Here is a 114,402-nt window from a genome sequence, read left to right on the forward strand (position 1 = left end):
CCTCCCCCCCACCCCCCTCACCCCTCCGGTACCGAAGGCAAGGACGGTGGCCGTACCCGGATGTGGAATGTGCCGTCCGGTGCCGTGCCGAGCACCGTGAGGGCGGTGCCGCTGTCGCGGTCGGTGAAGGTGGCGCCGGGGCGGTAGGTGGCGTCGGAGAGTTCCGCGTCGACGTAACGGTCGCCGGTGTGGCAGCCGCCGCTGCCCGGTGTCGCGTCCATGACCTTGAGGGGGCCGCTGCCGGAGCGGACGTCGGCCGAGACCCGGTAGACGAGGATGCCGGGGCGGCACAGCGCGGGGTCGAGCGGTCCCCGGGTGCGCGCCTCGGCGACGAGCGCGGTGTGCGGGGAGGTCGGAATGACGGCGATCTTCGTGCCGCCCGGGGTGGCCAGCGGTGTCAGCGTGTGGTCGGCCACCGGGCTGCCCGGTGGCACACAGTCGACCTGGTCGGCGGCGAGCCAGCCGAGCTTCCACTTGTGCCAGCCGAGGAAGTCGTTGCTCGGGCCCCAGTCCTCGTCCATCGGGTCCCAGTGCCCGACCGCGGGCGGCGCCTCGCGTCCGTCGGTGAAGTAGAGGTCGGGCAGTCCGAAGGAGTGGGCGTTCTCGTGGTTGACCACCCGGAAGGCGCTCGGTCCGGGCTGTCGGCTCCAGAGGAACGACACATTGCGGAACGGCACCCCGTCGTCGGTCCGTAGCCCCATGTCGCCGCCGCTGAACGTCACCGAGAGGACCGTACGGGTCGCGGGCGGGCCCGCGTTGGGGGCGGCGATGACGTTGACGAGGTCGTAGTCGCGGAAGTCGACGGAGGCGTCGACGGCGTGGACGATCTCGCGGGCGAGGGCGTGGTAGCCGCTGTCCGAGCCCGCGTCGAAGGTGGCGCCGCGCTGGATGCCGTACGCGGCGAGCGGCTTCGTCATGTGCAGCCAGCGCAGCAGCGGCGCGGGGCGGTAGCGGAGGCGGCCGTACGAACTGCGGTGGAAGTAGTCGGACGCGGCGGGGAAGAACTCCGCGTACCGGGCACGGGGGGTGAGCGTGGCGCGGGCGTCCGGGAAGTCGATGAAGAGGGTGAGGGCCTTCACGGTGCCGCGGGTGCGGGCGTAGCCCTGGGGGGTGGCGGTGGTCTCGCCGACGTCGTCGCTGACGCCGCGCAGGGCGCACGGCCCGTGTCGGCCACCGGGCGGCGCGGGGCCGGTGGGTATGTCCGGGGGCTGGGGGCCGGCCGCCCCCGGGGGTATGGAGAGCGGGGCGGGGGGCCCGCACAGCGCGATGGCCGCGGCCACGGCCGACGCGCCTGCGGCGAGAGCCGCGGAGATGCACCGCTTCATAGGGTCACCCTCCGGTGCCCGGCGGGTGGCCGCGCGCGCAGTTACGTCATCCGGCGGGCGTGCCGGATTCCGGGGGCGCGGTGCGGCAGTGGAGTGACGGGGCCCGGCCCGGCGGCGCGGAGGGCGTTGCTTCTACGGGTGCTTCCGCGGGCGTTCCCGGGGGCGCCGGTGGCCGTCGACGCCCCGGTGTCCGCCGCCGGTGCGGTGGTCCCGGGGCGTCCGGTCGTCCCGGAGGCGCCGTGGGTGAGCGGTCGGCAGGCGAAGCCGATCAGGGCGGCGGCGAAGTGGCCGACATCGGTGAAGCCGCGGCCGGTGAGCAGCGGCGCACCGTAGAAGGCGAGGATGCCGAGGGCGTAGGCGTACCGCCAGGGGCCGGTGAGGCGGTAGGTGAGGACGGCCGCGACACCGGCGAGTGCGTAACTGACGCCGACGTCGAGGGTGTTGACCGCGGTGTGCGGGGCGGCGCCGGTGTGGATGGCGACGGCGAGGACGCCTTCGCTCAGATAGGTCGCGCCGATGTGCGCGGTGCCGAGGACGGTGAGCCAGCGGCGGGTGCCGAGCCAGCGTTCGGCGGGGACGTGGACGGCGTTGTAGAGCACGAAGTAGAGCGGCCAGCCGCCGCCGTCCAGCCAGAGTGCGCTGGTCAGGAGTACTCGGGCGGGGGAGTGCAGCAGGTTGTGGATGTTGGTGGAGCGTTGCTGGAGGAAGCCGGTGAGGACGTCCGGGCTGAACCGGTGCATGATCACCGAGGTCACCAGCAGGATCGTCAGCCAGAGGAAGGTGCCCGGCGCCCGGCGGAGGTAGGCCCACAGGCGCCGGGCGGGGCCGCCCCCGGGCGCGGTGGTGCCGGTGGGCGGTCGCCGTGTGCGGTGCCGCGGGCGCGCCGGGCGGGATATCCGGCGGGCGGCGCGCTTGAACCTGGCGCACATGGCGGACAAATTACCAAGAGGCGGGCGTGGGGGCGCGCCGGAGAAGCGCCTCGCGGGGGCCCGGGCGGGGTGTGGCGCCGTGGTTCAGCGGAGCCAGGGCAGGTCGGCGCCCTTGGGTTGCAGGCCGTCCGCCATGACCCGGCAGATCTCGGCGAGTTGGCCGATCTGCTCGGGGGAGAGGCGGTCGAAGAGCGCACCGCGCACCGCGGCGACGTGCCCGGGGGCCGCCTTCTCCAGGACGTGCATGCCCTCGTCGGTGAGGTGGGCGAGCTGGCCGCGCTTGTCCGACGGGCAGTTCTCGCGCCGTACCCAGCCGTTCTTCTCCAGGCGGGCGACGGCGTGCGAGAGGCGGGAGCGGGTGATCTTGGCGTTCTGGGCCAGTTCGGTCATCCGCATCCGGCGCCGCGGGGCGCGCGAGAGCTGGACGAGCAGGCCGTAGTAGACGTGCGGCATCCCGGCGTCACGCTGTAGCTGGCGATCGAGGTGATCCTCCAGCAGCGTGGTGGCGTGGAGGTAGGACTGCCAGGCGTATTGCTCCTCGTCGCTGAGCCAGCGCGGCTCGGCTGCGGGTTCGGTGCTCATGCCATCCATTCTCGCACCGTCCCACCCGTTATTGAAGGTTGAACAATTCATGCGGGGCGAGGTAGTCTCGGAGTATTCACTTGAAAGTTCAAGTAGATATTCCGAAGGCTCCGGAACGGAACCCCTACGGGGCCGCCCGGCGCCGCACCCAGGACGCTCACCGGGGAGTCGCGATGTCCGGAACGCCGATGCCGGCCCTCTACCTCAGCCACGGCGCGCCGCCGCTCGCCGACGACGCCCTCTGGCCGGACCAACTCGCGGCCTGGTCCGCCGAACTGCCCCGCCCCACCGCCGTACTGATCGTCTCGGCCCACTGGGAGGAGGCCCCGCTCGCCCTCGGCGCCACGGTCACCACCCCCCTGGTGTACGACTTCTGGGGCTTCCCCGAGCACTACTACCGCGTCCGGTACGCGGCGCCCGGCGCCCCGGAGCTGGCCGACCGGATCCGCCGCACGCTGCGGACGGCCGGTACGCCGGTGCAGGACATCCCGGACCGCGGACTCGACCACGGCGCCTACGTCCCGCTCGTCGAGATGTTCCCGCGGGCCGATGTGCCGGTCCTGCAGATCTCCATGCCGACCCTCGACCCCCGGGCGCTCTTCGCCCTCGGCCGGAAGCTGGCACCGCTGCGTGACGAGGGCGTGCTGATCGTCGGCAGCGGCTTCTTCACCCACAACCTCGCCGCACTGCGCCACCAGGGGCCGGGCGTACCGTCCTGGTCGGCGGAGTTCGACGACTGGGGGCGGCGCGCCCTGGCGGACGGCGACCTCGACGCGCTCTTCGACTTCGCCCACAAGGCCCCCGCCGGACAACTGGCCCATCCGCGCACCGAACACTTCGCCCCGCTCTTCGTCACCCTCGGCGCCGCGGACGCGCACGGGCAGCTCGGCGACGGGCGGAGCGTGATCGACGGGTTCTGGATGGGGCTGGCGAAGCGGTCGCTGCAGTTCGGCTGAGCCGGACCGCGCGGGCGCCCGGCCCGCCGAACGCGGTACGCCGGACGCCTCCGAGCGCATCGCGGCAGGTCAGACGCCTGGTTCGATCAGCTCCAGGGCGCGGAGCGCGGCGGTCAGCGCGCGGTCGTCGCCGTCCGGCGTCCAGGACGCCACGTCCAGCGCGGTGTCGGTCAGCTTGATGGCGTGCGCATCGCCGTGCTCGGCCGCCCGCCGGAAGACCTCCTCGGGGGTGACCGGCCCGGTCCGCAGCGCAGGCAGCGCGTCCGCCGTCCCGTAGACGGAGGTCAGCGCGGCGCTCGCGGCCCAGGCCACGGTGAACGACGGCGCCCACAGGGCGCGCGGCAGCGCGGGCAGGGTGCGCAGCACCGCATTGGGCGCGGTCGCCGCGTGGACCAGCATGATCTCCTCGCCGTGTCCGTGGGCGGCGTAGCGGTGGGTCGCCGCCTGGACGAGCGCGGTGAGCTGCGCCCGGGCGTCGTCCGGATCGCGCGGTGCCCGGACGGCCTCCGCCGCCGTCCGCCAGCCCGGGGTGCCCGGGAGCTGGGCGAGACCGCCGAGCGCGCTGGTCCGCTGATCGGCGATGCGCGGGAGGGCGTCGAGCGCCTCGTCCGGTGCGGTCGTCCCGCCCGGCGTCGGCACCACCGGCAGCGGGGTGTGCCGGGCCGCCCAGTAGCCGAGGGCGTGGGCAAGTTCCGCGCGGCGGGGCTCCGTCTCCTCCCCGGTCAGGAGGGTGCGGACGATGTGGCCGACCCGGATGGCGGGGTGGGTGGCCGCGCCCGCGAGGCCGGGCAGCAGCCGGGGCCACCACTCGGCGAGCACCGCACGCCAGGGCCGCTCGGCGACGGCGCGTGCGAAGTGGTCGGTCCAGTCGGTGACCCGCAGCGGATCGCCCAGGGCCTGCCGCCAGTTGGCGTCGGTGAGGGGTTCGCGGGCGCCCGGTACGTCCTCCAGTTGTGCGGAGTACGCATCGAGCCAGCGGTGGACGCCGCGCCCCTGCCCGTGGTGGATCAGGGCCTCGACCGCCATGGGCCCGTGGTTGCTGAGATAGCCGTGGAATTCCGGTCCGGTGGAGTGCAGCCGCTCCAGGGCCTCGTCGAAGGTGCCGTGGTGTGCCGTCATGTCCGTGAGGTTAGGAGCGCGGACGCCGCCGGGTAACGGGCTGCGGACCTAGACCCCGCGCCGTGCGGCGGAGGCACCGTCGGTCGCGGGGACGGGGGCGTGGGATGGAGGCGCGGGGGCCGTCGGGCGGAGGTCCGGTGCGGCCGTCGGCCGAGCGAGGCCGAGGCGTTGTCAGTGGTGGCTGCCACCATGAAGTCATGGAGAAAAGCAGCGTGGTTGACGAGGTGGAGCAGCCGGTCGACGCGGTGGAGGGGGCCGGTGGGCCGGGCGGTGACGGCGCGGCGCCGGAGGCCGGGGCGACGGATCTGGCGGCCGCCTTCGCCTCGTTCGAGGAGACATGGTCGCCGCGGATAGCCGGTGGGGTCAACGACTACGACGTCAAGATCGCGAAGGTGGAGGGCGCCTACGTCTGGCACGCGCACCCCGACACCGACGAGTTCTTCCTGGTCCTCGCCGGTGAGCTGACCCTGGAGCTGGCCGGGCGCGCGCCGGTGGTGCTGGGCCCGCAGCAGCTGTTCACGGTCGAGCGCGGGCTGCGGCACCGCCCCGTGGCCGCATCCGGCACCCGCATCCTCATGTTCGAGCGCCGCGGCACGGTCAACTCCGGCGACGCCGAGCTGACCGGCGAGGCGGCGTGGGCCCGCGCCTCCCAGGGGGTGCCGCTGGGGGAGTAGCCCGGGCCCGGGGCGGTCCGGGGCGGCGCATGGTCGGAGACCTGGAGGAATCCAGACAGCAGATGTCCGGTTGGGAGGCGACCGTGGAGGCATGACAGGAAGCGCAGAGGGAGACAGCGGGGCGGACGCGGGTGCGCGGGGCCCGGAGGTGTGGCCGTCGGGCCCCGGGGCGCCGGTGACCACGGCGTCGTACCCGGGGACGTCGGGCGCGCGGGCGGGCAGCGGCCCGGGGGTGGCCGTGCCGCGCGGTGTCGGCTGGGCGGTGGCCGAGGCGCGGGAGCCGGGATTCGTCCGTGAGGTGCGGGAGCGGTTCGGGCGGTACCCGCACCATGTGCTGGGCACCCTCCGCGCGGACGGCTCCCCGCGGCTGACCGGCCTGGAGGCGGACTTCCGCTTCGGCGAGCTGTGGCTCGGCATGCTGACGGGCTCCCGCAAGGGCACGGACCTGCACACCGACCCCCGGTTCGCGCTGCACGCCAACCCCGGCCCCGGCACGGACCTGTCGGAAGGCGACGTCCGCGTCTCCGGCCGGGCGGTCCCGATGACCGACGAGGAGGTGATCAGACGCTACGCGGCCGAGGTCCGGCCACCGGAGCCGTTCCTCCTCTTCCGCGCCGAGGTGACGGAGATCGTCCGGGTGGCGGTACGGGACGCCACGATGATCGTCCAGAGCTGGCGACCGGACGCGGGGCTGCGGACGGTACGCCGGTAGGGCACCGGGCGGGCGCCCCACCCACCGGTGCACGGCGACCCACCCGCGCCCGGGCTCCCGACGCGGGGTGCCCAGGCACGGGCCGATCCAGGGCCCGCGGCCCATGGCCGTACGCACGCCGCACGCCGCACGGCGCCCGCTCAGTGCGCGCCGTGCGGGGTGCCGTGACCGTGACCGTGGGTGTGCTGCTTACGGTTCCGGTGCAGACCGTGGGGTTCGCGGACCCGGTGGCCGCGGAAGATGTAGAGCGAGACGACGAACATCACCGCGCCCATCACCAGGCCCCAGCCCGACGACTTCAGGACGGACGGACCGCTGAGGTTGTAGAGCCAGCCCATGCTGGCGCCGAACAGCGCACCGTAGGCGAGCGCCCGGGTGTCGGTGATCATCGTGTGCTGGAAGTGCACGAGCACCAGCCCGAGCGCACCGGTGACCACCGCGGCGATCAGCCCGAGCAGGGCCGCGTGGCCGCCGCTCGACCCGCCGGTGTGGTCGATCCAGATCGTGTAGCAGCCGAAGCCGAGCGCGGCGATGACGGGCCACACCACCTTGGCGGACAGCAGCCGACGGCCGCCCCCGGGGTGCGCCGCCGCGGACTGGGTACCCGCGGCCGGGGCGTCGGCGGTCGCGCCGTGCTCCCGTTCGACCGTCCCGTGCGTACCGGCCTCCCCGTGCGTACCGGCGGCCCGCGCGCCACGGCGCGGAGCAGGGTTCTCCATGACGGGCTCCTCTCGCTTGCCCCTCCTGTCCAGGCGACACCCGCCCACCGGCCCCGTCAACTGGATCAGCGGGCCCCCGGGGCGGGCCCGGGAATGCCGACGAGGCATGGGCGGTTTCGAGGGAATCCGGCGGCCATGGGCGGATTCCAGGCAACCCCGGGGTGACCCGGGTCGTCTTGGGGGTGGGGAGCCGAGGCAGCGGCGGCCACCGGGGCGCGGGAGGCCGCGCCCGTCGGTCGCCGGAGGGGTCCGCGGCGCGGGGGCGAGAAGCCGCCACCGCAGTGACGGACGTCTCAGGCGAAGGGCTGTGCCGCCGCGACGGAGGGGCCGCGGGGAAGGTCGAGAACCCTTTCTGACCTGGGATTCTCCCGCTCCGGGAGCGACCGGCCGCCGTCGGTGACCGTGCAGGGTACTGCATGATCAGAAAAATAGACGGGTGGCATGGGAATTCTGTCCGGTTTCCAGCCGTTGTTTCCTTCGGACGGGGCAGTTCGGTCACCCGGCTTCCGCGTCCACCGTCCCGCGAACGACTCATCACCGACTCATCGCAAAGGGAGCTCACGCATGGCAACCCGTGCCGTCGCCCGTCGTCAGACCACCAGCAGCGGTGCTGACGGGGGCAGCAGTGTTCGCGCCGTAGGCGGGGAGATCGCCGACCGCGACCTGGTCGGCATGTACCTCGACGAAATCGCGCGCACGCCCCTGCTCGACGCCGCCAAGGAGGTCGAGCTGTCCCAGACCATCGAGGCGGGTGTCTACGCGCAGAAGATCCTCGACGAGGTCGTGACCGACGGCAACGCCGCCGACGCGAGCCGCGAGGAGCTGGCAGCGCTGGTCGCGGAGGGTGAGCGGGCCAAGGACGTCTTCATCCGCTCCAACCTCCGGCTGGTCGTCGCCGTCGCCCGGCGCTACCCGCGGGCCGGGCTGCCGCTGCTGGACCTGATCCAGGAGGGCAACGCCGGTCTGGTGCGCGCGGTGGAGAAGTTCGACTACGCCAAGGGCTTCAAGTTCTCCACATACGCGACGTGGTGGATCCGCCAGGCCATCACCCGCTCCATCGCCGACCAGTCGCGCACGATCCGGCTGCCCGTGCACCTCGTCGAGGAGCTGGGCCGCATCCGCCGCGTCCAGCGCGAGTTCAACCGCGAGAACGGCCGCGACCCGGAGCCCGCCGAGGTCGCCGCGGAGCTGGGCTCCACCCCGGCGCGCGTCACCGACGTGCTCGACTGGGCCCGCGACCCGGTCAGCCTCAACATGTCCGTGGACGACGACGGCGACACCCAGTTCGGTGACCTGCTGGAGGACACCTCCGCCGCCTCCCCCGAGCAGTCGGTGCTCTCCCTGCTGCGCAGCGAGGAGCTGGAGGACCTGATCGACCGCCTCGACCACCGCACCGCCTCGATCATCAAGGCGCGCTACGGCATAGAGGACGGCCGTGAGCGCACGCTGACCGAGGTCGGCAAGCAGCACGGTCTGACCCGTGAGCGGATCCGCCAGATCGAGAAGCACGCGCTGGTCGAACTGAAGCGGATGGCCCACGACACCGGGTTCGACGCGGCGGCCTGACCTCCTCTGACATCCGGGCGCGACCGTCACCACGGGCGCGCCCGTAGAGGTGGCGACCCCGCGGACCGTGGAAGAGGAACGCCCCCGCACACACCGACGGCCGACCCCCGCGAGGGGATCGGCCGTCGTTTCCGTTGTGTCCGGAGGTCGGGCGCGGGAAGCCGCGCCCGGGTCCCGGATCAGACCGCGCTGCCGGCCTTCCACTGGGACCAGGAGAGGTTCCAGCCGTTGAGACCGTTGTCGGGCTGGACGGTCTTGTCGTGGGAGTTCTTGACGATCACCACGTCGCCGATGAGCGACTCGTCGAAGAACCACTTGCCGGGGGTGTCCCCGCCGCCGCCCTTCGCATCGCGCAGACCGACGCAGCCGTGGCTGGTGCCGGAGTTGCCGAAGATCGAGGGCGAGCCCCAGTAGTTGCCGTGGATGAAGGTGCCGGAGGAGGAGAGCCGCATGGCGTGCGGGACGTCCTTGATGTCGTACTCGCCGCCGAAGCCGACCGTCGAGCCGTCCATCCGGGTCTGCGTGAACTTCTCCGAGATGACCATCTGGCCGTTGTAGGTCGGGTGGTCGGAGCTGCCGCCCGAGATCGGCACGGACTTCAGGACCGAGCCGTCCCGCTTGACCGTCATGGTCTGGGTGTTCATGTCGACGGTCGAGACCTGCGAGCGGCCGATGGTGAAGGTGACGGTCTTGGACTGGACGCCGGTGATGCCGTTGCCGCCCTGCACACCGTCCAGGTCGATCTTCATCGTGACCTTGGAGTTGGCCTTCCAGTACTCCTCGGGCCGGAAGTCGAGACGCTGCGCGCCGAACCAGTGGCCGACGACCTCCTGGCCGCTGTCGGACGTCACCGTGATGTGGGACTGGACGTCCTTCTTGTTGGTGATGACCTTGTCGAAGTTGAACGACACCGGCATACCGACGCCGACGGTCTTGCCGTCGTCGGGCGTGTAGTTGCCGATGAAGCTGTGGTCCGACGAGACGGTGCTGAAGGTGGCGTTCTCGGTGGCGGAACGGCCCTTGGCGTCCTTGGCGTTGGCGACCAGCTTGTACTTGGTGCCCCGCTCCAGCTGCGTGCCGGGCTTCCAGGAGGCGCCGTCGCCGGATATGGCGCCCTCGACCGGCGCGCCGCTGTCGGCGACGGTCAGCTTGACGTCGGTCAGCTTGCCGCCGGTGACCTTCACGCCGGTGTCGTTGATGCTGGCGTCCGTCGCGCCGTCCTTCGACGAGACGGTGATCTTGGCGTCCGAGGCGTCCTTCGCGGCGGCGGCGTCCGCACCCGCCTGGCCGTTCTTGCCGTCGCCCGAACCGGCCTCGGCGCTGCCGCCGCAGGCCGAGAGGGTCAGCGCACCGGCCGCGAGCAGCGCCGACAGCGCGAGCGCCCGGCGGGTCCGGCGACCCCGGCGCGGCGCCGCGACGGCGTCCTGCTCGGGCGGCTGGAGCAGCTGGTGCGAGGTGCGGGACCGTGCGGTGGTGGAGTTGTCCGGCGATGTCACGAGCTGCTCCATACAAGGGTGTTGTGTGATCCGTGCTGGTAAACAGCACGTACGGCGGGAATTGGTTGCGGATGGCCTGAACTTGTGGGCAAGGTCACACGCATGGCGGAAGGGGGTGGTCGGGAGGGCCTGACAGCCAGGTTCGCAGCGGTGTGCCGTGTTCGTCCAGACGCGGTGGCGGCGTCGGTGCTGTGACGGGCGTCTCGGAGAGTCGCAGGGCGCTGCTGATCTGCGGAATTCTCCCCTCTCCCACAGGAGTCACAGGCGCCAGCCCCAACCCCTCGGCGAACTCCAGCGCCTCGGAGAGGGTGTTGACGGGTCCACAGGGCACGGAGGCCGCGGTGAGCCGTTCCGTCCACCTCTGCGGCGTATCCGAGGAAAGTTCCTTCTCCAGTAGTTCGACCAGCTCTGTTCGGTTCCGTACGCGATCCTGGTTGCGGCGGAAGCGATCGTCGTCGGCCAATTCCGGGACGCCCAGGGCCGCTGCCAGCGCCCGGAACTGCCGGTCGTTGCCCGCCGCGACGGCCAGCAGCCCGCCCCGGCAGGCCAGCGTCTCGTACGGGGCGATGCTCGGGTGCCGGTTGCCCATCGGCCCCGGATCGCGCCCCGTCGCCAGCTGCCCGGACGCCTGGTTGACCAGCGAGCCCAGCAACGACGAGAGCAGATTGACCTCCACCAGCTGCCCCCGCCCGGTGCGCTCGCGGTGGTGCAGCGCGGCGAGGATCGCGGTGGTGGCGTCCTTCGCGGTGAGCACGTCGACGAGGGCCACCCCGGCCTTCAGCGGCGTACCGCCGGGCTCCCCGGTGATGCTCATCAGCCCGCCGACCGCCTGCACCACGAAGTCGTACCCGGCCAGATGCGCGCCGCCCCCGGAGCCGAAACCGGTGATCGAGCAGTGCACCAGCCGCGGGTTGGCGGCCCGGGTGGAGGCGGCGTCGAGGCCGTACTTGGCGAGGGCGCCGGGGCGGAAGTTCTCGATCAGGACGTCGGCGCGGCGGGCCAGTTCGCGGGCGGCCGCCGCGTCGTCGGGCTCGCCGAGGTCCAGCGCCAGGCCGCGCTTGGAGCGGTTGGCGGCGTCGAAGTACGCGGCGGTGCCGTCGGGGCCGAACGGCGGGCCCCAGGTCCGGGTGTCGTCACCGGCGCCGGGCCGCTCCACCTTGACGACATCGGCGCCCAGATCGGCGAGGGTCGCCGCGGCCAGCGGACCGGCCAGCACCCGGCTGAAGTCGGCGACGAGCAGCCCGTCGAGGGCGCGGGCGGGCCTCTCCGGGGGCTGCTGCGGAGGCGGTGACTGCGGGGACGGCTGCGGCACGTGCGTACTCCTCACCTCGCGGACGGGTGCGGCCATCGTCGGGGAGGGGCCGGGGCGCGGGAAGGCGCCGCGGTGTCCAAGGCGGACGGGCGCATTCTGCCGCCCCGGAGAGGAGGCGCCACGGGCGGCGGGAGGTGCGGACGGCCGGAGGCGGCAGACAGTTCCCGCATAATGGTGTGAACTACTGCAATACCGGTAATTCTCCTGAGGGGTACAGGACTTCACGCGGTGCCCGTAGAGTGCCGCGGGAGCCCGCCCGCATTCTCCCCGATCACGGCATCCGCCCCATCCACCGTAGCCACCGCGCCCGCGGGGCCACACCGTCCACCGCCCGCGTTGCCCTGGAGGACCGCATGCTCCTCACCCTTGAGACCCTTCAGCTGATCGGATTCGCCGTGCTCGGCGTCGCGAGCGTCGTCTGGGTCGTCGGGCTGCTCCGGCTGCTGCGCCGGGAGGAGCAGCGGACGGCGACCGGGCGCGACGGCCGGGCGCTGCTGGACCGGGTGCCGCGGCAGACGGGCCCGGCCGGTCCGCCCGCCGAGTGCGTGGAGCTGACCGCCGCCGAGCGCGAGGCGTTCGCCGTGCTCGTACGGCAGTTGACGCGCCGCCGCTGAGCCCGGTGGGTCACTGCGCGGGGCCGAGCTTCAGCAGCGCCAGCGCCGCCAGCATCTGCACCGAGATCGCGGCCGCCGCCTTGTGCGTCGGCAGATGGTGCTGACCGCGTATCAGCAACACCGCCAGGACATAGCCGAAGCCCCAGGTCGTCCACGTCAGCGCCTGGACGAAGGTGGCCTGCGGGGGCAGCCAGGTCGCGAGGAGCAGCCGCGGCAGGTCGGTCACCCAGAACAGCACGATGAACAGGCTCGTGGTCGGCGCGAAGCGGCCGTTGCCGCCGAGCGTGCGCGCGATGGCGTGGGTCGCCGAGCCCAGCGCGAAGCTGGCGACGAGCACACACCCGACGGCCAGCCCCATCAGCTTCAGCGCCGCGCCCGGGTCGGACGCCCACTGTCCCTGGAAGGCGTCCGCCGACAGCACCCCGACGACGCCACTGACCAGGCAGAGCACCACCGCGGCGCTCCACGCGGAGCGGTCCCGCGCCTCGTCCAGCACCTCCACCGGGCGGTACCAGAGGCCGAGGAACAGCCGGTGCCACCACAGCCGCCGCCGCTCGGGTACGGGAGGGGACGACTGGACGAGCGTGGGTGTGGGGGGTGGTGGAGCGGGCATACAGCCGTTCTACCATCGGCCGTTCTGCCGCGACGCGGTGGCGTCGGCGCCGGGAGCGGGGCCGTGGATGAGAGTCTGCGGACATGAGCGAGCAGACTCCCGATCACGGTGAGGCGCACGGCGGCGGGTTGGGCGGACGGCTCAACTGGCTGCGCGCCGCGGTGCTCGGCGCCAACGACGGTGTGGTCTCCACCGCGGGCCTGGTCGTCGGCGTCGCCGGAGCCACCGGTTCCCCCACCACCCTGCTGACCGCCGGACTCGCCGGGCTGCTCGCCGGATCCATGTCGATGGCGGCGGGCGAGTACGTCTCCGTCTCCACACAGCGCGACGCCGAGAAGGCCGCGCTGGTCCAGGAGCGGCGGGAGCTGGCCACCGAACCGAAGGCCGAACTCATCGAGCTGACCGGTCTGCTGAAGGCGAAGGGCCTGAGCACGAAGCTCGCCCGCGAGGTGGCGGTGCAGCTCACCGCGCACGACGCGCTGCGCGCCCACGCCGAGGTGGAGCTGGGCATCGACCCGGACGAGCTGACCAACCCCTGGCACGCGGCGGGTGCCAGCTTCCTCGCCTTCACCGTCGGCGCGCTGCTCCCGCTGCTGGCGATCGTGCTGCCCCCGGACGGCCTGCGGCTGCCGATCACCGTCGTCTCCGTGCTCGCCGCCCTCGCGCTGTGCGGCTGGACGAGCGCCCGCCTCGGCTCCGCCCCGGCGCTGCCCGCGATCCTCCGCAACACCGGGGGCGGGGCGCTGGCGATGATCGTCACGTATGTGGCGGGCTCGGCGCTGGGCGCCAGCGGGGTCTGACGGCGCCGGGCCCGGGGCGCTACGGCCGCTCCGGGCCCGCCCCGTGCACGGCCGCCTCGCCGTACAGCTCCGTGTACGAGGGGAAGTGGCCGCCGGGACCGTCGACGGAGACGGCGGTGAGGAGCGCGTCGGTGACGGCGCGGGTCAGGACGTCGGCGCCCGCGGCGAGGAGATCGTTGAGCACCCCGGCCTCGGTGTGCACGGTGAACGCCGGGTCGCCGCCCGCCGCCTCCGGCGCGAGCGGGCGGTCGCCGGTGGACAGCGCGAAGACGGTGTCGCCGTCGGAGAGCAGATGGACCGGGCGCACCGCGCGGGCCAGCCCGTCGTGCGCGGTACCGGCCAGCTTCTGCGCCTGGGCGCGGGTGAGCACGGCGTCCGTCGCGACGACCGCCAGCGTGGTGTTGAGCGGCGGCCGGGCCGCGGCCGCCGACCGCTCCCGGGACGTCTCACGCGCCGCGGCCAGCGCCCGGACCGCCGCCGCGTGCCGCTCCGGGGCGGGCGGCGCGGCGGGCGGCCCGTCCGGCCCGAGGAGGTGCCCGTAGAGCAGACCGGTGCGCGGGTCGACGGGCGATCCGGCGGCGTTGACGGCGGCGAGCGCGGCGACGGTCGCCCCGGACGGCAGCAGCACGCTCGCCGTACCGATCCCGCCCTTGAGCCCACCGGCCACCGCGCCCGTACCGGCGCCGACGTTGCCGCGCTCGACGGGGCCGCCCGCCGTGGCGTGGCCCGCCGCGTGGATCGCGGCCCGGCCCAGCGCGGCGTCCGGCCGGGCCCGCCAGTCGCCGCCGCGCCCGAGGTCGAAGAGGGCGGCGGCCGGGACGACCGGCACCACCTGCGAGGGGTCCGGGCCGACGCGGAAGCCGCGGCCGCGCTCCTCCAGCCAGGCGGCGACCCCGGACGCGGCGTCGAGCCCGAAGGCGCTGCCGCCGGTCAGCACGACGGCGTCGACGCGCTGGACGAGGTTGCGGGGGTCGAGGGCGTCGGTCTCGCGGGTGCCGGGCCCGCCGCCGCGCACATCGACCGCGGCGACCGCACCGCCCTCGGGCGCCAGCACCACGGTGGTCCCCGACAGATGGCCGGAGCCGATGCGCTGGGCGTGGCCCACCCGTAGACCGGGCACGTCGGTCAGGGCGTCGTGGCGGTGCGCTGCGTCAGCCATGCCCCATGCGTACCACGGCGGGCGCGGCACGGGGCAGGGGTGCGGCGGGGCGCGGGGCGGCCCCGGACGCGGCGGGCCGGCCGGGCGCGGGGCCCGGCCGGCGGGCCGTCAGCTGTCGCCCGGGCCCATCACGATGACCGGGTGCTGCGCGGGGTCCAGGGTCCGCAGCAGCTCCCGCATCACCTCGGGCTTGAGGCTCACACAGCCCTGGGTGGGGCCGTCGTGGTCGACGTGCAGCCACACGCCGCCGCCCTTCTCGTCACCGTCCGGACGCTCCGGATCCAGCGGCGAGGTGCCGGGTACGCGGTTGTAGTTGATGGCGATGACGTAGTCGAACGCGCCCGCCAGGGGCTCGCCCTCCACGCCGGTGCCGTTGGCGACGAAGCTGTCGTTGTGGTCGTAGGGGAGCTTGGTGCCCTTGGGGGCGGGCAGCAGGCCACCGGCGTCGGTCAGGTCGAAGACGCCTTCCGGGGACCGCAGGTCGCCGTAGTGGTGGTCGTCGGTCCAGCCGTGCGCGGCGTTGTGGGCGGACCACTGCTCACCGGCGTGCCAGTCGTCCGAGTCCTTGGCGCGGGTGTAGAGGACCACCTTGGAGTCGAAGGAGTCCTTGCCCGCGCCCCGTACGACGAGGACCTGACGGGAGTTGGCCGGTATCTGCTTCCGCTCCGCGTCGCTCAGGCCCGGGATGGGGCGCGTGGCGTTCGCGACGGTCTTGGCACCGGACGGTTTCTCCGGACCGGATACCGACGCGGGGGTGCCGTTCTTGGCCTCCTGCTGAGCGTCGTGGTCATCGCCGGATGCGGGCCAGGCCCACAGGGCGGTACCCATCAACGTGGTCAGCGCGAGACCGCTCACGGCCTTCCCGCGGCGGGACATGCTCTTGCGCGCGCGGGGCGTAGCGTGGCGGGCGGCCATGGCTGGCGTCTCCTCAGATACGGATCAGATGCGGACGGTCGGGTACGGCGGTCGGACACGAGCGGGCGGTACGGCCCCTCAGATGCCCGCGGGCGAACGGCCCGTAGGCATAAAAAGGGCAATCTGCACCCTACCGCGAGGTGGTCGTGTCGCCGCCCGGGCCTCCGCCCGCGCATCCGGATCCCGAGACCCGAACGCCCGGAATGTACGCCCGAAAGAGGTCGGAGTGTCGCGGTTTACGGTTCCTCGCGGGGTGCCGGTGACGGGCCGTCGGCAGGGTCGGAACATGGCTGAAAATTCCTCGCAAAAACCCCTACCCGTCCACGAGTTGACTCCCAATGCCGAGGAGGCGCAGGTCACGGGCGTACGCCGGAGGGACGGGACCGGCGCGTGACGCCTCGTTGACCGGGGTGCGGACGGTCCGGCGGCCCCGTGCGGAGCGGCGGACCGCCCTCACGCGACCGGGGGAACCGCTCCGGCCACCGAAATCGGCGGCCGTAATTCCCCCGGTCGGGCCGGGGGACTGCTCCGTTCACCGGGGTGGCGGAGGCGCCGGGCCGCGCACCCACGGGTCCCGGGGCACGGGCGGCGCCCCCCCGCCGGGCTCAGGCGCTCAGCGCCGCGCCCTGCCGGGAGGTCAGGGTGACGCCCGCGGCGACCGCCGCCGCACAGACCAGACCGGAGGCGAAGACCGCGTACGTCCCCGCGAAGGTGCAGCCCAGCACGGCGACCGCGGCGAGCGGCAGCACCAGCTGCTGCGCCCAGCCCCGCTTCTGATGGCGCGAGTGCAGCAGCCACACGCTGAACAGGAAGAGCGCGGCCGGCACCGTCACACACGCGGACGCCGCCAGCAGCGACAGCCGGGAGGCGCCGACCGACTGCTCCACCGCGACCTCGATGCCCGCTCCGATCGCCGCCGCCGACCCGAACACGACGTAGTGGCCGTACCCCCAGACGAACGCCTGACGGCTGGAGCGCAGATGCAGATGGATGGGGACCGCGAAGTAGATCCAGTACGCGGCGAAGACCAGCAGCAGACCACCGGCGGCGATCGGCAGCAGCGCCCCCAGCTCGTCGTGCTCGTCCAGCGCGGACTGCACCGCGACGGTGGCCGCCGAGATCGTCTCGCCCAGCACGATGATGGTGAACAGCCCGTACCGCTCCGCGATGTGCCCCGGATGCCAGGCCGTCGCCCGGTGCCGCTCCGCGAACAGCGGCACGCACAGCTCCGCCACCGCCATCACCAGGAACACCCACGGACGGCCCTGCGCGGGTGCGAACAGCAGCCCCAGCCAGCCGACCTGGCACAGGCTCACCCCGCCCGCGTACCGCAGCGCGGTGCGGCGCTCCTCGCCGTCGCTGCCGCGCGCGGCCCGCAGCCACTGGCTGACCATCGCCAGCCGCATCACCAGATAGCCGAACCAGACGACCGCGAACTGTCCCTGCTCGAACGCCCGCGGCACCCCCGCCGCCAGGATCAGCACGCCCGCGATCTGCAGCAGCGTCGTGATCCGGTAGAGCGTGTCGTCGGTGTCGTACGCGGAGGCGAACCAGCTGAAGTTCATCCACGCCAGCCAGATGGCGAAAAAGAGCATCAGATAGCCGCTGATGCCGTGGCCGGGGTGCCCCTCGGCGAGCGCGTGCACGAGCTGACGTCCGGCCTGGGCGATGCCCACGACGAAACACAGGTCGAAGAAGAGCTCCAGCGGGGTGGAGGCGCGGTGCGCCTCGTCGGTGCGGCGGGCTCGCATACGGACCGGCACGGTGCGGTGTCCTCCAGGGTCAGCCGGTGATCCGCTCCCTGCGTGATCACGTCGCCCCGACGGTACGCGCCCCGCCCGGCGGACCGGCGCAGCCACCACCGGCCCCTGCCGACCCGGCCCCGGCGCGGCGCGGCCCGGTCGGGCCCGTGGTGCGGCGCCCGCCGTGGCCGGTGCGCCGCGTCCGGGCCCGCAGGACGTACGGGCCGACGCCGGATCAGCTCACTCGGCCACCGCCTCCACCACCGACGGTGTCGCGGCGGTCGGCAGGACGCGGGTGAGCCGGAAGCCGCAGGACGACAGGAGCGCCGCGAACTCCTCCGACCCCCGCTCCCGCCCGTCGACGACCGCCATCATCGCGACGTCCATCGTCTTGCCGAAGTGCGGGGCGTTGCCCGGCGGCAGCACCGACTCGACGATCACTATCCGGCTGCCGGGCGCCATCGCGGCGCGGCAGGTCCGCAGGATGTCCCGGCACCGCTCGTCGGTCCAGTCGTGCAGCACATGCTTGAGGACGTAGACGTCGCCGCCCGCCGGGACCGAGGTGAAGAAGTCGGCCTCCTCGGTGCGCCAGCGGCCCTTCAGCTCGTCGTCGTCCAGCAGATGCCGGGCGAGCGGCGGCGCCTGGTCGACGAGGACGCCGGTCAGCTCGGGGCGGCGGCGCAGCACCGCGCGGAGCAGCCCGCCGCGCCCGCCGCCGACATCGACGACCGTGCCGGTCTCCGGGAAGGGGTAGGCCGCCGCGACCGCCTCGTCCGAGGCGGCCGACAGGGAGGTCATCCCGTCATCGAGGAGGGTGCGGGCCCGTTCGTCGCCCTGGAGGTACTGGAAGAGGGGCTGCCCGAAGAGGCGCTCGAAGGGCGCCGCGCCGTCCCGGACGGTCTCCTCCAGCCTCTCCGACGTCTGCAGGAACAGCGGGTCGGTCAGCATCAGCACCGCGGAGTGCAGCGAGTCGGGCGCGTCCGTACGCAGCAGTCGGGCGGCGGGCGTCAGTTGGTAGGTGCCGGAGGAGTCCTCGTGGAAGATGCCGCGGCTGGCGAGCAGCCGCAGCATCCGGCGCAGATGCGGGGCATGGGTGCCGGTGGCCTCCGCCAGCTGCTCGGGTGTGCGGGGGCCGCGGGCGAGGTGGTCGGCGATGCGGAGGTGGGCCGCGGTGCGCAGCGCGGCCGAAAAGAGGTGCCCCAGCGCCTGGTCCGTCAGGTGCGCGACGAGGTCGGTGGGCTCGCCGGTCGGTCGGGGGGATGAAGTGGCCAACGTCCGCCTCCGGTCATTGACGTGAAGGTGCTGGTCCACGGTGGCAGCGTCCGGCCCGCGTGTCACCAGAGCGCCGGGCCGGACCCGCGAAGTCCGGCCAGCCGGACGCCCGGATCGCGCCGTACGGAGGTGGCCGGTAGGGATGCCCGGACAGGCGGACCGTGGTCGAATGCGTGTATGGGCCACCGTGACGAGGACCGCGAGACCAGGACCGATGCCGCCGACGGGCGCGACGGCGGACACCCGGGCGGGGGTGGGCCCGGCGGCGGGGACACGGCCGCCGCCGCGGAGCGGGACGCCGTGCTGGCACCGCTCGACGGCCGCCTCGACGCTCTGGTGGCGCTCTACGAGGATCTGCACCGCCACCCCGAGCTGTCCTTCCAGGAGACGCGCACGGCGGCCGAGGTCGCCCGGCGGCTGACCTCCTGGGGCTACGACGTCACCACCGGGATAGCCGGGACCGGTGTCACCGGGGTGCTGCGCAACGGGTCCGGTCCGGTGGTGCTGCTGCGCGCCGACATGGACGCGCTGCCGGTCACCGAGGGCACCGGTCTGCCCTACGCGTCGACGGTGCCCGGCGTGATGCACGCCTGCGGGCACGATGTGCACGTCAGCTGTCTGCTGGGCGCCGCGGATCTGCTGGCGGCCGGGCGGGCGCACTGGTCGGGAACGCTGGTGGTGCTCTTCCAGCCCGCCGAGGAGAACGGCGGCGGGGCCCGCGCGATGCTGGCGGCGGGGCTCTACACCGAGCACATCGTGCCGACGCCGGACGTGGTGCTGGCCCAGCATGTGGCGCCGTTCGGCGCGGGGCTGATCGCGTACTGCCCCGGGGCGTGCATGGCGGCGGCCGACAGCCTGAAGATCACCTTCCACGGCAGCGGCGGCCACGGCTCCCGGCCGGAGACCACCGTCGACCCGATCGTCATGGCGGCGTCGTTCGTCCAGCGGGTGCAGTCCGTGGTGGCGCGCGAGGTGGCGCCCGGCGAGCGGGCGGTGGTCACCGTCGGGTCCTTCCAGGCGGGTGACACCGCCAACGTCATCCCCGACCGGGCGGTGGTCAAGCTCAGCGTCCGCACCTTCGACGAGGCCGTACGGACCCGGGTGCTGGGCGCCATCGACCGGATAGCCCGCGCCGAGGCGGAGGCGTCGGGCGCGAAGCAGGCGCCGGAGACCACGGTCCTGGACGACTTCCCGGTGACCTTCAACGACGCGCGGACGCTGCGTCAGGTCAACTCCGCCTTCACCGGGCTCTTCGGCGAGCAGCGGCTGTTCGCGTACGACCCGGCGTCCGGCAGCGAGGACGCGGGGCTGCTGGCGACGGCCGCCGGGGCGCCGCTCTACTACTGGTGGCTGGGCGGCTGGGAGCCGGAGGCGTTCCACACCGCGTTCGCCGCCGGGCGGCTGGCGCAGGACATCCCCTCCAACCACTCGCCGCGCTTCGCGCCCGTCGTCCGCCCGACCCTCACCATGGGCGTCCAGGCCCTCGCCACGGCGGCCCTGAGCAGGCTCGAAGCGCCGTAGCTGCGGGGCGGGCGCGGCGGGGCGGCCCGCCGCCGACGCCCGCTCCGTACCGCCCGGCGGCAGGTCCCAGAATCCCGCTGAGGGACGCGGTTGACCTTGCCCTTGGGGGAAGCCACAGCATCGGTGGAGCCGGGCGACGGGCCCGGTACGAGGAGGACGGCCGGGCGCCCGGGCCGGGCTGCGGCCCGCCCCACGGCGGCCGGACGGCCCGGGGAGGGGCGGACGGTGACGGGGTACGGGGACCGCGGTGACGCGGCGGGGCTGCTGACCATCGGGGCGTTCGCCCGTGCCTGTCGGCTCTCGCCCAAGGCGCTGCGGCTCTACGACGACCTCGGGCTGCTGCCCCCGGCACACGTCGACCCGCTGAACGGCTACCGGCGTTACGCGCCCGCGCAGTTGGAACGGGCGCGGCTCGTCGCCTGGCTGCGACGGCTGGGGATGCCGCTGGCCCGCATCCGGGAGGTGTGCGCCCTGCCGCCGGACGCCGCGGCCACCGCGGTCGCCACGTACTGGGCGCGGGTCGAGGCCGACACCGCGGCCCGCCGGGACCTGGCCGTCTTCCTCGTCGACCAACTGTCCCGGAGGGACTCCACCATGACTACCACTCCCACCCCTGTGACCCTGCGCGCCGCGGCCCTGACCGACGGCGGGCTCGTCCGCACCGCCAACCAGGACGCGGCGTACGCCGGACGGCGGCTGCTCGCCGTCGCCGACGGATACGGCCCGGTCGGCAGCCGGGCGGCGGCCACCGCGCTCGCCGAACTGACCGCCCTGGAGACGCGCGAGCCCGCACCCGCGGAGCTGTGCGACGCGCTGGAGGAGGCAGCGCACCGGGCCAACCGCGCGGTCCGGCAGCTCGGCGCCGAGGGCGCGGCGGAGGCGGGCTGCACCCTGACGGCGCTGCTGCACGCCGGGGCGCGGTCGGCGCTGCTGCACATCGGCGACTCGCGCTGCTACGTCCTGCGGGACGGCGGGCCGGTGCGGCTGACCCATGACCACAGCCCGGTGCAGTCCCTCATCGACGAGGGACGGCTCACGCCCGAGGAGGCGCCCGGCCATCCGCGGTACGGGCTGCTCTCCCGCGCCCTCGACGGGGGCGAGGGGTTCGCCCCGGACCTGCAACTGCTGGACGTCCGCCCGGGCGAGCGGTACCTGCTGTGCACCGACGGGCTCCACACCGTCCTGCCGTCCGCCACCCTCCAGGAGGTGCTGACCGCCGCGCCCGGCCCCGAGCAGGCCGTGAGTGAACTGGTCACGCGGGCGCGGGAGGCGGGCGCGCCGGACAACATCGGGTGCGTGGTCGCCGACACGGTGGCCGCGGACGCCTGACCACGGGAGCCACGGCGGACGGCGCAGCCACCGTCGTGCCCGGCGCGGCTCCCCGCGTCGGGCACGGCATCCGCACCGGGCGGCGCCGTGGCCGCCCGGACCGTACCGCTCGGCAGCGCCGCCGCCCGCCCCACGCCCGCCGGAGCCGGGTCCGTCCGCCCGGCACCGACCCGCGCCACGTCCGCCCGGACCGTGCCGCTCCACCCAACGACCGATCGCCGACTGCACCATTCCGCACCCCCGTTGTCCCGTGTTTTCGTCCGCTGTCCTGCGTCTCGTCACTCTCCGTGCGTGTTTCGCGGGCTCACCGTACGACCGGTGGCGCAAGTCGCGCCGGGCCTGTGGATAACTCCGCGGAGGCTGCGCGGGCGGGGCGCTCCCGGCAGGAGGGACGGGCCCGGGCGGCGGTCATTCCGGCGTCCCCCGCCCGTCCCTCCGCAGCAGTCGCCGGAGCGTCCGGAGGGTGGCCGGGGCGGTCAGGCCGAGCGCCGTCGCCAGGCAGACCGCCCCGAGGAGGGCGGGGCGCGGGCCGTCGTCCGGGAGCGGCAGGGCGAGGCCCAGCCCGGCGGTGACGGTCAGGACCGCCTTGGTCACCCCGGCCGCCGCGCCCGCGCCGTCGGCCGCCGCCAGCGCCTGCGTCCCGGTGAGGGCCAGCGCGCCCGCCGTCCCCAGGGCGGTCGCCGCGACCGTCGCCGCCACCAGGAGCGGCAGCGGATCCGCACCGCCCAGGGGCAGCGCCACCGACGCGACCGCCGCCACGGTCAGACAGCCCGCCATCACCGCCGTTCCGGCCGCGGGCCGCACCCGTCCGGCGGCCGGGCCACCGGCGGCCAACGCCCCGGCCGGCACCAGGAACACCAGCCCGGCGACGGCCGGTGACAGCCCGGCGGACCGTTCCAGGAGCTGCGGCACGGTGAACAGCAGGGCCACCGTCGCCGCGTTGGCGACCGCCCCGGAGGCCGTCAGCCGGAGGTAGCGCCCGTCGCGGAGCAGCGCCGGATCGAGCAGCGGTGCCGTCCGGCGCGCCCGCCGTACGCAGCCGGTGCCGAGCGCCACCGCGGCGGCCGACCAGGCCCACCACCAGGGGCCGCCGCCCAGGCCGAGCGCCAGAGCGGCGCAGGTGGCCGTGGCGGCGATGGCGCCCGCCGCGTCCGGACGCGCCGCGGTCCGCCCGGCCGCCCCCGGTGTGCGCCGGGCGGCTGCCGCGGCCCCCAGCGCCGGGAGCGCCGTCAGCCAGAAGACGGCCCGCCAGGAGCCGTACTCGGTGACCGCGCCGCCCACGAACGGGCCGCAGGCGGTGGCGAGTCCGGCCAGCCCCAGGGCGCGCCCGGTCATCCGCCGCCCCCGCGCACCGGGGAAGACCTGGGTGAGCAGCGCCAGCCCGTTCGGCATGATCAGCGCGGCGCCCGCCCCCTGGAGCACCCGGGCCGCCACCAGGAGCGACAGCGACGGCGCGAGGGCGCAGGCGGCGGCCGCGGCGGCGAACAGCAGCAGCCCGGCACGGAGCATCCGGCGCCTGCCGTACGCGTCGCCGAGCCGCCCGGCGAGCGGCATCAGCGCCCCGGCGGCCAGGAGATAGCCGCCGCTCACCGCGCGCCCCAGGGCCGCCGGGCCCGGTAGTTCGCCCCGGATGACGGGCAGCGCGAGATGGAGCGCGAACGAGTCCAGCTGGACGCAGAACGCGCCCAGCGCCACCGCGGTCAGTGCCCACCGGCCGTCCGGCCCGGCACCGTGCGGCGACGGGGACGGCTGGGGCGGCGGGGCGTAGGGATCCCTGGGCATACGGGACGGCCTTTCGTACGGGCGCACGCGTGGGGCGCGCGGCGCGAGCGGGCGCGCCGGGGCGCGGAGGCGCGCGGCAGGGCGGTGTGGAGAAGGGGCGACATCCGTCGCGGGGGAGGGGATTGGGTGCCCGGAGCGAGGGGCAGGAAGGGGGGCGGGCCGGAGCCGTGCAGGGCGTCGGAGGGCCGCGGGACCTGAGATGTCGTCGGCGACCGGACGCGGCACTTCTGAAGGGCCCGGCGCGGTGTCGCCGGAGGGAACGGCGCCGACGCGGGAGGCGCTACCGGACGGGCCGGTGCGTACCGGGTGAGGCGCGGTGCGGCGGGAGGCGGCCGACGGTGACCGGTCGGACGGTCGCCGGGCGCGATGCCCTTCGGTAGCGTAGCGGCTCGCGCCGCACCGGGGGCGCTCCCGGGTGAACGGCCCCCGGGAACACGGGCCGTGACCGTCCGGGCGGTACCGGCGTCGGGTGCGTACAGCGGACGTTCAGCGAACGTTGATCGGCGATCTTCAGGCTGGTCCGCATGTTGCGCCGTGTGACCTCAGAGCATGCAGATGGCCCCAGCGAGCCGCGGGCCTCCCGTCGGCCGGGCGGTTCGCGGCCCGCACTGACCTGGTCCGGCGAGCCGGGACGGCTGGAGGAGTTGACGCACGGCATGCTCCTCGACCGGGCGGAGCGCGCCGCGACCGTACTGAGCCGTCTCGGCGTCGGCGCGGGCGACCGGGTCGCGGTCCATCTGCCGCTGGTCCCGGAATCGGTGATAGTCACCCTCGCCTGCGGACAGCTGGACGCCATCCGCACCACGCTCCCGGTGCAGCTGACCGCCCCGCAACTCGCCGAGCGCATACAGGACTCGGACGCCCGGGTGCTGGTCACCGCGGACGCGGCGTTCTGGGAGGGCTCCGTCCGCCCCGTGAAGCCGGTCCTGGACCGGGCCCTGCACCACGCCACCTGCCGCGAGGTGACCGCGCCCGTCCTCGTCGTCAGCCGCTGCGCCCGCCCGGTGGGCTGGAAGCCGGGCCGCGACCACTGGTGGCACGACGAGTTGGAGCAGGTCTGAGCGACCGGCCCACCGGGCGCCCCGGGCCGGGCGATCCGCGCCCCGGCGCCACCTGACGCCCGTCGCCCCGCTCCTCAGCCGACCACCCCCGGGCGCTCCTCCCGGGCCCGCGGCCGTACCCCCAACCCGGGGCCGTCGCCCGCCCGTACCGTCCCGTCCGCGCCGCCGATGCCGCGCCACGGGTCGTGGGCGAGGAGCAGATGGCCGTCGAGGTCGACCCAGCGGGCGCGGTGCACCAGATGGACGGCGGGCGCGATCCCGAGCGTGCTGGCCGTCAGACAGCCGAGCATCAGCTCCGTACCGCTGTCCGCCAGCAGATCGGCGATGCGCAGCGCCGCGAACACCCCACCGCACTTGGCGAGTTTGACGTTGACGCCCTGCACCCGGCCCGCCAGCCGCCGCGCGTCCTCGTACGACACCGCGTCCTCGTCGGCGATCACCGGTAGCGGCGACCGGGCCGCCAGCGCGGCCAGCGCCTCGGGATCGCCGGGCGCGAGCGGCTGCTCCACCGCCGCCATCCCCAGCTCCGCGCAGCGCGGCAGCAGCTCCCGGGCCTGCGCGGCGCTCCAGGCGCCGTTCGGGTCGAGCAGCAGCCGGGCGTCCGGGGCCGCCGCGCGCACCGCACGGACCCGGGCGAGATCGTCCTCCGGGTCGGCCGAGCCCGCCTTGACCTTCAGCAGGGTGAAGCCGCGACCGGCCAGGCGCGCGGCGAGCGCCCCGGCCCGCTCGGGGCTCGTGATGCCGAGGGTGCGGGCGGTCGGCGCGGACGGCGCGGCGGGGGCGCCCAGCAGGTGGTGGGCGCCGTGGCCGGAGCGTTTGCCGACGAGGTCCAGCAGCGCCGATTCGACGGCCGCGGTGACGGCGGGCGGCGCACCCGGGGGCAGCTCACCGGCGCGCAGCGCCGCCAGCGCGGACTCCGGGTCGGCATGGCGCGCGACCTCCACCGACGCGTCACGGAGCAGCCGTACGAGCGTGGCCGCGTCCAGCCCGTAGTAGGCGCTCGCCACCGCCTCGCCGTGGCCGCGCAGCCCGTCGTGCGCCACCGTGAGCCACACCGCGTCCCGGGCGGCCATGGTGGCGCGGGATATCCGCAGCGGCTCGGCGAGTTCGAGGCGGGTGGTGCGCAGGGACGCCTTCACGCGGGGGCCTCCTGTGGGGGACGGGGCGGTACGGGCGCTGCACGGGGCGGGAGGACCGTGGTGCAGCGCGTCCAGCCGGTCGCCTCGGCGGTGTGCGGGTGGGGGATCTCGACGGGGTGGGTGCGGGCGGCGGCGCAGTCCACGCCGTGCGCGGTGGTGAAGTCGTCGTCGTAGACGGACGACAGATAGCGGTGCGGGCCGTCGGGGAAGACCGTGGCGACGACCGCGCCCGGATGGGACCGCGCCGCCCACGCCGCCACCAGCGCCGCGGCGCCCGTGCTCCAGCCCCCGCTGACGAAGCTGCTCCGCGCCAACCGGCGGCAGGCGTCGGCGGACTCGGCCGGACCCACCCAGTGCACCTCGTCGAACGCGGCGTGGTCGACGTTGCGCGGATGGATGCTGCTGCCCAGCCCGCGCATCAGCCGGGGCCGGGCCCGCTGCCCGAAGATCGTCGAGCCGGTGGCGTCCACCCCGATCAGCCGCAGCCCGGGCCGGGCGCGCCGCAGCGGCCCGATGAGCCCCGCGCTGTGGCCGCCGGTGCCGACGCTGCACACCAGGATGTCCAGCCGCGGCAGCGCACCGGCGATCTCGGCGGCGAGCGAGGCGTAACCGGCGCGGTTGTCCGGGTTGTTGTACTGGTCGGGCCAGTACGCGCCGGGCAGCTCCGCCAGCACCGCGCGCAGCAGCGCCAACCGCGCCGCCTGCCAGCCGCCGCGCGCCGCCGGGCGATCGGCCAGCTCCAGCCGCGCCCCGTACGCCCGCAGCAGCCGCCGCATCGACGGCTCCAGCTCCGCGTCGCCGACCAGGACGACGGGGTGGCCCAGCGCCTGACCGGCGAAGGCCAGCCCGATGCCGAGGGTGCCGGACGTCGACTCCACCACCGGCGCTCCGGGCCGCAGCTCACCGCGCTCCCGCGCCCCCAGCAGCATCGACACCGCGGCCCGCGCCTTCATCCCGCCGACGCCGTGCCCCTCCAGCTTCGCCCAGAACCCGGGCTGCGGACCCGGCAGATCGGCGGTGATCCGCGCCAGCGGCGTCCGCCCGACCAGCGACAACAGATGCGGATCGGCGACGTCCGGCCGCACCCGCCGCTGCGGTGCGCGCGGCGGCACCGGGGGCGCGGCGGCGGTCGTCGGCACGCTCACCGGCCGCTCCCCTCGCACCGGGCGTCGGCGGGCGACCCGCCGTAGCGGTACAGCGTGCCGGGCCCGCCGTCGAGCCAGAAGAACGGATACGGCTCCGCGCACACCGCGTGCACGCCCGCGCCGACGAAGCGGGGCAGCACCGCGCTGCCGGTCTGCGCGAAGAGCACCAGCGGCAGCCCGTGCGCGGCGGCCCGCGCGCGCAGCGGCCCGAACGTGCCGTTGCCGAGCGTCATCCCCGAGGCGAGCACCGCGTCACAGCCCCCGACGGCGCCCGCCGCCTCCCGCACCACCGCCTCGCCCCACTCCGTCACCCCGCCCTTCAGATCGCACGGCACATACGCCAGACCCGCCGAACGGAGCGCCTCCAGCAGCGAGTTGACGACGCCGACGACCAGCACCCGGCCCCCGGCGGGCACCACCGGCGCCAGCAGCTCCACGACGGCCCGCGCCCGCGCCCGGGACTTCTCCAGGGAGGTGCCCGCGGGCAGCGCCAGCGGCCGGGCCCCGTGCGCCGGGGTGTGCGGCAGCCGGTGCATCAGATACGCGTCGAGCGCGGCGGTCCGCACCACCGGCAGCGGATGCGTCAACAGCGTCGCCACATCCGCGCCCACCGCGTCCGTCACCGCCTCGGGCGGCAGCGCACCGGGCTCCGCCGCGCACGAGCCGACGGCCGCGCCCAGCCGCAGGCTCAGCACCTCGTTGCGGTAGCCGCCGGACCGCCCGTCGTGGCGCACCGCCTGGCTGGTGGCGAACGCCGTGGAGATCCGCACGTCCCGTGGATCCGGGCCGAACGCGCCGTCCAGTACGGCCTGTTGCAGCGTCTCCGGGTCCGGCCAGCCGGTGAGCGGGGCGGCGGCCGGGCGGACGGCGGGCGGGGCGCTCATCGCTCCACCGCCACACGCGGGCGGAGGGTGGCGAGCAGCTCGGCGACGCGGCTGCGGGCGTCACCGGGCGGCGCGCCGCTCCCCGCCGCCATGACGTGACCCAGATAGCCGTTGTTGTCGGCGGTGGCCCGCACCCGGGTGCCCGGCTCGGCCAGCACCACCTCCAGGACCCCGGGCGCCTCCGTCGGCTCCGGTTCCACCTCGCGCCCGGCCGGTCCGTAGCCGGTCAGTACGCCGTCGGACTCCGGCAGCAGGAACCCGATCGCCGCGTCCGGCACACCCGTCGGCCGGACCTCCAGGTCGGGCGTCTCGCCGAGCGCCAGGGCCACACAGGCGGCCGCGAGGTCGACGCCGGTGACATGGCGGACGAGTTCGGTGATGCGGTTGCCCGCCGGGCGCGGGTTGACCTCGATCACCCGGGGTCCGTCCGCCGTCAGCTTGATCTCGGTGTGCGCGACGAGTTGATCCAGCCCGAGCGCGTCGAGCGCGGCGCACGCGGTCCGTGCCGCCGCGGCGGTCTCCCCGGGGGCGAGCGCGGCGGGGAAGAGGTGCCCCGTCTCGATGAACGCCGGGGCGCCGCCCAGGCTCTTGTCGGTGACGCCGATGACATGGGTGACGCCACCGGTGGTCACGGTCTCGACGCTGACCTCGGGCCCCTCCAGCAGCTCCTCCAACAGGAGTGCGGGGGACCGCTGTTGGCCGCGCGCGTTGACCGGGAAGGCGGCCAAGGCGCGGTGTGCGGCGGCCAGCTCCCGCTCGTCGTCCACCCGCCGGACGAACATGCCCGCGCACAGGTCCACCGGCTTGGCCACCAGCGGATAGCCGATCTCCGCGGCGGCGCGGGCGGCGGCGGGCAGCCCGTGGCAGAGGGCGAACCGCGGCCCCGGCACCCCCGCCGCGGCGAGCGTCCGCCGGGTGCGGTCCTTGCGGCACGCGGCGGTGACGGCGTCCGCCTCCGGACCGGGCAGCCCCAGCTCCCCGGCGAGCGCGGCGACCGTCGGCAGGTAGTAGTCGCAGGAGCTGAGCACCCCGTCGAAGCTCAGCGTCCCGTGGAGCCGCCGTATGTACGGCAGCAGTGCGGCCGGGTCGTTGGTGTCGGCGGTGAGGACGTTGCGGGCGCCGAGCAGCGGGTGGGCGGTGCCCTCGGGGGCGGACCGCAGGTAGTGCCGGAGGTCCCGGGTGAGGAAGGTGAAGGTGTGCCCGGCGTCGGTGAGCGCCCGTGGCAGCAGTCGGCTCATCGAGCCCACCCAGCTCTCGACCATCAACAGATGTCCCATGACTCCCCATCGCCGCGAGATGCGCGGGCTCCCGGCGTCCGGGAACCCCGGAACGCGGTCCCGCAGTGACCCGGAGATCACGATAACGGTAATGATTTTCAGTGTCATGTTGGGGTGTGGTGACGGGCGTTCGCGGCCCTCGCCCCCGTACGCCCGCCGAAGGTCGCTCCCCGTAAGCCCCGAGCGGAAGCGAACCGTCCGTGCCCCGGCGGTGGTTGGCGAGCCGGTCGGTGCGCGAGCAGACGGCCGCGGATCTACGGGGAACGCGGCGCCCTCCGCCCGCGCGACGCGGCCCGGCCCGGCACGGTCACCGTGCCCGCCCGGACCGCCCGGTCCGCGGGGCGTCCCCGTCGCGGCCGCCGGGAGGCCGGGCCCGGGCCGGTCGTACCCTGAAGGGGTGAGCACCACCCCCGCATCCGACGACCCGGCCCGCCCCGGCGAGCCGCAGCCCGCGCCCGACGCCGCACCGGACCGGGACCGCCCGGCCCCGGACGGGCAGGCCGCGGACCAGGCACCCCAGGGCTCCGACCGGGCCCCCGACGAGGAGCAGGCGGCCCGGGACGCCGAGGAGGAGCGGGCCGCCGCCCGGCGCCGCGCCGCCCGGGCCGCGTTGATCTTCGACGATCCGCTCTCCCGCCGCTCCGACGACGACTCGGACCGCGGCTGGGGCGAGCGCCCCACCGGCGAGGCGGCCGACGCCGCCGCCGACCTCCGGCGCTTCCTCGACGAAAAACCGCCCCACCACCTCTGAGCGAGGCGGTGGAGCGGTCCGAGGCGTCCGCAGGGTCCGGCTACGGCTGGGACTTCTGCGTGATGACCGTTCCGACGGCGTCCGAGGCGGACGACGCCGAGGAGGAGCCGTTGCGCTGCGCGACCAGGGCGTCGCGGATCTCCGCCAGCAGCTCGATCTCGGTCTGCTCCGCCGGGGTCTCGTCCACCGGCTTGCGGGCGTCCACCCGCTCCTTCCACTTGTTCATCGGAAGGATCATGAGGAAGTAGACCACCCCGGCGGTGATCAGGAAGGTGAGCACCGCACTGAGGACCGAGCCCCACAGGATGTAGATCCCGTCGGTGAACTCGCCCGTCTTCTTGTCGACGACACAGGTGGTGAGGCAGGTCTTGTAGTTGTCGAGGTTCTGCGAGCCGAAGGCGCCCACGATCGGGTTGATGACGCCCTTCACCACCGCGTTCACGATGTTGGTGAAGGCCGCACCGACGACCACCGCCACCGCGAGTTCGATGACGTTGCCCCGCATCAGGAAGTCCTTGAATCCCTGCAGGACGCTCTTGCTCTCGCTCACCAGTGGGCCTCTCTCCATGCTCATTACGGACGGTGCGCCAACAAACAGCACCGCAACTTACGTCAGGGCGGGGCAGCGGTGTCCAGCCGTCCCACACGAACCAGTGAGCGGCCAGCGCGTCAGTACGGATCACATCCGGGGCGCCGCGGAAATATCGGGCGCGCTCCGGGCGGCGTGCGGCAGCGGCCCCGCCGCCCGGAAAAGTTTCGCCCGGCCGGGAAACCGACGCCACTCGATCTTGCGCCATGGACTACCGCCCCACCGGCGCCGCCGAAGCGGCACAACCGGCGCCCGACGGAGCCCGACCGGCGTCCGACAATTCCGCGAATGCCCATGTCGCGGCGGTGATCGCGAGCCCGGCGGCGGCCAGCCGCCAGCGCGGGGCCCGGCGCCACGGACCCCGGGCGCCGCCGAGCCGGAGCGGCGGGAAGTGGGGCACCTCACACGGCGCGGGCGCGGGCAGCGGCGCCGGAGGCGGGGCCGATCGGGCGGCCGGAGCGGCGGACGGGAGAAGCGGGGAGTGGGGCACGGGAGACACCGCCTGCGGTGAGGGAACGGGACCGACGCCACCCACCGTGCCCGCTCTCCCCGCCGCGCGTACGGGCCTGTGGACGGCCCCGGCGGATGTGGACAACTCCGCCACCCGCCGGAGGGACCGGCCCCGAAGAGGCGCGCCGCCCGGCGCTAACCGGCCCGCGGACCCCGCCCGGAGCCCCTACGGCAGCTCGATCCCCAGCTTCCAGCCGTCGTGCACCTCGGCGCACCCGCAGGTCCGGGCGTCCGTGGCCGGGAGGGCGCCGACCGCGTCGAAGAGGACCTCGCGCAACCGGCCGACGTTCTTCCCGAAGACCTCCAGAACATCGTGGTGGGAGACGCCCTCACCCGTCTCCGCGCCCGCGTCCAGGTCCGTGACCAGCGTCAACGAGGCGTAGCACAGGCCCAGTTCACGGGCGAGCGCCGCCTCGGGATGGCCCGTCATGCCGACCACCGACCAGCCCTGCGCGGCGTGCCACCGGGACTCGGCGCGGCTGGAGAAGCGCGGCCCCTCGATCACCACGAGCGTGCCGCCGTCCACCGCGTCCCACTCCCGGCCACGCGCCGCCGCCAGCGCCGCGGTCCGGGCGGCGGGGCAGTACGGGTCGGCGAACGGCAGGTGGAAGACGCGCGGGATGCTGCCGTCGGCGAGCGGGACGCCGTCGAAGTACGTCTGGGCGCGGGTCTTGGTGCGGTCCACGACCTGGTCCGGGACGAGCAGCGTGCCCGGTCCGTACTCGGGCCGCAGGCCACCCACCGCGCACGGGCCGAGGACCTGCCGGACGCCGACGGAGCGCAGCGCCCAGAGGTTGGCGCGGTAGTTGATGCGGTGCGGCGGAAGGTGGTGACCGCGACCGTGCCGGGGGAGGAAGGCGACCTGCCGCCCGGCGACCTCGCCGAGGAACAGGGAGTCGCTGGGGCTCCCGTAGGGGGTGTCCACCGTGATCTCGGTCACGTCGTCGAGGAAGGAGTAGAAACCCGATCCGCCGATGACGCCAATCTCCGCGTCAGCCATGCCGGTCAGCCTACGGGGTGCCACCACGCACCGGACCCCCGCCGTCGGTGCGACGGCGGGGGTCCGGGGAAGCGGGAATCAGGCGGCGGAGCTGCTGCTCGCCGAGCCCGAGGCGCTGCTCGTCGACGAGGACGAGGAGCTGGACGACGTACCGGACGACTTCGTGTCCGAGCCGGAGCCGGACGACGAGGAGTCGGAGGTGCCCGTCGAGGAGGAGGACTTCGCCGGGCTGCTGCTGGACGACGCGCCACGGCTGTCGTTGCGGTAGAAGCCGGAGCCCTTGAAGACGATGCCGACCGCGGAGAACACCTTCTTGAGGCGTCCCTGGCAGCTGGGGCACTCGGTGAGCGCGTCGTCGGTGAACTTCTGCACCGCCTCGTGGCCCTGGCCGCACTCGGTGCACTGGTACTGGTAGGTCGGCACTTGACTTCCTCCTGGCACTCTCACTCGATGAGTGCTAACGACGATCCATAGTGCAGTATTCCGGCCCGTCAGTCCACTGTGGCCGCCGTACGGTGACCGACTCCACGCTCCGCCGCCTCCTCCGCGGGCGCTGCGGACGGCGTCACCACCCGGCTCGCGCCCCGGGGCAGCAGCCGCGAGCGCAGCGCCAGCAGCACCGCCGCGGCCAGCGCGGTACCGGCCAGCGGCACCAGGAAACCGCTGCTCGGCGCGTAGGCGTCGGCCAGCCGCCCCGCCGACGTCGCCGCCGCTGCCTGGCCCAGCGCCACCGCGCCGGTCAGCCAGGTGAACGCCTCCGTACGGGCGCCCGCCGGGACCAGCGACTCCACCAGCGTGTAGCCGGTGATCAGCGCCGGGGCGATGCACAAGCCGATGACCAGGCCGTTCGCCGCCAGCAGCGGCACCGCGGTGATCGCCCACAGCGGGACGGTGGCCAGCGCCAGCAGCCCGTAGGCGACGAGCAGACGGCGGCGCGGGCCGGTCTTCCAGGCGATGGCGCCGCACGCGATCCCGGCGAGCATGTTGCCCGCCGCGAAGATGCCGTAGAGGACGCCGTTGATGCCGGGGCGGCCGATGTCCTGGGTGAACGCGGTCAGCGTGACCTGCATGCCGCCGAAGACCGCGCCGATACCGAGGAACGCCACGATCAGCACCCGTACGCCGGGCACCGACAGCGCCGAGACGCGCGGCGCGTCCTCCCGGTGGCCGCGGACCGGCGGCTGGCTGCGCCGCTGCGAGGCGAAGAGCAACCCGCCGGCCAGCGTCAACGCCGCCTCGGCGATCAGACCGGCGGCCGGGTGGACGCCGGTGCACAACGCCGTGGCCAGCACCGGACCGACCACGAAGGTGAACTCGTCGGTGACCGACTCGAACGCCGCCGCCGTCGGCAGCAGCGGACTGCCGCTCAGCCGGGCCGCCCAGCGGGCCCGCACCATCGGGCCGACCTGCGGCGTCGAGGCGCCCGTGGGCACCGCGACGGCGAGCAGCGCCCACAGCGGGGCGTGCGACAGGGCCAGCGTGATCAGCGCGGCGATGCCCGCGACGTGCACCAGTACGCCGGGCAGCAGCACCGCGCGCTGCCCGAACCGGTCGGCGAGCTTGCCGCTCTGCGGGGCGAACAGCGCCATCGCGACGCCGGTCGTCGCCGAGACCGTACCGGCGGTGCCGTACGAGCCGGTGGTGTGCTCGACCAGCAGCACGATGGAGATCGTCAGCATGGCGAAGGGCTGCCGGGCCAGGAAGCCGGGCAGCAGGAAGGTCCACGCACCGGGGGTGCGCAGCAGTTGTCCGTATCCGGGACGGGAGTCCTTGACCGCGGATGCCACGGCCGGGCCTTTCCGCTGCCTGGTAGCGCACGGCCGCGAGTGCTCACGGGTGGTGCGCCGAGAGCTGTCCTCTCGCGCAGGACCGAGTGATACCGCGTGGCCCGCACCGGGCCGCGGCCGCCGAGCGGTCGCGCCAGCTCTGCATCAGGCAGAGTGGTTCGTCGATGTGCTGAAGGGATTGTACAGGCCGGTACGGGCGGAGCCCTGGGATCGGCCAGGGCTCCACGGGGTTCGCCTTCGGATCGGTGGTGCGCCGCCGCACACCGGGGCGGCGCACCACCGATCCGTCAGTCGCGGGGGGCCTTCCGGCCGCCGGTGGTGGCGGGTGCCTTCCGCCGTCCGTGGCGGCGTACCGCCTCCACCGGCGCCTCCGCCACGGTGCCCAGCCAACCGGCGAGCTTGCCGCCCAGGGAGACGGCCTGGAGCCGCCGCTCCGCCGCGTCGCGGACCTGGTCGGTGGCGACGACCAGCAGCTCGTCGCCGCGGCGCAGCACCGTCGTCGGCGTCGGCACGAAGCTCTTGCCGTCCCGGACGACGAGGGTGACGGCGGCGCCGGACGGCATCCGCAGCTCCCCGACCTCCACGCCGTGCATCCGGGAGGTGGCGCCGATCGAGGTGGACAGCAGATGGCCGCGGAGCCGCTCCAGCGGCGCCGACTCGATGCCGAGATCGGCCGCCTCCTCGCCCTCGCCCAGCCGCAGCCGCCGCGCCAGCCACGGCAGCGTCGGTCCCTGGACGAGGGTGTAGACCACGACCAGGACGAAGACGATGTTGAAGACGCGTTCGCTGCCCGGGACGTGGCCGACCATCGGGATGGTGGCGAGGACGATGGGCACCGCGCCGCGCAGCCCGGCCCAGGACAGCAGCGCCTCCTCCCGCCAGGGCACCCGGAACGGCAGCAGCCCGAGGAAGACCGACAGCGGCCGGGCCACGACGGTCAGGATCAGGCCGATCAGCAGCGCGGGGACGATGTCGTCGAGGAGGTTGTGCGGCGTCACCAGCAGGCCCAGCAGGACGAACATGCCGATCTGGCCTATCCAGCCCAGCCCCTCGGCGAAGCCCCGGGTCGCCGCGGAGTGCGGCAGCTTGGCGTTGCCGAGGATCATCGCGGCCAGGTAGACGGCGAGGAAGCCGGAGCCGTGCGCCAGCGCGCCCGCGGCGTACGCCGAGACCGCGATGGCCATCACGGCGATCGGGTACAGACCCGAGGCGGGCAGCGCCACGTGCCGCATGCCGTACGCGCCGATCCAGCCGACGGCCAGGCCGACCGCGGCGCCGATCGCCAGCTCCAGGGCGATCTCGCCGATCAGGACGTACCAGTGCTCGACCGGTCCGGCGGTCGAGAAGGCGACGACGAGGATGACCACCGGGGCGTCGTTGAAGCCGGACTCGGCCTCCAGCACACCCGTCAGGCGGGACGGCAGCGGCACCGAGCGCAGCACGGAGAAGACCGCGGCGGCGTCCGTCGACGAGACCACCGCGCCGATCAGCAGCGCCTGCCGCCAGTCCAGCCCGGCGAGGTAGTGCGCCCCCGCCGCGGTGACCCCCACGCTCACCGCGACGCCGAGCGTGGAGAGCAACGCGGCACGGGGCAGTGCGGGCCGGATCTCCTTCCACTTCGTCCCGAGGCCGCCCTCGGCGAGGATCACGACGAGGGCGGCGTAGCCGAGCAGTTGGGTCAGCTCGGCGTTGCTGAAGTCCACGCCGCCCAGGCCGTCCTGCCCGAGGGCGATGCCTATCCCGAGGTAGATGAGCAGGCTGGGCAGCCCGCTGCGCGAGGAGAGCCGTACCGCGGCCACCGCGACGAGCAGTACGAGCGAGCAGAGCAGCAGGAGTTGGTTGAGATGGTCGACAGTCAGGAGCTGGTCCTTCCGCGCGCGGTCCGGTGCCGGGTCCGGGGCCTTTCCCTGGCGTAATCCTTACCGTATCTAGTTACTGAGGCTAACAATTTACCATTACTTGAACCTTGGATGCGCTGGTCATGACGCCGCGTAGGGGCCGCCCGACCCGTGGGCCTATCGTTGCTCCAGCACTCCCACCCTGCCCCTCGAAGGACAGAGATGCCCGCCAACAAGACCGGCCCAGCCCCCAAAAAGAAGAAGGGGCGGCGCGGCCGCCTCGTCGCCGTCGCGGTCGTGCTGCTGCTCGTGGCGGGCATCGCGTTCGGCGCCTTCTGGGGGGTGAACACCGTGCGGGCGTCGTTCCCGCAGACCACCGGGTCGCTCAAGCTCGAGGGCCTGACCGATCCCGTCGACGTCCGGCGCGACGCGCACGGCATACCCCAGATCTACGCCGACACCGATGAGGACCTCTTCCGCGCCCAGGGCTACGTCCAGGCGCAGGACCGCTTCTGGGAGATGGACGTCCGCCGCCACATGACGGCCGGTCGCCTCTCCGAGATGTTCGGCAAGGACCAGGTCGACACCGACGCCTTCCTGCGCACGCTGGGCTGGCACCGCGTCGCACAGCAGGAGTACGACACCAAGCTGTCGCCCGCCACCAAGAAGTACCTCCAGGCCTACTCCGCGGGCGTCAACGCCTACCTCAAGGACCACGAGGGCGCGGCCCTCTCCCTGGAGTACGCGGCGCTGGACTTCCAGAACGACTACAAGCCCGAGAAGTGGACGCCCGTCGACTCGATCGCCTGGCTCAAGGCCATGGCCTGGGACCTGCGCGGCAACATGCAGGACGAGATCGACCGCTCGCTGATGACGAGCCGCCTCACCCCGAAGCAGATCGCCGAGCTGTATCCGGCCTACCCGTACAAGCGGAACAAGCCGATCGTCGAGGGCGGCGCGGTCAACCCCGTCACCAAGGAGTTCGACCCCAAGGGCACCGGTACCGGCACCGGCACCACGAACGGCACCCCCGGCGGCGCCACCCAGGGCCTTCAGGCCCGGCTCTCCTCGCTCTCCTCCTCGCTCGACAAGATCCCGGCGCTGCTCGGCCCGAACGGCAACGGCATCGGCTCCAACTCCTGGGTCGTCGCCGGATCCCACACCACCACCGGCAAGCCGCTGCTCGCCAACGACCCGCACCTCGCCCCGCAGATGCCCTCGCTCTGGTACCAGATGGGCCTGCACTGCCGCACCACCGGCCCGAAGTGCAACTACGACGTGGCGGGCTACACCTTCTCCGGGATGCCCGGCGTGATCATCGGCCACAACCAGGACATCTCCTGGGGCATGACCAACCTCGGCGCCGACGTCACCGACCTGTACCTGGAGAAGATCACCACCGACGGCTACCTCTTCGACGGCCGCCGCCACCCCTTCACCACCCGCAAGGAGACCATCAAGGTCGCCGGTGGACCGAGCCGCGAGATCACCGTCCGCACCACCGACAACGGGCCCATAGTCTCCGACCGGAACGACGAGCTGGCCACCGTCGGCAAGCGCGCCCCCGTCGGCAACGCCGCCCCCGACCGCGGCGACGGCTACGCGATCTCGCTGCGCTGGACCGCGCTCGACCCCGGTAAGTCCATGGACGCCGTCTTCGAGCTGAACCGCGCCAAGGACTGGACGAGCTTCCGCAAGGCCGCCGCCGACTTCGAGGTCCCCTCGCAGAACCTCATCTACGCCGACACCAAGGGCAACATCGGCTACCAGGCCCCCGGCCGTATCCCGATCCGCGGCAAGGGCGACGGCTCCCTCCCGGCCCCCGGCTGGGACCCGGCGTACCACTGGACCGGCTACATCCCGCAGTCCGCGCTCCCCTGGGAGCACAACCCCGAGCGCGGCTACATCGTCACCGCCAACCAGGCGGTCGTCGACGAGAAGAAGTACCCCTACCTGCTGACCAAGGACTGGGGCTACGGCGCCCGCAGCCAGCGGATCAACGACCTCATCGAGTCGAAGATCAAGGACGGCGGCAAGGTCTCCACGGACGACATGCAGAGCTTCCAGCAGGACAACAGCAGCCAGATCGCCCGGATCCTGACGCCGTACCTCACCAAGGTCAACATCTCCGACCCGTACGTCCGCGAGGCGCAGCAGCTCCTCGACGGCTGGGACTTCACCCAGGAGCCGGACTCCGCGGCCGCCGCCTACTTCAACGGCGTCTGGCGCAACCTCCTCAAGCTGGCCTTCGGCGACAAGATGCCCAAGGAGCTGCGGGTCAAGGGCCAGTGCCTGACCGTCCGCCCGGCCGAGGGCAGCGGGCCCGTCGACGACCTCGACAAGTTCGTCCGCGAATGCGGTGAGCGCGCCCCCGACATGGCCCAGCCCGACGGCGGCGACCGCTGGTACGAGGTGGTCCGCGCCATCCTCGACGACCCGAACAACGCCTGGTGGAAGACCGAGGACCTGCCCGGCCACCCCGGCGACAAGAACCGCGACCAGCTCCTCGCGCACGCCATGAAGGACGCCCGCTACGAGCTGACCTCCAAGCTCGGCAAGAACATCGACAACTGGACCTGGGGCCGCCTGCACCAGCTGTTCCTGAAGAACCAGACGCTGGGCACCTCGGGCCCCGGCTTCCTCCAGGGCCTCTTCAACCGCGGCCCGTGGAACGTCGGCGGCGGCGAGGCGGCGGTCAACGCCACCGGCTGGAACGCCTCCGGCGGCTACGGCGTCACCTGGGTCCCGTCCATGCGGATGGTCGTCAACCTCGCCGACCTCGACAAGTCCCGCTGGATCAACCTCACCGGCGCCTCCGGCCACGCCTACGACGCCCACTACTACGACCAGACCGACAAGTGGGCCAAGGGCGAACTGCTCCCCTGGGCCTTCGGCGACGCCGCGGTCAAGAAGGGTACGAAGGACACGCTGACGCTCACCCCCTGAGCGCCCGAGCGAACGGCCCCGGCCCCCGCCCGCACCACGCGGACGGGGGCCGGGGCCGTTTCCGTCCCTGATGGCGGCAGCGGTTTCCGGTCAATGATCGACGGCCGGAAACCGACGCTCCCCGCTCACTCCCGCGCCGCGAACCGCCACACGCCCGACGGCGTCACCGCCGCGTCCACCGGCCGGTCGTGCACCTCCGCCGGGACCTCGTCCAGCACCTCGCCGTCGTGGAGCAGCACCACCGTCGCCGGACGCGCACCGGCCCGCTCCAGCCGCGCCAGCACCCGGTCGTACGAGCCGCCGCCGCGGCCCAGCCGCAGCCCGTGCCGGTCCACCGCGAGGCCCGGCAGCAGCACCGTGTCCGCCGCCGTCACCGCCTCGGGCCCCAGCCGCGGCCCGTCCGGCTCCAGCAGGCCCCGGCCCGCCTTCACCAGGTGCTCGGCGCCCTCGTAGCGGGCCCAGTCCAGATCGTTGTCGGGCAGCAGCACCGGCAGCAGCACCCGCGTCCCGGCCCCGCGCAGCCGCTCCAGCAGTGCGCGGGTGGACGGCTCGCGCCCCACCGACACGTACGCCGCGACCGTCCCGGCGTCCGCCAGCTCGGCCAGCTCCAGCGCCCGCCGCGCCAGTTCCGCCCCGGAAACCGCCGCGACATCGGACGGCAACGCTCTCCTCACCTCCAGGAGACGGCGCCGCAACCTCTGTTTCCTACCGTGATCCATGCTCACCGTGTGGCCTTGCTCCCGCTCTCAGGCAGTATTCACCGGACACTCATCATCCTTCCGTTTGGGCCGGTTATCGTTCTGCGCATGACCCCATCGCACCCCCGGATCAGCAAGGCCGTCATCCCGGCGGCCGGCCTCGGCACCCGCTTTCTCCCCGCCACCAAGGCCACCCCCAAGGAGATGCTGCCGGTCGTCGACAAGCCCGCCATCCAGTACGTGGTGGAGGAGGCGGCCGCCGCCGGCCTCTCCGACGTCCTCATGGTGACCGGCCGCAACAAGCGGCCCCTGGAGGACCACTTCGACCGCAACTACGAGCTGGAGGAGGCGCTGCACCGCAAGGGCGACGAATCCCGCCTCGGCAAGGTCCAGGAGTCCAGCGACCTGGCGACCATGCACTACGTCCGCCAGGGCGACCCCAAGGGCCTCGGCCACGCCATCCTCTGCGCCGCCCCGCACGTCGGCGACCAGCCCTTCGCCGTCCTCCTCGGCGACGACCTCATCGACCCGCGCGACCCGCTGCTCCAGCGCATGATCGACATACAGGAGCGGCACGGCGGCTCCGTCATCGCCCTCATGGAGGTCGACCCCGCCCAGATCCACCTCTACGGCTGCGCCGCCGCGACCCCCACGGGCGACGACGACGTCGTGGTCGTCTCCGATCTGGTCGAGAAGCCCGACGCGGCGCAGGCCCCCTCCAACCTCGCGATCATCGGCCGCTACGTCCTCGACCCGGCCGTCTTCGACGTACTGCGCGAGACCGCGCCCGGCCGCGGCGGTGAGATCCAGATCACCGACGCCCTCCAGACCCTCGCCGCCGACCCGTCCCTGGGCGGCCCGGTGCACGGCGTCGTCTTCAAGGGCCGCCGCTATGACACCGGCGACCGCGGCGATTACCTCCGTGCCATTGTCAGACTGGCATGCGAACGTGAGGACCTGGGCCCGGAGTTCCGGACCTGGCTGCGCAGTTACGTCACCGAGGAGTTGTAGGGCCTTGAGCGGTACCACCGACCCGACCCGCCGTCCGCACCGTGTCTGGTCGGTGGCCGACCATCTCGACGACGTCCTCGCCAAGGTCCGCCCCCTGGACCCGATCGAGCTCCAGCTGCTCGACGCCCAGGGGTGCGTCCTGGTCGAGGACGTCACCGTTCCGGCCGCCCTGCCGCCCTTCGACAACAGCTCCATGGACGGCTACGCGGTCCGGGTCGCCGACGTCGAGGGCGCCACGGAGGAGTTCCCCGCCACCCTCACCGTCATCGGGGACATCGCGGCGGGCAGCGGCGAGCCGCCCGCCGTCGGCCCCGGTCAGGCCGCCCGCATCATGACCGGCGCGCCCGTCCCGCCCGGCGCCGAGGCCGTCGTCCCCGTGGAGTGGACCGACGGCGGCAGCGGCGGCGGCCCCGCCGACTCCATGGCCGCCCGCGGCGCGTCCCCCGCGGGCGCCTCCGGCGAGGTCCGGGTGCACCGCCCGGCCGCCGCCCGCGCCCACATCCGCGCCGCGGGCAGCGATGTCGGCGCCGGTGAGCGGGCGCTGCGCGCCGGTACGGTCCTCGGCCCGTCGCAGATCGGCCTGCTCGCCGCCATCGGCCGCGGCACCGTCCGGGTCCGGCCGCGCCCCCGCGTCGTCGTGCTGTCCACCGGCAGCGAACTGGTCCAGCCCGGCGAGACGTTGGGCCCCGGCCGGATCCACGACTCCAACAGCTTCCAGCTCACCGCCGCCGCCCGGGACGCCGGAGCCATCGCCTACCGCGTCGGCGCCGTCGCCGACGACCCCGACACCCTCCGCGCCACCCTGGAGGACCAGTTCATCCGCGCCGACCTGCTGGTCACCAGCGGCGGCGTCAGCGTCGGCGCGTACGACGTGGTCAAGGAGACGCTCACCGACCTCTCCGCGGAGGAGGGCAGCGTCGAGTTCCGGCGGCTCGCGATGCAGCCCGGCAAGCCCCAGGGCTTCGGCCTCATCGGCCCCGACCGCATCCCGCTGCTCGCCCTCCCCGGCAACCCGGTCAGCGCCTACGTCTCCTTCGAACTCTTCGCCCGCCCCGCCATCCGTACGCTGATGGGCCTGCCCGACGTGCACCGCGCCACCGTCCCCGCCGAGTGCACCGAGGCGGTCACCGGCTCACCCGAGGGCCGCCGCCAGTTCCTGCGCGGCTCCTACGACCGGGACGCCGGTACGGTCACCCCCGTCGGCGGCACCGGCTCCCACCTCATCGGCGCGCTCGCCCACGCCAACGCCCTGATCGTCGTCCCCGAGGACACCACCGAGGTGGCCGCGGGCGACAGCGTCGACGTCGTCCTGCTCGGGTAGCCCTCGCGCCCCAGGGGTACGGTGTCGTCGCACAGGCGGCAGTGTGGAGCAGGAGAACGATGAGCAGCGGCCAGCAACACCTCACCCATCTCGACGCGGCGGGCGCCGCCCGGATGGTCGACGTCACGGCGAAGGACGTCACCGCCCGCACCGCCCGAGCCACCGGCCGCGTCCTGGTGTCGCCGCAGGTCGTCGCGTTGCTCCGGGGCGAGGGCCTGCCCAAGGGCGATGCGCTGGCCACAGCGCGGATCGCCGGGATCATGGGCGCCAAGCGGACCCCGGAGCTGATCCCGCTCTGCCACCCGCTCGCCGTCTCGGGCGTCACCGTCGATCTCACCGTCGCCGACGACGCCGTCGAGATCGCCGCCACGGTCCGCACCACCGACCGCACCGGCGTCGAGATGGAGGCGCTCACCGCGGTCTCCGTCGCCGCGCTGACCGTCGTCGACATGGTCAAGGCCGTCGACAAGGCGGCCGTGATCACCGACGTCCGGGTCGAGACGAAGACCGGCGGCAAGTCCGGCGACTGGAGCCGCGGATGAGCGCCCCGCGCGCCCTCGTCGTCACCGCCTCCAACCGCGCGGCCGCCGGGGTCTACCCCGACAAGGGCGGCCCGCTCCTCGTCGAGGGGCTGACGGCCATGGGCTTCGCGGTCGACGGCCCGCGCGTCGTCGCCGACGGCGACCCGGTCGAACAGGCCCTCCGCGAGGCCGTCGCCGCCGGGTACGACGCGGTCCTCACCACCGGCGGCACCGGCATCTCGCCCACCGACCGCACCCCCGAGGCCACCCGCGCCGTCCTCGACCGCGAGATCCCCGGCATCCCGGAGGCGCTGCGCGCCGCGGGCCGCGAGGCGGTGCCCACCGCGGTCCTCTCCCGTGGTCTGGCCGGGGTCGCCGGAACCACCCTCGTCGTCAACCTCCCCGGCTCGACCGGCGGCGTACGCGACGGCCTCGCCGTCCTCGCCGACCTCCTGCCGCACGCCGTCGACCAGATCCGCGGCGGCGATCACCCCAGACCCCCGCGGAGCACCCACTGAACGCGCCCTGGCCGGTCGTCCTCACGGACAACGACGTCACCCTCCGGCCGATAAAGCTGCGTGACCAGCGCGCCTGGCGCGAGGTCAACCGCCGCAACCGCGACTGGCTGCGCCCCTGGGAGGCGACGGTCCCGCCGCCCCCGCCCGGCATCCCCGTACCGCACCGCCCGACCTACCGTCAGATGGTCCGCCATCTGCGGGCGGAGGCGTACGCGGGCCGGATGCTGCCGTTCGTCGTCGAGTACCAGGGCCGTCTGGTCGGTCAGCTCACCGTCGCCGGGATCACCTGGGGCTCGATGTGCTCGGGCCATATCGGCTACTGGGTCGACCGCGAGGTCGCCGGTCGTGGCGTCATTCCGACCGCCGTCGCGCTCGCCGTCGACCACTGCTTCCGCGGTGTCGGGCTGCACCGCATCGAGGTGTGCATTCGCCCGGAGAACGCCCCCAGCCGCCGTGTGGTGGAGAAACTCGGATTCCGCGAGGAGGGGCTGCGCCCGCGCTATCTGCACATCGACGGCGCCTGGCGTGACCACGCGGTATTCGCGCTGACCGCGGAAGAGGTACCGGAAGGTCTGCTGAACCGCTGGCGGCGGCAGAAGCCCAGCACATCCCACAAATGAAATACCTGTTCGAATTAATCCACCGAATACCCACATTCGGAGAGTGCTGATCTCAACAATCACAAAAAAAGTTCGAGATATCAGCCAGATCGTGCGACACACCGGCTCAATTGGCGGATGGCCCCCCGCAAACCCCTCTACCGTGTGAGTCGTGAGAAGCAGCGGCCTCATCTACGCAGTCATCGTCGGGGCCTGGGCTGCCTACTTGGTGCCGATGTGGCTCCGTAGGCAGGACGAGCTGAACGAAGCGCGTCCCACGGAGCGCTTCAGTACGGCCATCCGGCTCCTCTCCGGCCGAGCGGCCATGCAGCGCCGCTACGACAAGGAGCAGGACGGCCTCGCCGACGATGCCGCCGACGAGCAGGAACCGGACCACCGGCCCGACGAGGCCGACATCCGGCCCTCCGGCGATCCCGCGACCGACCCCCGTACCCGGGTCGCCGCCCACCCGCCGCGCACCTCGCTCGCCGAGCGCGCCAAGCGGGCCAAGGTCCTCGCCCGCCGCCGACGCACCATCACGGTCCTCTTTCTCACCTTCACCGTCGGCGCGATCGTCGCCGCGGTCGGCGGCACCGCCTTCCTCTGGGCCCCCGCCGCCCCCGCCCTCCTGCTGAGCGCGTACATCGTCTACCTCCGCACCCAGGAGCGCCGCCGCTTCACCTTCACCATGGACCAGCGCAAGGCGGAGGCGGCGGCGCAACGGCTGCGGGAGGGCCGCCCCCGCCCTCCGCGGGCGGCGGACCAGCCGCCCGCCGCCGACCACCCGGCCGACCCCGTCGCTGACGCCCCGGCCGAACCCCACCCGGAGCCGCGCCCCGAGCCCGCCCAGACGGCCGGCCGCCGCGCCCTCGTGGAGGAGACCGACCACGCCGAGTGGGTCGACCAGCAGCGCGAACGGGAACGCCCGCACCCGGCCCCCGGCAGCTGGGAGCCGGTCCCCGTACCGCTCCCCACCTACGTCACCGCCCCGGTCGCCCCCCGCGCCACCAGCCACGTCGACCTCGACGCCGACGACGCCTGGAGCTCCGCCCGCTCCAGCGCCGCCGCCGAGCACCCCGAACCCCAGCGCCAGGACCAGCCCACCGGGTCCCGCCGTCCCCGGGGCCGCACCCCGCTGTTCGACCAGTACGCCTCCCCGGCGCCCACCGACCCCGCCGCCGACCCGGACGACTACGACCGCCCGCGCGCCGCGAACGAGTAGCCCCACGCTGACCAGCACGGGAAGCGATTTCCGAGCACCGCCGTCAAGGTGCTAGAGTTTCACACGTCGCAAGGGCCTGTGGCGCAGCTGGTAGCGCACCTCGTTCGCAACGAGGGGGTCAGGGGTTCGAATCCCCTCAGGTCCACCGACGTGAGAGCCCCTGCCGGAGAGATCCGGCAGGGGCTCTTTCGCGTCGTACAGCAGCGAAGTACAGCAACTACCCCTCGGGGGCGACCTGGCCGCCGAGGTGCTTCCCAAGCTTCCGCAGCGCCTTCCGCGTCGACTCGGACGGAACGTGCGTATAGATCTCCATCGTCACCGCGATCTTGCTGTGCCGCAGGATCTGCATGGCGATCCGGGGGTGCACGTCGAGCGCACCGCAGGTGTGCCGGGTGTCATGCAGCGGATCTTCCGCACACCGGCCTTGGCCGACCGGGCGTCGAACGCCCGGTTGAAGTTCCGCGGCTCGATCGGGGTGCCGTTGCGTGTGGTGAAGACGAAGCCGGAGTCCGTCCAGAGTTCGCCGCTGCCTGCTTGGCCGACTCCTGGGCCTTGCGCCGGAGCTGGAGCGCCGTCATGCAGATCTCGGGGAGCGGCAGGACGGCCGCCGAGGCTTCGGTCTTGGTCTCGTCGTGCACCAGGCGCCGGGCGATGCGCTGCAACTGCTGCTCCACCGTGGTCTCCCCGGCATCCAGGTTCACGCTGTTCCAGGTGAGGCCCAGCACCTCGCCTTCGGCGGAAGCCCATCACCAGGATGAGCACATAGGCCGGGTACAGCGGATCAGCGGCAGAGCGGGCGGCTACGGGCGGCGCGGACTTTCACCAGGCCGGCCACGTTCTTCGCGATCAGCTCTTCGCGCATGGCATTGCTGAGGGCGGAGCGCAGCACTGGCACTCATCCAGAAGCTTGTTCAGCCACGCCCGCACGTCGCGCACCGAAAGTTTGTCGAGCCGCTTCGTACCGAGCCCGGGAGCGATGTACAGGCGGACGTGCATCTTGTACGTCTCGGCTGCCTTCGGCTTCAGCGCGGGGTCCACCACTTCCTTCAACCAGTAAGCGAGGTACTGCCGGAGCATCGGCGACTTGGTGTCCACCGGCCTCTTCTTCGCTTCACCTTGGAGCTTGATCCACTTGTCGTGGACCTCGTCCCGGGTCTTGCCGTAGACGTACTTGCGCTTCTTCCGACCGTCCGGTGTGGTGACCCAGACGTACGCGGCGAAGCCGTTCTTGTACGGGTAGATCGAGCCTTCGCCGTTGCCACGCTTGCCGCTCACGCGGACCACTCCATTTCTGCCTCACGGGCGAGGCGTTCGACGTACTCGTCGACCCAGCGGGGGAGGATGCGGCGGTTGCGGCCGTCCTTGACGGAGCGGATTTCGCCGGTGAGCACGAGCATCTTGGTCTTGGAGAGGCCGTAGCCGAGCATCTGCGCGACTTCGGCGGTGGTGTACCACTTGGGCTGGATCACGGTCACAGCCATGTCGTGGCTCCTTCCTCGCCGAGCCTCGCCAGGGGCTTCGCCGACTCTGTTGCGGTTCTGCTGGAGGTCGCGGACGGCGCGGTGCATGTCGATCTCGTCGACGGCTTCGGGGAGTCTGAGCATTTCGGCCTTGGGCAAGGGCGGTGATCCTCTCGATGGGGGAGGCGGAGGGCGGGCGTTAAGGGCGGTAGCGGCGGTAAGCCGTGTGACCTGGGGTTTCGAGCGGGCGGTATGTGGGGCGGTGGGCGGTGCGGTAAGCGAGGGGCGGCTGGCTTTCCGTGCCCTGGTCGCACCGCTTTCCGCGCCGGTGTTTCCGCAGGTCAGGACGCTTGCCGCCGATCTCGCCCTTAGCGTCCTCAGCCCGCGTACTTCACGATCGTTGTGGGGCGGCCACCGGTGGGTTTCTGGTGGCGGGTGTAGGTGGGGAGGTCGAGGAGTTGGGCTACGAGGCGGTCGCGTTCGGGGCGGGTGGCGTTTTTGAAGAGGCGGCGGATGCGGTCGGCGGTGAGGCCGTCGGGGTCGGCCGCGCGGACGGCTTCGGCGAGTTTGTTGACCTTGGGGTCGCCGGTGGTGCCGCCGAGGAGGTGGATGGCGGATGCGCGGGCGTAGTTGAGGAGTTGCCACGCGGCCCGCAGGTGGGTTTCGGAGATGGTGGCTGTGTGGTCGCACAGGGCGTAGACCATGGCGACGCGCTGGACGTACGGGGCGGCTCGGGCGGTGAACTGTGTGATGACGCCGCCGGCGGCGTCGCCGCTCAGGGCCGGGTAGACCCCCTCGCAGTACAACTCCCATGCCAAGGCGCTGAATTCGACCTCATCAACGCGGGCCGCGTCGGCGAGGACGGTGCGCCAGCTGGCCGCGAGGTTGGTGATCAGCTCGGCACTGGCGCCCCGCGACCCGGGCAGGATCAGGTTGCGGTGGCAGAAGACCGGCAGGAAGCGGTTGTACGTGCCGCCCGCCATCTCGGAGTCCTGCATCTTGGCCCGGAACTCCTCCAGGGTGATGTGTCCCAGGATCGCGATGTGCGGGTCGGTCGCTTTGAGGGAGTCGCGGACCATCGAGCTGAGGGAGTCGCCGTCCCATGCCTGGCGCAGGACGCCGGGGAGGCTGGAGCCTTCGCGTCGTCCGCGGCTCATGGTGACGGCGTACTCCGATTCCACGACCCATAGCCGCTTGTCGATGCTGGCGGGGGCGGCGGTCTCGCCGGTGTCGTCCTTGACGTACCCGATGAGTCCTTCGCCGCTGTTCAGGCCGCGTGGGGTGTGGTCGGGGCCGAAGAAGTCCGGCAGGGCCTCGGCCAGGACGCGCCGGGCGGTGGAGGTCGCGGAGCCCTTGCGGCCGGAGGAGGTGGGGCCGATGGTCAGGGCCCAGATGAGGGAGAGGGCGGTAGTTGCCCACCATGAGTCCAGCTCGCGGAGGCGTTTTTGGCTTCTATGGATTCAGCCCCTCGCGCTGACGCCCTGAAGGCTTGGGAAAATAAATCGGGAGAATGACTCCAAGAGACCTTGGCGAAATTTCCCAAAATGACTATCCCGAGGCTCTGGTTCTGGCATTGAATGGCAGGGCTTACGAACTCACCGGTAAGTAATATTTTGATGGAATTTGCGTGCTGACTAGAGCCTGGAGTGGCTGATAAGAAGATGTAGAGGCGGTAGGCGTGTAGTTTTGCACTGCCCGGGAGGCTCGCTCCAACTGTTCCGGGTTGGTACAGGAAAATGGTGGTTGCCGTGGGCAGCTGGCGTTGATTCTGGATTTCGTGGCGATAATTTCACTTCCCTGCGATTAGGATTAGGGGGCGGTAGCGCTATGACCGCCATGCCTGCGGCTGTAGTGCTGCAGTAGATTAGCGCAAATCCTGCTATTCTGGAAGCGGCTGCGTCGGGGAGGTGCAACTCTGAGGCTTCCGATCGCCTGTAATTGAAGAGCGCTGCGATACCATAACTAACATGCTGAGAATTGATGTTTCGTGCCGGAATCGCAGTGCGCCCCGCATGGCTTCGGATGCAGTGCCAATCCCGAGCGCTTCGATGTCCTCGCCCATTTTTCTCAGCGCCTTGTCGGCCTTTGCGTGCTGCCGTCTGGCCATCCACCGTGGTAACTACAGTAACTGATCCCGAACATGGTCGATCATGTAGAACAGTGGGACGTTCGGTGCTGGCACCTCGTGCCTCTAACCGCGAACTGGGCCGTGTGAGAGCGGTGTGCGAACCTTTAGCCTGCAAGAATGCCGGGTGTGCAGGGCCCTCCGGGCTCTTGCCGTGAGCAGCGAAGCGCAGCAACCGCGGTCACCGTCAGCGGCCGTCACTCCCTTTGGTAGGCAAGTTGACCAGGCCAAATGACTTTGATGACCGTAGTTCGCAACGAGGGGGCAGGGGTCCGAATCCCCTCAGGTCCACCGACGAGGAGTCCGGGGAGTCGTTCTCGAGTCGCCCACGAGATCCCGACCAGACAGTCATGGTTGGCCGGATCTCGGCGTTTGACGCAAGCAGAATGGAAGTTGTTCCGGAAAGCGCGACTTCGACTCCTGGAATTGACTGGGGAGGGAACGCTGGCATGCCCTGAGAAATGGGCAGGCGTGGCGTCAGATTTCAATGATCTCGCGACATGGCCCTCTTCGGATGTACTCCAGGGTGTTTTGCGGATCCTCCTGCAAGGGTAGATGTGCGCGCACGTTCTTGCTCCTGCAGTCGCCGGTAGAGAGCGAGAAGTTTACGAGTGGAAGCACCCCACTGTTGAGATGGTGCCTGATGGTAGTTCTCAGAATCGTCCTGTGGTTTTCAGAGCCGGTAGTAAAATCAAGGGGAATGGGCTGGGGGAGTCCACGAGGCATAGCTCGCTGTTGACACGGCCGCTTATAGAGAAGCTGCGTACGTGGGTCCGCTCTGGCTGGCTCACGCTGGCCTTCCGGGTATGGCGCCCAATTCCCTATCCGGGGTGTGCAGGACTGCGCCAATGGTTAGCGGACGGGCGTCTGGCTTGAACGGGTCCGACAAGGGCAGTGGCGGTTAGTGCAGTGATCTAACCACCCCCTGTCGCCGCCCTTACGTGCCAATTGGCGCTCGCTTCGACCAAGGAGTGCGTGCACGGGAGGGGAGGCATGATCGACTCGGCACCGCGGCTGCGGTACCGATGGGCATGTCACTGCGTCAGTGGTGCATCAGCCGCTTGGCAGAAGATGGCTACCGGAGCGATGGCGAGTCGATTTGTGGGTCCCTTGATTCGGCTCACAGGTAAACTTGCTCTACACCCCTCTTGCTACGCGGAGCCGACTGCAGAATTTAAACGGAACCGCGTTGAGCAATCTCTCAAACGACCTCAGGGAAGTTGGGATCGGCTGTAGAGAACACTGGCTGCTTCTTTATCAGGATGTCGCCGATCGGTATCGCCAGGTCGTGGCCCAGGGCCTCATCATTCTGAAAGGTTCAGGTGGATGTGGTTAAGCCGATACCGGATCGACAGCGCGGTGCGTCCCAGGACTTCTCATTACCAGTCTTGGAGCAGACAAGTAGTGGGTTTCTGCGTGGGCTTCGACACCCAGGCCCGGTATGGGGCGAGGCCTGCTGTCGAGCTCATCCCCGCAGCAGCGGCGATCACGTCATCCGGAACGTGCTGACGTAGCAACTCCACGATCCAAGTGCTGCGAAGCCGTGACAGCTTCAGTTTGGGCACGCAGGGTGAGCCTTCCTGGGTGCGTTCGACCCAGTTGGCGATGCAGTTCTTCGGTGTGGTGGCTTCGCGCTGTGGCAGGAAAAGGTAGCTGTGGCCGACGGAGAGGGCACGCTCGGCGAGGACTTTCTCCCACATGGCCCTGCACACCACGAGCCGATCACTGTCGGGTACGGCAACAACTACCGTGTCGGACGGTAGTGTGGTGACGTGATTGCCACGCGCCGCGAGTACCTCGCGGCGCGAAAAACCGCAGCCAGCGCCCAATGCGAGTAAGGTCAATGCGCTGCCACCACGCGCGGCACTTCCAGGCAGATTGCGGGCCCACATCATGAAGCGGGCCAACTCTGGCGGTGTGTATGGGGCCGACCGGCGAGCGATTTGCATCTTCGGCGCCGCTTGCTGTCCGCTTTGTAGCCACAGCAGGGCCTCGCGCACTCGCAGAAAGATGCTGCGATACATCTGGAGGGTACCGCCCCGGAGAGAGGGGTGTGCCAGTAGGTATCGGGTGATCGTCTCTGACGCCAGCCATACCAATGGGTCGCGCTTGAGTCCCGCTCGCTCGGCGAACGCTGCGAGCCCGGACAGTACCAACATCACCTGTGGCACCGGATACGGGACCGAATTACAGGTGGCTGCAGCCACCTGTCGGACGCCTTCGGCGACCAGCGGCCATTCTGCCGGTTCGTCCGGGGGCTGATAGCCCAGGATCGCGCCATGCATGGCTGTCTCCAGTGGAGCGCACCACGAGTATTTGCTACTCGCATGGCCAGATCTGTCAAGATTGCGCACTTCGGCCGTCAGGAGCGTACTCGTGTGGCTGGAGGGAGGGAACGTAGCCCCCCACGGGGGGAACTGGCTCGTGATCTGGGGAACTGCCCCACGGCAGCGATGAGCCCCGGTCACCTCCAGGCTCGAGTGGTAAAGGGCATCGTCCGTTGGCTGACCGGTCCTGTGCCCCGTGAGGGACCTAGGCTGAGGCGAATCGCGGTGAGCTGAGCCAGCCGTCGGACAGGCGCGAAGTTGCTCACCGGCACTAGTTGGACCGATGCGTCCGCCTTGAGTCGCCTGGAGGACGTCCTCGGTGTCGGACTCTACCCAGGTGCCCCTGGGCTGGGGGTGAGTCATTGCTGAGCCTTCGTTCTCGTGCCAGTTGTACGCAGGCAGGGTGAAATCGGCCGAGCACCCCCCCGAGCGACCCATCCGTGGGTTACGCTCCGAGGGCATGCTGAAGCCCCATTGCAGGTATCACGTGCACCGGTGCCGCTGAGCTTCCACCTCGGCGGCACCACTCACGTTCTGGGCCAGATACTCGCTCTGATCCCTGTGCTCACCGAAGCCTTTCTAGGCGGCGCCTTTCCGCGACTCGTGGCGCCCTGAAAACAGTCCGGGGCCGACCTTGACGAGGTGCCCGTTGGCAGTCAACTTCCCCAGCGCCGCGCGAACGCTCTCGACATTCGTGCGCTTCTCGCTATCCCGGCCGAGCGCCTGGGTAACATCTTTTGCGGTCATAGGACGGTCGGCACTCAATACGAGCACGCGGATCTTTGCGCTCACGGGGCCCAGCGGGCGTGGGCCCGATTTGGGCAGATCGGTCTCCTCAGGCTGCTGCTCGGATGAGACGGAGTGCAGTCGGGATGCGTCCTCGTGGTCCCGGGTGCCGGTGGTGTCTGGAGGCCCCTCTTTGGTCTGCTGAGCAGAATGCTGTTGCCCTGCTCCAGGGTGCTTTATAGCGGACGCATCGTCGATTAGCAGCTTTTTGACTGTCCGTCGCGTAATCGCCAAGTTAGCCAATAGTTCTTCGAGTTGGGCGAGTTCAGTCCGCAATTGGTCAAGTCGCGACCGGGCCCCGCTCTCCTTCGCGTCGAGACGACTGAGCAGCGTGTTGTCTGTCATGTGACCTCCCCATGGTTGCGCGACGTCATGGATGCGTCGGCTCGCCCCTGTCTCCATGACCTAGCGCCTAACTCTAGGCCTGCCGCACAGCGTTGCTGCGATTTGGCTCGCAAAATTCACCCGACCGGGATAGGAAGCGCTGAGGCGTCATCCTGAGTGCAGTCTGCTAGGCGGTTTCGGGGGCGGTCGGTCATTGGTGCGCGCGCCGTCAGCCTGACGTGCGGCGGTAGCGGATCGAATGCTCCGTGGCTGAAGGCTGGAGTAGGAGACCGCTGGCGGGGTGCCCGTGAGGTGATCGATGTGGTTGCCTTCAAGCCTCAGACTGGCGCTCAGTGGGTACAACCACCGTCGAGGCATGGCAACAGGAACGGATCTGCAACCGGCCGCGGATGTGGGCCGTGGACGCCCCTCGGGAGCGGGTGCGGACCGCATTGGTGGCCCAGGACGACGCAAACAAGGTGCTGAGCTGGACTACTTCGGCAGACTCCGTGGTTGTGAGCTCGCCAGAGCGCAGCTGGGACCTGCTAAAGGTACGCCGGTCGCTCATGGCCGCGCGTAGCTGGCGGGCTGGTGCGGTCCAGCCTCGGAGGCAATCTGCTTGACTGCCCGGCGAGGCGGCCATTTGCTCGTGCGCGGCAGACCGGTTCGGCGGTGGACTCGCGGCTGCGCGGGCCGGAGTGGTGCGGTTCCGTACGACTGCAGGGCTGGAGCGGAATCGGGGGCTATCAGTAGGTCTGTGCTGGAGGTCTGTTGCGTTGCGGGGAGGTAGCCGCCCGCTGACGTAAGGTTCATACCTGGCAGGTCTTGTCGGGCGTCAGGCTGTGCCGCATTTTGAGTTGTCGCCACCGCGGGGCCTTGTCACGGAGCTCGGGGGAGGCGGGCATGGTGTGGAAGCCCACGCCGTTGGGCTTGTTCGTGCCGCGGCGGGCAGGCCACTTTTTGTCGGAGTTTCTCCAGCCACAGACAGAAGCCCACGAGCGCGTGGCTGGCCTGGTGCGCCATTCTCCGACCACGTGGAGGCTGTCCCTGTCGGGGCGGGCAGAAGCGCGGACCTTCCCCCTAAGGCTTGGAACTCGTCGGCCAGTCAGTGCAGTTGTACACCACTGGACCGGGGCTGGCGGGGTGGGTGTGGCGGTCGGTGCGAGCACGGCGCGTGTGGGGCGGTTCGGGGGCGAGTTCCGCCACAGGGGCGCGCGGGGCCGTGGTGGTGCCGGTCGCGGTGGTCGGGCCGGTGGGCGGTGTTCCGTGTCGTTCCCGCGGGGGCATGCCGGTGAAGGCGCCGAGTACCAGGGGTGCCGCGGTGGTCAGTGAACAGATTCGCGCCGGATGGTACGGGGCGGTCGGTCGGGGTGTCGAGGGGGCTGGGCCGTGACTGTTCGGTCATTGTGGGGCGCCGTTCGAGAGCTGGCGGTGGACGCAGTCGGTTCCATCGTCCGGGGAGTTGAGGCGTGTGGCCACCGTCTCGGCGTCCACGACGCCCTTCTTGTGTCCAGGAGCCCGTATAGGGGACGCTATTTGATGGCTGCAAGTTGATTGTTGGGAATGTCAGTTGGAGTTCGTAGGAGACTTGCGCATGGCGAGGTCAGTCGGTGATGAGGCCCTCCGGGGAGGTGCGGGCGAGGTCGGCGAGGGTGGTGAGGGCCTGGGTGAGGGTGTCCGGTTGTGGGGAGGCGAGGCCGAGGCGGAGGGCGTTGGGGGCGTGGGCGTGGCCGGTGGTGAAGGCGGCGGCGGGGACCACGCCGATGCCGTGGCGGGCCGCGGCGGCGACGAAGGTCTCGGCGCGCCAGGGGCGGGGCAGTTGCCACCAGCAGTGGTACGAGCGGGGGTCGCTCCGTAGGTCGAAGCCGTCGAGGTGTCGGGCGGCGAGCTTCTGGCGTTCCGTCGCTTCCTGTTGTTTGGCGGTCGCCAGCGCGGCCAGGACGCCGTCCTGCTGCCAGCGGTGGGCGGCCTCCAGGGCGAACCGCATGGGGGACCAGCCGCCCGAGCGGAGCGCGGAGGAGAGGGTGCCGCTGAGTGCGGCGGGTGTGACCACGAAGCCGAGGGTCAGGCCGGGGGCGGCGCGTTTGGAAAGGCTGTCGATCAGGACGGTGTGCTCGGGCGCGTGGGCGGCCAGCGGCGGGAGTTCGTCGCGGAGGAAGGCCCAGACGGCGTCCTCGATCGCGGGGAGATCGAGCCGGATCAGGGTCGCGGCCAGCTGCGCCACCCGGGCCTCGGGCATGGTCAGGGAGAGCGGGTTGTGCAGCCGCGGCTGGACGTAGACGGCGTGCAGCGAGGCGGCGGCATGGGCCTCCGCGACCGCCTCGGGTACCAGCCCGGCGTCGTCCATGGTCAGCGGTACCAGGGTGATGCCGTGGCGGGCGGCGACGGCCTTCACGACCGGGTAGGTCAGCTCCTCGACGCCGAGCCGTCCGCCGGGCGGTACCAGGGCGGTGACGGCGGCGGCGACGGCCTGGCGGCCGTTCCCGGCGAAGAGGATCCGTGCCGGGTCGGGGCGCCAGCCGCCGCGGGTGAGGGTGTCGGCGGCTGATTCCTGGACGGCGGGGAGCCCGGCAGTGCCGACCGGCCGCAGGGCGGAGGCGAGGCCGTCGGGGCGCAGCAGTCCGCCGAGTCCGGCGGCGAGGAGGGCGCTCTGGTCGGGGGCGACGGGGTAGTTCAGCTCCAGGTCGATGCGGCTTCCGGTGGGTTCGGTGAGCGCGGGGGAGGGGGCCGGGGCGGTGGACTCGGCGCGGACGAAGGTGCCGCGGCCCACCTCGCCGACGGTGAGGCCGCGCCGGGCCAGTTCCTGGTAGACGCGGGTCGCGGTGGAGGCGGCGATGCGGTGCTTCCGCGCGAAGGCGCGCTGCGGGGGGAGGCGGTCGCCGGGCCGGAGCGCGCCGGTCCGGATCTCCTCGGCCACCACGTCGGCGACGCTCCGGTAGTCCTGCATGGTGCTCTTCCTGCTCTTCCTGTCGTTTCGGTGGGTGGGGTGGGCGAGGTGGATGAGATGGGTGATGGGTGGGGTGGCCGGGCTGTTGCTGTGCTGTTCCGTCGACGGTTGGTCGGCTGGGTGGGTGTGGCCTCGGCTGGCGGAGGGCGGCCCGGAGGGGTTCAGGGTATTGCACTCGGTGCAATGTTTTTATTGCGCCGAGGCGGGGGTGATTTTAGGGTCCTGAGTGGTGGCCGTCTTGCCGTCATGTGTAGCTGTTCTAGTGGTGGTTGCGCATCGGTGCAATGTGCTCTGTGTGGGCGGGATTGGTCTGAGGTGGGTGGGGTTTTCGGACGTTGCCTGGTGGCGCTCCTACGGGGGGGGCGCGGTTTGTGGGGGCGGTTATGCAACCGATCGGCGCGGGGCGGGGTTTTCTGAACGAGGAGGATTCATGGTGGAGTTGAGCGGAGTTCTCGGGGTGTCGGCGGTGGCGCTGGGCATGGTGCTCACGCCCGGGCCGAACATGATCTATCTCGTCTCCCGGAGCGTCACGCAGGGGCGGCGGGCCGGGGTGGTCTCGCTGGGCGGGGTGGCGCTGGGCTTTCTGGTGTATCTGCTCGCCGCCAATCTGGGGCTGTCGGTCGTCTTTCTCGCCGTGCCCGAGCTGTATGTCGCGGTGAAGCTGGCGGGCGCCGCCTACCTCGCCTACCTGGCGTGGAACGCCCTGAGGCCGGGCGGTACGGCGGTCTTCTCGCCGCAGGAGGTGCCGCCCGACCCGCCCCGCAAGCTGTTCGCCATGGGGCTGATGACGAATCTGCTCAACCCGAAGATCGCCGTCATGTACCTCTCGCTGATACCGCAGTTCATCGATCTGGACGAGGGGCATGTGCTGCTCCAGGGGCTGGCCCTCGGTGCGATCCAGATCGTGGTGAGCGTCGCGGTGAACCTCGTCATCGTGCTGGCGGCCGGAGCGATAGCCGCCTTCCTCACTCGCCGCCCTTCCTGGCTGAAGGTGCAGCGGTACGTGATGGGTGCGGTGTTGGGCGGGCTCGCCGTCACGCTGGCCGTCGACACCTCGGGGCCGTCCAGGGTGAATTGAGCGGAGGAGCGGGGGCGACCCTCTCTCGGGAAAGTATTTTCCAGAGTGGAAAGTGTGTGGCAGGGTGGGGTGTACGACGACGTTGGGCGCCCGGTCGGGTGCCGGGGAGAGGGGTGGTGAGCGTGATGGTGGCGCAGGAGGGGGCACCGGGCGGCGGGTCGGAGGCCATCGCGCTGGAGGCGACGAGTGGACTGCGGGACGTGGAGGCGGCCCGGGCGCGGGCCGCGGTGCAGGCGCGGATCTTCCCCGCGTGGTTCGGGCCGGTGGCCGCGCTGATCGTGGTGGGGGTCGGCGCCGTGCAGAGTTGGAGCGTGGACCGGAAGGGGTTCCCGGTCCTGCTGGCGCTGGTGGTCACGCTCGTCGGTCTGGTGGCGGTCCGCGTGGTGCGGTGGATCGCCACGCGCCGCACGGGAGTGGTGAGGCGTGTGCCGCTGTCCGCCCGCCTGTGGCGCAGCCGGTACGGGCTGTTGATCACCGCGGTGGCGTGCGCGGTGACATGGGGTGCGGCGGTGCTGCTCGGGGCCGGAGGGAGCGCCTCGCGCCTCGCGGTGTACGTGGTCGCGGGGCTCTGCGTGTGGGGCACCTTCGTCTGGCGCAACGCCGCCGCCAGGCAGGAGTTGGCGCGGCTGCGGGACGAGCCGGGGGCGGTATGAGCGGCGACGCCGGGCCCGGTGCGTCCGGGGCTCCGCAGTTGGACGCGGTGATCCACCACCCGACGCGGCTGGCGGTGGTGGCCTTCCTCTCGGCCTGTGACGAGGCGGAGTTCGCCGCCGTACGCGACTGCTGCCAGGTGTCCGACTCGGTGCTCAGCAAGGCCGCCTCGGCGCTGGAGGCCGCCGGTTATGTCGCGATCCGCAAGGGGTACGCGGGCAAGCGGCCCCGTACCTGGCTCGGCCTCACCGATGCCGGTGAGCTGGCGCTCAACCAGCATCTGGCGGCGCTCCAGGGCATCGCGGAGACGGCCCGGAGCGCGGGGGCACGGACGCGAGTTGGTGCGGAGGAAGGGGGAAGGGCGAAGGGGGAGTAGCCGGGGAGTCGTCGGGAGTGGGCCCGGTGCGGGTCGGCTCGGTGCCTGGTGTCAGTTGGCCAGGCGGGCCACGGCGGAGACGACGGCGGCGATGCCGTCCTCCGCGGCCATCCGGCGGGCGGCGTCGGCGGCGCGGGCGCGGAGCGCCGACTCGGTGGTGGCGTGGAGGAGCGCCGCGGCCAGTCGGTCGGCGGCTTCGTCGTCGGAGAGCGCGGCGAACGGGATCGGGGGAGTCGCCGCGCCCACCGTGGCCAGGCGGCCCGCCCAGAACGGCTGGTCGGCGGTGACCGGCACAGGCACGCTCGGGACGCCCGCACGGAGCGCGGCGGCCGAGGTCCCGGCGCCCGCGTGGTGCACCACCGCGGCGGTGCGCGGGAAAAGCAGGGCGTGCGGGACCTCTCCGATGGTGAGGACGTCGGATGCGGTGTGCGGGGCGGCGGGGGAGGTGGTGTGGTCGGGGGCTGTGGTGCTTGTGCCCGTTGCTGAGACCTTGCCTGTGGCCGTTCTTGAGGCTTTGCCCGTGCTTGTCTCTGTGCCCGTGGCCGTTCCTGCGACATCGCCCGTGCCGGTTGCTGCGCCTTTTTCTGTGCCTGGGCCTGTGACCGTGCCTGCGCCTGCATCGGTGGCGGTGGGGTGAGGGTAGGTGTTGGGGGTGGTCAGTTCTGCGGTGCCTGATTGGAGGATGCCGCGGAGGTGGGCGCGGTGTAGGGCGCGTACGGCGAGGGCGCCGAGGCGTTCGCCTTGGTCGGCGGCCATGCTGCCGAAGCCGATGAAGACCGGGGGCGGGCCGCTGGTCAGGAAGTCTTCGATGGCGGGTGGGAGTGGGGCGTCGTGGGCGTGCCAGGGCCACCAGTTGCCGACGACGTCGAGGCCGGGGCGCCAGTCGGCGGGGCGTGGCAGCAGGGCCTCGCTGAAGCCGTGCAGTACCCGGGGTCGGGTCGCCTCGAAGCGGCGGCGGACGGTGCGCGGGGTGGCGGGTGGTAGGCCGAGGCGGGTGCGGAGGGCGCGGGTCGCGTCGGCGTACAGCCGGTCGACGATGTGGGGGGCGACGTAGCCCGCGAGGCGGTTGCCCCAGGGGCCCAGGTTCCGGCCGCCGGACAGCACGGGGGCGAATTCCCTGGTGGGGGCGGTCGGGTGGAGGGGGAGGCCGAGCGCGGGGATGCCGTGGGCCTCGCAGAGGTGGCGGCCGAGCGGGGCGGTGGTCGCAGAGAGCAGCAGCAGTTCCGTGTCCGGGGTGACGGCGTCGGCCAGGCCCGTACCCAGGTCGTTGACGAATGCGGCGGCGGTGCGCAGTAGCGCCCGTTGGCTGCCGCGTCCGGGACCGGTGCCGCCGGGGTGCCGGGAGTGTGGGTCGGCGGGCAGGCGCCGGAACTCCGGACCGGCGGCGCGGACGAGCGGGGCGAAGGTGTCGTGCGTGGCGATCGCCACGTCGTGACCTGCGGCGATGAGGGCGGCGCCGATACCGGTGTACGGGGCGATGTCGCCGTAGGAACCGGCGGCGGTGATGAGGATCTTCATGGCGTTATGGCGTTGCCTTTCGTGAGGGAGGGGAGGGAGCGGGCTCCGGAGTCCCGGAGCCCCCGAGCTCGGAGTCTGGAGCCCCCGAGCCCCGGAGCCCGGCGTCCCGGAGCCCCCGAGCCCCGGAGCCCGGCGTCCCGGAGCCCCCGAGCCCCGGAGCCCGGCGTCCCGGAGCCCGGCGTCCCGAAGTCCGAAGTCCGGAGCCCCGAAGCCCGGAGTCCATAGCCCGGAAGGGAAGGGGCCGTGGTGGAGGTCAGTTGGGCTGTCGTTTGGTGGAGCGGCTGGCCCGTGGGGGTGGGGCGGTGGCTGCCCGTAGGGGTGACCGTCCGGCTTGTAAGGCGGCGTTGGGCAGAAGGGATTCAGGGGAGGCCCGTAGGGGCTGTGCGCTCCGTAGCTCCGTAGTCCCCGTGCGGGAGATTTCCGGTAGCCCGTCAGGGAGAACGTGGCTGCTGTGAGCTGCCTTTGGCTGCTGTGAGTTGAGGGCCGTCGGGAATAGGAGCGAAGAGCGGGCGGGGGTTGGCGGGGAATTGCCGACCGCCGGAACGTGAGGTCACTTGCAGGGGCACGGGCCCATCCGTAGGGAACGCAGGGCCGCATTACGCGGCGGTGTGACTGGCAGAAAAGGCGCGCTTCTCGGGCGCGTTCACCGCGCTCAAACCGCAGGCATCGTGCCCGGTGGTGAGGGGCGTCCCGTTTCGGTTGGCTTGGGTGTTGTCCTGGGGGACGCCGTTGCTGGCGAGGGCGATGAGGGGGCCGGTTCTGTGGTTGCGGGTGCTCCCGGGTTCCGGACCGCGTTGGCGTGGATGGCGGTGTGGAGGTAGGTGGCCAGGCCGGGGCGTTGTTCGGGTGGGGGGATGAGGAGGGCGAAGGCGCGGGGGTCGGTGAGGAAGTCGTCGGCGATGCGGGTGTGCATGTCGGTGGGGCAGGGGGTGAACCAGCGGCTGAGGTGGGCGCGGTGTTCCTCGGCCAGGTCCATCGCCGTCGGGCCGTCCGGGGGTTCCTCGGCGTCGTGGGCGGCGAGGAGGCGGGTGCGCCAGGCGGTGGCCTCGGCCATGAGGCGGGCCCAGTCCTCCTTGGTGTGGGTGTCGGCGCGGGCCATCGCACGGCGGTGACCTGGGCTGTTGTGCCATTTGTGGGCGGCGTCGGTGGCGTAGCTGAGGTCGAAGGCGACCTCGCCGAAGACCTCGAACCGTTCGTCGGGCGTCAGCCGTACGCCGGTCTGCTGGACCTCCATGGCGCGTTCGGCGACCTCGACCAGGCGGCCGAGGCGGGCCATCTCCTCGGTGAGCCGCCGGTGGCGGGCACGGAGGCGGTCGAGGAGGTCGGCGTCCGGGGCCCGGAGGAGGGTGGTGATCTCGTCGAGGGGGAAGCCCAGTTCGCGGTAGAAGAGGATGCGCTGGAGCCGGGCGAGGTCGGCTTCGGTGTAGAGGCGGTACCCGGCCGGGCTGCGGGCGCCCGGGCTGAGGAGTCCGGCCTTGTCGTAGTGGTGCAGGGTGCGCACCGTGATCCCCGCGAAGCGGGAGACCTGGCCGACCGTGTAGCTCATCGCGGCGCCTTCCGTCCTGGCTCCTCGCGGCGGCGCCCCGGACCACCCGTAGGGGGCCGGGGCGGGCCGCCCCCGTCACCCGTACAGGGTGTGCCCTGACGTGACGTGAGGGTCAAGTGGGGACGGTCGATCGGGGAAAGCGGGAGAACGGGCGATGGGCCGGGCGCGGCCGGTCGGCGGGCCGGGCGCGGCCGTCCGACCGGGACCGTCCGACCGGGACCGTCCGACCGGGACCGTCCGACCGGGACCGTCCGACCGGGACCGTCCGACCGGGACCGTCCGACCGCCGGAGAGGACTGGAGAGGACCGGGAAGTAGGAACGGTCGACGGGACGGGCGCAGCTGGTTGACAGGCTGGGCGGGGTCGCCCGACCGGGAGGCGGGAATGTCCGAGGGACAGACCGGAGAGGTCCGGAGAAGATCGGAGCGAACCGGAGAGAAGAGAGGGGGGCGGGTGCCTACGAAGCGGGCCCTGGTAGGAAGCGGAACGCCCCGGAGGCCGGGCTGTCCCGGCGGGAATCGGGACCCGGAGAGAAAGCGGAACGCCCCGCAGAAGCCAGGCCGCCACCCCGGCGGAAGCACCACAGCCCTGGCCCCCCACAGCCCCGGCCCCCCCCACAGGCCCGGCCCCCCCACAGGCCCCAGGCCCCGCCCCGTAAGACCCACAACGCCCCCGGAAGCAACGAAGCCTCTCGGGGGCAGTGCAGTACAGGGCACGAGCCCGGCGATGATCCAACTCCGGCGGGCGGGCGGCGACCCGGAGCCCAGCGGCAGGCGACAGACGGGCCCCCGAGCCCCCGGCCCCCTCCAGGCCCCCGGGCCATCAGCCTCCCGGGCCACCGTGCCGCTGGGCCATCAGCCTCCCGGGCCGCTGGGCCATCGACCTCCCGGCCCCCCGGGCCGCTGCCATCGACCTCCCGGCCCCCCGGCCCACCGCCCCCGCCTCCCTCACCCGCCCTCCGGGTACATCTCCTGCCACACCGATGTGAATTCCGCCTGGGTGTCCTCGCGGGTGAGGCCGGCGGTGCGGGCGCGGGTCATCCAGGCGCGTAGTTCCTCGCGGAGTTGGGTGTCGGCGGCGGATTCCGGGCGGGCCAGGGTGCGGCTGACGAAGGTGCCGAGGCCGGGGCGCGGCTCGACCAGGCCCTCGCGTTCCAGCTCGCGGTAGGCCTTCAGCGTGGTGTTCGGATTGACCTTGGTGGTGGCCGCGACCTGCGCCGCCGTCGGCAGACGGTCCCCTTCGACCAGGATGCCCAGCCGCAGCGCCTGCTGGACCTGCTGGACGATCTGGAGGTAGGTGGCCACGCCACTGCGCCGGTCGATCCGGAACTCGACCACGCTCACCACCTCTCCGACTCTTCCGCCCGCCGCGGCCCGGCGGCCCGGTGCGGGCCCGGCCGCCCCCACTGCCACCGTAGGCCGCGGGGGCCGGACTCCGTACGGTCCGACCGATTGATGATGGTGCGACCACTACCGGCTGTCAAAGCGCGGCACGGCTGGTGACCGGGGGCGACGGGCCGGTCGGCGCTCAGAGCGGCCGCCGGTGGGCGCGCCAGGCGACGAACCCGAGGATCAGCGCGGTCAGCGCGAACAGGATGGCCGATCCCCGCCATTGCATGCCCACCATCTGGTCGAAGCCGAAGTAATCGGTGACGCTCTGGGTGATGCCCATCTTCGCCCGGCACGCGTCGGTGGCCCCTTCGGTGGATTCCAGGCAGGTGCCGATGCCGTAGAACGTGCCGTCGGCGGTGGCCACCCAGCTGTCCATGTTGATGGCGTCCGACGCGATCAACACCTCGTGTTCGAGCGGGGCGAACGCGTGCCGCAGCGCCGCCAGATGCGCGGGGACGCGGTCCCAGACGATGCTGAACGCGGCCATGAAGACGACGGTGGCGACCATCGAGGTGAGCAGGCGCTTGAGGAGCATGCCGAGGGCGATGCCGCAGACCGCGAAGAAGAGCGATTTGGCCGGGAGCATCGGGCCGGTGATGTCGAACGGTCCGCCGTTCAGCCAGTCGCCGGTGAACGCCAGGGAGCGGGCCGGAACCCACATCCACCAGTAGGACAGCGACAGTGCGGTGGTGCAGAGGGTGACGACGCCCAGCGGCAGCGCGAGGGTGGTGACGATCCACCGGGCGCGGCTGACGGACTGCGTGGTGACCAGCCGGATCGTGCCGTGCTCCTGCTCACCGGCGATCAGCGGGGCGCCGAGGAAGAGGCCGATGATCGCGGGCAGGAAGGTCAGTAGTCCGGCGCCGACGCGGAAGATCCTGCCGAAGTCGTTGCCGAACTTCGTCGAGGCACGCTCGCCGGGCTGCGAGCCGTACTGCTGGACGAGGTCGACGACGGCGAAGTGCTCGTACACGAAGAACGCGGAGGCCAGTACGGTGACGATGATGCCGCCGGTCAGGGCCGCGCGGTGGCGGCGCCAGACCAGCCAGGGCAGTCCGTGCAGCAGTCCGCCGGAGGTGCGTCCGGTGGCGGTGTCGCTCATGTCGGGGGTGTGTCCCTCGGACCGGGGGCGGCTCTCCGCCCGGATGTCGGTGGTCATGCCGCCCGCCCGGCGACCGGGGTGTCGAAGCGGGCCTCGTCGGTGATCAGGGTGGGTGCCTGCGGCGACCGCAGATAGGCCAGCAGGACCTCCTCCAGGCCCGGCACCTGCACGTCCCAGCTGTCGGAGAGCGGGCCGCCGGGGCGGACCAGCGCGGTGAACTGCCGCCCGGTGACCCGGGATTCGACGACGGTGTGGTGGCGGGACAGCTCGTCCGGGAGGCCGTTCCCGGCGGCGACGCCGGTCACCAGGGAGTGCGCGGGGACGAGTTCGTCGGTCGCGCCGCCCATCCGGAGGCGGCCCTCGGAGAGGACGAGGAGGAAGTCACACATGTCCTCCATCTCGGAGAGCATGTGGGACGACATCAGGACGGTCGTGCCGTGCTCGGCGGCCTCGGCCATCAGTAGTCCGGCCATCTCGTGGCGGGCCAGCGGGTCCAGGTCGGCCATCGGCTCGTCGAGCATCAGCAGGTCGGGGCGCTTGCCGAAGGCCAGGGCGAAGGCGACGCGGGTGCGCTGGCCGCCGGAGAGGGTGCCGACCTTGGCGGTGAAGGGGATGTTGCCCGACTTCACGATCCGCTCGGCCAGGGCCTGGTCCCAGCCGGGGTTCAGCTCGCGGCCCATCCGCAGCGTCTCGGCCACGGTGAAGCGCGGGTAGAGCGGCTTGTCCTGGGCGAGGAAGGCGATCCGCTGGAGGACCGCGGGGTCGGAGACCGGCACCCCGAACAGCCGCAGCGATCCGGCGGACGGCTGCACCAGCCGCGTCGCGGTGCTCAGGAAGGTGCTCTTACCGGCGCCGTTGGGCCCGACCAGCGCGCAGATCCGTCCGGCCGGGAGCCGGAACGAGCAGTCCTGCAGCGCCCAGCCGCGACGGTACTTCTTCCCCAGGCCGTCGGCCTCGATCGCCCATGGGCTCTGGTCGCTCACCCGGCTCACCCCTTTAGCTAGTTGATTAGTGGAATGAGTATGGAGAGGTCGGCGGAGACCTGTCAAACAGGGAAGGGAAGGGGCCGAACCTGGGTGCGGGCCCACGGAAGCGGCGCCTTTGGGGTACGGGCACACGGCAGCGCGCCCCGGGCGGGTGCCCGGGGCGCGCTGCCGAGGAGAATGCCGCGGGGAAGGGGCCCCGGCCCTACACCAGTGCCTTCCGCATGCACCGGCTGTCGTCGTACGTCCGGAACTCCCCGAACTTCTCCGGTTCGGGGACCATCAGATAGCCGCAGGACGCGTAGAGGGTCAGCGCCTCCGGCTGTTCGGTGCCGGTCTCCAGGACCATCCGGGTGCGGCCCGCCGCCCGGGCGTCGGCCTCCAGGGCGGCCAGGATGCGCCGGGCCAGCCCGCGCCCCCGGGCCTCCTCGATCACGAACATCCGCTTGATCTCGGCGTCCCCGGCGGCGTACCCCTTGGCGGTGTCCTCCTCGGTGCGCCAGCCGCCGGTGGCCACCGGGCGGTCGCCGTCGTAGGCGAGCAGATACGCGCCGCGCGGCGGGACGAACATCGTGGCGTCGAGCGGTGTGAAGTCCGTCTCGCCGTAGCGGCGGACGTACTCCTGCTGCACCAGCGCGTCGAGGACCACCGCGTCGGGGTGGTCGTAGCGGACGGGGCGTATCTCCACACCGGTCTCCATTCCGGAAAGCGTACGGCGCGCCCGCCGGGCCGGGCGAGCGGCTTTGCGGGCGGGACCGGTGGGCCGGTTATCGTGCCGGGGTGCTCACCGTGACGGGGAACGCGTGGGACCGCCGCCGCTTGCGAATCTGAGGAGCCCGCCTTGCTCACCGTGACCACCGTGAACGTCAACGGCATCCGTGCCGCCGCCAAAAAGGGCTTTGTGCCGTGGCTGGCGGAGACCGCCGCGGAGGTGCTCTGCCTCCAGGAGGTCCGCGCGGAGCCCGCCCAGATCCCGGCGGAGGTCCGCGAGCCCGAGGGCTGGCACACCGTGCACGCCCCCGCCGAGGCGAAGGGGCGCGCGGGGGTGTCGCTCTACACGCGGCGGGAGCCGGACGCGGTACGGATCGGGTTCGGGTCGGCGGAGTTCGACGCCAGTGGCCGCTACGTCGAGGCCGATCTGCCCGGTGTGACGGTCGCCTCGCTCTACCTGCCGTCCGGTGAGGTCGGCACCGAGCGGCAGGACGAGAAGGAGCGCTTCCTGAAGGAGTTCCTGCCGTACCTCACCGAGCTGCGTGCCCGGGCGGCGGCGGACGGCCGGGAGGTGCTGGTCTGCGGCGACTGGAACATCGCCCACCAGGAGGCCGACCTGAAGAACTGGAAGGCCAACCGGAAGAAGTCCGGCTTCCTCCCCGAGGAGCGCGCCTGGCTGACCGACGTCCTCTCCGAGACCTCCGGCGGCTACGTCGACGTCGTCCGCGCCCTGCACCCGGACACCGCCGGTCCGTACTCCTGGTGGTCCTACCGCGGCCGCGCGTTCGATACGGATGCAGGGTGGCGCATCGACTATCACGTCTCCACCCCGGGCCTCGCCCGCCGCGCGACCAAGGCGTTCGTGGAGCGCGCCGAGAGCTATGACACCCGGTGGAGCGATCATGCGCCGGTGACCGTGGTGTACGGGGACTGAGCCCGGGCGGGCAGGGGCCCGTACGAGGGTCGAGGGGTGGAGGCGGTGCCGGTCAGGCGCCGCCTCCGCCTTGTGTGCAGCCCCCGCCGTCCGCCCGCTCCGCGTCCCCGTCCGGCCGCTCCCCCCGCATCCAGCACTCCAGCTCCGCGCGGACGCGGCGGTCCATCGCCATGGTGATCTCGGCGTCGATGACGGTCTGGAAGACGGGGTGCAGCTCTTCGAGGGTGCCGGAGAGGTGGTCGATCTCCCGGGCGGCGGGCGGCGCGCCCGTGGGCGGGTCGATGAGGTGGGTGCGGAACAGGGTCGCGGCGATGGCGGCGACGGCGTCGGCGTGGGTGCGTACGGCGCGGCCCGCCTCCAGGACGGCGGCGAGCGGGATGCCGCGGGCGACGAGGGTGGTGGAGGCGTCCAGGAGGCGGCGGCTGGTGTGGACGAACTCGTCGCCGTCGACGGCGAGATAGCCGATGTCGAGCGAGGCGGCGAGGTTCTCGGCGGTGACGTCGCCGCTGTAGTGGTCGGCCAGTTCCTCGGGGGTGAGGCGGACCGGGGTCTCGTCCGACCAGGGGGTCGTGAACGCCGTGTCCAGGCCCAGGAGTTCGCCGACATCGCGGCCGCTCTCGAAGGCGGCGAGGAGTTCGGTGATGCCGCCGAGCGTGTGGCCGCGCTCCAGGAGGGCGGCGATCGAGCGGAGCCGGGCGAGATGGTGCTCGTTGTACCAGGCGATACGGCCCTCGCGGCGGGGCGGCGGGATCAGTTTGCGCTCGCGGTAGAAGCGCAGCGTCCGGACGGTGATCCCGGCTTCGGCGGCCAGCTCCGTCATCCGGAACTCGCGCTGCTCGGGCTGGTCGTTCGGGTTCTCGTTCGCGGCCACCCGGTCACCCTATGCGCGGCTCGCCCCGGCGGTCCGGGGTGCAACCGCCGGTAACTTCCTTGCGTGCGACCCCTACCGCTCGGTACGGAGCTGCCTTACGCTCCAATCGTGCCAGTGATTGCTGGCGCGATTGGCGGCATCGGTGATCCGGGGAGGCGGTGGCATGTCCGAGCGGGAACACGTGCGGGTGGCGGTGATCGGATCGGGGTTCGGTGGTCTGGGGGCGGCCGTGCGGCTGCGCCGGGAGGGGATCACCGACTTCGTGGTGCTGGAGCGCGCCGGATCGGTGGGCGGCACCTGGCGGGACAACAGCTATCCCGGGTGCGCATGCGATGTGCCCTCGCACCTCTACTCGTTCTCCTTCGCCCCCAACCCCCGGTGGCCGCGGAACTTCTCCGGGCAGCCGCACATCCGCGCCTATCTGGAGCATGTCGCGGACACCTTCGGCATCCGCCCCCACCTGCGCTTCCACGCCGAGGTGGAGAGCGCGCGGTGGGACGGCGACGCGCTGCGCTGGGAGGTCGACACGGCCCGCGGACCGCTCACCGCCGACGTCCTCGTCTCGGCGACCGGACCGCTCTCCGACCCGAAGATCCCCGACATCCCGGGCCTCGGCACCTTCCCCGGCAAGGTGTTCCACTCCGCCCGCTGGGACCACGGCTACGACCTGCGCGGCAAGCGCGTCGCCATGATCGGCACCGGCGCCTCCGCCATCCAGATCGTCCCGGCCATCCAGCCCGAGGTCGGCCGCCTCAGCCTCTTCCAGCGCACCCCCGCCTGGGTGCTGCCGCGCGCCGACCGCCCGATCACCGGGCCGGAGCGCTGGCTGCACGCCAAGGTGCCCGCCACCCGCGCGGCCCGCCGCGGACTCCTCTGGGGCATCCGGGAACTCCAGGTCAGCGCCTTCACCAAGCGGCCGAACGAACTCGGGCTGGTCGAGACGGTCGGCCGCGCCCATATGCGGCGGGCGGTCAAGGACCCCGCGCTGCGCGCCAAACTCACGCCCGACTACCGCATCGGCTGCAAGCGGATCCTGCTCTCCAACAGCTACTACCCGGCGCTCGCCCGCCCGAATGTCGACGTGATCGCCGCCGGGCTGCGGGAGGTCGACGGCTCCGTCCTCGTCGGCTCCGACGGCAGCCGCACCGAGGCGGACGCGATCGTCTTCGGCACCGGCTTCCACGTCACCGACATGCCGATCGCCGAGCGCATCACCGGCGCCGACGGCGTCACCCTCGCCGAGCGCTGGAAGGACGGCATGGAGTCGCTGCGCGGCGGCAGCGCCGACGGATTCCCCAACTTCCTCACCCTCATCGGCCCCAACACCGGTCTGGGCAACAGCTCGATGATCCTCATGATCGAGTCCCAGCTGAACTACCTCGCCGACTACCTGCACCAACTCGACGTCCTCGGCGGCGGCATCGCACTGGACGCCCGCCCCGAGGCGGTGGCCGCCTGGAGCGACGAGATGCAGCGGCGGATGGCGCGCACCGTGTGGACCACCGGCGGCTGCGACAGCTGGTACCTCGACGCCAACGGCCGCAACACCACCGCCTGGCCCGGCACCACCGCCGAGTTCCGGCGCGAGACCCGCCGTGTCGACCTCGCCGAGTACGCCCTGCTGCGCCCACCGGCCGGTCACCGCACCCCCGCCACCCTCGCCGAGGAGGCCGCCGTATGAAGCGCCCCGGACATGTCACCAGCGGGCCGTACGCCCCGCCACCGCCCCGCCGGACGCTGTACGTCCGCTCCGGCGGCGCCCGGCTCCACACCGAGATCCACGGGCCCGAGGACGCCCCGGCGGTCGTCCTCTCCCACGGCTGGACCTGCTCCACCGCCTTCTGGGCACCCGTCGTCCGCGACCTCGCCGCCGACCACCGCGTCCTCGTCTACGACCAGCGCGGCCACGGCCGCAGCCCGGCACCCGGACCCGGCGGCTACAGCACCACCGCCCTCGCCGACGATCTGATTGCCGTCCTGGAGGCGACGCTGGCACCGGGCGAGCGCGCCGTCATCGGCGGCCACTCCATGGGCGGCATGACGATCATGGCCGCCGCCGACCGCCCCGCCCTGCGCGAGCGGACCGCCGCCGCCCTGCTGTGCAGCACCGGCGCCGCCGACCTCGCCGCCGAATCGCGGGTCATCCCGCTGCGCACCCCCGAGGGCCGCCGCCGGGCACACCGGCTGATGCTCGGCTCCCGGGCGCCGCTCGGCCCCGTCGGCCCGCTGACGAGGGCGGCCCTGAAGTACGCCACGATGGGCGCCGGATCCTCGCCCGAGCAGGTCGAGGCGTGCGCCCGGATCGTCCACGCCTGCCCGACCGGCGTCCGCTCCCACTGGGGACGGGTCCTCCACGGGCTGGAACTCACCGGCGGCGTCGCGCGGTTGACCGTCCCGGCGGAGGTCGTCGTCGGCACCGCGGACCGGCTCACCCCGGTGGTCCACGCCCGTCGGCTGGCGTCCGTACTGCCCGACTGCCGCCGTCTGACGGAACTGCCGGGTCTGGGCCACATGACCCCGCTGGAGGACCCGGGCGCGGTGGCGACCCGGCTGCGCGCCCTGGTCGCGGAGCACCTGGTGGCGGAGGCGGCGCCGGACGGGGAAACCCCCGGCACGGCATCCGGGAGGAAGGCCGACGCCGGGTCCGGCGCGCGGCGCAAGGGCGGCAGGACGAAGGGGGAAGCGGCATGAGCGGGCGCAACGGGCTCCAGGGACAGGTCGTGGTGGTCACCGGGGCGGCGCGCGGCGTCGGTGAGCTGCTGGCCCGCAAGCTGTCGGCGCGCGGCGCCACCCTCGCGCTGGTCGGTCTGGAGCCGGACGCGCTCCGCGAGGTCGCCGTCTCGCTGCGCGGACCGGCCCACCACTGGTACGCCGATGTCACCGACCACACCGCGATGGCGCAGGTCGCCGCCGAGGTGAAGGCGCGGTTCGGGAAGGTCGACGCGGTCGTCGCCAACGCCGGGGTGGCGACCGGCGGCCCGTTCGCCGACTCCGACCCGGACGCCTGGCGCCGGGTCATCGAGGTCAATCTCATCGGTGGCGCGGTCACCGCCCGCGCCTTCCTGCCCGTCCTCACCGAGTCGCGCGGCTACCTCCTCCAGATCGCCTCGCTCGCCGCGCTCACCCCGGCGCCGATGATGACGGCGTACTGCGCTTCCAAGTCCGGCGTCGAGGCGTTCGCGCACAGCCTGCGCGGCGAGGTCGGACACAAGGGCGTACGGGTCGGCGTCGCCTATTTGAGCTGGACCGACACCGACATGGTGCGCGGCGCCGACCAGGACGACATCATGCGCGAACTGCGGTCGCGGCTGCCCTGGCCGTCGAACAAGACATATCCGCTGGGGCCCGCCGTCGACCGGATCGCGGACGGTGTCGAGCGGCGCTCGGCGCATGTCTACGGTCAGTGGTGGCTGCGCGGGATGCAGTCGGTCCGCGGGTATCTGCCCGCCCTGATCGGCACGGTCGGGCAGCGGGAGATGCGGCGTTTCGGGGACCGGCTCGACGGGATGGACGTCGGGCTGGTCGGCGCCGGGGGCGAGGCGGACGAGAAGGCGCGCGCCCGGCGGTGACGTGCGGCGTGGCGGTCAACGCACCGGCCGCGCCGCCCCGTTGATCACCGTCCGCCCGGGCCGCCGCCCGCCGGTTGATCGAAATGCGGGCGCCGGGGGTGCGTGCAAGGCTGGTCGCGTCCGGCACCCGACATCCGACGGGAGTGAACAGCATGGGGCTCAGGGAGCAGTTCCAGGCCAAGGCCGAACAACTGGCACAACGGGCGCGCGCGGAAGCCGACGCGGAAGCGGCCCGGCGCGGCACCGCAACCACCGACGGGCCGGAGCCCGAACCCGGCACCGAGCCGGCGGAGCCCACCGGGTACTGACCCGGCGGCCCGCCCCGTACACGGAAGGCGCACCCGGACCACACGCCGGGTGCGCCTTCCGTGTACGGGCCCGCTCACCGCGGCGGCAGCTCCGGACGCCGCAGGTCCGGCACCTCCGAGAGGTCGGGCGGGGTGGCCGCCGGATGGCGGTCGAGGAGGTCGAGGGCGGTGCGGACGGCGACGCCGAGCTGGGGGTGGCGGTTCTCGGCCCAGTCCAGCGGGGAGCGCAGCGCCTCGATGTCGACCTCGACACCATGGTTCTCCACGCCCCAGCCGTACACCTTGAACCACGCCGCGTTCATCGGCACCGTGATCGTCGTCCCGTCGCCCAGCCGGTGGCGGCCGGTCATCCCGACCACCCCGCCCCAGGTCCGCATCCCGACCACCGGGCCGATGCCCTGGAGCTTGAACGCCGCGGTGATCATGTCGCCGTCGGACGAGGTCATCTCGTCGGCGACCGCGACGACCGGCCCGCGCGGCGCGTTCTGCGTGTACGAGACGGGCTGCGCGTCGCGGGTCAGGTCCCAGCCCATGATGGTGCGGGTCAGCTTCTCGATGACCAGCTCGGAGATGTTGCCCCCGGCGTTGCCGCGCACATCGACGATGAGCGCCGGACGCGACACCTCCATCCGCAGATCGCGGTTGAACTGCGCCCACCCCGAGCCGCCCATGTCCGGGATGTGGAGATAGCCGCACCGGCCGTCGCTCAGCTCCCGGACCACCGCCCGCCGCCGCTGCACCCAGTCCTGGTAGCGCAGCGGCCGCTCGTCGACGAGCGGCACCACCGCCACCCGGCGCGGCGGACCGGCCCCCTCCGCCGGGGCGAACGTCAGCTCCACCGTCGTGCCGCCCGCCGCCGACAGCAGCGGCGAGGGCCCGGCGACCGGATCGATCCGGCGCCCGTCGACATGGGTGAGCGCGGCGCCCTCCCGGATGCCGGTACCGGCCAGCGGCGAACGGGCCTTGGAGTCCGACGACTCGCCCGGCAGGATCCGCTTGAGCACCCACCGCCCCTCGCGCGGCACGAAGTTGGCGCCCAGCAGCCCCATCGCCCGCTGGTAGTGCGGCGGCCCCTCGTTGCGCCGCGCCCCGGCGACGTACGCGTGCGAGGTGCCCAGCTCGCCCAGGACCTCCCGCAGCAGATCGGCGAACTCGTCCGGCGTGGCGACCCGGTCCAGCAGCGGACGGTACTGCGCCAGCACCCCGTCCCAGTCGATGCCGGACATCCCCGGGTCCCAGAAGTACGCCCGGACGATCCGGCCCGCCTCCTCGTACGCCTGCCGCCACTCCGCCTCCGGGTGCACCTCGTGGAGGATGCGCCGCAGGTCGAGATGGACCGTCGAGTCGCCGTCCGCCTGCTCGGTGGCGGGCACGGCGCGCAGATCGCCCTCGTCGTTGACGACCAGCCGGGTGCCGTCGCCGCTGAGCGCGAACCGGTCCAGCGCGGAGGTCAGTTCGGTGCGCCGCGCCTTGACCAGGTCGAAGTGTTCGAGGGTGGGCTGGCCCGAGGTGTTGTCCGGGTTGGCGAACGTCTCACCGAGCGCCCCGGAGATCGGCCAGCGCAGCCACACCAGCCCGCCCCCGGCGACCGGCCGCAGCGAGGAGTACTTCGACGCGGCGACGGGGAACGGCGTGACCCGCTCGGGCAGCCCCTCCACCTCGACCAGCACCGGCCCCTCGGCGACCGGCGGGTTCTCGGCCGGGTCGAGCCCGCCCGCGGCCGGGCGGCCCTCCGGCGACAGCGCGAACGGCGACGGCGTCGCGGACGACAGCGGCACCAGGTGCGGGCGGCAGCCCAGCGGGAACGACAGATCGCCGGTGTGCACGTCGTAGACCGGGTCGAAGCCGCGCCAGGACAGGAACGCCAGATAGCGACCGTCGCGGGTGAAGACCGGCTGCTCGTCCTCGAACCGGCCGTTGGTGACGTCCACGATCATCCGGTCGGCGAGCCGGGCCATCTTGATCTGCCGCAGCGACCGGCCGATCCCCGGATGCGACCAGGTCAGCCACCGCGAGTCCGGCGAGAACGCCAGATCCCGCACCGGACCGTTCGCCGACCGGATCAACTCGGCCACCTCGTCCGGGAGTTGGCTCTCTTCAGGTGCGTCGTCGCCCTCCACCGCGGGCGGCTCCGCCGCCTCGCGCTCCTCGGGCCGCCGCACATCGACCAGCAGCAGCCTGCCGTCGTGGGCGGCGACCGCCAGACAGGTGCCGTCCGGCGACGCCACCGTCTCCTGGACCATGCCCAGCCGCCCCGCCGCCAGCCGCCGCGGCTCACCCACCCCGCTGGCCCGCGGCAGCCCGGCGATCTCGACCGCGTCCGCGCCCTCCGCGTCCGTGACGTACGCGATCCGCCCGGTGTCGCCCAGCATCTCCGGCAGCCGCACCCGGACGCCGGGGACGTCGTGCAGGGCGCGCGCCGGACCGTCGCGGTGGGTGAGCCAGTACAGGCTGCCGCGCACCCCGACCGCGCTGGCCCGGCCGGTGGTGTCCACCGCCAGGGAGGTGACATGGGAGGCGGCCGGTACCTGGTACGTCCGGCGCCCGGTGCGCGGCCCGCCCACCCGGACCGCCAGCTTCCGCGGCCGGGCGGTGGGGGAGAGGTCGTCGACCAGCCAGAGGTCCCCGGCGCACTGGTAGACGATGCGGGAGCCGTCGGTCGAGGCGTGCCGGGCGTAGAAGTCGTCGTGGTCGGTGTGTCGGCGCAGGTCGGAGCCGTCCGGCAGACAGGAGTAGACATTGCCGACGCCCTCGTGGTCGGAGAGGAACGCGATCCGCCCGCCGGTGAACATCACCGCGTCCAGATGGCCCCGCAGCTTCGGCAGCAGCCGGGTGCCGTGCAGCCACATCCGGCCCATCGCCCCGCCCCGGTACCGCTTCCACGACGCCGGTTCGTGCGGCGGCTTCCCGCTGAGCAGCAGGGTGCGCCGCTCCCCGGCCACCTCGGCGACGGCGATGTCGGACACCGGCCCCCAGGGCAGCCGCGCCCCGGGCCCGCCGTCGACGGGCAGCCGGTACGCCCACGAGTAGTACGAGAACGGCTGACCGTGCGAGGCAACCGCGAGGATGTGGGAGATGCCGTCCTCGTCCGGCGGCGTCCAGCCGCAGACCCGGGCGTCCGTGCTGCCCCAGTACGTCAGCCGCCGCGCGGGCCCGCCCTCGACCGGTACGAGGTGGACCTCCGGGTCGAGGGAGCGCCAGGTGGTGAAGGCGAGGTGGCGGCCGTCGGGGGAGAAGCGGGGATGGCCCACCCGGGTGCGGTCGGCGGTCAGCCGCCGGGCGGGCGCCGGATCGGCGCCCTCCGGGACCAGGGGCGCGACCCACAGGTCGTCCTCGGCGGTGAAGCAGAGCAGCTCGCCGTTGAGATGCGGATAGCGCAGGTAGGACGCGGCCGGCGGGCCCGGCGGCACCGGCATCCGGCGCAGCCTCCCGGGCGGCGCGGCGTCATCCGGCTCCGGGTGCGGCCCGACGGCCTCGTGTGCGTCGCTCACCCGTCTCATCGTTCCGCCGCCCCCGCCGGGCGGCAACTCGGCGGACGGGGACGGCGGGCCGCACGGGCCATCGGGGCGACCCCGCCCAAGCCGGGCGGGCCGTCGGCCGGTTCACGGACGCCGCCGAAGGGGCGCGCCGCGGCGCCGAGCTGAGGCGTACCCACCGTCCGGTACGGCCGCGCCGGTTCGGCATCCCCGGGGCCCGGCGGCGGGTTTCCGTACCGCTGTGACGAAGGCCACGCCGCACCGGCCCCGGTCATGAGCACCGCTTCGCGCGAGGCACCATTGAAGGGTCACCAAAGCGACGGAACAGTGGGAAGCGGGAAACACGTGGTGGACGTCCAGGGCAGGGTCGAGGACGGCTTCGAGCCGGTCCGGGACGCTTTCACGGCCAACTTCACCCGCCGCGGCGAGCGCGGCGCCGCCGTGGCCGTCTACCGCGACGGCCGCAAGGTCGTCGACCTCTGGGCCGGGACGAAGCACGGCGACGGCGGCGACGACCTCGGCCCCGCCGCCGACGGCCGCCCCGACGCCCCCTGGGAGGAAGGCACCGCCCAGGTCGTCCGCTCCGCCACCAAGGGCGTCGCCGCCGTCGTCCCGCTCCTCCTCCACCAGCGCGGACTCCTCGATCTGGACGCACCGGTCGGCACGTACTGGCCGGAGTTCAAGGCCGCGGGCAAGGACCGCGTCCTCGTCCGCCATCTGCTCTCGCACCGCGCCGGACTGCCCGTCCTCGACACCCCGCTCACCCCCGAGCAGGCCGTCGACGGCGTCAGCGGCCCCGCCGCCCTCGCCGCCCAGACCCCCGCCTGGACACCCGGCACCGACCACGGCTACCACGCCCAGACCTACAGCTGGCTCCTGGCCGAACTGGTCCTGCGGGTCACCGGCCGCACCATCGGCGCCTGGATCGCCGACGAGATCGCCGCCCCCCTCGGCCTCGACCTCTGGCTCGGTCTGCCGCCCGGTCAGCAGGCCCGCGCCGGACGCCTCGCCGAGGTCCGGCCGCCCGAGCCGGACCCCGCGGGCGGCCTGCGGGTGCGCCCCAAGCGGTCGGTGGCCGAGGCGTACCGCGACCCGTCCTCCCTCACCAGCCGCGCCTTCGCCGCCATCACCCCGGCGCCCGACGAGAACGCCCCGGCCTACCGCGCCGCCCAGCTGCCCGCCTCCGCCGGTATCGCCACCGCCCGCTCCCTGGCCCGCTGTTACGCCGCGCTCATCGGCCCGGTCGACGCCGACGGCACCGCCGCCCCCGACGGCCACCCGCGCCTCTTCGCGCCCGCCACGCTGACCCTGGCCCGTACCGAGGAGTCCGCGGGACCGGACCGCACCCTCGTCGTGGGCACCCGCTTCGGCCTCGGCTTCATGCTGCACAGCGCCGCCTCCCCGCTGCTGGCGCCCGGCTCGTTCGGCCACCCCGGACGCGGCGGCGCCCTCGCCTTCGCCGACCCCGAGTCCGGCCTCGCCCTCGGCTACGTCACCAACGGCATGCAGCGCGGCGTCACCGCCGACCCCCGCGCCCAGGCCCTCGTCCGCGCCCTCGCCGCCGCCGTCTCCGGCGGCTGAACGGCGACAGGGGCCCCGGCGGCGCCGGAGCCCCTGCGGTCGCGGTGGGTCAGGAGTGCAGCATCAGCCCGATGCCGACCACCATCAGCCCGGCGGCCGCGATCCGCGGTGCGCCGAAGCGCTCCTTGAAGAACAGCGCGCCGATGGCCGCGCCGACGATGATCGACGACTCCCGCAGCGCCGCGATCGGCGCCAGCGCCGCCTGCGTCTGCGCCCACAGCACCAGCCCGTACGCGAACACCGACAGCACCCCACCGGCCGCACCGCGCAGCGCGTACGGCTTGAGCTGCACCAGGAGTTGGCGCCGCCGGACCGTCAGCGCCCACACCGGGATGGCGACGCCCTCCAGCAGCATCAGCCAGGCGATGTAGCCGAGCGAGGAGCCCGACGCGCGCACACCGAGCCCGTCGACGGTGGTGTACGAGGCGATGGACAGGCCGGTGGCGAGCGCCGCGAGGAGCGCGGGCCACTGCGGGCGGGCCCCCGAACCGCGCAGCCCCCACAGGGCGACACCGAGCAGTCCGGCCGAGGCCAGCGCGACCCCGGCGAGCGCCCAGGGCCCGGGCACCTCACCGACGAAGAGCGCCGCGAGGACGGTGACGACCAGCGGCGCGGTACCGCGGGCGATCGGATACATCTGCCCGAACTCGCCCAGCCGGAACGACTGCATCAGCAGCATCTGGTAGACGACGTGCAACACGGCGGAGCCGACGAGGTACGGCCAGGCACCGGCCGCGGGGAGCGGGGTGAAGGGGAGGAGGACGAGGCCGCAGACGGCACCGGCGCCGCCGACCAGGGTGAAGGCGAGAAGTTGGTCGCGGATGCCGTGGGCGATGGCGTTCCAACTGGCGTGGGTGACCGCGGCGATGAGCACGGCCACGACGACGAGGGGCGTCATGCGGTGGGCTCGGAGGCGTTCGCCGCGGGTGCGGTGGCGCGGCGCCGGCGGATGAGGGCGGCCCGGCGGGCGCGTGCCCGATCGGCCGCCGGAACGGGGAGGTTGGGCGGGAAGACGCTCATGCCCCGCACGCTAGCGAAGGGTGTACGAGCCACGCGATGGAAAGGTGAGCAGTCTCTCACCAGCAGTTCACGAGGTTTGCGGCGGACCTTCGCCCCCGGGCCACCCGCCGTCCATCTTCCCGGGTGCAACGGGTGCGACGGAGCCGCCCCGCACCGCCGGGGAGGCGGGACGGGGCGGCTCGGGGGCGCGGCTCGGGCGCGGTGCGGTCAGCCCGCGGAGAGCAGGGCGCGGACCACCGGGCCCGCGTTGTCGCCGCCGTGACCGCTGGCCGGGACGAGCGCCGCGGCGGCCATGTCGTTGCGGTACGCGGTGAACCAGGCGTTCGGCTTCTTCTGGTTGTCGACCTCGGCCGAACCGGTCTTCGCACCGATGTCGCCGCTCAGCCCGGCCATCGGCTTGACCGCCGTACCGGCCACCGCGGTGGTCCGCATCAGCGACTTCAGCCCGGCGGCGGTCTTCGGCTTCATCTTGCGCGCCGCGGTGGCCAGCTTCCGGTGATCGACGTCGGGGGAGACGAGGTAGGGCTGGCGGAAGACGCCGGACTGCGCGGTCGCGGCGAGCGAGGCGACGTTCAGCGGGTTCATCCGCACCCCGCCCTGACCGATCAGCGAGGCGCCCATCTGCGCACCGTCCTGCACCGGCACGATGCCGTCGAAGGTCGGGATGCCGGTCTGCCAGTTGAGGCCGATGCCGAAGACGTCCCGCGCCTCCACCGTCAGATCGTCGTTGTTGAGGTTCTTCGCCTCACCGATGAAGGCGTTGTTGCAGGACGCGGCGAAGCTCTGCGCGAAGGTGCCGTGCGGGATCTCGCTCATCTGGTCGTTGTGGAACTTCCACCCGGCGACCTTCATGTACTTCGGGCACGGGTGCTGCTTCTCCGGCGAGGTCAGGCCCTTGTCCATGAGCAGCGCGGCGGTGACGATCTTCATCGTGGAGCCGGGGGCGAGGGAGCCGCCGGTGGCGACGTTGAAGCCCTTCGCGGGGGAGTGCGCGAGCGCGAGGATCTCGCCGGTGCTGGGCTTGAGGGCGACGGCGGAGGCGTTCTTCCGGGCGTCGACCTGCTTCTGCGCGATCTCCTGGAGCGTGAGGTCCAGGGTGGTCTTCAGCGTGCCGGGGGTGCCCTTGGAGAGGACCTTCAGCGTGGTGTCGGGCTTGGCCTTCTTGCCGTCCGCGGCGTGGTGGACGGCGAGCTCTATGCCGGGCGTCCCGCCCGCCTTGCCGCCGAACTTCTCCCGCAGGCTCCCCAGCACGCCCGCCAGCTCCGGGTGGTCCTCGGCGGTCAGCGGCTTGCCGTTGCGGTCCACCGCGTTGATCGGCGCCGTACCGGCGGGCCCGGTGCGCAGCGTGTCGCCCTTGGTGAGGGAGGGGTGGAGCACGGCGAGGTTCCAGTTGACCCGGGGCTCACCGGTGGCGCCGTCCCGCCGGACGTGCAGCGCGGAGGTGTAGGAGTACGGCGCCTGGTGGCCCTGGTAGGAGATCTGCGCGGTGACGGTGTAGGGCACCTTGTCGCCGTTGGGGGCGCCGGGCTTGACGGTGAGGTTGCGGAAGTGGGTCTCCTTGGCGAAGGAGGCGAGCGCCGCCTTCGCGGACGCCGGGTCGTCGGTCAGCCCCGCCGCCTTCGTGGCGTCGGCGGACTGCCAGGCGGTCAGGAAGTCCCGGGACGTGGTGGTGATCTCCTGCGCGGTGGCCGGTCCGGCCTTCGCCCCGGCGCCGCCGTTCTTGGCGTCGGCGGCCGTCACCCCCGACGCGGACGTGTCGTCCCCGCCGCCGCCGAACAGCGCGAACCCGCCGACCACCCCGGCGACCAGCGCCGCGGATCCGCCGATCAGCCCGTACTTCACCTCACGGCGCATGCGACCGTTCCCCTCCCAGTGCCACACCCCGCTCAACCGGGGCCTGGTGCGCACTCTATGGGACGGCGGAAACCCGGAGAGTGCCGGTCCGTCTCGATCAGGGCACGGTCGGATGAACGGTCCGGTGCGCTCCGCTTTCCCTGTTGTAAAGGAGCAGGCCGAGCCGGACCGCGCCGGGCACAACCCCCGCCGTGGGACGCCGGATCGCCGCCCTCCGGGCCCGGCCCGCCCGCCGCGAAAACCGGATGCACTCCCTCCGCCGCCCGCCGAGGATGGACGCCATGACGGCACCGCCCGCGCGCCCCGCGCCCGTAGGAGACCCCGCCCGCACCGGTACGGCCCGGCTGCCCGACGGGCGGCTGCTCGGCTGGGCGGAGTGGGGGCCGCCGGACGGACGGCCGGTGGTGCTGTGTCCGGGGGCGGCCACCAGCCGGTGGCTGGGGTGCGGCGCGGACGTCGTCGACGGGCTCGGCGTCCGTCTCGTCTCCGTCGACCGCCCCGGTCTCGGCGCCTCCACCCCGGCGCCCGGCCGCACCCTCGCCGACTTCGCCACCGACCTGCGCGCCCTGTGCGCCGCCCGCGATCTGGGCCGCCCGGCCGTCGTCGGCAACTCCCAGGGCGCGCCGTTCGCCCTCGCCTGCGCCGCCGCGGGCGTCGCCGGATCGCTGGCCCTGGTCTCCGCCGCCGACGAGGTCGCGACCGCCGACCGCCTCGACCCCGGCGTACGGGACCTGGTCGCGCTGACCGCCCGCGACCCGGCCGCCGCCGAGGAGTTCTTCACCGGCTTCACCGCCGCCGCGATGCGGGAGCTGGTCCTGACCGGAAGCCCCGCCTGCGACCGTGCGGTCTACGGGTCCCCGGCGTTCGCCGCCGCCTACCGCCGCGCCCTCGACGAGGGCTTCGCCCAGGGCGCGTCCGGCTACGCCCGCGACACCGTTCTCGCCATGTCCCGCTGGCCCCTCGACCTCGCCGCGCTCACCCTCCCCTGCGACATCTGGTACGGCACCGAGGACACCACCCACTCCCCGGACCGGGGCGCCCGCCTCACCACCCGCATCCCCGGCGCCCACCGCCACCTCGTCCCGGACACGGGCGGGGCGCTGCTGTGGACGCACACCGAGGAGATCCTGACGACACTGTTGGCGCCCGCGGCCCGGGACGACTAGCACCAACAGGGCCGGAAATAGCCCGGGTTGGCCTTCGTTCCCCGGCCCGCGGGCCGCCGCGGACGGAAATGCCCGCCCTTGCGCCTTCGATCGCAAAGCGGACGCTCAGCCTTGATCGGCATATGTCCGCTGAGGGAAGCACCTGGTCAGAAAGGTGTGACATGGGTCTCCCCGAAGGGGATTGAGGTTCGTCTGAGACTTCCTGGCGACACGGGATGTCAGAGGCCTTCGAATGCAAGGCCGCCAGGTCAGAGCGGTGCGGTAAGAGAGGTGCGGGGCGACGCGGTGTCAATCTCCCGGCACCCGGTGCCAGTTGGCGGGTTCACGGCGTTCGGCGCTCCGCACTGGCACGTCTGTGCGGCGCGCTACTCTACTGAGCTACCAACCCGCCTCTTCGATCCGAAGGTGTTCGTGGCCTCCTATAGGGCCCACGACCGTTGGGTCCGGAGAGGAAGGTCGCCCTCGTGTCTGCGAAGAAGGGACGGAAGGGCTGCCGCGGCAGGTGGCGCCGGATCAAATCCGGGGCCGGGTGGCTGGGTCCGCTGTATGCGGCGTTCCGCATCGCCCGTGAGATCTGGTCCCACCTGTAGAAGAGGTGATCCCGGCCTCGCGGGAGGCCGAGATCACCGTGCGCGGTAGGTGGAGGGCCTCACTCCGAACAGCTTGGCCGGCTCACGGGGGTGGGGCCCTCGTGCGTGCGCGCGTATCTGGGTCGGGCGGCCAGCGCCGACCGGGAGGTCGCTGCGTGACTTCGGCCACTCGCTGCGCCTGACGCCGCCCCATCTTGCCGTCTCGGACGACTGTTTGGCGAGTGGGAAACGGTCGGCGGTGCCGGGGAATTGCTCACATGACCGGGGCATGAGCCCAGGTGGGAGGGTTTTCCTCGCGGTGGTGTGACGGGAATCACGACACATCGGCGGGCGGGACCCTCCCGCCGGACGGGGAACGGCTGTCAGTGCCGGTCACTAAGATGCGCGCCCCGCCGGGCGGCCGGGGGCGCCGCCGCCCCCGGCCCGCCTCACACCCAGGAGTCGAACCACATCCGCTTGTGCCACTCCGACTTCGGGATCGGCAGGCCCGTGTAGAGCGGATAGAAGTAGATGAAGTTCCAGACGATGAGCAGGACGAGGACGCCCGCGCCGACCGCGCCGACGGTGCGGCGGCGCTCCGTGGAGCCGGGCGGGCCGAGGATCGCGCCGATCATCATCGCCAGTGCCAGACAGAGGAACGGCACGAACACCACGGCGTAGAAGAGGAAGATCGTCCGCTCCTGGTAGAGGAACCACGGCAGATAACCGGCGGCCACCCCGCAGACGACGGCGCCCGCGCGCCAGTCGCGTTTGAACGCCCAGCGGTAGAGGACGTACAGCAGCGCGAAGCACGCCGCCCACCACAGCAGCGGGGTGCCGATCGCCAGGACCTCGCGGGCGCAGCCCTCCGCCGCGGTGCAGCCGTCGTGTCCGGCCTTCGGGTCCTCGTAGAAGTACGAGACCGGGCGGCCGAGGACCAGCCAGCTCCACGGGTTCGACTGGTAGGTGTGCGGGGTGGTCAGGCCGGTGTGGAAGGCGTAGACCTCGGTCTGGTAGTGCCAGAGGCTGCGCAGCCAGTCCGGCAGCCAGGTCCAGGCGCCGGTGTGGCCCTCGGGGGTCGACGCCCACTCGCGGTAGTAGCCGCCCTTGGTGGCGAACCACCCCGACCAGGACGCCAGATACGTCGCCACCGCCACCACGACCGTCGCCCCGAACGCGGGCACCACATCGCGCCGCAGCACCGACCGCAGCGGGCGCCGCGCCCCGGCGGTGCGGCGCGCCCCGATGTCCCAGAGGACCGACATCAGCGCGAACGCGGCGAGGAAGTACAGGCCGTTCCACTTCGTCGCCGACGCCAGGCCCAGGCAGATCCCGGCGGTGATCCGCCAGGGGCGCCAGCCCAGCCGCAGCCGGTCGCCGACCGTGCCGTCCGGATGGGCCAGCCCCTCCGCGTCGACGGGCAGCGCCGCCGCCAGCCGGGCCCGCGTACGGTCCCGGTCCAGCAGCAGCGCGCCGAACGCGGCGACCACCCAGAACATCACCAGAAGGTCCAGCAGCGCGGTCCGGCTCATCACGAAGTGCAGCCCGTCGACGGCGAGCAGCGCACCGGCCAGGCAGCCCAGCGCCGTCGAGCGCAGCAGCCGCCGTCCGATCCGGCAGACCAGCAGCACCGAGAGGGTGCCGAGCAGCGCCACCATGAACCGCCAGCCGAACGGATTCATCCCGAACGCCCACTCACCGACGGCGATCAGCCACTTCCCCATCGGGGGATGGACCACGTACGACGGGTCGGAGTGGAGCAGGATCCGGGCCGGATGGCCGATCAGCGCGTCGTTGGCGTTCTTGTCCCAGGTGCCCTCGTAGCCGTACTGCAGCAGCGACCAGGCGTCCTTCGGGTAGTACGTCTCGTCGAATATCACCTTGTCCGGGCTGCCGAGGTTCCAGAACCGCAGCACCCCGGCGAGCAGCGTCACCAGCAGCGGACCGAGCCACCCCGAGGCGCGGGCCAGCCGCGCCGCCAGCAGCGGGTTGGCGCCGCACAGCTGCCACAGCCGGGTGCCGGGCTGCGGGAAGGGGGGCACCAGCCGCGTGCGGACATCGGGCCGGGGGCCGTCCGCGTAGCCGAAGCGGCGCAGCCTGCGCTGCCACGCGGGCGGCCGCCGGTCGGGCTGGTCGGCGCTGCGGGCTACGGCGTCGGTCGCGGTGTCACTGGTCACCCGGCCCATCGTAGGGAAGCGATCTGTGGACGGACGGGTACGCCGCAGGGCGGGTGACGGAGGCGGCGCCCGGCGGCTGGGAGGATGGGGGAGTGACTGGAACGCTGGTACTTGCAGGGACGCCCATCGGCGACATCGAGGACGCCCCGCCGCGCCTCGCCGCCGAGCTGGCCGCCGCCGATGTGATCGCCGCCGAGGACACCCGGCGGCTGCGCCGCCTCACCCAGGGCCTCGGGGTGACGCCCGGTGGCCGGATCGTGTCGTACTTCGAGGGCAACGAAGCGGCCCGGACGCCGGAGCTGGCCGACGCGCTGGCCGGTGGCGCCCGGGTGCTGCTGGTCACCGACGCCGGGATGCCGTCGGTCTCCGACCCCGGCTACCGCCTGGTCGCCGCCGCCGTCGAGCGGGACGTGAAGGTCACCGCCGTCCCCGGGCCGAGCGCCGTGCTGACCGCGCTGGCGGTCTCCGGGCTGCCGGTCGACCGGTTCTGCTTCGAGGGCTTCCTCCCGCGCAAGCAGGGCGAGCGCCTCACCAAGCTGCGGGAGGTCGCGGACGAGCGCCGCACCCTCGTCTACTTCGAGGCGCCGCACCGGCTCGACGACACCCTCGCCGCGATGGCCGAGGTCTTCGGCACCGACCGCCGCGCCGCGGTCTGCCGGGAGCTGACCAAGACGTACGAGGAGGTCAGGCGCGGCGGGCTCGGTGAGCTGGCGGCGTGGGCGGCCGAGGGCGTGCGCGGCGAGATCACCGTCGTGGTCGAGGGCGCCCCCGAGACCAGCCCGCAGGAGCTGGGGCCGGAGGAGCTGGTGCGCCGGGTGCGGGTCCGGGAGGAGGCCGGGGAGCGCCGCAAGGAGGCCATCGCCGCGGTCGCCGCCGAGCTGGGGCTGCCGAAGCGGGAGGTGTTCGACGCGGTGGTGGCTGCGAAGAACGCGGAGAAGGCCGGAGGGTCCGCCGGGCAGGCCGCCGGGGCCTGACCAGGGGTCCGGCCGCGTCCGGTGTCCGAAAGCCGCTGCCGGAAGGTAAACGGCCGGTCTCGAACGGTAAAGGGACCATCCGGACGGCCCGGACTTTGCCCTGGAGCGGGCCAAATCTGGGCCAACAGGTAAGAACATCCGCCGCACCTCGCCCGGGACAGGAGTCCACTGGAGACCGGGACGCACGGTTCCCCGGAGACCTTGTCCTGCGGACAAGAGGAGCGGCACATGAGTGAGATCGCGGACATCCGCACCACCTACCCCGACACCCACCCCACCACCGAAGCCCCGGTTCACGAGGCGTACGCCTTCGCCTGCATGCATTGCGGCCACGGCTGGGAGCAGGCGTACGAGATACGGCACCAGGTGGACGTCAAGGGCGTCACGCACGCCGTCTACTACGCGGACGGCGAGCGGGTGCCGTCCCCGCTGACCAGTCCGGGCTGCCTCAGCTGCGGCTCCACCGTGGTGCGGATCATGCGCGCGGGCGAGGTCTCGAAGGTGTCCCACGCGATCGAGAGCCTCCACCAGCGCGGCACCGCCCCGGCGAAGCGGCCCGTCGTCGGCCCGGAGAGCGGCGGCAGCTCCGTCGACCCCGGCCGGCACCACTGGCACCTCTCCGATCTGCTCCACCCCTTCCAGCACCACCGCCGCTGACCCGGGCGCCGGGTGAGGCCGTGGCCGCGGCCTCGTAGGATCGCGGCCATGGCCCCGCACGACACCGGCTCCGAGACCGCCCCGCCCACCGCCGCCGGGAGCGGCAGCCCGTCCAAGGCGGCGAAGAACGCCCCGCCGCCGCTGCCCGAGCCGCTGCGGGTGCCGGTCGCCGACTCGCACACCCACCTCGACATGCAGCAGGGCACCGTGGACGAGGCGCTCGCCAAGGCGGCGTCGGTCGGCGTCACCACCGTCGTGCAGGTCGGCTGCGACGTCGCCGGATCGCGGTGGGCGGCGGAGACCGCCGAGGCGTACGACGCGGTGCACGCGGCGGTCGCACTCCACCCCAACGAAGCCCCGCGCATCGTCCTCGGCGACCCCGACGGCTGGTCCCGGCAGGGCGCCCGCGAGCCCGGCGGCGATGCGGCTCTCGACGAGGCGCTGGCCGCCATCGACGCGCTGGCCGCCCTCCCGCACGTCCGCGGCGTCGGCGAGACCGGTCTCGATTACTTCCGTACCGGCGCCGAGGGCATGGCCGCCCAGGAGCGGTCGTTCCGGGCGCACATCGAGATCGCCAAGCGGCACGGGAAGGCGCTGGTCATCCACGACCGGGAGGCCCACGCCGATGTGCTGCGGATCCTGCGCGAGGAGGGCGCCCCCGAGCGCACCGTCTTCCACTGCTACTCCGGCGACGCCGCGATGGCGAAGGAGTGCGCGGCGGCCGGGTACTTCCTCTCCTTCGCCGGGAACGTCACGTTCAAGAACGCGCAGCCGCTCCGCGACGCGCTCGCGGTGGCCCCCGCCGAACTGCTGCTGGTCGAGACCGACGCGCCGTTCCTCACCCCCGCGCCGTTCCGCGGCCGCCCCAACGCGCCGTACCTCATCCCCGTCACGCTGCGGGCGATGGCCGAGGTCAAGGGCGTCACCGAGGACGCCCTCGCCACCGCCGTCGCGGCCAACACGGCACGCGCCTTCGGCTACTGACCTGCGACGACGGGGGCGCCCCGCTCCGGCCCGTAAGCTGCACCGGTGAACCAGCGCAGCGAGCGAACAACGGAAAGGCGCGCCCCGTGGACGATCACGGCGGCGCGTGGCGAGGCTTCGGCATGAGTGAGAGCACCACCGGCGACGAGTCCGGCCCCCTGCTGGGCCCCGCCGACATCCGCGAGCTGGCCGCCGCGCTGGGCGTACGCCCCACCAAGCAGCGCGGCCAGAACTTCGTCATCGACGCCAACACCGTCCGCCGCATCGTGCGGACCGCGGACGTCCGGCCCGACGACACCGTCGTCGAGGTCGGCCCGGGCCTCGGCTCGCTGACCCTGGCGCTCCTGGAGGCGGCCGACGCGGTCACCGCCGTGGAGATCGACGAGGTGCTGGCCGCCGCGCTCCCGGCGACCGTCGCGGCGCGGCTGCCGCGCCGCGCCGACCGGTTCGCGCTGGTCCACAGCGATGCGATGCACGTCACCGAGCTGCCCGGCAATGCGCCCACCGCGCTCGTCGCCAATCTGCCGTACAACGTCGCGGTGCCGGTGCTGCTGCACATGCTGGCGACGTTCCCGACGCTGGAGCGCACCCTGGTGATGGTGCAGGCGGAGGTCGCCGACCGGCTCGCGGCCCGCCCCGGCAACAAGGTCTACGGTGTGCCGTCGGTCAAGGCCAACTGGTACGCCGAGGTCAAGCGCGCCGGTTCGATCGGCCGGAACGTCTTCTGGCCCGCGCCCAACGTCGACTCCGGTCTGGTGTCGCTGATCCGGCGGGAGCCGCCGGAGACCACCGCCACCCGCGACGAGGTCTTCGCGGTGGTCGACGCCGCGTTCGCGCAGCGCCGTAAGACGCTGCGGGCGGCGCTGGCGGGCTGGGCCGGTTCGGCCGCCGCCGCCGAAGAAGCGCTGGTCGCCGCCGGGATCTCCCCGAAGGCGCGCGGCGAGGCGCTGACCGTCGAGGAGTTCGCCCGCATCGCGGAGCACGGGCCGCGCCGGTCGGGCGCGATGAGCCGACAGGAACAGCAGGAGCAGCGGGAGCAGGGAGGCGCGCAGTGAGCGCGGCGGTCACGGTACGGGTCCCGGCGAAGGTCAACGTCCAGCTGGCGGTCGGCGCCGCCCGCCCGGACGGCTTCCACGACCTCGCCAACGTCTTCCTCGCCGTCGGTCTGTACGACGAGGTCACCGCCGCCCCCGCCGACGGGCTGCGGATCACCGCCGAGGGCGAGGGCGTGGCGAGCATCCCGCTCGACGCCACCAACCTCGCCGCCCGCGCCGCGACCCTCCTCGCCGCGCGCCACGGCCGCACCGCCGATGTCCATCTGCACCTGAAGAAGGACATCCCCGTCGCGGGCGGCATGGCGGGCGGCAGCGCGGACGCCGCCGGTGCGCTGCTGGCCTGCGACACCCTGTGGGGCACGCACGCCTCCCGCGAAGAACTCCTGGAGATCTGCGCGGAGCTGGGCAGCGACGTCCCGTTCAGCCTGGTCGGCGGCGCGGCGCTGGGCACCGGTCGCGGCGAGGTGCTGACCCCGCTGCCGGTCGGCGGCGCCTTCCACTGGGTCTTCGCGGTCGCCGACGGCGGTCTCTCCACGCCCGCGGTCTACGGCGAGTTCGACCGCCTCACCGCCGGGACCGACGTCCCGGAACCGGCCGCCTCGCCCGCCCTCCTCGCGGCCCTCGCGGCGGGCGACGCGGAAGCGCTGGCCGGAGAGCTGGCCAACGACCTCCAGCCCGCCGCGCTCTCCCTGCGCCCCTCACTGGCCGCCACCCTCGACGCGGGCGCCGCCGCGGGCGCGCTCGCCCCGCTGGTCTCCGGCTCGGGGCCGACGACGGCGTTCCTCGTGGCGGACCCGGAAGCGGCGGAGAAGGTCGCCGCGGCACTGACGGCGTCCGGCACCTGCCGCACGGTACGCATCGCCACCGCCCCGGCGCCGGGGGCGACGGTGCTCCAGGTGGCGCCTTCCACCGCGCCCGGTCCGTGAGCGCCGCCCGGTAGGAGGCGGCCGCGGCGGGCGGGAGGCAGGTGAGGCGTGCCGCGCGCTCACCGGGAATTCCGACGCGAACTGCCGCCCCACGCGCAAACATCGCCTGCACATTCCTCTGACCGCTTCCTGACATGGCGCGGCTACATTCCCGCGCATGCGCACACCTTCTCGCCGCTCGTGCGGCCACCAGGACAGCAGCCGCAGGGCCCTCCGGCACGCGATCGGCGCCACCGTCGCGGTGTCGGCGGCTGCTGTCGCACTGGCCGCGCCGACCGCGGTCGCCGACGCCGCACCGCACCACCCGTCGTCCACCGGCGGCGGCGCGGCGAGCGCGGACACCACCACCTCCCACGCCGGCGCCACGACCGCCAAGGAGCGCGACCGGATCAACGCCTACTGGACCCCCCGGCGCATGAAGCTGGCAAGCGCTCTGATCCCCGAGAACACCCCCGTCCCCAAGGACGACAACACGCCGGACGACCCACGGCCGCTCCCTTCGAACACGCCGGACTCCGGGGCCGTGTGGACACACGGCGGGGCGGTGGACAAGAGCGTGGGCCGCCTGTTCTTCACCTTCTCCGACGGCTACGACGGCAGCTGCACCGCGACGGTCGTCACCAGCGCCAACCGCAGTACGGTCATCACCGCGGCACACTGCCTGCGAGGCGTCGGCTCGCCCTCCGCCGACGACACCTGGAACCACAACCTCTACTTCGTTCCCGGCTACCGCAACGGAACGAAACCGCTCGGCGGCTTCAGCGCCACCACCATGGCCACCTCTTCCCGCTGGGACGGGGATCCGGAGACCACGCCGTCGTCGGACGTCGCTGCCGCCGGTTACGACACGGGGCTCCTCGTGGTGAACCCCACTGCCGAGGGGCGTCCGATCGCGGACGTCACCGGAAGCCAGCACAGCGCGTTCGGCCAACCCGTCAAGGACGGTTTCGTCCACGCCTTCGGGTACCCGAGCGACGGACTCAACGACCCCAAGGACAAGTACGTCGGATCCCGCATGATCCACTGCGCGGGCACGAGCCACCCCGGCCCCAAGGTGCCCCTGCTGTGGGGCGAGACCTGCGACATGTCCGCCGGGTCGAGCGGCGGCCCGCACCTGGCCGACTTCGACACCCGCACCGGCACCGGCACCGTCGTGGGCGTCACCACCACCGACGAGGAACTCGCGGGCGGGCAGACCCCCACGCTCTACGCCACACGCCTCGGCGACAGCGCCCACCGTTTGTACGACTGGGCCCAGTCGCGCTAGGGGGTGTGGCTGATCTTGGCCTGGTCGGTCGAGATCATCCCCGCCGCCTCTCGGGCGGTCTTGCCTGCGCGGACACGCAACTTCCGTAGCTCGCCGCCGAGCCGAACCTGGCGGGCCGTGCTGCTGGGGCGGTTACTCCCGGATGCCGCCCGGCCTGTTCCTCCCGGGAGGCGAGGGCGACAGCCTCGTCCGGCCGTACGTACTCGCCGCGCAGGAGCGGCAGCGCCTGGCGAAGCAGCGTGCCCGGCGCCGGGAGCTGGAGGAGGCCGTACGGGCACTCAACGCCTGGTCGTCCGGTGGCGGCGGGCGCACCTGAGCGCGCTCGCTTGCGGGCCCCGGGCCAGCGCCCCGGGGCCCGCGCCTGCCATGGGATCCTGGAAGGGCCCAGGGAGCGTGCGCCGTACCGGAGCCGCGCGGGCCGTCAGCAGGGAGAGCAATGGCCAGCAACCTCGTCAATCTGGAAGCCGTCGGCAAGGTCTACGGGACGCGTGCCCTGCTCGACGGTGTCTCGCTCGGCGTCAACGAGGGGGACCGGATCGGCGTCGTCGGGCGTAACGGTGACGGCAAGACCACCCTGATCCGGATCCTCGCCAAGCTGGAGAGCGCGGACGACGGCCGCGTCACCCACGCCGGTGACCTGCGGCTGGGCGTGCTCACCCAGCACGATTCGCTGGACCCGGAAGCGACGATCCGCCACGAGGTCATCGGCGATCTCGCGGACCACGAGTGGGCGGGCAACGCCAAGATCCGCGATGTGCTGACCGGTCTCTTCGGCGGTCTGGACCTGCCGGGCTTCGGGCAGGGCCTGGACACCGTCATCGGCCCGCTCTCCGGCGGTGAGCGTCGCCGGATCGCGCTGGCGAAGCTGCTCATCGCCGAGCAGGACCTCATCGTCCTCGACGAGCCCACCAACCACCTCGACGTCGAGGGCATCTCCTGGCTCGCCCGCCATCTGCGCGCCCGCCGCTCCGCCCTCGTCTGCGTCACCCACGACCGCTGGTTCCTCGACCAGGTCTGCACCCGCATGTGGGACGTGCAGCGCGGCGACGTCCACGAGTACGAGGGCGGCTACAGCGACTACGTCTTCGCGCGGGCCGAGCGGGAGCGCATCGCGGCGTCCGAGGAGGCCAAGCGGCAGAACCTGATGCGTAAGGAGCTGGCCTGGCTGCGGCGCGGCGCCCCGGCGCGTACCAGCAAGCCGCGGTTCCGTATCGAGGCGGCCAACGAGCTGATCGCGGACGTGCCGCCGCCACGGGACAGCGCCGAGCTGATGAAGTTCGCCAGCTCCCGGCTGGGCAAGACCGTCTTCGACCTGGAGGACGTGACCGTCCAGGCGGGGCCGAAGGTGCTGCTCAAGCATCTGACCTGGCAGTTGGGGCCCGGCGACCGGATCGGTCTGGTCGGCGTCAACGGCGCGGGCAAGACCTCGCTGCTGCGGGCGCTCGCCGAGGCGGCGCGGACGCAGGGCGAGGTGCAGCCGGTCGGCGGCAAGGTCGTCGTCGGCAAGACCGTGAAGCTGGCGTACCTCTCGCAGGAGGTCGCCGAGCTGAACCCGGCGTGGCGGGTCCTTGAGGCGGTGCAGGCGGTCCGTGAGCGCGTCGATCTCGGCAAGGGCCGGGAGATGACCGCGGGGCAGCTGTGCGAGAAGTTCGGCTTCACCAAGGAGAAGCAGTGGACGCCGGTCGGCGACCTCTCCGGCGGTGAGCGGCGGCGGCTGCAGATCCTGCGGCTGCTGATGGACGAGCCCAACGTCCTCTTCCTCGACGAGCCCACCAACGACCTGGACATCGAGACGCTGACGCAGTTGGAGGACCTGCTCGACGGCTGGCCCGGCTCGATGATCGTCATCAGCCACGACCGGTACTTCGTCGAGCGCACCACCGACCGGGTCTTCGCACTGCTCGGGGACTTCCGGCTGCGGATGCTGCCGCGCGGGCTCGACGAGTACATCGAGCGCCGCCAGGAGCAGGCGGAGGCGGCGGCTCCGGCGCCCGCGCAGGCCGAGGCGGTGAAGAAGCCGGCCGCGGTCAACCGCGCGGCGCAGAAGGAACTCCAGCGGATCGAACGACAGTTGGACAAGATCGGCGACCAGGAGTCGAAGCTCCATACGCAGATCGCCGAGCACGCCACCGACTTCGAGAAGGTCGCCGGTCTCGATGCCGAACTGCGTGAACTGACCGGCCGCCGCGAGGAGTTGGAGATGCGCTGGCTGGAGCTGGCCGAGGACGCCTGACGGCCGCGCTCCGCACGGCGCGCCTTTTTGGCCCCGGGCAATCCGGCCGAGTCCGGTCGGACGGGGCGCGCCGGGCGCGGTGAGCGTGTACCTTCCCGTGCACGGCGGGCCCGGTCAGGGCCCCGTGCGCCGGGAGGAGGGCCGCGGGATGGGCGTACGGCTCGTGGTGGTCGACGATCACCGACTGCTGGCCGAGGCGCTGGCCTCGGCGCTGAAGCTGCGGGGGCACCGGGTGCTGGCGGCGGCCGCGCCGTGCGCCGGTGCCGCGGAGCTGGTGGTGGGCCGGGCCCCGGAGGTGTGCCTGCTGGGGACGGCGGTGCCCGCCGAGCCCGGGGTGTTCGACCCGGTCGTCCGGATCAAGCGGGAGCGGCCGGGGATCGCGGTGGTGGTGCTGGGCCCGGTGCCGTCGCCGCGGGGGATCGCCGCCGCGTTCGCCGCGGGCGCCTCCGGCTATGTCCGCCACGACGAGCGGATCGAGGGCGTGGAGCGGGCGATGCTCAAGGCGCGGGCGGGCGAGGTGGCCGTCGCGCCGGTCCTGCTCCAGCAGGCGTGTGAGGAGTTGCTGCACCCGGCGGCGGAGCCGGACGACGAGGGCGCGCGGTTGCTGGCGCTGCTCACCCCGCGCGAGGTCGAGGTGTTGATGCGGGTCGCCGACGGTGAGGGCACCCGGCAGATCGCGGCGGGCATGGGCACCGCCCCGTCGACCGCGCGTACCCATGTGCAGCGGGTGCTGATGAAGCTGGAGGTCGGCTCGCGCCTGGAGGCGGCGGCGCTGGCGGCCCGTACCGGTCTGCTGGAGCGGGCGGCGGAGGCGGCGGAGGGCGCGGAGCCGCGGACGCCGTAGGGCCCGGAGCCGCGTGAGGCGTGGTGCCGTGCGGTTCCGGGCCCGTCGGGTCAGCTCGCCGGGGTGTCCTCCGGCGCCTCGCCGGTGAGTTCCTCGGCGGTCGGCGGGACGGTGGGCCGCAGCTTCAGCCAGACCAGGAAGAAGAGGCCGAGGGCGAGCATGCCCAGGCCGGTCCAGAGGTTGATGTTGATCCCCTGGGCCTTCTTCAGGTCCGCGTCGGAGGCGGTGAACCCGGCGATGGTGACGATCACGCCGTAGACGGCGAAGAGTCCGCCGATGATGCGCCGGACGTCGAAGAGCCGGGCGGCGGTCGCCGATTCGCGTTCGAGGGCGGCGACGTCGTGCTGGTGGTCGGACATGGTGGTGGGCTCCCGGGCTCAGAAGGAGAAGGGGACGTAGCAGAGGGCGGCGAGGACGACCGCGCCCCAGCCCAGCAGGGCGGGCTTGCGGTACCACGCGTCGTCGCCGTCGGCGGGCACCTCCGCCATGTCCGGGGAGCGCGTGCCGTAGACCAGCCCGGCGAGCGACTCGGCCGGTTTGGGCTTGGTGACGAGGGTGACCAGGACCATCACCACCGCGCCGACGACGAAGGCGACGATCGACGAGACGAAGTTGGCGCCCTGCTCGGACGGGATGGCGATGACGCCCTGCTTGTAGAGCCCGAAGTAGTTGACCATCGCGGCGACGGTGCCGGAGAGCAGACCCCAGAACCCGGCGGCGGCGCTGGTGCGCTTCCAGAACATCCCGATGATGAAGACGACGAACAGCGGGACGTTGAAGAAGGAGAACAGCGTCTGGAGGTAGTTCATGATGTTGCTGAAGGACGAGGCGATGAACGCGGTGCCCATGCCGATCAGCACGCCGACGGCGGTGACCACCCGCCCGGTCTTCAGGTAGTAGCCGTCCTCGCGCCCCTTCTTCAGGTACGCGCCCCAGATGTCGTTGGTGAAGACGGTGTTGAACGACGAGACGTTCGCCGCCATACCGGCCATGAACGCGGCGAGCAGACCGGTCACCGCGATGCCCAGGACACCGTTGGGCAGCAGATCGCGCATCAGCACCGGGATGGCGTCGTTGTACTGGAGCCCGTCCTTGGTCTTGCCCAGCGTCGGCTCCATGACCAGGGCGATCAGCCCGGGGACGACCACGACCAGCGGGATGAAGATCTTCGGGAAGGCGGCGATCAGCGGGGTGCGCTTGGCGGCGGAGAGGTTCTTCGCGGAGAGCGCGCGCTGCACCTCGGCGAAGTTGGTCGTCCAGTAGCCGAAGCTCATCACGAAGCCGAGCCCGAGGACGAGGGTCAGCCAGTTGGCGCCCAGCGGGTTGGCCTCGCCGATGCCGGTGCCCTTCCAGGCGGTGAGGAAGGCGTCGCCGTGCGAGGAGGTCAGCGAGTCGGTCAGCCCGTGCCAGCCGCCGACGCGCTTGAGCCCGACGATCGTCAGGGGTATCAGCGCGGCGAGGATGACGAAGAACTGCAGGACCTCGTTGTAGATCGCCGAGGAGAGCCCGCCGATCGTGATGTACGCCAGGACGAAGAACCCGGCGACGACGATCGCCACCCACTGCGGCCAGCCCAGCAGCGCCTGGAGGACGATCGCCATCGCGTAGAGGTTGACGCCCGCGATCAGCACCGACGACACGGCGAAGATCACCGAGGAGAGCAGGTGCGAGGACGGGCCGAAGCGGTGCAGCAGGAATTCGGGGACCGAGCGGACCTTGGAGCCGTAGTAGAACGGCATCATCACCAGGCCCAGGAAGACCATCGCGGGGATGGCGCCGATCCAGTACCAGTGGACGGTGTAGGCGCCGTACTGCGCGCCGTTGGCGGCCATGCCGAGGATTTCGGTGGCGCCGAGGTTGGCGGCGACGAATGCGAGACCGGTGACCCAGGCGGGCAGCGACCGGCCGGAGAGGAAGAAGTCCAGGCTGGTGCGGACGCTGCGCCGGGCGGCGATGCCGATGCCCAGGACGACGGCGAAGTAGAGGGCCAGGATCGCGTAGTCGAGCCCGTTGGTGGGAAGCCTGAGCCCTTCGGCCAAGGTGATCATGAGGGCACTCATTTCCGGGGGCTGGGGGAGACCCCCAGGAGGACACATCGTTGTGCTCACGTGGAACGCACAAAAAGCTACGCGCGAGGTTCCGGAAACTGAACACTTATGTTCGTTTCAGTTTGGACAAGGGGCGGGCCTGCGGAGCTTTTGATGGGCTATGTCCGATGCGCGGGGCGCCTGACGGGCCGCCCCCACGCCCCGGTCCCGTATTGACTGCCCTGTTGGGTTGTGCTTCATTGTGTTTGTTTTTGTGTTCGGTCGAGGCGGTGGCGTCGGCCGAGTGGCAGGCTGAGGAGCCCCCGTGAAGAAGACGACGACCCGGCTGGCCGACGGCCGGGAGCTCATCTACTACGACTCCCGCGACGACGCCGACCGCGCCGCCCCCGACCGCCGCCCCCTGCCACCGGTCGCCACCTCCTCCGAGATCCGCCACGATCCGCTGCTCGGCGACCACGTCGCCATCGCCTCGCACCGCCAGGACCGCACCTACCTCCCGCCGGCCGACGCCTGCCCGCTCTGCCCCACGCGCGAGGGCCGCCCCTCCGAGATCCCCGCCGCCGACTACGACGTCGCCGTCTTCGAGAACCGCTTCCCCTCCCTCGCCGGGGACAGCGGACGCTGCGAGGTGGTCTGCTTCACCTCCGACCACGAGGCGTCCTTCGCCGACCTCACCGAGGAACGGGCCGCCCTCGTCCTCGCCGCCTGGACCGACCGCACCGCCGCCCTCCAGCGACTCCCGGAGGTCGCCCAGGTCTTCTGCTTCGAGAACCGCGGCGCCGAGATCGGCGTCACCCTCGGCCACCCGCACGGCCAGATCTACGCGTACCCCTTCACCACCCCGCGCACCGCCCGGATGCTCGCCTCGCTCGCCGCGCACCGCGAGGCCACCGGCGCCAACCTCTTCGACGAGACCGTCGCCCGCGAACGCGCCGACGGCGTCCGCGTCGTCCTGGAGACCGACCACTGGACCGCCTTCGTCCCGTACGCGGCCCACTGGCCGTACGAGGTCCACCTCCACCCGCGCCGCCGGGTCCCCGACCTGACCGCGCTCGACGACGCGGCGCGCACAGAGTTCCCACAGGTCTATCTGGAACTGTTGCGCCGGTTCGACCGGATCTTCGGCGAGGGCGACGGCCAGGGGCCGGACGCGGGCGCCGCGGCCCGTACGCCGTACATCGCCGCCTGGCACCAGGCGCCGGTCCACGCCGCCGACCGCGACGAGTTCGCACTCCATCTGGAGCTCTTCACCATTCGCCGTACCGCCGGAAAGCTGAAGTTTCTCGCGGGTTCCGAATCCGGCATGAACGTGTTCATCAACGATGTGCCGCCGGAAGCCGCGGCCCAGCGACTGCGAGAGGTAGCGACCAAGTGAGTGTGAGCGTGCCGTCCCCCAAGCCGACCACCCGAGCGAAGTGCCTGGTCACCGGCGGTGCCGGCTATGTCGGCAGCGTCGTCGCCGCCCATCTGCTGGCGGCGGGGCACGACGTCACCGTCCTCGACGACCTCTCCACCGGCCACCGCGAGGCCGTTCCGGCCGGTGCCCGCTTCGTCGAGGGCCGCGTCCAGGACGCCGCCCGCCACCTCGACGCCTCCTACGACGCGGTCCTGCACTTCGCCGCGTTCTCCCAGGTCGGCGAGTCCGTCGCGGACCCGGCGAAGTACTGGCGCAACAACGTCGGCGGCACCATGGACCTGCTCGACGCGATGCGCGCCGCCGGTGTGCGCGCCCTCGTCTTCTCCTCCACCGCCGCCACCTACGGCGAACCGGCGCTCACCCCGATCACCGAGACCGCCACCACCGCGCCCACCAGCCCGTACGGCGCGAGCAAGCTCGCCGTCGACCACCTCATCGGCGGCGAGGCGGCCGCCCACGGACTGGCCGCCGTCTCGCTGCGCTACTTCAACGTCGCCGGGGCGTACGGCGACTGCGGTGAGCGCCACGACCCCGAGTCGCACCTCATCCCGCTCGTCCTCCAGGTCGCCCAGGGCCACCGCGAGACGATCTCCGTCTACGGCGACGACTACCCGACCCCCGACGGCACCTGCGTCCGCGACTACATCCACGTCGCCGACCTCGCCGAGGCCCATCTGCTGGCGCTGGAGGCGACGCTGAGCACCGTCGCGGAGGCCACCGGGGCGGCCGACGGCGCGCCCCGCCCGCACGTCCGCCCCGGCGAACACCTCGTCTGCAACCTCGGCAACGGCAACGGCTTCTCCGTCCGCGAGGTCATCGACACCGTCCGCAAGGTCACCGGACACCCGATCCCCGAGGTCCTCGCCGACCGCCGCCCCGGCGACCCGGCCGTCCTCGTCGCCTCCGCGCAGACCGCCATCGACCGCCTCGGCTGGCGCCCCACCCGCGCCGACCTGGCCGGAATCATCGCGGACGCCTGGGAGTTCGCCCGCCGCACCACCCGGACGAAGGAGTCCTGATGCCCGCGCACGAAGCCGCCGGCCCGACCCCCGCACCGCACGGCGCGGCCCGCACCGACGCGGCCTTCCGCGCCGTGTACGGCGCCGCGCCCACCGGCGTCTGGGCGGCCCCCGGCCGGGTCAACCTGATCGGTGAACACACCGACTACAACGACGGCTTCGTGCTGCCCTTCGCCCTGACGGACACCACCCTCGCCGCCGCGGCGCCCCGCACCGACGGGGCGCTGCGGCTGCACTCCGGCGACGTCCCCGGCGGCGTCGTCGAGGTCCCGGCCGACGCCCTCGCGCCCGGCCGGGACCTGGGCTGGGCCGCGTACCCGGCGGGCGTGGTGTGGGCGATGCGCGACGCCGGACTGCCCGTCGGCGGCGTCGACCTGCACCTCGACTCCACCGTCCCCACCGGCGCCGGACTCTCCTCCTCCGCCGCCCTGGAGGTCGCCACCGCCCTCGCCCTCGACGGGCTGTACGGGCTCGGGCTCGACCGGCGGGAGCTGGCCCGGCTGGCGCAGCGCGCCGAGAACGCCTTCGTCGGCGTGCCCTGCGGGATCATGGACCAGACGGCCGCCACCAGCTGCACCACCGGCCACGCCCTCCTCCTCGACACCCGCGACCACACCCTCCGCCAGGTCCCCTTCGACCTCACCGGCCACGGACTGCGGCTGCTCGTCATCGACACCCGGGTCCGCCACGCGCTGGCCGACGGCGCGTACGCGGAGCGCCGCGCGGGCTGCGAACGCGCCGCCCGCCACCTCGGCGTTTCCGCCCTGCGGGACATCGCAATCGGCCAACTTCCCGGCGCACTGGCCGACCTGGCCGCACTCCCCGACGTGCGGCCCCTGGTGCGGCACATCGTCACCGAGAACCACCGCGTCCAGCAGGTCATCGCCCGGCTGGACGCGGGCGAGCCCCGCGCCGTCGGCCCGCTGCTCACCGCCGGACACGCCTCGCTCCGCGACGACTTCGCCATCTCCTGCGCCGAACTCGACCTCGCCGTCGACACCGCGCTGGCCGCCGGTGCGCTCGGCGCCCGGATGACCGGCGGCGGCTTCGGCGGCTCGGCCGTCGCCCTCGTCGAGGACGCGGCGGCGCAGCAGGTCACCGACGCCGTCCACACGGCGTTCACCGCCGCCGGACACGCCGCCCCGCGCGTCTTCACCGCCCGCCCGGGCCCCGGCGCACACCGCGCCGCCTAGGGCGCGTCCGCACGGTCCCGCCCGGCGCGCGTCATCCGGCCGCGTCAACACGGCGCACCGCCGCGACGGTACGCACCGGCGCGGGGCGGGGAGCGCGCCGCGGCCGTGCGCGCCGGGACTTTCGGCAACGGGCCGCTGCCCGCGCCGCCCGTCCGTACCCTGAGATGAGCGCCGGTGGGGGCCGGTGCACGACAGGGGGAGCAGCATCCGGTCGGCGGCGCGCCGCGCACGCCGGGCGGCGGGTCCAGGGGGCGCGGCGACGGCCGGGCCGGTCACGGCGATCTTCACCCCGGGCCCGGTGCCCGCTAGGGTCCGTTCCCCACGACAGGGGGTCCACGTGCAACGCATCCGGGTACTGGTGGCCGACGGCCACCGCATCTTCGCCGAGTCGCTGGCCGCGGCGCTCGCCGCCGAGGCGGACGTCTGCGTGGCGACGGCGGGCAGCGCCCACGCCGCGCTGCGCACCCTCGAACGCGCCGCCGCCGAGGGCCGCCCCGTCGACGTACTGCTGGCCGACGCCGACCTCACCGCCGCGACGCCCACGCTCACCAGCGTTCCCGCCCAGCAGACCCGGGGCCGCGGCGGCGCCCCGCGCCCGCCCCGCGACGGCATCGCCCTGGCCGCGGCGGTCCGCGCCGCCCACCCGGAGGTGCGTACCGTCGTCCTCGCCGAACGCGACGACCCGCGCCGCGCGGCCGCCGCCCTCCAGGCGGGCGCCCAGGGCTGGGTCGCCAAGGACTGCTCCCTCTCCCGGTTGCTGGCCGTGATCCGCGGGGTGCTCCGGGAGGAAACGCATCTGCCGCCCGCCCTGCTCACCGGCGTCCTGCGGGAGCTGACCGCCGCCCGCCGCCACCGTACGGAGAGCGAACGCCTCGTCGAGACCCTCACGCCCCGCGAGCGCGAGGTGCTGCGCTGCATGGTCGCCGGTATGGGCCGTAAGGCCGTCGCCGAACGCCTCTTCCTCTCCCCGCACACCGTCCGCACCCATATGCAGAACGTCCTCGGCAAGCTCGACGTCCACTCCACGCTCGCCGCCGTCGCCCTGGCCCGCCGGGCGGGCATCGGACCGGCGGAGCCGGAGCCCGGACCGGCGGCCCCGGTGGCGGCCCGGGCGGGCGCCGGGGCGGCGGCCCCGGGACGCTGAGGGCCGCCCCCGTACGCGTCCTCTCAGGCGTCGGCCCCGGGGAGCGCGATGACGGCGACGCCCCTGGGGGCGAGCGTGATCCGGTGGACCGGGGCGTCCGCGGGCGGCGCAGGGTCGCCCGGCCCGGCCGCGGGCTCGGGCCGCCCCGTCGCGTCGGACACCACCACCCGCCCCGGCTCCGGGAGCGTGACCCGGGCCGTCCGCTCCCCGTGGTGGAGCAGGAACAGGAAGCGCCCCGCCGCGCCTTCCCGGACGGTCGCCTGCACCCCGGCGGGCAGCCCGGCCACCACCGGGGCCACCCCCGCCGCCTCCCGTACGTCGTCCAGCAGCGCCCGCAGCAGCGCGGGCTCCGGGCGGGTGGCGACGTACCAGGCCGCACCGCGCCCGTACGGGTGCCGGGTCACCGCGGGGCGGCCGTCCAGCGGGCCGCCGGTGAAGCGGGCGAGTGCCTCGGCGCCTTCCAGGACGACGTCCTCCGCCCACAGATCGGCCCGGCCCCTGTAGGCCCCCTGGAGGGTGAGCGCCGCGCCCTCCGGTTGCGGCCAGAACTCCTCCACCCGCAGCCCCAGCAGTTCCCGCAGCGGGCCCGGACAGCCACCGGGGTGCACTCGGTCCTGCGCGTCCACGACGCCGGAGAAGAACGACACCACCAGCTGCCCGCCGTCGCGCACATACGCCGCGAGCCGCGCCGCGTCCTGTTCCGTCAGCAGGTACAGCTGCGGCGCCACCACCATCCGGTAGCCGGACAGCTCCCGCGACGGCGGGACGACGTCGCACGCCACGCCCGCCTCGTACAGCGGACGGTGGTGCTCCAGCGCCAGCCGTGAGTGGTCCAGCGCGGTCGACGGCCGTGAGTCCAGCTCCAGCGCCCACCAGCTCCGCCAGTCGGCCAGCAGCGCCACCGCCGCCCGCGACCGCGTCCCGGCGATCTCCGGTACGGACGCCAGCTCCCGTCCCAGGGCGGCCACCTCGCGGAAGATCCGGGTGTCCGGGCCGCCGTGCGGCACCATCGCCGAGTGGAACTTCTCCGCCCCGCCCCGCGACTGCCGCCACTGGAAGAACAGCACCGCGTCCGCGCCCTGCGCCACCGCCTGCCAGCTCCACAGCCGCATCGCGCCCGGCGGCTTCGGGCCGTTCCGTGGCCGCCAGTTGACCGCGCCGGGCGCCTGCTCCAGCAGCAGCCACGGCTGCCCGCCGCGCGCCGACCGCATCAGGTCGAAGACGTACGCCGCCCGCAGATGGTCATCGGACAGGAAGGGATCCTGATAGAAGTCCAGCGCCATCACGTCCAGGTGCGGCGCCCAGGCGAACGCGTCGACCGGCTTGTGCTGCGGCATCAGATTGGTGGTCACCGGCACCCCGGGCGCGCACCGCGCCAGCACCTCCTTCTCCGCGAGGTAGCAGGCGCGCAGCGCGGCATCGCCGAAGCGCAGATAGTCCAGTTGCTGCGCCGGGTTGGGGAAGGTCGGCGCGGTCCGTGGCGGCAGCACCTCCGCGAAGTCGGTGTACGTCTGCGACCAGAACGCCGTGGACCAGGCGTCGTTGAGGGCGTCGACGCTTCCGTAGCGCTCCCGCAGCCAGTCCCGGAAGTCCGCGGCGGAGACGTCGCAGTAGCACTGCCGGGTGTGGCAGCCGTACTCGTTGCCGATGTGCCACAGGGCGAGCGCGGGGTGCCCGGCGTAGCGGGTGGCGAGCCGTTCGACGAGGCGGACGGCGTGCGCCCGGTAGACCGGGCTGGAGGGGCAGTAGTGCTGCCGGGCGCCCGGCCAGCGGCGCCGCCCGTCGGCGTCCTCGGGCAGGATCTCGGGGTGCGCATGGCTCAGCCAGGGCGGCGGTGAGGCGGTCATCGTGGCCAGACACACCTCGATCCCGGCCCCGGCCAGCCCGTCCATGACCCGGTCGAACCAGCCGAAGTCCCACTCGCCGGGCCGGGGTTCGACCCGGGCCCAGGAGAAGATCCCCGCGGTGACCGTCGAGACCCGGGCCGCCTTCATCAGTTCCAGATCCTCGGCCCACACCTCCTCGGGCCACTGCTCCGGGTTGTAGTCGCCGCCGAATCGGATGCCCATCGTTCGGCCCTCCAGGGTCGGGCCCGGCGCCCGCACGGCCGCCGGTACGGACGTGGACTGCGGCGCCGCCCGCCCCGCCCGGCGGCACCCGCGCGCCAGCATCCGCGCCCCACCCGCCCACCACAAGGACCCCGACGGCGCGGCCCACCCCGTTCAGGGAGAGTTCTCGTCCGGGGAGGATGCCTGAAGCGCGGGGGATGCGCCGGGTTCGTTCAGGGAGGGTTCCTGAAGGTTGCGCCCGGCCCCGGCCCGGCTCGGCCCCGACCCGATCCGGCTCGGCCCGTACGGAGGCGTGGGGGAGGCCCCGGCTCGTTCAGGAAGGCTTCCTGAAGGTTGGGGGGAGAGCTGCTTCAGGAAGGCTCCCTGAAGGTTGGGGAAGGAGCCCGGCTTCTTCAGGAAGGCTTCCTGAACGCTCCGCCGGAGGCCCCGCTCACCCCGGGAGGTTGTCGAACGGCCCCGTCAACCGCCGCAGCAGACCGGCGAGTTCACGGCGCTGGTCGCGGGAGAGTTCGGCGAGGATGGCCCGTTCCTGGGTGAGCAGACCGGCCAGGGAGGCGTCGGCCTTGTCGCGGCCCGCGGGCGTCAGGCGGACCAGGACGCCGCGCCGGTCGTTGGGGTCGGGCAGCCGCTCGACGAGGTCCTTCTTGGCGAGCCGGTCGATACGGTTGGTCATCGTGCCGGACGTCACGAGGGTCTGGGTGAGCAGCGCACCGGGGGAGAGCTGGTACGGCGCCCCGGCGCGGCGGAGCGCGGTGAGGACGTCGAATTCCCAGGGCTCCAGCCCCACCTCGGAGAAGGCGAGGCGACGGGCCCGGTCGAGGTGCCGGGCCAGCCTGCTCACGCGGCTGAGGACCTCAAGCGGTTCCACGTCGAGGTCCGGGCGCTCGCGGCGCCATGCTGCGACCAGACGGTCGACCTCGTCCTCCATGGCGATCAGTGTAAGGGGTCTGTCGACGTGAAGTCTCTTGACATGAGCCTTCTCGACATCAGCTATCTCGACGTAGAGATATATCGTGCGGGGCGACGGCCCGGACCCGCCCGGCCCCGCCGTCCCGACGACCCGCCCCGGCCCCCGTCCTCCCCGGATCCGGCCGTACCAGCAGAGGGGTTACCGTCCATGTCCGACACCACACCCACCTGGGACCCGCAGCAGTATCTCCGGCACGCGGCGCACCGCGCCCGCCCCTTCCACGACCTCCTCGCCCGGGTGCCCGAACTGCCCGCGCACGGCCGCCCCGCCCGGATCGCCGACCTCGGCTGCGGCGCCGGCAACGTCACCGCCCTGCTCCTCGACCGCTGGCCCGACGCCCATGTCACCGGCCTCGACAACTCCGCCCCGATGCTGGCCGAGGCCGCCCCTCTCGCCGGACCCACCCCCGGCGGCGGCCGCCTCGACTTCGCCACCGCCGACGCCGCCGACTGGACCCCCGCCGAACGCTTCGACCTGATCGTCTCCAACGCCGCCCTCCAGTGGGTCCCCAACCACCCCGAGTCCTTCGGCCGCTGGCTCGACGCCCTCACCCCCGCAGGCACCTTCGCCTTCCAGGTCCCCGGCAACTTCACCGCCCCCAGCCACACCCTGCTGCGCGAACTGTGCGACACCCCGCGCTGGCGCGACCGCCTCGGCGGCCACGGCAGCCGCCACGTCCGCGTCCTCGAACCCGTCGACTACCTCGACCGCCTCACCGACCTCGGCTGCACCGCCGACGTCTGGGAGACCACCTACCTCCAGCTCCTCCAGGGCGAGGACCCCGTCCTCGACTGGGTCAAGGGCACCGCCCTGCGCCCCGTCCTCACCGCACTCGCCGACGACCCGGCCGCCCGCGAGGCATTCCTCACCGAATACCGCGACCTGCTCCGCACCGCCTACCCGCCCGGCCGCCACGGCACGGCCTTCCCCTTCCGCCGCATCTTCGCCGTGGCCCACCGCGGCTAGCCGACCACCAGGAGGAACGCCGTGATCACCGGACTCGACCATGTCCAGCTCGCCGCGCCCCCGGGCAGCGAACCCGCGCTACGGGCCTTCTACGCGGGGATCCTCGGGATGACGGAGGTGCCCAAACCGGAGCCGCTCGCCGCCCGCGGCGGCTGCTGGTTCGAGGCGGGAACCGCCCGCCTCCACCTCGGCATCGACCCCGGCCACCGCCCGTCCGCCAAGGCCCACGCGGCCTTCCGCGTCCCCGACGCCGACGCCCTCGCCGTCCGGCTGACCGCCGCGGGCGTCCCCGTCACCCGGGACGCCGCCCTGCCGGGCATCCGCCGCTGCTTCGCCCACGACCCGGCGGGCAACCGACTGGAGTTCCTGACGGCGGAGGATCCGCCCTCAGCAACGGGCTGACCTGCGCCTACGCCCGTATCGGCCGAGGGGGCCGGGGCCCGTGGCGCGCCCCGGCCCTTCAGTTCTTCCGGTGCCCCACCAGGCGCGGCCTGGCCTCCAGGCCGTCCAGACCGTGCCAGGCGAGGTTCACCAGATGGGCGGCGACCTCCGCCTTCTTGGGCTTGCGGACGTCCAGCCACCACTGGCCGGTCAGCGCGACCATGCCGACCAGCGCCTGCGCGTACAGCGGCGCCAGCTTCGGGTCGAAACCGCGGGCCTTGAACTCCAGGCCCAGGATGTCCTCCACCTGGGTGGCGATATCGCTGATCAGCGACGCGAAGGTGCCGGTCGACTGGGCGACGGGGGAGTCCCGCACCAGGATGCGGAAGCCGTCCGTGAACGTCTCGATGTAGTCCAGGAGGGCGAACGCCGCCTGTTCGAGGAGTTCTCGCGGGTGACCTGCGGTGAGGGCGCCCGTCACCATGTCCAGGAGCTGCCGCATCTCGCGGTCGACGACGACGGCGTACAGCCCCTCCTTGCCGCCGAAGTGCTCGTACACCACCGGCTTGGAGACGCCCGCCTTCGCGGCGATCTCCTCCACCGAGGTGCCCTCGAAGCCCCGCTCGGCGAAGAGGGTGCGGCCGATGTCGAGCAGTTGCTCACGGCGCTCGGCGCCCGTCATCCGGACCCGCCGGGGCCGCCTCCCACCCCCGCCGGAGGAGGAAGCCTTGCCCTTGTTGCCGTTGCTCACGCTGTTGCCGTCGATCGCCACCAGACAATCATGCCGCCTGGGCGGTCTCTTCCTTCCGCCGGGCATCGATGCGGGACGCCTGCGGCCACCGCACGTCGTACGCCCAGCCCGCCTTCTCGAACCAGCGGATCAGCCGCGCACTCGAATCCAGCTGCCCGCGCAGCACCCCGTGCCGGGCCGAGGTCGGGTCCGCGTGGTGCAGGTTGTGCCACGACTCACCGCAGGACAGGATCGCCAGCCACCACACGTTCCCCGACCGGTCACGCGACCTGAACGGCCGCTTGCCCACCGCATGGCAGATGGAGTTGATCGACCACGTCACGTGGTGCAGCAGCGCCACCCGCACCAGCGAACCCCAGAAGAACGCCGACAGCGCGCCCTGCCAGGACATCGTGGCCACCCCGCCGATCAGCGGCGGCAGCAGCAGCGACACCGACGTCCACAGCACGAACTGCCGGGAGACCGCCCGCAGCGCCGGATCCTTCACCAGGTCCGGCGCGTACTTGTGCTGCGGCGTCTGCTCCTCGTCGAACATCCAGCCGATGTGCGCCCACCACAGGCCCTTCAGCAGCGCCGGGACCGTCTCGCCGTACCGCCACGGCGAGTGCGGGTCACCCTCCGCGTCGGAGAACTTGTGGTGCCGCCGGTGATCGGCCACCCAGCGCACCAGCGGCCCCTCCACCGCCAGCGACCCCATGATCGCCAGCGTGATCCGCAGCGGCCGCTTCGCCTTGAACGCACCGTGCGTGAAATACCGGTGGAAGCCGATCGTGATGCCGTGGCAGCCGACGTAATACATCACCACCAGCAGCCCCAGATCCAGCCAGCTCACCCCCCACCCCCACGCCAGCGGCACCGCCGCGGCCAGCGCCAGGAACGGCACCGTGATGAACAGCAGCAGCGTGATCTGCTCGACGGAACCCTTGCTGTCACCGCCCAGCGTCGCCGACGGCAGCGGCGTACCGGTGGGCCTGGGCGACTCTTCGACGGTCTGCGGATCAGCGGTCATGTGGTGTCCCTCGTCGGGGGCTCGGGGCACGGCTACGGAACCGTAACCTACGGTTTCGTAAGTATGGCAGCGCGCAAGCCCCGGACAAGGCTGTGACAGGCCTGTACCCGCCAGCGGGGTGCACCGCCCGACCGCCGCACCGCGCCCGGCACACCGCCCCCGCCCACCCCTGACCTGCGGCCCCGCCCCGACAGCCGGTTTCCAGCCGGTGGACGGTGTGACCACCCTCCGAACGGGAGACCTATCCTGGTGGGCGTCGGACAGCGCGGTCCGCACCCCGCCCACAAGCCCGGACGTGCATCCCGTCGCCCGCGCCCCACCGGTACGAAGGAGCCGCGAAGCGACGCACCTCCCGTGCCGTCGCCCGCCGCGCCCCCAGGCCGCACCGGCCCCGGACGGCCCGGCACGACGCCCCGCCCAGATCGCCGCAAGGAGCCGCACCTGTGAGCAGTGCCGACAACACCTCCGCCGCCGAGATCAGCACCCCCGGAAGCAGCCGGCCGGACCGGCCGGGAACGGCCGGCGACAACGGCGACCACACCGCCCTGCGCGCCGACATCCGGCGGCTGGGCGACCTCCTCGGCGAGACCCTCGTCCGCCAGGAAGGCCCCGAACTCCTCGAACTCGTCGAGCGGGTCCGCGCCCTGACCCGCTCCGACGGCGAGGCCGCCGCGGAACTCCTCGGCGCCACCGACCTGGCCACCGCCGCCAAGCTCGTCCGCGCCTTCTCCACCTACTTCCACCTCGCCAACGTCACCGAGCAGGTCCACCGCGGCCGCGAGCTGCGCGAGCGGCGCGCCGCGGAGGGCGGCATCCTCAGCCGCACCGCCGACATGCTCAAGGACGCCGACCCCGAGCACCTCCGCGAGACCGCCGCCCACCTCGGCGTACGCCCCGTCTTCACCGCACACCCCACCGAGGCCGCGCGCCGCTCCGTGCTCACCAAGCTCCGCCGGATCGCCGAGCTGCTGGAGCACACCGACCCCACCGAGCGCCGCCGCACCGACCTCCGCCTCGCCGAGAGCATCGACCTCATCTGGCAGACCGACGAACTCCGCGTCGCCCGCCCCGAGCCCACCGACGAGGCCCGCAACGCCATCTACTACCTCGACGAACTCGGCCGCGGCGCCGTCGGCGACGTCCTGGAGGACCTCGCCGCCGAACTCGCCCGCGCCGGAGCCCCGCTGCCCGCGGGCACCCGCCCGCTCACCTTCGGCACCTGGATCGGCGGCGACCGCGACGGCAACCCCAACGTCACCCCCCAGGTCACCTGGGACGTCCTGATCCTCCAGCACGAGCACGGCATCACCGACGCGCTGGAGCACATCGACGAACTGCGCGGCGCCCTCTCCAACTCCATCCGCAACAGCGGCGCCACCGAGGAACTGCTCACCTCCCTCGGCCGCGACCTCGAACTCCTCCCCGAGATCAGCCCCCGCTACAAGCGCCTCAACGCCGAGGAGCCCTACCGCCTCAAGGCGACCTGCATCCGCCAGAAGCTCCTCAACACCCGCGACCGCCTCGCCGCCGACACCCCCCACGTCCCCGGCCGCGACTACCTCGGCACCACCGAACTCCTCGACGACCTCGCGCTCATCCAGACGTCGCTCCGCGCCCACCGCGGCTCCCTCGTCGCCGACGGCCGCCTGGAGCGCACCCTGCGCACCCTCGCCGCCTTCGGCCTCCAGCTCGCCACCATGGACGTCCGCGAACACGCCGACGCCCACCACCACGCCCTCGGCCAGCTCTTCGACCGCCTCGGCGAGGAGTCCTGGCGCTATGTCGACATGCCGCGCGAGTACCGCCGCAAGCTGCTCGCCAAGGAACTCCGCTCCCGCCGCCCCCTGGCCCCCAGCCCCGCCCCCCTCGACGAGGCCGGTGCCAAGACCCTCGGCGTCTTCCGCACGATCCTGAAGGCGAAGAAGACCTTCGGCCCCGAGGTCATCGAGTCGTACATCATCTCGATGTGCCAGGGCTCCGACGACGTCCTCGCCGCCACCGTCCTCGCCCGCGAAGCCGGCCTCATCGACCTGCACGCCGGCTGGGCCAAGATCGGCATCGTCCCGCTGCTGGAGACCACCGACGAGCTGAAGATCGCCGACCAGCTCCTCGACGAGATGCTCTCCGACCCCTCCTACCGCCGCCTCGTCGCACTCCGCGGCGACGTCCAGGAGGTCATGCTCGGCTACTCCGACTCCTCCAAGTTCGGCGGCATCACCACCAGCCAGTGGGAGATCCACCGCGCCCAGCGGCTGCTGCGCGACGTCGCCCGCCGCCACGGCGTGCGGCTGCGCCTCTTCCACGGCCGCGGCGGCACCGTCGGCCGCGGCGGCGGCCCCTCGCACGACGCGATCCTCGCCCAGCCCTACGGCACCCTCGAAGGCGAGATCAAGGTCACCGAACAGGGCGAGGTCATCTCCGACAAGTACCTCGTCCCCTCACTGGCCCGCGAGAACCTGGAACTGACCGTCGCGGCCACCCTCCAGGCATCCGCCCTGCACACCGAACCCCGCCAGTCCGACGAAGCCCTCTCCCGCTGGGACGCGGCCATGGAGACCGTCTCCGACGCCGCCCACGGCGCCTACCGCCGCCTCGTCGAGGACCCCGACCTGCCCGCCTACTTCTTCGCCGCCACCCCCGTCGACCAGCTCGCCGAACTCCACCTCGGCTCCCGCCCCTCCCGGCGACCCGACTCCGGCGCCGGACTCGACGGCCTGCGCGCCATCCCGTGGGTCTTCGGCTGGACCCAGTCCCGCCAGATCGTCCCCGGCTGGTACGGCGTCGGCACCGGCCTCAAGGCCGCCCGCGAGGCCGGACTCGACACCGTCCTCGACGAGATGCACACCCACTGGCACTTCTTCCGCAACTTCCTGTCCAACGTCACCATGACCCTGGCCAAGACCGACCTGCGGATCGCCGAGCACTACGTCGACACCCTCGTCCCCGACGAGCTCAAGTACGTCTTCGACACCATCAAGGCCGAGCACGCCCTCACCGTCCAGGAAGTCCTCCGCGTCACCGGCGAGAGCGAACTCCTCGACTCCAACCCCGTACTGCGCCAGACCTTCCACATCCGCGACGCCTACCTCGACCCGATCAGCTACCTCCAGGTCTCCCTCCTCGCCCGCCAGCGCGCGGCCGCCGCCCGCGACGAGGAGGCCGACCCCGTCCTCGCCCGCGCCCTGCTCCTCACCGTCAACGGCGTCGCCGCCGGCCTCCGCAACACCGGCTGACCACCACCCCGCACCACACCACGGCGGCCCGCCCCCGACACCGGGAGCGGGCCGCCACCCTTCCACCACGCTTCGTACGCGCACTGCGGCGCAGCCGTACGACTACAACGCCACCCACGCCCCCACCAGCAACGCCACCCCGGCCAGCCCCATCCCCCACGCCGTACGCCGCCACCGCAGCCCACCGGCCACCACCAACGCCGCCAGCAACAACGCCCCCGCGAACGGCACCCACGCATGCAGCACACCCGCCGGGCCCGTCCGCACCGCACGATCACCCGTCGGCCGCAACACCACCGTGACCCGCTCACCCACACCGGGCGACGCCGCCTTCACCAGCGACACCCGATCCCGCGACCGGCCCTCACCCTCCGGCGTGAACGGCCCCGCACACCGCTCGTCGTCACACGACGCCACCTTCACCGTGCCGTGCTCACGGCCCGACCACCCCATCGCGTACTGCGCCGACCCCCACGACGTCCACGCACCCGCCACCAGCAACACCGCCGCCACCAGCACCAGCAGCCCGTTCCGGACGAGCAGCATCACCCCGAAGGCACTCTCACCCGCCCGCCGGGTACGACTGCGTTTGACCGGTCTGGACCCCACACTGCCTCTGGACATGCCCGGGATCTTTGGCCATGCCCCCACACGCGGTCAACCTACGGCGACCCCCGAAAACCCCCACCCGAGCCACCCCCACACCCCGACCCGCACCCCCACCTCACGAGTTGTACGCGCTCTGCGCCCGCTCCAACCCCTCCAGGACCAACGCCTCGACCGCATCCGCCGCACGGTCCACGAAATAGTCCAACTCCTTGCGCTCCGCCGCCCCGAAATCCTTCAACACGAAATCCGCCACCTGCATCCGCCCCGGCGGCCGCCCGATCCCGAACCGCACCCGGTGATACTCCGCACCCGACGACTTCGTGATCGACTTCAGACCGTTGTGCCCGTTGTCACCACCGCCCAACTTCAACCGCAGCGCACCGTAATCGATATCCAACTCGTCATGGACCGCAACGATCTGCCCCACCGGAACCTTGTAGAAATCCCGCAACGCCGACACCGGCCCACCCGACAGATTCATGAACGACATCGGCTTGGCCACCACCACCCGACGACTCCCCGGACCCGGCGGACCCACCCGGCCCTCCACCACCTGCGCCCGCGCCTTGTGCGCCTTGAACTTCCCCCGCATCCGCTCCGCCAGCAGATCCGCCACCATGAAACCCACATTGTGACGATTGCCCGCATACTCCGGACCCGGATTACCCAACCCCACCACGAGCCACGGCTCGGCGTCCGCCATCTCCACCACTCCCGCATCCACCCGGCACCACACCGAGCACCGACAACCCGCCACCACAACGGGCCACGAAACAACCCAACCGCCACCCCGCACCCGAAGGCGCGCGGCAGCGGTTGGAAAACGTCCTACCAGACGGCAGGGACGACGACTCAGCCCTCGGCCGAAGCGTCCTCACCCTCGGCCGACTCCGCAGCGGCCTCCGCCTGCGCGGCGACGACCTGCAGAACAACGGCGTCGTCCTCGACGGCCAGCGAGGTACCGGCGGGCAGCACAACATCCTTCGCCTGCACCGAGTCACCCGCGGTCAGACCGGCGATCGACACCGTGACCGACTCCGGCAGGTGCGTGGCCTCGGCCTCGACCGACAGGGTGTTCATCAGGTGCTCCAGCAGGTTCGAACCCGGGGCCAGGTCACCCTCGGTCACGATCGGCACCTCGACGGTGACCTTCTCGCCCTTCTTCACAGCGAGGAAGTCGACGTGCACCAGGAAGCCACGGATGGCCTCACGCTGCACAGCCTTCGGGATGACCAGCTCGTCCTTACCGTCCACGTCCAGACGGAGCAGCACGTTCGGGGTCTTCAGCGCCATCATCAGCGCGTGGTTGTGGATCGCCACGTGCTTCGGCTCGGCGCCGTGACCGTAGATGACCGCGGGAACCAGGTTCTCGCGACGCGCCTGACGCGCCGCACCCTTACCGAACTCGGTACGAACCTGGGCGGTGAGCTTGACCTCAGCCATGACAGCACTCCTCGTAACTCGGAAAACGGTGACCGTTACCCGGCCCACGACAGACCTGCTACGAAGAGCGCGTCGATAACGGACCGCCGCACACACAGGTGCGGCCTCCCTCGCCGAGCAACTCCGTGAGTCTACCCGGCCGGGAGGCCGCCCCAAAGTCGATCAGCCCACAGGCCGATCAGCGCCTCACTGCTCGTCGAAGAGGCTCGTCACCGAACCGTCCTCGAACACCTCACGGATCGCCCGCGCCACGGTCGGCGCCATCGACAGCACCGTGATCTTGTCCAGCTCCAGCTCCGAAGGCGTCGGCAGCGTATTCGTGAACACGAACTCACTCACCTTCGAATTCTTCAGCCGATCCGCCGCCGGACCCGACAGCACACCGTGCGTCGCCGTCACGATCACATCCGCCGCACCGTTCGCGAACAGCGCATCCGCCGCCGCACAGATCGTGCCACCCGTGTCGATCATGTCGTCGACCAGGACACACACCCGGTCCTTCACATCACCGACCACCTCATGCACGGTGACCTGATTCGCCACATCCTTGTCACGCCGCTTGTGCACAATCGCCAGCGGCGCACCCAGACGGTCACACCAACGATCCGCCACCCGCACCCGACCCGCGTCCGGCGACACAACGGTCAGCTTGTTGCGGTCGACCTTCGCACCCACATAATCCGCCAGCACCGGCAGCGCGAACAGATGGTCCACCGGACCGTCGAAGAAGCCCATGATCTGATCCGTGTGCAGATCGACCGTGACAATACGGTCCGCACCCGCCGTCTTCATCAGATCCGCGATCAGCCGCGCCGAAATCGGCTCACGACCACGGTGCTTCTTGTCCTGCCGCGCATAACCGTAGAACGGCACGACCACGGTGATGCTCCGGGCCGAAGCCCGCTTCAACGCATCAATCATGATCAGCTGTTCCATGATCCACTTATTGATCGGAGCCGTATGGCTCTGAATCAGAAAGCAGTCCGCGCCACGCGCCGATTCCTGGTAACGGACGTAGATCTCACCATTGGCGAAGTCGAACGCCTTCGTCGGGACCAGGCCGACACCCAGCTGGTGCGCGACCTCCTCGGCCAGCTCAGGGTGGGCACGTCCGGAGAAGAGCATCAGCTTCTTCTCGCCGGTCGTCTTGATCCCGGTCACAGCAAATCTCCTCGAATTCCTGTTTGCGTGCGCTCAACACGGTACGCCCCGCACGGCGCACCACGGCACGGTCAGCGCTCGCCCTCGGACTCCTGGCGAGCGGAAGAAGCAGCCTGCGCGGCGGCACTCCCAGGCCGCTTACGCGCGACCCAACCCTCGATATTCCGCTGCTGGCCACGCGCGACCGCCAACGAACCCGGGGGCACATCCTTGGTGATGACCGAACCCGCCGCGGTATACGCGCCGTCCCCGATCGTGACAGGAGCCACAAACATGTTGTCCGACCCCGTCTTGCAATGCGAACCGACCGTCGTGTGATGCTTCGCCTCACCGTCGTAATTCACAAAGACACTCGCCGCGCCGATATTGGTGTACTCACCGATCGTCGCATCCCCCACATACGACAGATGAGGAACCTTCGTCCCCGCACCGATCGACGCGTTCTTCATCTCGACATACGTACCGGCCTTCGCCTTCGCCCCCAGCACCGTCCCCGGACGCAGATACGCATACGGACCCACCGACGCCCCCGCACCGATCTCCGCACCCTCCGCCACCGTGAACGACGCCACCGCGCCCTCCCCGACAACCGTGTCCGTGAGCCGCGAATGCGGACCCACCTCGGCACCCGACGCCACCCGCGTCGCACCCAGCAACTGCGTCCCCGGATGCACCACCGCGTCCGCACCGAACGCCACCGACACATCCACCCACGTCGACGCCGGATCCACCACCGTCACACCCGCGAGCATCGCCCGCTCCAACAGCCGCTCGTTCAACAGCCGCCGCGCCTGCGCCAACTGCACCCGGTTGTTGATCCCCAGAATCTCCCGGTGATCCCCGGCCACCGCCGCACCCACCCGGTGCCCGGCCTCCCGCAGAATCCCCAGCACATCCGTGAGGTACTCCTCACCCTGACTGTTGTCCGTACGCACCTTGCCCAGCGCCTCGGCCAGCAGCCGCGCATCGAACGCGAACACCCCGGAATTGATCTCCCGGATCGCCCGCTGCGCCGGACTCGCGTCCTTGTGCTCGACGATCTCCGTCACCGCGCCGCCCGCACCGTCCCGCACGATCCGGCCGTAGCCCGTCGCGTCCGGCACCTCCGCGGAGAGCACCGTCACGGCGTTGCCGTCCGCGGCGTGCGTCTCACCGAGGCGACGCAGCGTCTCCCCCGTCAGCAGCGGCGTGTCCCCGCAGACCACCACGACGGTGCCGTCCAGCGCCGCACCGTCGGCGGTCAGCTCCTCCAGGCCCATCCGCACGGCGTGCCCGGTGCCGTTCTGCTCGTGCTGCACGGCGGTACGGACCGCCGGGTCGATCTCGGTCAGATGCGCCCGGACCTGGTCACGGGCGTGGCCCACGACGACGACGAGGTGCTCGGGGTCCAGCTCGCGGGAGGCGGCGACGACGTGCCCGACGAGGGACCGTCCGCAGAGGGTGTGGAGGACCTTGGGGGTCGCCGATTTCATGCGGGTTCCCTCACCCGCGGCGAGAACGACGACGGCCGCCAGTGGGGTCTCCCCCGTCCGGGCGGAGCCGAGAACGGGAGGAAGGTTGGCGCTCACGGAGGTGCCCTTCGGCTTCTTGGCTACTTCGGGTGGTGGACATCCGAAGGATACCGGGGCGTATTCCTGGAGAAACGCATGCGGGTCCCGACCTGTCGGCCGGGACCCGAACGTTGCTTTGCTCCCCCGCCAGGACTCGAACCCGGACAGATGGCACCAAAAGCCACAGTGCTGCCAATTACACCACGGGGGAACGAAGCGACTAAAACGGACATCGTGTCAGCTTGGCTGCTTCGCTCCCAACACTATGCCGTACCACCAGCCTTCGATGCGACGGTATAGGTCGGCGCCTTGCAGGACGCGGATCACCAGGCAGCCTCGATAGTCCCCTTCCGTGTTCTTGCGCACGGTCTTGGGGTTGTGCTTCTTGAGTGCTGTCTTGCCGAGGGCGGAGACGTCGATTCCGACGAGGTCGGCCCAGTAGCGCTCGGCGGCAGGAGTATCGGCTGACTCGTGAATCATCACGTGGCAGCGCAGACCCCCTGTCTCGACACCCAACAGCTTCAGCCACGCCAGGTAGACCGTGATCATGTCCGGGTCGCTGTTGACGAATTGCACGCTCTCGCGGCGGGCGTACGGCTTGCTCTTGGCGCCCTCGGCCCAGTACAGCCCCACGCCTAGCAGGAACAGTTCCCGGTCCGTGAGCGTCCCGATCTCCTTCGTCGCCGCCGCCTTCGTCTCCGCCGTCCGTCGGTCGCGTTCCTCGCGGTACGGCGCCCAGCGGGCCTCCCGCATCCGGTGCATCTCTTCCGGTGACTTCGTGGGTTTGGGCAGGTCGCGGACCCAGAGGGAGACCGAGCTCTTGGAGACGTCCAGCTCGGCGACGATCTCGTCGTAGGTCCGGCCCGCGCGGCGCAGGTCGCGGGCGCGTGCGCGGAGGTCGTCCTTGGCGTTGGGGCGTTTGGTCCACTCGGGAGGCGGTTCGCCTTCGAGGAGGTCGGTCAGGGTGCCGTCGGCGAGTGGGCCGAGTCGCTCGCGTATCTGGCGGCGGCTGAGACCGGCGCGGCGGAGGGCGATGGCTTCGGTGCGTGGCGCTGCGTGGCGCTGGTGGGCGCTGTTGTGCGGCATGGGAACAGGTTGTCGGTGGTGGGTGTGTGGTCGGGGTGGATATGGGGGCGATTCCTCAGTTCGAGGGATAACCGTGGGTAAGCGTGCGTAACGGGTCGGGAACGTGCACGTGCGCTGTTCGGGGGGCCGGGGTGGGCGCCCGTACGCTGGTCGGTATGAGCGCTACGGGGGCAGACGGAGAGGCCGGAGCGCGGGCGTGTCCCGTGCCCGCGCGGGGGCCGTGGTGGTGGGCCCGGCGGCGCAGTGCCGTGCTGGATGTGGTGCTGGCGTTGCTGTCGACGCTGGAGTGCGTCGTGGAGGGTGCGTCCTTCTCGGGGGACGTGGGGCTGCCGGAGCCGGTGGGGATGCTGCTGGGGCTGGTGGCCGGGCCGGTGCTGTTGGTGCGTCGGCGGTGGCCGGTGGTCGTGGTGCTGGTGTCGATCGCGGTGACCCCTGCGGACATGGGGGTGCTGTTGGGGGTGGTGGGTCTCTACACGCTGGCGGCGTCCGACACGCCGCGGCGTACGACGGCGTTGTTGGCCGGGATGACGGTGGCGGGCACGTTGGTGTCGACGTTCCTGAATCTGCGGCAGGAGGTGGCGGCGGATCAGGATTATCAGCCGCCGTTGTGGTTCGTGCCGGTGATGTCGGTGGCGATGGGGCTGGTGGTGACGGCGCCGCCGGTGCTGTGGGGGCTGTACGTGGGTGCCCGGCGGCGGCTGGTGGAGAGCCTGCGGGAGCGGGCGGACGGTCTGGAGCGTGAGCTGTCGCTGTTGGCGGATCGGGCCGAGGAGCGGGCGGAGTGGGCCCGTAACGAGGAGCGGACGCGGATCGCGCGGGAGATGCACGACGTGGTGGCGCACCGGGTGTCGCTGATGGTGGTGCATGCCGCGGCGTTGCAGGCGGTGGCGTTGAAGGATCCCGAGAAGGCGTCGCGGAACGCGGGGCTGGTGGGGGACATGGGGCGCCAGGCGTTGACGGAGTTGCGGGAGATGTTGGGGGTGCTGCGGACGGCGGACGGTTCCGGTGGGCGTCCGGCGTCGGGGGCGTCGGGTGAGCCGGAGCGGTTGGCGGCGGTGGTGTCCAAGGCGGCGGCGCAGGCGGGGGCGAAGGTGTCGGTGCCGGGTGTGGTGGCCGAGGAGGCAGGGGGCGGCGAGGCCGAGGGGCCGACGTTGGCGGAGCTGGCGGAGTTGGTGGGTCAGTCGCGGGCGGCGGGTATGGCGGTGGTGCTGTCGGTGGACGGTGCGGAGGGTGCCGGGGTGCCGGGGCGGTATGCGGCGGGGGTCGAGCAGACCGTGTACCGGGTGGTGCAGGAGGCGCTGACCAATGTGCACAAGCATGCGCCGGGGGCGCGGGCGCGGGTGCGGTTGGCGCATCGGGCGGCGGAGGTCGCGGTGCAGGTGGAGAACGGTCCGTCGGACGGTGCGGCGCCTTCGTCGGGATTGCCGAGCGGGGGGAACGGTCTGGTGGGGATGCGGGAGCGGGTGACGGCGTTGGGCGGGGTGTTCGTGTCCGGTCCGACGGATGCGGGGGGTTTCCGGGTGTCGGCGGTGGTGCCGGTGGGCGGTGCGGGCGCGTCGCCGGGTGCGGGCGCGGCGTCGGCTTCCGGTGGCGGGGTGGCTGCTGGGGGGTGAGGGCGGGGCGGGTGCCGGTTGCTGCCCTGGTTGGCCGGGTGCCGGGCGTTGCCCTGGTTGGCCGGGTGCCGGTCACCGATCGTTGCCTTGACCTGACGGTCGTCGGGTCGCCCCGGGGCCCCGGGTTGCCGGGGTCCCCGGTCGCCGTCCGCTGCGGCTGCGGCGCCCCGGGCCCGTGTACCCGTACCGCCTTCCCTCCTGCTCCCGCTCCCGGGCGTACGACCGACGGGCTGGCTGGACCGACCGCCGTACGCCACCGGTCACACACCGCCACGCACGGCGTCACACCGCCACGCACGGCGTCACAGCGCAGGGGGTTTCAGGCGCTTTCCGGTTCCGGGCGTACCAATCGGGTCGGTCGGGTGCCCAGGATCAGGGTGTTGAGGGCGTGGTCGATGGTGGGGCCGAGGTACCAGTCGCCGGTGTGGTCGAGGCTGTAGACGCGGCCTTCGGTGTCGATGGCGAGGAGGGCCTGGGGGTGGCCCGCGGTGTGGGTGCCGCTGAGTTCCTCGCGGCCGAGGGGGGAGACGTCGGTGTCGAGTGCGCGGCCGAGGTCGCCGAGGGTGCGGGCGAGGTGGAGGCCGTGGAGGGGGTCGATGCTGAAGGGGGTGGGGGCGATGTGGCGGCCGGGGCCCGGGCCGGTGAGGTGGAGGCCGCCGAACTCGGCCCATGCCTCGACGGCGGCGGGGAAGACGGTGTGGCGGTGGCCCGCGGGGGAGGTGTGGTCGCGGAGGGTGTCGGCCCAGTGTTCGGCGTGCTTGATGTCCCAGCGGCCGGGGGTCCAGCCGGCTTGCTGGAGGGCGACGTCGACGGCGGCGGGGAAGCGGGTGGAGCCGGCGCGGTCGCGGGGGTCGGGGGTCTCGGTGGCGGGCACGGTGGTGGTCAGCTCCCTGCGGGGGCGTTGCCGATGGGCATGACGCCGAAGTGGGCGAGGAGCGCGTCGCAGGAGCGGCAGGGGGGTGCGTAGCTGCCGTGCAGGGGGTCGCCGTCCTCGCG

General features: G+C 72.6%; 98 protein-coding genes, 2 tRNA genes and 1 pseudogene (1 of these 101 only partly in view). 45 read left to right on the forward strand and 56 right to left on the reverse strand.

The window, feature by feature from the left end; genetic code table 11:
• Window positions 1–17: 17 nt before the first annotated feature.
• The 3 genes from IF23_RS0109785 to IF23_RS0109795 form a co-directional block, all read right to left on the reverse strand.
• Window positions 18–1,325 (reverse strand): M6 family metalloprotease domain-containing protein, encoded by a 1,308-nt coding sequence (locus tag IF23_RS0109785; RefSeq protein WP_037677832.1) that lies wholly within the window; start codon window positions 1,323–1,325, stop codon window positions 18–20.
• A 41-nt stretch (window positions 1,326–1,366) separates the two neighbouring features.
• Complete coding sequence (locus IF23_RS34835; RefSeq protein ID WP_245654939.1) at window positions 1,367–2,254, reverse strand: rhomboid-like protein; 888 nt, start codon at window positions 2,252–2,254, stop codon at window positions 1,367–1,369.
• A gap of 84 nt (window positions 2,255–2,338) precedes the next feature.
• Window positions 2,339–2,845 (reverse strand): MarR family winged helix-turn-helix transcriptional regulator, encoded by a 507-nt coding sequence (locus tag IF23_RS0109795; protein WP_425423823.1) that lies wholly within the window; start codon window positions 2,843–2,845, stop codon window positions 2,339–2,341.
• A gap of 164 nt (window positions 2,846–3,009) precedes the next feature.
• Here IF23_RS0109795 and IF23_RS0109800 point away from each other — a divergent pair, with 164 nt between their 5' ends.
• Window positions 3,010–3,792, forward strand: coding sequence for a dioxygenase family protein (locus IF23_RS0109800; RefSeq protein ID WP_030281968.1), 783 nt, complete (start codon window positions 3,010–3,012; stop codon window positions 3,790–3,792).
• Between the two features lie 69 nt (window positions 3,793–3,861).
• On the opposite strand, the gene IF23_RS0109805 is transcribed toward IF23_RS0109800, so the two are convergent.
• Window positions 3,862–4,911, reverse strand: coding sequence for a questin oxidase family protein (locus tag IF23_RS0109805; RefSeq protein WP_030281970.1), 1,050 nt, complete (start codon window positions 4,909–4,911; stop codon window positions 3,862–3,864).
• A gap of 197 nt (window positions 4,912–5,108) precedes the next feature.
• Here IF23_RS0109805 and IF23_RS0109810 point away from each other — a divergent pair, with 197 nt between their 5' ends.
• Together IF23_RS0109810 and IF23_RS0109815 are read left to right on the forward strand one after the other, a co-directional pair.
• Window positions 5,109–5,585, forward strand: a complete 477-nt coding sequence (locus IF23_RS0109810) for a cupin domain-containing protein (protein WP_078653889.1) — start codon at window positions 5,109–5,111, stop codon at window positions 5,583–5,585.
• A 91-nt stretch (window positions 5,586–5,676) separates the two neighbouring features.
• On the forward strand, window positions 5,677–6,297 hold the full coding sequence (locus IF23_RS0109815; RefSeq protein WP_107126904.1) for a pyridoxamine 5'-phosphate oxidase family protein: 621 nt from the start codon (window positions 5,677–5,679) through the stop codon (window positions 6,295–6,297).
• Between the two features lie 140 nt (window positions 6,298–6,437).
• Here the strand turns inward: IF23_RS0109815 and IF23_RS0109820 are convergent, their stop codons facing one another.
• Window positions 6,438–7,016, reverse strand: coding sequence for a hypothetical protein (locus tag IF23_RS0109820; RefSeq protein WP_037677835.1), 579 nt, complete (start codon window positions 7,014–7,016; stop codon window positions 6,438–6,440).
• A 564-nt stretch (window positions 7,017–7,580) separates the two neighbouring features.
• Between IF23_RS0109820 and IF23_RS0109825 the strand changes: the two genes are divergently transcribed.
• Window positions 7,581–8,582, forward strand: a complete 1,002-nt coding sequence (locus IF23_RS0109825) for a sigma-70 family RNA polymerase sigma factor (RefSeq protein WP_030281978.1) — start codon at window positions 7,581–7,583, stop codon at window positions 8,580–8,582.
• A 179-nt stretch (window positions 8,583–8,761) separates the two neighbouring features.
• Here IF23_RS0109825 and IF23_RS0109830 read toward each other — a convergent pair whose 3' ends face one another.
• Together IF23_RS0109830 and IF23_RS0109835 are read right to left on the reverse strand one after the other, a co-directional pair.
• Window positions 8,762–10,090: a L,D-transpeptidase gene (locus tag IF23_RS0109830; protein WP_030281980.1), complete on the reverse strand. Its 1,329-nt coding sequence runs from the start codon at window positions 10,088–10,090 to the stop codon at window positions 8,762–8,764.
• An 82-nt stretch (window positions 10,091–10,172) separates the two neighbouring features.
• A complete protein-coding gene (locus tag IF23_RS0109835; protein ID WP_051739453.1) occupies window positions 10,173–11,390 on the reverse strand; it encodes a CaiB/BaiF CoA transferase family protein in 1,218 nt (405 codons plus the stop codon).
• Window positions 11,391–11,743: 353 nt separating this feature from the next.
• Here IF23_RS0109835 and IF23_RS0109840 point away from each other — a divergent pair, with 353 nt between their 5' ends.
• Complete coding sequence (locus IF23_RS0109840; protein WP_030281984.1) at window positions 11,744–12,004, forward strand: hypothetical protein; 261 nt, start codon at window positions 11,744–11,746, stop codon at window positions 12,002–12,004.
• Between the two features lie 10 nt (window positions 12,005–12,014).
• Here IF23_RS0109840 and IF23_RS0109845 read toward each other — a convergent pair whose 3' ends face one another.
• Window positions 12,015–12,617, reverse strand: a complete 603-nt coding sequence (locus IF23_RS0109845; RefSeq protein WP_078653891.1) for a YIP1 family protein — start codon at window positions 12,615–12,617, stop codon at window positions 12,015–12,017.
• A gap of 83 nt (window positions 12,618–12,700) precedes the next feature.
• Here IF23_RS0109845 and IF23_RS0109850 point away from each other — a divergent pair, with 83 nt between their 5' ends.
• Window positions 12,701–13,417 carry a VIT1/CCC1 transporter family protein gene (locus IF23_RS0109850; RefSeq protein WP_030281988.1) on the forward strand — a complete coding sequence of 239 codons (717 nt, stop codon included), beginning with the start codon at window positions 12,701–12,703 and terminating at the stop codon, window positions 13,415–13,417.
• Between the two features lie 19 nt (window positions 13,418–13,436).
• Here the strand turns inward: IF23_RS0109850 and IF23_RS0109855 are convergent, their stop codons facing one another.
• From IF23_RS0109855 to IF23_RS0109870, 4 genes are all read right to left on the reverse strand, one after another.
• Window positions 13,437–14,576, reverse strand: a complete 1,140-nt coding sequence (locus tag IF23_RS0109855; protein ID WP_030281991.1) for a P1 family peptidase — start codon at window positions 14,574–14,576, stop codon at window positions 13,437–13,439.
• Between the two features lie 108 nt (window positions 14,577–14,684).
• Window positions 14,685–15,491, reverse strand: a complete 807-nt coding sequence (locus IF23_RS0109860) for a L,D-transpeptidase family protein (RefSeq protein ID WP_030281993.1) — start codon at window positions 15,489–15,491, stop codon at window positions 14,685–14,687.
• A 605-nt stretch (window positions 15,492–16,096) separates the two neighbouring features.
• Window positions 16,097–17,242: a low temperature requirement protein A gene (locus tag IF23_RS0109865; protein ID WP_078653903.1), complete on the reverse strand. Its 1,146-nt coding sequence runs from the start codon at window positions 17,240–17,242 to the stop codon at window positions 16,097–16,099.
• 231 nt (window positions 17,243–17,473) lie between these two features.
• Window positions 17,474–18,505, reverse strand: coding sequence for a methyltransferase (locus IF23_RS0109870; protein WP_030281997.1), 1,032 nt, complete (start codon window positions 18,503–18,505; stop codon window positions 17,474–17,476).
• A 177-nt stretch (window positions 18,506–18,682) separates the two neighbouring features.
• Here IF23_RS0109870 and IF23_RS0109875 point away from each other — a divergent pair, with 177 nt between their 5' ends.
• Both IF23_RS0109875 and IF23_RS0109880 read left to right on the forward strand, forming a co-directional pair.
• Window positions 18,683–20,026 (forward strand): amidohydrolase, encoded by a 1,344-nt coding sequence (locus tag IF23_RS0109875; RefSeq protein ID WP_078653892.1) that lies wholly within the window; start codon window positions 18,683–18,685, stop codon window positions 20,024–20,026.
• Between the two features lie 225 nt (window positions 20,027–20,251).
• Window positions 20,252–21,355, forward strand: a complete 1,104-nt coding sequence (locus IF23_RS0109880; protein WP_030282001.1) for a MerR family transcriptional regulator — start codon at window positions 20,252–20,254, stop codon at window positions 21,353–21,355.
• Window positions 21,356–21,763: 408 nt separating this feature from the next.
• Here the strand turns inward: IF23_RS0109880 and IF23_RS0109885 are convergent, their stop codons facing one another.
• Window positions 21,764–23,137: an MFS transporter gene (locus IF23_RS0109885; protein ID WP_051739454.1), complete on the reverse strand. Its 1,374-nt coding sequence runs from the start codon at window positions 23,135–23,137 to the stop codon at window positions 21,764–21,766.
• A 536-nt stretch (window positions 23,138–23,673) separates the two neighbouring features.
• Here IF23_RS0109885 and IF23_RS0109890 point away from each other — a divergent pair.
• Complete coding sequence (locus IF23_RS0109890) at window positions 23,674–24,198, forward strand: AMP-binding protein (RefSeq protein WP_245654940.1); 525 nt, start codon at window positions 23,674–23,676, stop codon at window positions 24,196–24,198.
• A gap of 74 nt (window positions 24,199–24,272) precedes the next feature.
• On the opposite strand, the gene IF23_RS0109895 is transcribed toward IF23_RS0109890, so the two are convergent.
• Genes IF23_RS0109895 through IF23_RS0109910 form a run of 4 tightly spaced genes read right to left on the reverse strand, consistent with a single transcriptional unit; the run spans window position 24,273 to window position 28,643 of the window.
• Complete coding sequence (locus tag IF23_RS0109895) at window positions 24,273–25,337, reverse strand: enolase C-terminal domain-like protein (RefSeq protein WP_030282007.1); 1,065 nt, start codon at window positions 25,335–25,337, stop codon at window positions 24,273–24,275.
• On the reverse strand, window positions 25,334–26,449 hold the full coding sequence (locus IF23_RS0109900) for a PLP-dependent cysteine synthase family protein (protein ID WP_425423827.1): 1,116 nt from the start codon (window positions 26,447–26,449) through the stop codon (window positions 25,334–25,336). The genes IF23_RS0109895 and IF23_RS0109900 overlap by 4 nt, the downstream gene beginning before the upstream one ends.
• 29 nt (window positions 26,450–26,478) lie before the next feature.
• On the reverse strand, window positions 26,479–27,366 hold the full coding sequence (locus IF23_RS0109905; RefSeq protein ID WP_030282010.1) for a hypothetical protein: 888 nt from the start codon (window positions 27,364–27,366) through the stop codon (window positions 26,479–26,481).
• A complete protein-coding gene (locus tag IF23_RS0109910) occupies window positions 27,363–28,643 on the reverse strand; it encodes an ATP-grasp domain-containing protein (protein WP_030282011.1) in 1,281 nt (426 codons plus the stop codon). The genes IF23_RS0109905 and IF23_RS0109910 overlap by 4 nt, the downstream gene beginning before the upstream one ends.
• Window positions 28,644–29,040: 397 nt before the next feature.
• On the opposite strand from IF23_RS0109910, the gene IF23_RS31055 reads away from it, so the two are divergent.
• Entirely contained in the window at window positions 29,041–29,394 is a 354-nt protein-coding gene (locus IF23_RS31055) for a hypothetical protein (RefSeq protein ID WP_037677838.1), read from the forward strand.
• A gap of 40 nt (window positions 29,395–29,434) precedes the next feature.
• Here IF23_RS31055 and mscL read toward each other — a convergent pair whose 3' ends face one another.
• The 5 genes from mscL to IF23_RS0109940 form a co-directional block, all read right to left on the reverse strand.
• Window positions 29,435–29,944 (reverse strand): large conductance mechanosensitive channel protein MscL, encoded by a 510-nt coding sequence (mscL, locus tag IF23_RS0109920; RefSeq protein WP_030282013.1) that lies wholly within the window; start codon window positions 29,942–29,944, stop codon window positions 29,435–29,437.
• Window positions 29,945–30,659: 715 nt separating this feature from the next.
• Complete coding sequence (locus IF23_RS0109925) at window positions 30,660–31,493, reverse strand: S-methyl-5'-thioadenosine phosphorylase (protein ID WP_030282014.1); 834 nt, start codon at window positions 31,491–31,493, stop codon at window positions 30,660–30,662.
• Between the two features lie 78 nt (window positions 31,494–31,571).
• Window positions 31,572–31,916: an FmdB family zinc ribbon protein gene (locus IF23_RS32520; RefSeq protein ID WP_037677841.1), complete on the reverse strand. Its 345-nt coding sequence runs from the start codon at window positions 31,914–31,916 to the stop codon at window positions 31,572–31,574.
• A gap of 68 nt (window positions 31,917–31,984) precedes the next feature.
• Window positions 31,985–33,280, reverse strand: a complete 1,296-nt coding sequence (locus IF23_RS0109935) for an MFS transporter (RefSeq protein ID WP_030282017.1) — start codon at window positions 33,278–33,280, stop codon at window positions 31,985–31,987.
• A 287-nt stretch (window positions 33,281–33,567) separates the two neighbouring features.
• Entirely contained in the window at window positions 33,568–35,079 is a 1,512-nt protein-coding gene (locus IF23_RS0109940; RefSeq protein ID WP_245654941.1) for a potassium/proton antiporter, read from the reverse strand.
• 261 nt (window positions 35,080–35,340) lie between these two features.
• Between IF23_RS0109940 and IF23_RS0109945 the strand changes: the two genes are divergently transcribed.
• On the forward strand, window positions 35,341–38,064 hold the full coding sequence (locus IF23_RS0109945) for a penicillin acylase family protein (RefSeq protein ID WP_030282021.1): 2,724 nt from the start codon (window positions 35,341–35,343) through the stop codon (window positions 38,062–38,064).
• A 125-nt stretch (window positions 38,065–38,189) separates the two neighbouring features.
• Here the strand turns inward: IF23_RS0109945 and IF23_RS0109950 are convergent, their stop codons facing one another.
• Window positions 38,190–38,783 carry a 5-formyltetrahydrofolate cyclo-ligase gene (locus IF23_RS0109950; protein WP_051739456.1) on the reverse strand — a complete coding sequence of 198 codons (594 nt, stop codon included), beginning with the start codon at window positions 38,781–38,783 and terminating at the stop codon, window positions 38,190–38,192.
• 87 nt (window positions 38,784–38,870) lie between these two features.
• Between IF23_RS0109950 and galU the strand changes: the two genes are divergently transcribed.
• From galU to IF23_RS0109985, 7 genes are all read left to right on the forward strand, one after another.
• Complete coding sequence (gene galU / locus IF23_RS0109955; RefSeq protein WP_030282025.1) at window positions 38,871–39,773, forward strand: UTP--glucose-1-phosphate uridylyltransferase GalU; 903 nt, start codon at window positions 38,871–38,873, stop codon at window positions 39,771–39,773.
• Window positions 39,774–39,777: 4 nt separating this feature from the next.
• Window positions 39,778–41,094 (forward strand): molybdotransferase-like divisome protein Glp, encoded by a 1,317-nt coding sequence (gene glp, locus IF23_RS0109960; protein ID WP_030282027.1) that lies wholly within the window; start codon window positions 39,778–39,780, stop codon window positions 41,092–41,094.
• A 59-nt stretch (window positions 41,095–41,153) separates the two neighbouring features.
• Window positions 41,154–41,636, forward strand: coding sequence for a cyclic pyranopterin monophosphate synthase MoaC (moaC, locus tag IF23_RS0109965; RefSeq protein ID WP_030282029.1), 483 nt, complete (start codon window positions 41,154–41,156; stop codon window positions 41,634–41,636).
• Entirely contained in the window at window positions 41,633–42,133 is a 501-nt protein-coding gene (locus IF23_RS0109970) for a MogA/MoaB family molybdenum cofactor biosynthesis protein (protein WP_030282031.1), read from the forward strand. Before moaC ends, IF23_RS0109970 begins: the two co-directional genes overlap by 4 nt.
• Window positions 42,130–42,753, forward strand: coding sequence for a GNAT family N-acetyltransferase (locus tag IF23_RS0109975; protein WP_030282033.1), 624 nt, complete (start codon window positions 42,130–42,132; stop codon window positions 42,751–42,753). The genes IF23_RS0109970 and IF23_RS0109975 overlap by 4 nt, the downstream gene beginning before the upstream one ends.
• Before the next feature lie 151 nt (window positions 42,754–42,904).
• Window positions 42,905–43,954: a divisome protein SepX/GlpR gene (sepX, locus tag IF23_RS0109980; RefSeq protein WP_030282035.1), complete on the forward strand. Its 1,050-nt coding sequence runs from the start codon at window positions 42,905–42,907 to the stop codon at window positions 43,952–43,954.
• Window positions 43,955–44,026: 72 nt separating this feature from the next.
• Window positions 44,027–44,099, forward strand: a tRNA-Ala gene (locus tag IF23_RS0109985).
• Between the two features lie 72 nt (window positions 44,100–44,171).
• On the opposite strand, the pseudogene IF23_RS35715 reads toward IF23_RS0109985, so the two are convergent.
• The 6 genes and pseudogenes from IF23_RS35715 to IF23_RS0110015 form a co-directional block, all read right to left on the reverse strand.
• A pseudogene (locus IF23_RS35715) lies at window positions 44,172–45,238 on the reverse strand (site-specific integrase).
• Window positions 45,226–45,435 (reverse strand): excisionase family DNA-binding protein, encoded by a 210-nt coding sequence (locus IF23_RS0109995; RefSeq protein ID WP_030282036.1) that lies wholly within the window; start codon window positions 45,433–45,435, stop codon window positions 45,226–45,228. The pseudogene IF23_RS35715 and the gene IF23_RS0109995 overlap by 13 nt, the downstream one beginning before the upstream one ends.
• Before the next feature lie 356 nt (window positions 45,436–45,791).
• A complete protein-coding gene (locus tag IF23_RS0110005) occupies window positions 45,792–46,595 on the reverse strand; it encodes a DUF3987 domain-containing protein (RefSeq protein WP_281179958.1) in 804 nt (267 codons plus the stop codon).
• Between the two features lie 2,323 nt (window positions 46,596–48,918).
• Entirely contained in the window at window positions 48,919–49,824 is a 906-nt protein-coding gene (locus tag IF23_RS33940) for a hypothetical protein (protein WP_157847990.1), read from the reverse strand.
• Window positions 49,825–50,445: 621 nt separating this feature from the next.
• Window positions 50,446–50,997, reverse strand: a complete 552-nt coding sequence (locus tag IF23_RS33945; RefSeq protein ID WP_157847991.1) for a hypothetical protein — start codon at window positions 50,995–50,997, stop codon at window positions 50,446–50,448.
• 1,582 nt (window positions 50,998–52,579) lie between these two features.
• Window positions 52,580–53,923 carry an aminotransferase-like domain-containing protein gene (locus IF23_RS0110015; RefSeq protein ID WP_030282041.1) on the reverse strand — a complete coding sequence of 448 codons (1,344 nt, stop codon included), beginning with the start codon at window positions 53,921–53,923 and terminating at the stop codon, window positions 52,580–52,582.
• A gap of 430 nt (window positions 53,924–54,353) precedes the next feature.
• Here IF23_RS0110015 and IF23_RS0110025 point away from each other — a divergent pair, with 430 nt between their 5' ends.
• The 3 genes from IF23_RS0110025 (at window position 54,354) to IF23_RS0110035 (ending at window position 56,028) form a co-directional block, all read left to right on the forward strand.
• Window positions 54,354–55,001 carry a LysE family translocator gene (locus tag IF23_RS0110025; RefSeq protein ID WP_030282044.1) on the forward strand — a complete coding sequence of 216 codons (648 nt, stop codon included), beginning with the start codon at window positions 54,354–54,356 and terminating at the stop codon, window positions 54,999–55,001.
• A 116-nt stretch (window positions 55,002–55,117) separates the two neighbouring features.
• Window positions 55,118–55,654 carry a hypothetical protein gene (locus IF23_RS35360; protein ID WP_157847992.1) on the forward strand — a complete coding sequence of 179 codons (537 nt, stop codon included), beginning with the start codon at window positions 55,118–55,120 and terminating at the stop codon, window positions 55,652–55,654.
• The gene (locus tag IF23_RS0110035) at window positions 55,651–56,028 is read left to right on the forward strand and encodes a winged helix-turn-helix domain-containing protein (protein ID WP_051739457.1); all 378 of its coding nucleotides are present in this window, start codon (window positions 55,651–55,653) and stop codon (window positions 56,026–56,028) included. Before IF23_RS35360 ends, IF23_RS0110035 begins: the two co-directional genes overlap by 4 nt.
• Before the next feature lie 51 nt (window positions 56,029–56,079).
• Here IF23_RS0110035 and IF23_RS34855 read toward each other — a convergent pair whose 3' ends face one another.
• From IF23_RS34855 to IF23_RS0110075, 6 genes are all read right to left on the reverse strand, one after another.
• Complete coding sequence (locus IF23_RS34855; protein WP_030282306.1) at window positions 56,080–57,546, reverse strand: glycosyltransferase; 1,467 nt, start codon at window positions 57,544–57,546, stop codon at window positions 56,080–56,082.
• A 652-nt stretch (window positions 57,547–58,198) separates the two neighbouring features.
• A complete protein-coding gene (locus IF23_RS0110050) occupies window positions 58,199–59,092 on the reverse strand; it encodes a MerR family transcriptional regulator (RefSeq protein WP_051739458.1) in 894 nt (297 codons plus the stop codon).
• 947 nt (window positions 59,093–60,039) lie between these two features.
• Entirely contained in the window at window positions 60,040–60,438 is a 399-nt protein-coding gene (locus IF23_RS0110060; RefSeq protein WP_030282050.1) for a GntR family transcriptional regulator, read from the reverse strand.
• 181 nt (window positions 60,439–60,619) lie between these two features.
• Window positions 60,620–61,642, reverse strand: coding sequence for an ABC transporter permease subunit (locus tag IF23_RS0110065; RefSeq protein WP_051739459.1), 1,023 nt, complete (start codon window positions 61,640–61,642; stop codon window positions 60,620–60,622).
• A complete protein-coding gene (locus IF23_RS0110070; protein ID WP_030282054.1) occupies window positions 61,639–62,568 on the reverse strand; it encodes an ABC transporter ATP-binding protein in 930 nt (309 codons plus the stop codon). Before IF23_RS0110070 ends, IF23_RS0110065 begins: the two co-directional genes overlap by 4 nt.
• 205 nt (window positions 62,569–62,773) lie before the next feature.
• The gene (locus IF23_RS0110075; RefSeq protein ID WP_030282056.1) at window positions 62,774–63,256 is read right to left on the reverse strand and encodes a GNAT family N-acetyltransferase; all 483 of its coding nucleotides are present in this window, start codon (window positions 63,254–63,256) and stop codon (window positions 62,774–62,776) included.
• 153 nt (window positions 63,257–63,409) lie between these two features.
• Between IF23_RS0110075 and IF23_RS0110080 the strand changes: the two genes are divergently transcribed.
• Window positions 63,410–64,213 (forward strand): exodeoxyribonuclease III, encoded by an 804-nt coding sequence (locus IF23_RS0110080; RefSeq protein WP_030282058.1) that lies wholly within the window; start codon window positions 63,410–63,412, stop codon window positions 64,211–64,213.
• Between the two features lie 52 nt (window positions 64,214–64,265).
• Here the strand turns inward: IF23_RS0110080 and IF23_RS0110085 are convergent, their stop codons facing one another.
• Window positions 64,266–65,033, reverse strand: coding sequence for a MerR family transcriptional regulator (locus tag IF23_RS0110085; protein WP_051739471.1), 768 nt, complete (start codon window positions 65,031–65,033; stop codon window positions 64,266–64,268).
• Window positions 65,034–65,247: 214 nt separating this feature from the next.
• Here IF23_RS0110085 and IF23_RS0110090 point away from each other — a divergent pair, with 214 nt between their 5' ends.
• From IF23_RS0110090 to IF23_RS33950, 4 genes are all read left to right on the forward strand, one after another.
• Window positions 65,248–66,765, forward strand: coding sequence for a flavin-containing monooxygenase (locus IF23_RS0110090; RefSeq protein WP_030282061.1), 1,518 nt, complete (start codon window positions 65,248–65,250; stop codon window positions 66,763–66,765).
• A complete protein-coding gene (locus IF23_RS0110095) occupies window positions 66,762–67,775 on the forward strand; it encodes an alpha/beta fold hydrolase (protein ID WP_037677845.1) in 1,014 nt (337 codons plus the stop codon). Before IF23_RS0110090 ends, IF23_RS0110095 begins: the two co-directional genes overlap by 4 nt.
• Window positions 67,772–68,653: an SDR family oxidoreductase gene (locus IF23_RS0110100; protein ID WP_030282064.1), complete on the forward strand. Its 882-nt coding sequence runs from the start codon at window positions 67,772–67,774 to the stop codon at window positions 68,651–68,653. Before IF23_RS0110095 ends, IF23_RS0110100 begins: the two co-directional genes overlap by 4 nt.
• A gap of 152 nt (window positions 68,654–68,805) precedes the next feature.
• Window positions 68,806–68,961 carry a hypothetical protein gene (locus IF23_RS33950; protein WP_157847993.1) on the forward strand — a complete coding sequence of 52 codons (156 nt, stop codon included), beginning with the start codon at window positions 68,806–68,808 and terminating at the stop codon, window positions 68,959–68,961.
• 74 nt (window positions 68,962–69,035) lie between these two features.
• On the opposite strand, the gene IF23_RS0110110 is transcribed toward IF23_RS33950, so the two are convergent.
• Window positions 69,036–72,377: a S41 family peptidase gene (locus IF23_RS0110110; RefSeq protein ID WP_030282066.1), complete on the reverse strand. Its 3,342-nt coding sequence runs from the start codon at window positions 72,375–72,377 to the stop codon at window positions 69,036–69,038.
• Between the two features lie 405 nt (window positions 72,378–72,782).
• Here IF23_RS0110110 and IF23_RS0110115 point away from each other — a divergent pair, with 405 nt between their 5' ends.
• Window positions 72,783–74,018 (forward strand): serine hydrolase domain-containing protein, encoded by a 1,236-nt coding sequence (locus tag IF23_RS0110115; protein ID WP_030282068.1) that lies wholly within the window; start codon window positions 72,783–72,785, stop codon window positions 74,016–74,018.
• Between the two features lie 49 nt (window positions 74,019–74,067).
• On the opposite strand, the gene IF23_RS0110120 is transcribed toward IF23_RS0110115, so the two are convergent.
• The 3 genes from IF23_RS0110120 to IF23_RS0110125 all read right to left on the reverse strand — a co-directional run bounded on the left by IF23_RS0110120 (window position 74,068) and on the right by IF23_RS0110125 (window position 76,892).
• Window positions 74,068–74,916 carry a DMT family transporter gene (locus tag IF23_RS0110120; RefSeq protein WP_030282070.1) on the reverse strand — a complete coding sequence of 283 codons (849 nt, stop codon included), beginning with the start codon at window positions 74,914–74,916 and terminating at the stop codon, window positions 74,068–74,070.
• The gene (locus tag IF23_RS35365) at window positions 74,913–75,038 is read right to left on the reverse strand and encodes a hypothetical protein (RefSeq protein WP_281179959.1); all 126 of its coding nucleotides are present in this window, start codon (window positions 75,036–75,038) and stop codon (window positions 74,913–74,915) included. Before IF23_RS35365 ends, IF23_RS0110120 begins: the two co-directional genes overlap by 4 nt.
• A 207-nt stretch (window positions 75,039–75,245) precedes the next feature.
• Window positions 75,246–76,892 (reverse strand): penicillin-binding transpeptidase domain-containing protein, encoded by a 1,647-nt coding sequence (locus tag IF23_RS0110125; protein ID WP_030282071.1) that lies wholly within the window; start codon window positions 76,890–76,892, stop codon window positions 75,246–75,248.
• Between the two features lie 281 nt (window positions 76,893–77,173).
• Between IF23_RS0110125 and IF23_RS0110130 the strand changes: the two genes are divergently transcribed.
• On the forward strand, window positions 77,174–78,058 hold the full coding sequence (locus IF23_RS0110130; RefSeq protein ID WP_030282073.1) for an alpha/beta fold hydrolase: 885 nt from the start codon (window positions 77,174–77,176) through the stop codon (window positions 78,056–78,058).
• Between the two features lie 1,018 nt (window positions 78,059–79,076).
• Here the strand turns inward: IF23_RS0110130 and IF23_RS0110135 are convergent.
• Window positions 79,077–80,813: a dolichyl-phosphate-mannose--protein mannosyltransferase gene (locus IF23_RS0110135; protein WP_030282074.1), complete on the reverse strand. Its 1,737-nt coding sequence runs from the start codon at window positions 80,811–80,813 to the stop codon at window positions 79,077–79,079.
• Between the two features lie 83 nt (window positions 80,814–80,896).
• Between IF23_RS0110135 and rsmI the strand changes: the two genes are divergently transcribed.
• From rsmI to IF23_RS0110180, 9 genes are all read left to right on the forward strand, one after another.
• Window positions 80,897–81,778 (forward strand): 16S rRNA (cytidine(1402)-2'-O)-methyltransferase, encoded by an 882-nt coding sequence (gene rsmI, locus IF23_RS0110140; RefSeq protein WP_030282076.1) that lies wholly within the window; start codon window positions 80,897–80,899, stop codon window positions 81,776–81,778.
• A gap of 228 nt (window positions 81,779–82,006) precedes the next feature.
• Window positions 82,007–82,435 (forward strand): hypothetical protein, encoded by a 429-nt coding sequence (locus IF23_RS0110145; protein ID WP_030282078.1) that lies wholly within the window; start codon window positions 82,007–82,009, stop codon window positions 82,433–82,435.
• Between the two features lie 48 nt (window positions 82,436–82,483).
• A complete protein-coding gene (locus tag IF23_RS0110150) occupies window positions 82,484–83,419 on the forward strand; it encodes a TatD family hydrolase (RefSeq protein ID WP_051739460.1) in 936 nt (311 codons plus the stop codon).
• Window positions 83,420–83,541: 122 nt separating this feature from the next.
• Window positions 83,542–84,474, forward strand: coding sequence for a 16S rRNA (adenine(1518)-N(6)/adenine(1519)-N(6))-dimethyltransferase RsmA (gene rsmA / locus IF23_RS0110155; protein ID WP_051739473.1), 933 nt, complete (start codon window positions 83,542–83,544; stop codon window positions 84,472–84,474).
• Complete coding sequence (locus IF23_RS0110160; protein ID WP_030282082.1) at window positions 84,471–85,400, forward strand: 4-(cytidine 5'-diphospho)-2-C-methyl-D-erythritol kinase; 930 nt, start codon at window positions 84,471–84,473, stop codon at window positions 85,398–85,400. Before rsmA ends, IF23_RS0110160 begins: the two co-directional genes overlap by 4 nt.
• Window positions 85,401–85,557: 157 nt before the next feature.
• Window positions 85,558–86,667, forward strand: coding sequence for a trypsin-like serine peptidase (locus IF23_RS0110165; protein WP_030282084.1), 1,110 nt, complete (start codon window positions 85,558–85,560; stop codon window positions 86,665–86,667).
• Window positions 86,668–86,809: 142 nt separating this feature from the next.
• Entirely contained in the window at window positions 86,810–86,983 is a 174-nt protein-coding gene (locus IF23_RS33955; RefSeq protein ID WP_157847994.1) for a hypothetical protein, read from the forward strand.
• 120 nt (window positions 86,984–87,103) lie between these two features.
• Window positions 87,104–88,900 (forward strand): ABC-F family ATP-binding cassette domain-containing protein, encoded by a 1,797-nt coding sequence (locus IF23_RS0110175; protein ID WP_030282086.1) that lies wholly within the window; start codon window positions 87,104–87,106, stop codon window positions 88,898–88,900.
• 148 nt (window positions 88,901–89,048) lie between these two features.
• Entirely contained in the window at window positions 89,049–89,744 is a 696-nt protein-coding gene (locus IF23_RS0110180) for a response regulator transcription factor (protein ID WP_030282088.1), read from the forward strand.
• Between the two features lie 50 nt (window positions 89,745–89,794).
• On the opposite strand, the gene IF23_RS0110185 is transcribed toward IF23_RS0110180, so the two are convergent.
• Both IF23_RS0110185 and IF23_RS0110190 read right to left on the reverse strand, forming a co-directional pair.
• Complete coding sequence (locus IF23_RS0110185) at window positions 89,795–90,103, reverse strand: hypothetical protein (protein ID WP_030282090.1); 309 nt, start codon at window positions 90,101–90,103, stop codon at window positions 89,795–89,797.
• A gap of 18 nt (window positions 90,104–90,121) precedes the next feature.
• Window positions 90,122–91,792: a sodium:solute symporter family protein gene (locus IF23_RS0110190; RefSeq protein WP_030282092.1), complete on the reverse strand. Its 1,671-nt coding sequence runs from the start codon at window positions 91,790–91,792 to the stop codon at window positions 90,122–90,124.
• 304 nt (window positions 91,793–92,096) lie between these two features.
• Here IF23_RS0110190 and galT point away from each other — a divergent pair, with 304 nt between their 5' ends.
• From galT to IF23_RS0110210, 4 genes are all read left to right on the forward strand, one after another.
• A complete protein-coding gene (gene galT / locus IF23_RS0110195) occupies window positions 92,097–93,167 on the forward strand; it encodes a galactose-1-phosphate uridylyltransferase (RefSeq protein ID WP_030282094.1) in 1,071 nt (356 codons plus the stop codon).
• A 2-nt stretch (window positions 93,168–93,169) separates the two neighbouring features.
• On the forward strand, window positions 93,170–94,228 hold the full coding sequence (gene galE / locus IF23_RS0110200; protein ID WP_169749991.1) for a UDP-glucose 4-epimerase GalE: 1,059 nt from the start codon (window positions 93,170–93,172) through the stop codon (window positions 94,226–94,228).
• Window positions 94,228–95,421, forward strand: a complete 1,194-nt coding sequence (gene galK, locus IF23_RS0110205) for a galactokinase (protein ID WP_030282097.1) — start codon at window positions 94,228–94,230, stop codon at window positions 95,419–95,421. The genes galE and galK overlap by 1 nt, the downstream gene beginning before the upstream one ends.
• 337 nt (window positions 95,422–95,758) lie before the next feature.
• Window positions 95,759–96,565, forward strand: a complete 807-nt coding sequence (locus IF23_RS0110210; RefSeq protein WP_030282099.1) for a response regulator transcription factor — start codon at window positions 95,759–95,761, stop codon at window positions 96,563–96,565.
• A gap of 23 nt (window positions 96,566–96,588) precedes the next feature.
• Here IF23_RS0110210 and IF23_RS0110215 read toward each other — a convergent pair whose 3' ends face one another.
• Both IF23_RS0110215 and IF23_RS0110220 read right to left on the reverse strand, forming a co-directional pair.
• Entirely contained in the window at window positions 96,589–98,634 is a 2,046-nt protein-coding gene (locus IF23_RS0110215) for a beta-galactosidase (protein ID WP_030282101.1), read from the reverse strand.
• Window positions 98,635–99,064: 430 nt separating this feature from the next.
• A complete protein-coding gene (locus tag IF23_RS0110220) occupies window positions 99,065–99,562 on the reverse strand; it encodes a MarR family winged helix-turn-helix transcriptional regulator (protein ID WP_030282103.1) in 498 nt (165 codons plus the stop codon).
• 189 nt (window positions 99,563–99,751) lie between these two features.
• On the opposite strand from IF23_RS0110220, the gene IF23_RS0110225 reads away from it, so the two are divergent.
• Complete coding sequence (locus tag IF23_RS0110225; protein WP_030282104.1) at window positions 99,752–100,570, forward strand: trans-aconitate 2-methyltransferase; 819 nt, start codon at window positions 99,752–99,754, stop codon at window positions 100,568–100,570.
• A gap of 21 nt (window positions 100,571–100,591) precedes the next feature.
• Window positions 100,592–100,972, forward strand: a complete 381-nt coding sequence (locus IF23_RS0110230) for a VOC family protein (RefSeq protein WP_030282106.1) — start codon at window positions 100,592–100,594, stop codon at window positions 100,970–100,972.
• 58 nt (window positions 100,973–101,030) lie between these two features.
• Here IF23_RS0110230 and IF23_RS0110235 read toward each other — a convergent pair whose 3' ends face one another.
• Window positions 101,031–101,723, reverse strand: a complete 693-nt coding sequence (locus IF23_RS0110235; RefSeq protein WP_030282108.1) for a TetR/AcrR family transcriptional regulator — start codon at window positions 101,721–101,723, stop codon at window positions 101,031–101,033.
• A 7-nt stretch (window positions 101,724–101,730) separates the two neighbouring features.
• Window positions 101,731–102,711 carry an acyl-CoA desaturase gene (locus IF23_RS0110240; protein WP_030282110.1) on the reverse strand — a complete coding sequence of 327 codons (981 nt, stop codon included), beginning with the start codon at window positions 102,709–102,711 and terminating at the stop codon, window positions 101,731–101,733.
• A 443-nt stretch (window positions 102,712–103,154) separates the two neighbouring features.
• Between IF23_RS0110240 and ppc the strand changes: the two genes are divergently transcribed.
• Window positions 103,155–105,944, forward strand: coding sequence for a phosphoenolpyruvate carboxylase (gene ppc / locus IF23_RS0110245; RefSeq protein ID WP_030282113.1), 2,790 nt, complete (start codon window positions 103,155–103,157; stop codon window positions 105,942–105,944).
• A 102-nt stretch (window positions 105,945–106,046) separates the two neighbouring features.
• Here ppc and IF23_RS0110250 read toward each other — a convergent pair whose 3' ends face one another.
• From IF23_RS0110250 to IF23_RS0110280, 7 genes are all read right to left on the reverse strand, one after another.
• A complete protein-coding gene (locus tag IF23_RS0110250; RefSeq protein WP_107126908.1) occupies window positions 106,047–106,490 on the reverse strand; it encodes a hypothetical protein in 444 nt (147 codons plus the stop codon).
• Between the two features lie 178 nt (window positions 106,491–106,668).
• Window positions 106,669–107,256: an aminoacyl-tRNA hydrolase gene (gene pth / locus IF23_RS0110255; RefSeq protein WP_030282116.1), complete on the reverse strand. Its 588-nt coding sequence runs from the start codon at window positions 107,254–107,256 to the stop codon at window positions 106,669–106,671.
• Between the two features lie 149 nt (window positions 107,257–107,405).
• Window positions 107,406–107,996, reverse strand: coding sequence for a 50S ribosomal protein L25/general stress protein Ctc (locus tag IF23_RS0110260; RefSeq protein ID WP_030282118.1), 591 nt, complete (start codon window positions 107,994–107,996; stop codon window positions 107,406–107,408).
• A gap of 186 nt (window positions 107,997–108,182) precedes the next feature.
• Window positions 108,183–109,157, reverse strand: coding sequence for a ribose-phosphate diphosphokinase (locus IF23_RS0110265; protein ID WP_030282120.1), 975 nt, complete (start codon window positions 109,155–109,157; stop codon window positions 108,183–108,185).
• A 71-nt stretch (window positions 109,158–109,228) separates the two neighbouring features.
• Window positions 109,229–110,671 (reverse strand): bifunctional UDP-N-acetylglucosamine diphosphorylase/glucosamine-1-phosphate N-acetyltransferase GlmU, encoded by a 1,443-nt coding sequence (glmU, locus tag IF23_RS0110270; protein ID WP_342667920.1) that lies wholly within the window; start codon window positions 110,669–110,671, stop codon window positions 109,229–109,231.
• Window positions 110,672–110,846: 175 nt separating this feature from the next.
• A tRNA-Gln gene (locus IF23_RS0110275) sits at window positions 110,847–110,918 on the reverse strand.
• Between the two features lie 26 nt (window positions 110,919–110,944).
• A complete protein-coding gene (locus IF23_RS0110280; protein ID WP_030282125.1) occupies window positions 110,945–111,793 on the reverse strand; it encodes a hypothetical protein in 849 nt (282 codons plus the stop codon).
• Between the two features lie 155 nt (window positions 111,794–111,948).
• On the opposite strand from IF23_RS0110280, the gene IF23_RS0110285 reads away from it, so the two are divergent.
• On the forward strand, window positions 111,949–113,406 hold the full coding sequence (locus IF23_RS0110285; protein WP_037677880.1) for a sensor histidine kinase: 1,458 nt from the start codon (window positions 111,949–111,951) through the stop codon (window positions 113,404–113,406).
• A gap of 319 nt (window positions 113,407–113,725) precedes the next feature.
• Here IF23_RS0110285 and IF23_RS0110290 read toward each other — a convergent pair whose 3' ends face one another.
• The gene (locus tag IF23_RS0110290) at window positions 113,726–114,280 is read right to left on the reverse strand and encodes an SUKH-3 domain-containing protein (RefSeq protein WP_030282131.1); all 555 of its coding nucleotides are present in this window, start codon (window positions 114,278–114,280) and stop codon (window positions 113,726–113,728) included.
• A gap of 8 nt (window positions 114,281–114,288) precedes the next feature.
• A protein-coding gene (locus IF23_RS0110295) for a YwqJ-related putative deaminase (protein ID WP_030282137.1) crosses the window boundary here: on the reverse strand, window positions 114,289–114,402 show its 3' portion. 399 nt of this gene lie beyond the right edge of the window; only the last 114 of its 513 coding nucleotides appear in the window; its start codon lies beyond the right edge, outside the window; the stop codon is at window positions 114,289–114,291.

Origin of the sequence: Streptomyces catenulae (assembly GCF_000718015.1) — a bacterium.
Taxonomy (GTDB): domain Bacteria; phylum Actinomycetota; class Actinomycetes; order Streptomycetales; family Streptomycetaceae; genus Streptomyces; species Streptomyces catenulae.

What these genes read in the sequence shown, in the direction of transcription:
- IF23_RS0110085 (WP_051739471.1), bottom strand. Translation starts at nt 65,033, where the DNA reads ATGACGGAGCTGGCCGCCGAAGCCGGGATCACCGTCCGGACGCTGCGC.
- IF23_RS0110110 (WP_030282066.1), bottom strand. Translation starts at nt 72,377, where the DNA reads ATGCCGGTGCCGCCGGGCCCGCCGGCCGCGTCCTACCTGCGCTATCCG.
- IF23_RS0110175 (WP_030282086.1), top strand. Translation starts at nt 87,104, where the DNA reads ATGGCCAGCAACCTCGTCAATCTGGAAGCCGTCGGCAAGGTCTACGGG.
- IF23_RS0109830 (WP_030281980.1), bottom strand. Translation starts at nt 10,090, where the DNA reads ATGGAGCAGCTCGTGACATCGCCGGACAACTCCACCACCGCACGGTCC.
- IF23_RS0109885 (WP_051739454.1), bottom strand. Translation starts at nt 23,137, where the DNA reads ATGCCCAGGGATCCCTACGCCCCGCCGCCCCAGCCGTCCCCGTCGCCG.
- IF23_RS0110180 (WP_030282088.1), top strand. Translation starts at nt 89,049, where the DNA reads ATGGGCGTACGGCTCGTGGTGGTCGACGATCACCGACTGCTGGCCGAG.
- rsmA (WP_051739473.1), top strand. Translation starts at nt 83,542, where the DNA reads ATGAGTGAGAGCACCACCGGCGACGAGTCCGGCCCCCTGCTGGGCCCC.
- IF23_RS0109855 (WP_030281991.1), bottom strand. Translation starts at nt 14,576, where the DNA reads ATGGCTGACGCAGCGCACCGCCACGACGCCCTGACCGACGTGCCCGGT.
- IF23_RS0109810 (WP_078653889.1), top strand. Translation starts at nt 5,109, where the DNA reads ATGGAGAAAAGCAGCGTGGTTGACGAGGTGGAGCAGCCGGTCGACGCG.
- IF23_RS0110130 (WP_030282073.1), top strand. Translation starts at nt 77,174, where the DNA reads ATGACGGCACCGCCCGCGCGCCCCGCGCCCGTAGGAGACCCCGCCCGC.
- IF23_RS0110190 (WP_030282092.1), bottom strand. Translation starts at nt 91,792, where the DNA reads ATGATCACCTTGGCCGAAGGGCTCAGGCTTCCCACCAACGGGCTCGAC.
- pth (WP_030282116.1), bottom strand. Translation starts at nt 107,256, where the DNA reads ATGGCGGACGCCGAGCCGTGGCTCGTGGTGGGGTTGGGTAATCCGGGT.
- IF23_RS0110095 (WP_037677845.1), top strand. Translation starts at nt 66,762, where the DNA reads ATGAAGCGCCCCGGACATGTCACCAGCGGGCCGTACGCCCCGCCACCG.
- IF23_RS0109950 (WP_051739456.1), bottom strand. Translation starts at nt 38,783, where the DNA reads ATGGATCACGGTAGGAAACAGAGGTTGCGGCGCCGTCTCCTGGAGGTG.
- IF23_RS0110145 (WP_030282078.1), top strand. Translation starts at nt 82,007, where the DNA reads ATGAGTGAGATCGCGGACATCCGCACCACCTACCCCGACACCCACCCC.
- IF23_RS33950 (WP_157847993.1), top strand. Translation starts at nt 68,806, where the DNA reads ATGGGGCTCAGGGAGCAGTTCCAGGCCAAGGCCGAACAACTGGCACAA.
- IF23_RS33940 (WP_157847990.1), bottom strand. Translation starts at nt 49,824, where the DNA reads ATGCATGGCGCGATCCTGGGCTATCAGCCCCCGGACGAACCGGCAGAA.
- IF23_RS0109925 (WP_030282014.1), bottom strand. Translation starts at nt 31,493, where the DNA reads ATGGCTGACGCGGAGATTGGCGTCATCGGCGGATCGGGTTTCTACTCC.
- IF23_RS0110015 (WP_030282041.1), bottom strand. Translation starts at nt 53,923, where the DNA reads ATGCAGGACTACCGGAGCGTCGCCGACGTGGTGGCCGAGGAGATCCGG.
- IF23_RS0110025 (WP_030282044.1), top strand. Translation starts at nt 54,354, where the DNA reads ATGGTGGAGTTGAGCGGAGTTCTCGGGGTGTCGGCGGTGGCGCTGGGC.
- IF23_RS0110135 (WP_030282074.1), bottom strand. Translation starts at nt 80,813, where the DNA reads ATGGGCCGGGTGACCAGTGACACCGCGACCGACGCCGTAGCCCGCAGC.
- IF23_RS0110250 (WP_107126908.1), bottom strand. Translation starts at nt 106,490, where the DNA reads ATGCTGCTCGTCCGGAACGGGCTGCTGGTGCTGGTGGCGGCGGTGTTG.
- IF23_RS0109785 (WP_037677832.1), bottom strand. Translation starts at nt 1,325, where the DNA reads ATGAAGCGGTGCATCTCCGCGGCTCTCGCCGCAGGCGCGTCGGCCGTG.
- galK (WP_030282097.1), top strand. Translation starts at nt 94,228, where the DNA reads ATGCCCGCGCACGAAGCCGCCGGCCCGACCCCCGCACCGCACGGCGCG.
- IF23_RS0110090 (WP_030282061.1), top strand. Translation starts at nt 65,248, where the DNA reads ATGTCCGAGCGGGAACACGTGCGGGTGGCGGTGATCGGATCGGGGTTC.
- IF23_RS0109815 (WP_107126904.1), top strand. Translation starts at nt 5,677, where the DNA reads ATGACAGGAAGCGCAGAGGGAGACAGCGGGGCGGACGCGGGTGCGCGG.
- IF23_RS0109840 (WP_030281984.1), top strand. Translation starts at nt 11,744, where the DNA reads ATGCTCCTCACCCTTGAGACCCTTCAGCTGATCGGATTCGCCGTGCTC.
- IF23_RS34835 (WP_245654939.1), bottom strand. Translation starts at nt 2,254, where the DNA reads ATGTGCGCCAGGTTCAAGCGCGCCGCCCGCCGGATATCCCGCCCGGCG.
- IF23_RS0110065 (WP_051739459.1), bottom strand. Translation starts at nt 61,642, where the DNA reads ATGACCACCGACATCCGGGCGGAGAGCCGCCCCCGGTCCGAGGGACAC.
- IF23_RS0110240 (WP_030282110.1), bottom strand. Translation starts at nt 102,711, where the DNA reads ATGACCGCTGATCCGCAGACCGTCGAAGAGTCGCCCAGGCCCACCGGT.
- IF23_RS0110100 (WP_030282064.1), top strand. Translation starts at nt 67,772, where the DNA reads ATGAGCGGGCGCAACGGGCTCCAGGGACAGGTCGTGGTGGTCACCGGG.
- IF23_RS0109845 (WP_078653891.1), bottom strand. Translation starts at nt 12,617, where the DNA reads ATGCCCGCTCCACCACCCCCCACACCCACGCTCGTCCAGTCGTCCCCT.
- IF23_RS0109910 (WP_030282011.1), bottom strand. Translation starts at nt 28,643, where the DNA reads ATGGGACATCTGTTGATGGTCGAGAGCTGGGTGGGCTCGATGAGCCGA.
- IF23_RS0110285 (WP_037677880.1), top strand. Translation starts at nt 111,949, where the DNA reads ATGAGCGCTACGGGGGCAGACGGAGAGGCCGGAGCGCGGGCGTGTCCC.
- IF23_RS0110120 (WP_030282070.1), bottom strand. Translation starts at nt 74,916, where the DNA reads ATGACGCCCCTCGTCGTCGTGGCCGTGCTCATCGCCGCGGTCACCCAC.
- IF23_RS0109865 (WP_078653903.1), bottom strand. Translation starts at nt 17,242, where the DNA reads ATGCGAGCCCGCCGCACCGACGAGGCGCACCGCGCCTCCACCCCGCTG.
- galU (WP_030282025.1), top strand. Translation starts at nt 38,871, where the DNA reads ATGACCCCATCGCACCCCCGGATCAGCAAGGCCGTCATCCCGGCGGCC.
- IF23_RS0109795 (WP_425423823.1), bottom strand. Translation starts at nt 2,845, where the DNA reads ATGGATGGCATGAGCACCGAACCCGCAGCCGAGCCGCGCTGGCTCAGC.
- IF23_RS33945 (WP_157847991.1), bottom strand. Translation starts at nt 50,997, where the DNA reads ATGACAGACAACACGCTGCTCAGTCGTCTCGACGCGAAGGAGAGCGGG.
- IF23_RS0110215 (WP_030282101.1), bottom strand. Translation starts at nt 98,634, where the DNA reads ATGGGCATCCGATTCGGCGGCGACTACAACCCGGAGCAGTGGCCCGAG.
- IF23_RS0109875 (WP_078653892.1), top strand. Translation starts at nt 18,683, where the DNA reads ATGGGCCACCGTGACGAGGACCGCGAGACCAGGACCGATGCCGCCGAC.
- moaC (WP_030282029.1), top strand. Translation starts at nt 41,154, where the DNA reads ATGAGCAGCGGCCAGCAACACCTCACCCATCTCGACGCGGCGGGCGCC.
- IF23_RS0109805 (WP_030281970.1), bottom strand. Translation starts at nt 4,911, where the DNA reads ATGACGGCACACCACGGCACCTTCGACGAGGCCCTGGAGCGGCTGCAC.
- IF23_RS0109850 (WP_030281988.1), top strand. Translation starts at nt 12,701, where the DNA reads ATGAGCGAGCAGACTCCCGATCACGGTGAGGCGCACGGCGGCGGGTTG.
- IF23_RS0110225 (WP_030282104.1), top strand. Translation starts at nt 99,752, where the DNA reads ATGTCCGACACCACACCCACCTGGGACCCGCAGCAGTATCTCCGGCAC.
- IF23_RS0109860 (WP_030281993.1), bottom strand. Translation starts at nt 15,491, where the DNA reads ATGGCCGCCCGCCACGCTACGCCCCGCGCGCGCAAGAGCATGTCCCGC.
- IF23_RS0110220 (WP_030282103.1), bottom strand. Translation starts at nt 99,562, where the DNA reads ATGGAGGACGAGGTCGACCGTCTGGTCGCAGCATGGCGCCGCGAGCGC.
- IF23_RS0110150 (WP_051739460.1), top strand. Translation starts at nt 82,484, where the DNA reads ATGGCCCCGCACGACACCGGCTCCGAGACCGCCCCGCCCACCGCCGCC.
- IF23_RS34855 (WP_030282306.1), bottom strand. Translation starts at nt 57,546, where the DNA reads ATGAAGATCCTCATCACCGCCGCCGGTTCCTACGGCGACATCGCCCCG.
- IF23_RS0109995 (WP_030282036.1), bottom strand. Translation starts at nt 45,435, where the DNA reads ATGGCTGTGACCGTGATCCAGCCCAAGTGGTACACCACCGCCGAAGTC.
- IF23_RS0109905 (WP_030282010.1), bottom strand. Translation starts at nt 27,366, where the DNA reads ATGAGCGCCCCGCCCGCCGTCCGCCCGGCCGCCGCCCCGCTCACCGGC.
- IF23_RS0109825 (WP_030281978.1), top strand. Translation starts at nt 7,581, where the DNA reads ATGGCAACCCGTGCCGTCGCCCGTCGTCAGACCACCAGCAGCGGTGCT.
- IF23_RS0110035 (WP_051739457.1), top strand. Translation starts at nt 55,651, where the DNA reads ATGAGCGGCGACGCCGGGCCCGGTGCGTCCGGGGCTCCGCAGTTGGAC.
- IF23_RS35365 (WP_281179959.1), bottom strand. Translation starts at nt 75,038, where the DNA reads ATGAGCGTCTTCCCGCCCAACCTCCCCGTTCCGGCGGCCGATCGGGCA.
- IF23_RS0109945 (WP_030282021.1), top strand. Translation starts at nt 35,341, where the DNA reads ATGCCCGCCAACAAGACCGGCCCAGCCCCCAAAAAGAAGAAGGGGCGG.
- IF23_RS0109970 (WP_030282031.1), top strand. Translation starts at nt 41,633, where the DNA reads ATGAGCGCCCCGCGCGCCCTCGTCGTCACCGCCTCCAACCGCGCGGCC.
- IF23_RS0109820 (WP_037677835.1), bottom strand. Translation starts at nt 7,016, where the DNA reads ATGGAGAACCCTGCTCCGCGCCGTGGCGCGCGGGCCGCCGGTACGCAC.
- IF23_RS0109800 (WP_030281968.1), top strand. Translation starts at nt 3,010, where the DNA reads ATGTCCGGAACGCCGATGCCGGCCCTCTACCTCAGCCACGGCGCGCCG.
- IF23_RS0110050 (WP_051739458.1), bottom strand. Translation starts at nt 59,092, where the DNA reads ATGAGCTACACGGTCGGCCAGGTCTCCCGCTTCGCGGGGATCACGGTG.
- IF23_RS0110125 (WP_030282071.1), bottom strand. Translation starts at nt 76,892, where the DNA reads ATGCGCCGTGAGGTGAAGTACGGGCTGATCGGCGGATCCGCGGCGCTG.
- IF23_RS0110280 (WP_030282125.1), bottom strand. Translation starts at nt 111,793, where the DNA reads ATGCCGCACAACAGCGCCCACCAGCGCCACGCAGCGCCACGCACCGAA.
- IF23_RS0110260 (WP_030282118.1), bottom strand. Translation starts at nt 107,996, where the DNA reads ATGGCTGAGGTCAAGCTCACCGCCCAGGTTCGTACCGAGTTCGGTAAG.
- IF23_RS33955 (WP_157847994.1), top strand. Translation starts at nt 86,810, where the DNA reads ATGCCGCCCGGCCTGTTCCTCCCGGGAGGCGAGGGCGACAGCCTCGTC.
- IF23_RS0110165 (WP_030282084.1), top strand. Translation starts at nt 85,558, where the DNA reads ATGCGCACACCTTCTCGCCGCTCGTGCGGCCACCAGGACAGCAGCCGC.
- IF23_RS0110185 (WP_030282090.1), bottom strand. Translation starts at nt 90,103, where the DNA reads ATGTCCGACCACCAGCACGACGTCGCCGCCCTCGAACGCGAATCGGCG.